Annotated in this window: 76 protein-coding genes and 2 tRNA genes; 28 read left to right on the forward strand and 50 right to left on the reverse strand. The window is 43.0% G+C overall.

Going from position 1 to position 84,601, the window contains the following annotated elements; all coding sequences use genetic code 11:
* Nucleotides 1–378: 378 nt before the first annotated feature.
* Genes HPC40_RS04560 through HPC40_RS04570 form a run of 3 tightly spaced genes read right to left on the reverse strand, consistent with a single transcriptional unit; the run spans nucleotide 379 to nucleotide 5,085 of the window.
* On the reverse strand, nucleotides 379–1,617 hold the full coding sequence (locus HPC40_RS04560; protein ID WP_208118316.1) for an HlyD family efflux transporter periplasmic adaptor subunit: 1,239 nt from the start codon (nucleotides 1,615–1,617) through the stop codon (nucleotides 379–381).
* A 41-nt stretch (nucleotides 1,618–1,658) separates the two neighbouring features.
* Nucleotides 1,659–3,827 carry a type I secretion system permease/ATPase gene (locus HPC40_RS04565; protein WP_208118317.1) on the reverse strand — a complete coding sequence of 723 codons (2,169 nt, stop codon included), beginning with the start codon at nucleotides 3,825–3,827 and terminating at the stop codon, nucleotides 1,659–1,661.
* A gap of 7 nt (nucleotides 3,828–3,834) precedes the next feature.
* Entirely contained in the window at nucleotides 3,835–5,085 is a 1,251-nt protein-coding gene (locus tag HPC40_RS04570) for a TolC family protein (protein ID WP_208118318.1), read from the reverse strand.
* A 203-nt stretch (nucleotides 5,086–5,288) separates the two neighbouring features.
* On the opposite strand from HPC40_RS04570, the gene trmB reads away from it, so the two are divergent.
* The 5 genes from trmB to nrdG all read left to right on the forward strand — a co-directional run bounded on the left by trmB (nucleotide 5,289) and on the right by nrdG (nucleotide 9,896).
* On the forward strand, nucleotides 5,289–6,053 hold the full coding sequence (gene trmB / locus HPC40_RS04575; RefSeq protein WP_208118319.1) for a tRNA (guanosine(46)-N7)-methyltransferase TrmB: 765 nt from the start codon (nucleotides 5,289–5,291) through the stop codon (nucleotides 6,051–6,053).
* A gap of 2 nt (nucleotides 6,054–6,055) precedes the next feature.
* Nucleotides 6,056–6,394 (forward strand): YggL family protein, encoded by a 339-nt coding sequence (locus HPC40_RS04580; protein ID WP_208118320.1) that lies wholly within the window; start codon nucleotides 6,056–6,058, stop codon nucleotides 6,392–6,394.
* Nucleotides 6,395–6,473: 79 nt separating this feature from the next.
* Nucleotides 6,474–7,025 (forward strand): YggT family protein, encoded by a 552-nt coding sequence (locus HPC40_RS04585; protein WP_208118321.1) that lies wholly within the window; start codon nucleotides 6,474–6,476, stop codon nucleotides 7,023–7,025.
* A gap of 267 nt (nucleotides 7,026–7,292) precedes the next feature.
* On the forward strand, nucleotides 7,293–9,413 hold the full coding sequence (gene nrdD / locus HPC40_RS04590) for an anaerobic ribonucleoside-triphosphate reductase (protein WP_208118322.1): 2,121 nt from the start codon (nucleotides 7,293–7,295) through the stop codon (nucleotides 9,411–9,413).
* Nucleotides 9,414–9,422: 9 nt separating this feature from the next.
* On the forward strand, nucleotides 9,423–9,896 hold the full coding sequence (gene nrdG, locus HPC40_RS04595) for an anaerobic ribonucleoside-triphosphate reductase-activating protein (RefSeq protein ID WP_208118323.1): 474 nt from the start codon (nucleotides 9,423–9,425) through the stop codon (nucleotides 9,894–9,896).
* Between the two features lie 51 nt (nucleotides 9,897–9,947).
* On the opposite strand, the gene HPC40_RS04600 is transcribed toward nrdG, so the two are convergent.
* Genes HPC40_RS04600 through ttrB form a run of 3 tightly spaced genes read right to left on the reverse strand, consistent with a single transcriptional unit; the run spans nucleotide 9,948 to nucleotide 14,816 of the window.
* The gene (locus HPC40_RS04600) at nucleotides 9,948–13,040 is read right to left on the reverse strand and encodes a tetrathionate reductase subunit A (protein WP_208118324.1); all 3,093 of its coding nucleotides are present in this window, start codon (nucleotides 13,038–13,040) and stop codon (nucleotides 9,948–9,950) included.
* Complete coding sequence (gene nrfD, locus HPC40_RS04605) at nucleotides 13,030–14,082, reverse strand: NrfD/PsrC family molybdoenzyme membrane anchor subunit (protein ID WP_235972316.1); 1,053 nt, start codon at nucleotides 14,080–14,082, stop codon at nucleotides 13,030–13,032. Before nrfD ends, HPC40_RS04600 begins: the two co-directional genes overlap by 11 nt.
* Nucleotides 14,079–14,816, reverse strand: coding sequence for a tetrathionate reductase subunit TtrB (gene ttrB / locus HPC40_RS04610; RefSeq protein WP_208118326.1), 738 nt, complete (start codon nucleotides 14,814–14,816; stop codon nucleotides 14,079–14,081). The genes nrfD and ttrB overlap by 4 nt, the downstream gene beginning before the upstream one ends.
* Nucleotides 14,817–14,946: 130 nt before the next feature.
* On the opposite strand from ttrB, the gene HPC40_RS04615 reads away from it, so the two are divergent.
* Nucleotides 14,947–16,659, forward strand: coding sequence for a sensor histidine kinase (locus tag HPC40_RS04615; RefSeq protein ID WP_208118327.1), 1,713 nt, complete (start codon nucleotides 14,947–14,949; stop codon nucleotides 16,657–16,659).
* A gap of 21 nt (nucleotides 16,660–16,680) precedes the next feature.
* Nucleotides 16,681–17,268, forward strand: coding sequence for a response regulator (locus HPC40_RS04620; RefSeq protein WP_208118328.1), 588 nt, complete (start codon nucleotides 16,681–16,683; stop codon nucleotides 17,266–17,268).
* A 143-nt stretch (nucleotides 17,269–17,411) separates the two neighbouring features.
* Here the strand turns inward: HPC40_RS04620 and hemG are convergent, their stop codons facing one another.
* From hemG to pepQ, 3 genes are read right to left on the reverse strand one after another with little or no spacing between them, the layout of a single operon-like run.
* On the reverse strand, nucleotides 17,412–17,942 hold the full coding sequence (gene hemG / locus HPC40_RS04625) for a menaquinone-dependent protoporphyrinogen IX dehydrogenase (protein ID WP_208118329.1): 531 nt from the start codon (nucleotides 17,940–17,942) through the stop codon (nucleotides 17,412–17,414).
* Between the two features lie 23 nt (nucleotides 17,943–17,965).
* Nucleotides 17,966–18,571, reverse strand: a complete 606-nt coding sequence (locus HPC40_RS04630) for a YigZ family protein (protein ID WP_208118330.1) — start codon at nucleotides 18,569–18,571, stop codon at nucleotides 17,966–17,968.
* A complete protein-coding gene (gene pepQ / locus HPC40_RS04635) occupies nucleotides 18,571–19,899 on the reverse strand; it encodes a Xaa-Pro dipeptidase (RefSeq protein ID WP_208118331.1) in 1,329 nt (442 codons plus the stop codon). The genes HPC40_RS04630 and pepQ overlap by 1 nt, the downstream gene beginning before the upstream one ends.
* Nucleotides 19,900–19,970: 71 nt before the next feature.
* Here pepQ and tusA point away from each other — a divergent pair, with 71 nt between their 5' ends.
* Nucleotides 19,971–20,213, forward strand: a complete 243-nt coding sequence (gene tusA, locus HPC40_RS04640) for a sulfurtransferase TusA (protein WP_208118332.1) — start codon at nucleotides 19,971–19,973, stop codon at nucleotides 20,211–20,213.
* Between the two features lie 5 nt (nucleotides 20,214–20,218).
* Here tusA and HPC40_RS04645 read toward each other — a convergent pair whose 3' ends face one another.
* The 6 genes from HPC40_RS04645 to HPC40_RS04670 all read right to left on the reverse strand — a co-directional run bounded on the left by HPC40_RS04645 (nucleotide 20,219) and on the right by HPC40_RS04670 (nucleotide 28,069).
* Entirely contained in the window at nucleotides 20,219–21,391 is a 1,173-nt protein-coding gene (locus HPC40_RS04645; RefSeq protein WP_208118333.1) for a XylR family transcriptional regulator, read from the reverse strand.
* A gap of 134 nt (nucleotides 21,392–21,525) precedes the next feature.
* Nucleotides 21,526–22,653 (reverse strand): sugar ABC transporter permease, encoded by a 1,128-nt coding sequence (locus HPC40_RS04650; RefSeq protein ID WP_208118334.1) that lies wholly within the window; start codon nucleotides 22,651–22,653, stop codon nucleotides 21,526–21,528.
* Nucleotides 22,654–22,656: 3 nt separating this feature from the next.
* Nucleotides 22,657–24,168, reverse strand: a complete 1,512-nt coding sequence (locus HPC40_RS04655; protein ID WP_208118335.1) for a xylose ABC transporter ATP-binding protein — start codon at nucleotides 24,166–24,168, stop codon at nucleotides 22,657–22,659.
* 61 nt (nucleotides 24,169–24,229) lie between these two features.
* On the reverse strand, nucleotides 24,230–25,228 hold the full coding sequence (gene xylF / locus HPC40_RS04660) for a D-xylose ABC transporter substrate-binding protein (protein WP_208118336.1): 999 nt from the start codon (nucleotides 25,226–25,228) through the stop codon (nucleotides 24,230–24,232).
* A 230-nt stretch (nucleotides 25,229–25,458) separates the two neighbouring features.
* Complete coding sequence (gene nhaC, locus HPC40_RS04665; RefSeq protein ID WP_208118337.1) at nucleotides 25,459–26,898, reverse strand: Na+/H+ antiporter NhaC; 1,440 nt, start codon at nucleotides 26,896–26,898, stop codon at nucleotides 25,459–25,461.
* Nucleotides 26,899–26,908: 10 nt separating this feature from the next.
* Nucleotides 26,909–28,069: a MalY/PatB family protein gene (locus HPC40_RS04670; protein ID WP_208118338.1), complete on the reverse strand. Its 1,161-nt coding sequence runs from the start codon at nucleotides 28,067–28,069 to the stop codon at nucleotides 26,909–26,911.
* 218 nt (nucleotides 28,070–28,287) lie between these two features.
* On the opposite strand from HPC40_RS04670, the gene xylA reads away from it, so the two are divergent.
* The gene (xylA, locus tag HPC40_RS04675) at nucleotides 28,288–29,607 is read left to right on the forward strand and encodes a xylose isomerase (protein WP_208118339.1); all 1,320 of its coding nucleotides are present in this window, start codon (nucleotides 28,288–28,290) and stop codon (nucleotides 29,605–29,607) included.
* Nucleotides 29,608–29,655: 48 nt separating this feature from the next.
* Nucleotides 29,656–31,104, forward strand: coding sequence for a xylulokinase (gene xylB / locus HPC40_RS04680; RefSeq protein ID WP_208118340.1), 1,449 nt, complete (start codon nucleotides 29,656–29,658; stop codon nucleotides 31,102–31,104).
* Nucleotides 31,105–31,142: 38 nt separating this feature from the next.
* Here xylB and HPC40_RS04685 read toward each other — a convergent pair whose 3' ends face one another.
* Together HPC40_RS04685 and trmL are read right to left on the reverse strand one after the other, a co-directional pair.
* Nucleotides 31,143–32,411: a DUF2254 domain-containing protein gene (locus HPC40_RS04685; RefSeq protein ID WP_208118341.1), complete on the reverse strand. Its 1,269-nt coding sequence runs from the start codon at nucleotides 32,409–32,411 to the stop codon at nucleotides 31,143–31,145.
* An 8-nt stretch (nucleotides 32,412–32,419) separates the two neighbouring features.
* On the reverse strand, nucleotides 32,420–32,905 hold the full coding sequence (trmL, locus tag HPC40_RS04690; RefSeq protein ID WP_208118388.1) for a tRNA (uridine(34)/cytosine(34)/5-carboxymethylaminomethyluridine(34)-2'-O)-methyltransferase TrmL: 486 nt from the start codon (nucleotides 32,903–32,905) through the stop codon (nucleotides 32,420–32,422).
* A 67-nt stretch (nucleotides 32,906–32,972) separates the two neighbouring features.
* Between trmL and mutM the strand changes: the two genes are divergently transcribed.
* A complete protein-coding gene (mutM, locus tag HPC40_RS04695; RefSeq protein ID WP_208118389.1) occupies nucleotides 32,973–33,782 on the forward strand; it encodes a bifunctional DNA-formamidopyrimidine glycosylase/DNA-(apurinic or apyrimidinic site) lyase in 810 nt (269 codons plus the stop codon).
* A 12-nt stretch (nucleotides 33,783–33,794) separates the two neighbouring features.
* Here the strand turns inward: mutM and coaD are convergent, their stop codons facing one another.
* The 7 genes from coaD to ispB all read right to left on the reverse strand — a co-directional run bounded on the left by coaD (nucleotide 33,795) and on the right by ispB (nucleotide 41,151).
* On the reverse strand, nucleotides 33,795–34,274 hold the full coding sequence (gene coaD, locus HPC40_RS04700) for a pantetheine-phosphate adenylyltransferase (RefSeq protein WP_208118342.1): 480 nt from the start codon (nucleotides 34,272–34,274) through the stop codon (nucleotides 33,795–33,797).
* Between the two features lie 2 nt (nucleotides 34,275–34,276).
* Entirely contained in the window at nucleotides 34,277–35,560 is a 1,284-nt protein-coding gene (gene waaA, locus HPC40_RS04705; RefSeq protein ID WP_208118390.1) for a lipid IV(A) 3-deoxy-D-manno-octulosonic acid transferase, read from the reverse strand.
* Nucleotides 35,560–37,131 (reverse strand): glycosyltransferase family 2 protein, encoded by a 1,572-nt coding sequence (locus HPC40_RS04710; RefSeq protein ID WP_208118343.1) that lies wholly within the window; start codon nucleotides 37,129–37,131, stop codon nucleotides 35,560–35,562. Before HPC40_RS04710 ends, waaA begins: the two co-directional genes overlap by 1 nt.
* A 9-nt stretch (nucleotides 37,132–37,140) precedes the next feature.
* Complete coding sequence (locus HPC40_RS04715; RefSeq protein ID WP_208118344.1) at nucleotides 37,141–38,715, reverse strand: phosphoethanolamine transferase; 1,575 nt, start codon at nucleotides 38,713–38,715, stop codon at nucleotides 37,141–37,143.
* Nucleotides 38,716–38,795: 80 nt separating this feature from the next.
* On the reverse strand, nucleotides 38,796–39,320 hold the full coding sequence (locus tag HPC40_RS04720) for a hypothetical protein (protein WP_208118345.1): 525 nt from the start codon (nucleotides 39,318–39,320) through the stop codon (nucleotides 38,796–38,798).
* 116 nt (nucleotides 39,321–39,436) lie between these two features.
* Entirely contained in the window at nucleotides 39,437–40,159 is a 723-nt protein-coding gene (locus HPC40_RS04725; protein WP_208118346.1) for an epoxyqueuosine reductase QueH, read from the reverse strand.
* Nucleotides 40,159–41,151 (reverse strand): octaprenyl diphosphate synthase, encoded by a 993-nt coding sequence (gene ispB / locus HPC40_RS04730; protein ID WP_208118347.1) that lies wholly within the window; start codon nucleotides 41,149–41,151, stop codon nucleotides 40,159–40,161. The genes HPC40_RS04725 and ispB overlap by 1 nt, the downstream gene beginning before the upstream one ends.
* Nucleotides 41,152–41,378: 227 nt before the next feature.
* Here ispB and rplU point away from each other — a divergent pair, with 227 nt between their 5' ends.
* From rplU to cgtA, 4 genes are all read left to right on the forward strand, one after another.
* Nucleotides 41,379–41,690 (forward strand): 50S ribosomal protein L21, encoded by a 312-nt coding sequence (gene rplU / locus HPC40_RS04735; RefSeq protein WP_208118348.1) that lies wholly within the window; start codon nucleotides 41,379–41,381, stop codon nucleotides 41,688–41,690.
* Between the two features lie 17 nt (nucleotides 41,691–41,707).
* Nucleotides 41,708–41,965, forward strand: a complete 258-nt coding sequence (rpmA, locus tag HPC40_RS04740) for a 50S ribosomal protein L27 (RefSeq protein WP_208118349.1) — start codon at nucleotides 41,708–41,710, stop codon at nucleotides 41,963–41,965.
* Nucleotides 41,966–42,085: 120 nt separating this feature from the next.
* Nucleotides 42,086–43,042 carry a DMT family transporter gene (locus tag HPC40_RS04745; RefSeq protein WP_208118350.1) on the forward strand — a complete coding sequence of 319 codons (957 nt, stop codon included), beginning with the start codon at nucleotides 42,086–42,088 and terminating at the stop codon, nucleotides 43,040–43,042.
* Nucleotides 43,039–44,199 carry an Obg family GTPase CgtA gene (gene cgtA / locus HPC40_RS04750; protein ID WP_208118351.1) on the forward strand — a complete coding sequence of 387 codons (1,161 nt, stop codon included), beginning with the start codon at nucleotides 43,039–43,041 and terminating at the stop codon, nucleotides 44,197–44,199. The genes HPC40_RS04745 and cgtA overlap by 4 nt, the downstream gene beginning before the upstream one ends.
* A 40-nt stretch (nucleotides 44,200–44,239) precedes the next feature.
* Here the strand turns inward: cgtA and HPC40_RS04755 are convergent, their stop codons facing one another.
* The 3 genes from HPC40_RS04755 to HPC40_RS04765 form a co-directional block, all read right to left on the reverse strand.
* Nucleotides 44,240–45,679, reverse strand: coding sequence for an SLC13 family permease (locus HPC40_RS04755; RefSeq protein WP_208118352.1), 1,440 nt, complete (start codon nucleotides 45,677–45,679; stop codon nucleotides 44,240–44,242).
* A 163-nt stretch (nucleotides 45,680–45,842) separates the two neighbouring features.
* Nucleotides 45,843–45,919: transfer RNA gene (locus HPC40_RS04760), tRNA-Arg, on the reverse strand.
* A gap of 30 nt (nucleotides 45,920–45,949) precedes the next feature.
* Nucleotides 45,950–46,026: transfer RNA gene (locus HPC40_RS04765), tRNA-Pro, on the reverse strand.
* Nucleotides 46,027–46,174: 148 nt separating this feature from the next.
* Between HPC40_RS04765 and folD the strand changes: the two genes are divergently transcribed.
* Both folD and HPC40_RS04775 read left to right on the forward strand, forming a co-directional pair.
* Nucleotides 46,175–47,029: a bifunctional methylenetetrahydrofolate dehydrogenase/methenyltetrahydrofolate cyclohydrolase FolD gene (gene folD / locus HPC40_RS04770; RefSeq protein WP_208118353.1), complete on the forward strand. Its 855-nt coding sequence runs from the start codon at nucleotides 46,175–46,177 to the stop codon at nucleotides 47,027–47,029.
* A 155-nt stretch (nucleotides 47,030–47,184) separates the two neighbouring features.
* On the forward strand, nucleotides 47,185–47,718 hold the full coding sequence (locus HPC40_RS04775; RefSeq protein ID WP_208118354.1) for a hypothetical protein: 534 nt from the start codon (nucleotides 47,185–47,187) through the stop codon (nucleotides 47,716–47,718).
* A 31-nt stretch (nucleotides 47,719–47,749) separates the two neighbouring features.
* On the opposite strand, the gene cysS is transcribed toward HPC40_RS04775, so the two are convergent.
* Nucleotides 47,750–49,129 (reverse strand): cysteine--tRNA ligase, encoded by a 1,380-nt coding sequence (cysS, locus tag HPC40_RS04780; RefSeq protein ID WP_208118355.1) that lies wholly within the window; start codon nucleotides 49,127–49,129, stop codon nucleotides 47,750–47,752.
* A gap of 108 nt (nucleotides 49,130–49,237) precedes the next feature.
* Here cysS and HPC40_RS04785 point away from each other — a divergent pair, with 108 nt between their 5' ends.
* The gene (locus HPC40_RS04785; RefSeq protein ID WP_208118356.1) at nucleotides 49,238–49,729 is read left to right on the forward strand and encodes a peptidylprolyl isomerase; all 492 of its coding nucleotides are present in this window, start codon (nucleotides 49,238–49,240) and stop codon (nucleotides 49,727–49,729) included.
* Between the two features lie 24 nt (nucleotides 49,730–49,753).
* Here HPC40_RS04785 and xerD read toward each other — a convergent pair whose 3' ends face one another.
* The 8 genes from xerD to HPC40_RS04825 form a co-directional block, all read right to left on the reverse strand.
* Nucleotides 49,754–50,647, reverse strand: a complete 894-nt coding sequence (gene xerD / locus HPC40_RS04790) for a site-specific tyrosine recombinase XerD (protein WP_208118357.1) — start codon at nucleotides 50,645–50,647, stop codon at nucleotides 49,754–49,756.
* 18 nt (nucleotides 50,648–50,665) lie between these two features.
* Nucleotides 50,666–51,589 carry a Dyp-type peroxidase gene (locus tag HPC40_RS04795; RefSeq protein ID WP_208118358.1) on the reverse strand — a complete coding sequence of 308 codons (924 nt, stop codon included), beginning with the start codon at nucleotides 51,587–51,589 and terminating at the stop codon, nucleotides 50,666–50,668.
* A 9-nt stretch (nucleotides 51,590–51,598) separates the two neighbouring features.
* A complete protein-coding gene (gene grxB / locus HPC40_RS04800) occupies nucleotides 51,599–52,246 on the reverse strand; it encodes a glutaredoxin 2 (RefSeq protein ID WP_208118359.1) in 648 nt (215 codons plus the stop codon).
* Between the two features lie 99 nt (nucleotides 52,247–52,345).
* A complete protein-coding gene (mtnN, locus tag HPC40_RS04805; RefSeq protein WP_208118360.1) occupies nucleotides 52,346–53,035 on the reverse strand; it encodes a 5'-methylthioadenosine/S-adenosylhomocysteine nucleosidase in 690 nt (229 codons plus the stop codon).
* Entirely contained in the window at nucleotides 53,032–53,799 is a 768-nt protein-coding gene (locus HPC40_RS04810) for a thioredoxin domain-containing protein (protein WP_208118361.1), read from the reverse strand. Before HPC40_RS04810 ends, mtnN begins: the two co-directional genes overlap by 4 nt.
* Before the next feature lie 42 nt (nucleotides 53,800–53,841).
* Entirely contained in the window at nucleotides 53,842–55,551 is a 1,710-nt protein-coding gene (recJ, locus tag HPC40_RS04815; RefSeq protein WP_208118362.1) for a single-stranded-DNA-specific exonuclease RecJ, read from the reverse strand.
* Between the two features lie 46 nt (nucleotides 55,552–55,597).
* Entirely contained in the window at nucleotides 55,598–56,284 is a 687-nt protein-coding gene (dsbC, locus tag HPC40_RS04820; RefSeq protein WP_208118363.1) for a bifunctional protein-disulfide isomerase/oxidoreductase DsbC, read from the reverse strand.
* A gap of 9 nt (nucleotides 56,285–56,293) precedes the next feature.
* A complete protein-coding gene (locus HPC40_RS04825) occupies nucleotides 56,294–57,124 on the reverse strand; it encodes a formate/nitrite transporter family protein (protein WP_208118364.1) in 831 nt (276 codons plus the stop codon).
* 175 nt (nucleotides 57,125–57,299) lie between these two features.
* Between HPC40_RS04825 and prfB the strand changes: the two genes are divergently transcribed.
* Nucleotides 57,300–58,398, forward strand: a protein-coding gene (gene prfB, locus HPC40_RS04830; protein WP_208118365.1) for a peptide chain release factor 2 whose coding sequence is annotated in 2 segments (ribosomal slippage) — nucleotides 57,300–57,374 and nucleotides 57,376–58,398 — 1,098 coding nt in all. Because the reading frame shifts where the segments join, the coding sequence is not laid out codon by codon here.
* Nucleotides 58,399–58,439: 41 nt separating this feature from the next.
* A complete protein-coding gene (gene lysS / locus HPC40_RS04835; protein WP_208118366.1) occupies nucleotides 58,440–59,948 on the forward strand; it encodes a lysine--tRNA ligase in 1,509 nt (502 codons plus the stop codon).
* A gap of 64 nt (nucleotides 59,949–60,012) precedes the next feature.
* On the opposite strand, the gene galU is transcribed toward lysS, so the two are convergent.
* From galU to uspA, 5 genes are all read right to left on the reverse strand, one after another.
* The gene (gene galU / locus HPC40_RS04840; protein ID WP_208118367.1) at nucleotides 60,013–60,903 is read right to left on the reverse strand and encodes a UTP--glucose-1-phosphate uridylyltransferase GalU; all 891 of its coding nucleotides are present in this window, start codon (nucleotides 60,901–60,903) and stop codon (nucleotides 60,013–60,015) included.
* 105 nt (nucleotides 60,904–61,008) lie between these two features.
* Entirely contained in the window at nucleotides 61,009–62,379 is a 1,371-nt protein-coding gene (locus tag HPC40_RS04845; RefSeq protein ID WP_208118368.1) for a phosphohexomutase domain-containing protein, read from the reverse strand.
* Nucleotides 62,380–62,401: 22 nt separating this feature from the next.
* The gene (gene csrA, locus HPC40_RS04850) at nucleotides 62,402–62,587 is read right to left on the reverse strand and encodes a carbon storage regulator CsrA (protein WP_208118369.1); all 186 of its coding nucleotides are present in this window, start codon (nucleotides 62,585–62,587) and stop codon (nucleotides 62,402–62,404) included.
* A 141-nt stretch (nucleotides 62,588–62,728) separates the two neighbouring features.
* Complete coding sequence (gene alaS / locus HPC40_RS04855) at nucleotides 62,729–65,365, reverse strand: alanine--tRNA ligase (RefSeq protein WP_208118391.1); 2,637 nt, start codon at nucleotides 65,363–65,365, stop codon at nucleotides 62,729–62,731.
* A gap of 140 nt (nucleotides 65,366–65,505) precedes the next feature.
* A complete protein-coding gene (uspA, locus tag HPC40_RS04860) occupies nucleotides 65,506–65,931 on the reverse strand; it encodes a universal stress protein UspA (RefSeq protein ID WP_208118370.1) in 426 nt (141 codons plus the stop codon).
* 283 nt (nucleotides 65,932–66,214) lie between these two features.
* Between uspA and yedE the strand changes: the two genes are divergently transcribed.
* The 3 genes from yedE (at nucleotide 66,215) to corA (ending at nucleotide 68,986) form a co-directional block, all read left to right on the forward strand.
* Nucleotides 66,215–67,414 carry a selenium metabolism membrane protein YedE/FdhT gene (yedE, locus tag HPC40_RS04865; RefSeq protein ID WP_208118371.1) on the forward strand — a complete coding sequence of 400 codons (1,200 nt, stop codon included), beginning with the start codon at nucleotides 66,215–66,217 and terminating at the stop codon, nucleotides 67,412–67,414.
* Nucleotides 67,415–67,422: 8 nt separating this feature from the next.
* On the forward strand, nucleotides 67,423–67,656 hold the full coding sequence (yedF, locus tag HPC40_RS04870; RefSeq protein WP_208118372.1) for a sulfurtransferase-like selenium metabolism protein YedF: 234 nt from the start codon (nucleotides 67,423–67,425) through the stop codon (nucleotides 67,654–67,656).
* Nucleotides 67,657–68,038: 382 nt separating this feature from the next.
* Nucleotides 68,039–68,986 carry a magnesium/cobalt transporter CorA gene (gene corA, locus HPC40_RS04875; protein WP_208118373.1) on the forward strand — a complete coding sequence of 316 codons (948 nt, stop codon included), beginning with the start codon at nucleotides 68,039–68,041 and terminating at the stop codon, nucleotides 68,984–68,986.
* Between the two features lie 36 nt (nucleotides 68,987–69,022).
* Here the strand turns inward: corA and HPC40_RS04880 are convergent, their stop codons facing one another.
* Nucleotides 69,023–69,736 (reverse strand): UDP-2,3-diacylglucosamine diphosphatase, encoded by a 714-nt coding sequence (locus HPC40_RS04880; RefSeq protein ID WP_208118374.1) that lies wholly within the window; start codon nucleotides 69,734–69,736, stop codon nucleotides 69,023–69,025.
* Nucleotides 69,737–69,826: 90 nt separating this feature from the next.
* On the opposite strand from HPC40_RS04880, the gene HPC40_RS04885 reads away from it, so the two are divergent.
* Together HPC40_RS04885 and HPC40_RS04890 are read left to right on the forward strand one after the other, a co-directional pair.
* Entirely contained in the window at nucleotides 69,827–70,555 is a 729-nt protein-coding gene (locus HPC40_RS04885; RefSeq protein WP_208118375.1) for a 1-acylglycerol-3-phosphate O-acyltransferase, read from the forward strand.
* Nucleotides 70,539–71,960, forward strand: a complete 1,422-nt coding sequence (locus tag HPC40_RS04890; protein WP_208118376.1) for a multicopper oxidase domain-containing protein — start codon at nucleotides 70,539–70,541, stop codon at nucleotides 71,958–71,960. The genes HPC40_RS04885 and HPC40_RS04890 overlap by 17 nt, the downstream gene beginning before the upstream one ends.
* A gap of 20 nt (nucleotides 71,961–71,980) precedes the next feature.
* Here the strand turns inward: HPC40_RS04890 and HPC40_RS04895 are convergent, their stop codons facing one another.
* Nucleotides 71,981–73,147 carry an FAD-dependent oxidoreductase gene (locus HPC40_RS04895; RefSeq protein WP_208118377.1) on the reverse strand — a complete coding sequence of 389 codons (1,167 nt, stop codon included), beginning with the start codon at nucleotides 73,145–73,147 and terminating at the stop codon, nucleotides 71,981–71,983.
* A gap of 169 nt (nucleotides 73,148–73,316) precedes the next feature.
* Here HPC40_RS04895 and miaB point away from each other — a divergent pair, with 169 nt between their 5' ends.
* Nucleotides 73,317–74,741, forward strand: coding sequence for a tRNA (N6-isopentenyl adenosine(37)-C2)-methylthiotransferase MiaB (miaB, locus tag HPC40_RS04900; RefSeq protein WP_208118378.1), 1,425 nt, complete (start codon nucleotides 73,317–73,319; stop codon nucleotides 74,739–74,741).
* A 182-nt stretch (nucleotides 74,742–74,923) separates the two neighbouring features.
* Nucleotides 74,924–76,675, forward strand: a complete 1,752-nt coding sequence (ggt, locus tag HPC40_RS04905) for a gamma-glutamyltransferase (RefSeq protein ID WP_208118379.1) — start codon at nucleotides 74,924–74,926, stop codon at nucleotides 76,673–76,675.
* Between the two features lie 27 nt (nucleotides 76,676–76,702).
* On the opposite strand, the gene ruvX is transcribed toward ggt, so the two are convergent.
* The 6 genes from ruvX to glnA form a co-directional block, all read right to left on the reverse strand.
* Nucleotides 76,703–77,128, reverse strand: a complete 426-nt coding sequence (ruvX, locus tag HPC40_RS04910) for a Holliday junction resolvase RuvX (RefSeq protein WP_208118380.1) — start codon at nucleotides 77,126–77,128, stop codon at nucleotides 76,703–76,705.
* Entirely contained in the window at nucleotides 77,128–77,691 is a 564-nt protein-coding gene (locus tag HPC40_RS04915; protein WP_208118381.1) for a YqgE/AlgH family protein, read from the reverse strand. The genes ruvX and HPC40_RS04915 overlap by 1 nt, the downstream gene beginning before the upstream one ends.
* Nucleotides 77,691–78,425 carry a 16S rRNA (uracil(1498)-N(3))-methyltransferase gene (gene rsmE, locus HPC40_RS04920; RefSeq protein WP_208118382.1) on the reverse strand — a complete coding sequence of 245 codons (735 nt, stop codon included), beginning with the start codon at nucleotides 78,423–78,425 and terminating at the stop codon, nucleotides 77,691–77,693. The genes HPC40_RS04915 and rsmE overlap by 1 nt, the downstream gene beginning before the upstream one ends.
* A gap of 136 nt (nucleotides 78,426–78,561) precedes the next feature.
* Nucleotides 78,562–78,759, reverse strand: a complete 198-nt coding sequence (locus tag HPC40_RS04925) for a hypothetical protein (protein WP_208118383.1) — start codon at nucleotides 78,757–78,759, stop codon at nucleotides 78,562–78,564.
* Nucleotides 78,760–78,854: 95 nt separating this feature from the next.
* Nucleotides 78,855–79,664, reverse strand: coding sequence for a TatD family hydrolase (locus HPC40_RS04930; RefSeq protein WP_208118384.1), 810 nt, complete (start codon nucleotides 79,662–79,664; stop codon nucleotides 78,855–78,857).
* A 3-nt stretch (nucleotides 79,665–79,667) separates the two neighbouring features.
* Nucleotides 79,668–81,086: a glutamate--ammonia ligase gene (gene glnA / locus HPC40_RS04935; protein ID WP_208118385.1), complete on the reverse strand. Its 1,419-nt coding sequence runs from the start codon at nucleotides 81,084–81,086 to the stop codon at nucleotides 79,668–79,670.
* 264 nt (nucleotides 81,087–81,350) lie between these two features.
* Between glnA and typA the strand changes: the two genes are divergently transcribed.
* On the forward strand, nucleotides 81,351–83,201 hold the full coding sequence (gene typA / locus HPC40_RS04940; protein ID WP_208118386.1) for a translational GTPase TypA: 1,851 nt from the start codon (nucleotides 81,351–81,353) through the stop codon (nucleotides 83,199–83,201).
* 62 nt (nucleotides 83,202–83,263) lie between these two features.
* Here the strand turns inward: typA and HPC40_RS04945 are convergent, their stop codons facing one another.
* Nucleotides 83,264–84,508, reverse strand: coding sequence for an esterase-like activity of phytase family protein (locus HPC40_RS04945; RefSeq protein ID WP_208118387.1), 1,245 nt, complete (start codon nucleotides 84,506–84,508; stop codon nucleotides 83,264–83,266).
* Nucleotides 84,509–84,601 lie beyond the last annotated feature (93 nt).

Here is an 84,601-nt window from a genome sequence, read left to right on the forward strand (position 1 = left end):
AGTGGGTCGTGGTAAACACAGCTTATAGATAAAAACGGAATAGCTGCAAGCATTCCTAAACGAAAAGGCAGTTTCATAAATTTTGGTTCCTATAAATCGTAGCAATAGTAAATATAAATACAGCAATATGAGTTATCGCAACTCAGAGAATGATTGATTTCGTGAGTATTACATGCGCAACAGTGAATATCGTTTTAATTTGCTATCTTTGATGAATTCATCACTCAACATCAACAATAAGTGTGAATTTTATTGAAATTAAGATAACAACACACCAGAAATAATCACAGCCATAAATTATAGGGTTATTTATAAATTTGTCAATTAATATCAGTGTGTTGTATTTATTTTGATCATATTTTTATTTAGTTTGATAAACTACCGCTCTTGTAAGGCTTGTTTCATTCTGGTGATCGGTTTTATCAAGTATTGAAAAACACTTTTCTCACCCGTTTTAATGTCAACTGTTGCAACCATGCCTGGTAGAACAGGTAAAATTTTCCCATTTTTATCCGTCAAAGTGCTGCCTTGCGTTTCGATCAAGACTCGATAATAGGAGTTATTCGGGTTTAATTTCAACTCATCAGCTTGACGTTTATCTTGCAATGTACCAGGGCTAAGTAGAATGACTTTACCATCAAGCCCGCCGTAGATTGCATAATCATACGCCGTGAGTTTCACAACCGCAGGCATACCAGGGTGAATATAAGCCACATCCTTCGGATTAATATAAGCTTCAACCAACAAACTTTCTTCAATCGGAACAATTTCCATTATATCCTGACCTGCCGAAATGACCCCACCGATGGTATTCACTTTGATATTTTTAATAATCCCTTTAAGTGGAGCTCGAATCATTGAACGCTCTACGGGATCGGCTCGCATCGCCAAATTTTCACGCGCCTGATCAAGCTCGCCTTGCATTTTTGCAAGCTCGGCATTCGCATCAGTGATATATTTATGCTCACGCTCCGAAATTTGTAGCTGCATATCATTTGATGAGCGTTTCATGCGTAGTAATTCAACCTGCGATACCGCACCTTTTTTCACCATAGGGGCCGTAATATTAATTTCAGAATCAAGTAACCGTTTACTTTCTTTTAAGCTTTTAATCGACTCACGCAAAGCCTCTTTTTTAGCTTGATATACGCCTAACTCTCGTTTCTGAATTTCAGCAGGAATATGTTCAGGAAAGACCAATTTGTCTCCCGAAATTTCAGCTTTTAAACGTAACGTAATCGCTTCAAGATTATCTACTTTTGCCTGAGTTTCTCGCAAAACGGCAGAGCTACGTGTATCGTCCATTTTTAATAACACTTGCCCTTTCTCAACCTGCTCACCTTCTTTCACCAGCATTTCACTTAAAATACCCGGATCAAGACTTTGAATAATTTGCTCACGACTACTTGGAATTATACTTCCTTGTCCTCGTGTAACTTCTTCCAATTTACTAAAATAAGACCAGGTGATAAATACAACCAAAAATGCAGCTAGAAGCCATAACATTGCAAAAATTTTAGTGTGCTTTTCTTGCTGTAAAGCCGCATGTAAATCAGTCAATAAATGCAAATCTTGACTATTAATTTTCTCATTACGCTTTTTTTCTTCATCTTTCATAATTCGTTTCAAACCGCACTTTACTCTTTCGTGCGATTTTCCTATGCTTCAGTTGGTACTTTTTCACTAACTGCTTTTTCAGCAGGCTTGTTATTTTGCTCGCTTAAGCGTTGCAATACCGCATCACGAGGGCCGTCCATTGTCACCTTACCGTTTTCCATCACAATAACGCGATCAACAATCCGTAGCACTTGTGGGCGATGTGTTACCACTACCATGGTTTTATTGCGCGCCCACTGTGCAATCGCTCCTAATGCCACATTTTCATTATATTGATCAAGCCCTGTTGTTGGCTCATCAAGTAATACCACTTTTGGATTTTTTAACATCATACGCGCAAGTGCAACCGCCTGACGTTGCCCACCAGAAAGTCCGAGACCATTCTCACCCAATGGCATATCAAGCCCACGCGGGTTACTTTGAATTAAGTCTAATAGCCCCAAACGTTGCAAAGCATAAATTAAGGTTTGGTCATTGGCAAAACTGTCCGTGCGAGCAATATCTAAATTTTCACGTAATGTTCCTAAAAATAAGCGTGGGTTTTGCTCCAGTAACAAAACTTGATTACGCAAGAAATAAGGATCAATTTGCTGTGTGTTAATGTTATCTAACGTAACAGTACCTTGGGTTGGTTGATAAAGGTTGACTGCTAACTTAAGTGCGGTTGATTTCCCACTACCAATTTTACCCAAAATAGCCACTTTTTCACCCGCACGAATGTTCAGGGTTACATTAGACAATGCAGGGAGATCATCTTTTTGATACTGGAAGCTCACATTTTTAAAACTAATGTTACCTTGCACCTGGCGCAGGCTGATATAATCACGCTCGGTGGATTTTTCAACTGGACGTTGAACGATACCATCCACGCCTTTCAGTGCATTCCAGGCTTGTTGAAAGCGAATCGCAAGGCTTGCAATTTGCCCAAGTGGCGCTAGTGCACGACCTGATAAAATCACAGCCGCAATCAATGCCCCCATCGTAATGCGTGAAGCTGAATCTTCACTATGAATGAGATACGTTCCCACTACCACTAATATAACTGTATTGAGCTGTTGTAATGCTGTAATAGCATTAATGACTAAGTTACTAATATCTTTAACTTTAATAGACGAATAAGAACTTTTTGCCGTGAAATGATCCCAACGTTTTTGAGCCCAAAGGGCGGCATTATTATTTTTTAATGTTTCAATTCCTTCAATTGCCTCAACAGCTAAACCTTGGCGTTGTGAAGATTCTCGCATCGATTCATTAATTGCTTTCGATAATGGAAATTGAGCAAATACACCAATACAAATCACAATGGGTATCAAAATACCTGGCACAAGAGCCAATTTACCGCCAATTAAGCCAATCACTGTTAAGAAAAGCAATAAAAATGGCAAATCCACTAGGGTCAATAAACTTGCACTGGTTAGAAACTCACGTACCGACTCAAAATCACGTAAATTATTAGCATAAGAGCCCGCAGAAACAGGTCTATCTTGTAAACGCAGAGACATTACACGACGGAATAACATGGCAGAGATGATCAAATCTGCTTTTTTTCCTGCAATATCAGTTAAATGCCCTCGCAACGTTTTAGCTAAAAACTCAAAGAAAATGGCTAAAAACACACCAATACTCAATACCCACAACGTTTCATAGGCTTGATTTGGGATTACACGGTCATAAACATTCATCACATACAATGAACTGACTAATGCCAAAATATTAATCAAGAAAGTCGCTAAAATAACTTGATAATAGTATTTTTTAAATCGCCAAATGATGCGGAAAAACCAAGATTTTGGCAGATCATATTCTGGCAATTCAGAGCGCAGATCTTGGGCTAATTTTGGCTTAATAAACCAACAATACCCAAGATATTTTTCCTGAAGTTGACTCTCACTAACCTCAATCTGAACATCACCAGGTTGCACGATGCGATAAATACGTTCGCCATCTTCATTTAACCGCACTTCAGTGATTACAGCCGCTTCTTCTTGTTTTAAAATTAAGATTACGGGCATTGCCAATGACGGAATTTCCGACAAAGCACGTTCAGAAAGACTGTTGTCAAAACCTTCGCTGCGTAAATATTCACACAATGACGAAAAATCAAGACTATTACCGACTTTTTTGACTGTGTGTGCTGAGAGAGTTGCCACAGACAACGGCGAGCCCAAGAGCTGTGTTGCCAATGCAAGATTTTCAATAATTAATTTCATAACTGCCTTATTTTTGACTAATGCCAACCCATTGCGTTAAGGTGCCTTGAGATGCAAGGTAATCTAGGATTGAATGTCTTAATTCATATTCAGAGTTCACTTTGCTTAACTGCGCGGACAGCAATTCGTTTTCCGCATTGAGTAATTCAAGCAATGTGCGCTTAGCAATAGAGAATTGCATTTTATAATATTCAATAACATCTTTTTGTGTTTTCACTTGATTATTCAACGTCTTAATATGCGCTTTATACTGCTCTAAATTAATCAACGAAAGCTCTTTGCGTTCATCAAGATCTTGTATCAACTGATCTAATTTTGTTTCAACCGCACTCAAGCGACTGGCATTTTCCTGCACAGCATAGCTTGTATGACGATTGTATAAATCAACCGATAAATTCAAATACACTAGTTGGTCATCTTTCGTTGCTTGTCCAACTAAATCCAATTTGGGTAAGCGTGAGGCTTTTTGTGCTTCCAATTCAGCTAACGTGCTATTAATCTCTTCTCTACTTGCTAGATAAGATGGATGTAGCGTTTTATCACGCGTAAAACGCGTCTTTAACACGTTTGCATTTAATTTATTGAAAGGATCGCTTAACTTGCGGGTATCCAAACTATAACCTGTATAGCGTTTTAATTTTCCGATAGCAGTATGAAGTTCGCGCTCTACACTATTAATTTGTTGTGCAATCGCATATTTACGAGCTTGTGCCTGCACATATTCTGAACGTCGTCCAACATCGTTATCGGCAATAACATCAATTTCATTTAACGTATCATCAATACGAGCTGAACTTTGCTTGAGCACAGCAAGTGTTTCTTTTGCTTTTAGCGCTTGTAAATAAATTTCCGTCATTGTAAAGACAAGTTGCTCTTGTGCAACATCAAATTTATGTGCCGTTGCTTGCTCATTTGCTTTCGCTTGTTTTACACGCTTATCAATTGCCCCGAAGGAATAAAGATTAACCGACGCTTCCACTCCAGGGTTAAAAGAAGACGAACTATTACTCTCATAACGATGATGTTGTTGAACCGTTTGCCGCCCAAATACCGATAATCTCGGATAGTGCTCAGACACTGCCTGTTCCGTCCGACTTTCTGCCGTTTTAATATCCGCTTTCGCCTCAAGAATACGAGGATCTTTCTGCAATGCTTTTTGCACAAGCGTTTGTAATTCATTTGCATTTGCCCAAGAGGAAATAAACAACGCACAGATTGCAGCACAAATAAGACGCTTAGTTTGAAAATAAATAGCCATTATTTTTACCAAATGTGGAGGGGTGATTGCTCAAAATATCATCATAAAAATTTTTCTAATTATAGCACAAGATTTTTTTACGCCTATATAAATCTATATCAATTTACAATTTAAATACAGTCTATTTTGCCCTACTTGGGTAGAAAAAAGTTGTAATCTCACGTCAGATTTGCATAATGCAGGCAGAATGAAAGGAAGTACATATGACAAACAACCCAATAGCAAATTTTGCACAAGGCAAACGCAAAGAAGTTGCTAACCCAGAATTCACCGCCGATGGGCGTTATAAACGTAAAGTTCGTAGCTTTGTATTACGTACAGGGCGGCTAAGTCAGCATCAACAAAATGCGATGAATACCCATTGGGCACAATTTGGGGTGGATTATCAAACCGCCCCTTATGATCTGACCGCACTTTTTGGAAATACCAATCCCGTTGTGCTAGAAATTGGCTTTGGCATGGGGCATTCGTTAGTGCAAATGGCGAAGCAAAACCCAGCCATCAATTATCTTGGTATTGAAGTTCATACACCTGGTGTGGGAGCTTGTATTGCCTATGCTATTGATGAAAAGGTGGACAATTTACGCGTAATCTGTCACGATGCAGTAGAAATATTAACTGATTGCATTGCTGACAACAGTTTGCAAGGCTTACAGCTTTTCTTCCCTGATCCATGGCATAAAGCTAAGCATCATAAACGGCGTATCGTGCAAAGTGAATTCGTCAATTTAGTGGTGAAAAAGCTAAAGTGCGGTGGCTTTATCCATATGGCAACCGACTGGGAACATTATGCCGAGCAGATGTTAGATGTTTTACAGCATACGCAACACATTGAAAACTCTGCTGAAAACGGTGCTTATATTGACCGTCCAGCGTTTCGCCCGTTGACAAAATTTGAACAGCGTGGTCAAAAACTTGGTCATGGTGTGTGGGATCTCTATTTTATTAAAACAGACAAAAGGACATAATTATGGCTATTGAACGCAACCGCAGACAACGTAAAAAAATGCACTTAGGTGAATTCCAAGAGCTAGGCTTTGTTGTGCGTTGGCAATTCGCTGATAATACCTCAGTGGAGGACATTGATGCGACATTAGATCGCTTTATCGCAGAGGTTATCCGCCCAAATGGGCTTGCCTACGAAGGTAGTGGCTATCTTAATTGGGAAGGATTAGTTTGCCTTGAAAAAATCGGAAAATGTGATGACAGCCAGCGTGAATTAGTGAAAAAATGGTTAGAAGAGAATAAACTGCAAAATATCGACGTAACAGAACTATTTGATATTTGGTGGGATTATCCAACAGCCTAAACTTGAATTTCCCAAATTCACCCTTATCTGATAAAGTGCGGTTAAACCGCACTTTTTAGTATAAAAAATAAGGAACGCTATGAACACTCTGCCATTTTTACTGCAAACGGTTATCGGGCTTTACACTATTGTGTTGCTATTGCGCGCGTGGTTTCAATTCTGCCGTGTTGATTTTTATAACCCGCTTTCACAAACGGTTGTGAAACTCACCCAACCTGTACTGGCTCCGCTACGAAAAGTCATTCCAACGAAACATAATCTTGATTTTGCTGCGATCGTGCTAGCATTTGGCTTGAATATCGTTCTTTATGCTGGTTTAAACTCACTCTCAGAAACCGCTTTACCGTGGAGTAGCATTGCGATTATTTCAGCCTTTTCCTTGTTAAAAACCTTCGGCAAAATTGTATTTTGGGCAATTTTTATCCGTGCGGTGCTGAGCTGGTTTTCCCGTGGGCAACACCCATTGGATTATTTACTCTATCAGATAAGTGAGCCATTGCTCACGCCAATTCGCCGCATTTTACCTAACACGGGTATGATTGATTTTGCCCCTATGGTGCTGGCGTTCGCCTTGATTTTAGCAAATAATTTATTGCTCGATATTTTCGGCATACTGTGGTTTTATGCTTAACACGATAACGTGCGGTTTATCCTGACCGCACTTTGCATTTCTATCACACATGCCAGCGTCATTATGCTATACGCTGGCATTTTTTATGTCTGACTATTATTTCACCTTTTACCACAACAATGAACGCAAAGTGCGGTTTTGTTATGCTGAACAAGTGAGAATTATTTTTATTTGACTTGTGTCAAATTTTCTATATATTGTGTTTTGATATTTTAATATCACAATATATAGTAACAACCACTATTTCATACCCGCAAGGTGGCAATGATGACTCAACTCGCAGTAATAAAGCGCGATGGTGCGATAGTGCCTTTTTCGCAAGAACGTATTCTCTCAGCAATTAATAAAGCGGCACAGGCAATCGGGCTTGATGACCATACTTTTGCCATAACACAAAGTGCGGCAGTCGTTACCCAAATTTATGCACACCATCAGGATCAGATCGACATTGCACAAATTCAGACGCTGGTTGAAACCCAGCTTATGCACGCCAATCCTGATGTTGCTCGTGCCTATATTGAATACCGCCACGAACGTGATCTCATTCGGGAAAAACGCAGCCAGCTCACACGCGAAATTGAGGGGCTTATTGAGCAGAATAATCTGGATATTCTCAATGAAAATGCGAATAAAGATGCTAAAGTCATCCCGACCCAGCGTGATTTATTAGCGGGTATTGTGGCAAAACATTATGCGAAACGCTATATTTTGCCCGCTGATGTTGTACAAGCCCATGAGCGTGGGGAAATTCATTATCATGATTTAGACTATGCACCCTTTTTCCCAATGTTCAACTGTATGCTAGTCGATCTCAACGGTATGCTAAAAAACGGCTTTAAAATGGGCAATGCTGAGATTGAAACGCCAAAATCCATCAGTACTGCCACTGCGGTTACCGCACAAATTATTGCACAAGTTGCCAGCCATATTTATGGTGGTACCACGATCAATCGCATTGATGAAGTGCTCGCCCCTTATGTACAAAAAAGTTATGACAAACATTTAGCCATCGCGAAAGAGTGGCAAATTGCACAAGTACAAGAATATGCACGCGCACGCACCGAAAAAGAGTGTTTTGATGCGTTTCAATCACTGGAATATGAAGTCAACACATTACACACCGCCAATGGACAAACGCCATTTGTGACCTTTGGCTTTGGCTTGGGGTTGAGTTGGCAGGCAAAATTAATTCAACGCGCCATCTTAGAGAATCGCCTGCTCGGCTTAGGTAAACATCATAAAACTGCCGTTTTTCCTAAGTTGGTTTTCACGTTAAAAGAGGGCGTGAACTTACGCCCAACCGATCCCAATTACGACATCAAGCAGTTGGCATTAACATGCAGTGCGCAACGCATGTACCCCGATATTTTAAATTATGACAAAGTGGTGGAGATCACCGGCTCATTCAAAGCCCCAATGGGCTGTCGTAGTTTTTTAGGTAAATTTGAAACCAAGCAAGGCGAACAACACGATGGACGCAATAATCTTGGGGTCGTGAGTATTAACTTACCACGCATTGCGATTGAGGCACAAAAAGACGAAGTGCGGTTTTATCAATTACTCGACCAACGTTTAGCTATCGCGAAAAAAGCCCTACTCACGCGTATTGCTCGCCTCGCGACTACCAAAGCACGCGTTGCGCCTATTTTATATATGGAAGGCGCATGCGGTGTGCGCCTGAATGCAAATGATAATGTTGCAGACATTTTCAAACAGGGGCGTGCCTCTATTTCGCTAGGTTACATTGGTATTTTTGAAACCATCACCGCACTTTATGATGGACATATCTACGACAACGAGCAACTGCGTGCTAAAGGGCTTGCTATTGTGGCTTATCTGCGTCGTGCCGTTGATGCGTGGAAACACGAAACAGGTTATGCTTTCAGCCTCTATTCAACACCAAGTGAAAATCTCTGTCATCGCTTTTGCCGCCTTGATTCTCAGCAGTTCGGCACAATAGCAGGGGTAACTGATAAGGGCTACTATACGAATAGTTTCCATCTTGATGTTGAGAAAAAGGTTAATCCATACGACAAAATTGACTTTGAAATGCCTTATCCATCGCTCGCCAACGGGGGGTTTATTTGCTATGGCGAATATCCCAATATGCAACATAACATAAAAGCGTTAGAAGACGTATGGGATTATAGCTATACTCGCGTGCCGTACTATGGCACCAATACGCCAATTGATGAATGTTATAAGTGCGGTTTTAAAGGCGAATTTGAATGCACCAGCAAAGGATTTGTCTGCCCTAATTGTGGCAATCACGACACTGAAAGCGTATCGGTTACACGACGGGTCTGTGGCTATCTTGGTAGCCCTGATGCACGCCCTTTCAACGCGGGCAAGCAAGAAGAAGTGAAACGTCGGGTTAAACACCTATAAAAGTGCGGTATGAATTACTTACAATATTACCCCGTTGATGTGGTCAATGGCGAAGGCACTCGCTGCACTTTGTTCGTAGCGGGCTGCACCCACGCCTGCCGTGGCTGTTATAACAAAGCCAGTTGGCGTTTTAATGCAGGGTTGCCGTTTGATGAGGCAATGGAGCAACGGATCATTGCGGATTTAAACGACACCCGCATTCGCCGCCAAGGGCTATCACTCAGCGGTGGCGACCCGTTGCACCCCGACAATGCAACCGCACTTTTACCTTTCGTACAAAAGGTTAAACACCTATGCCCTGATAAGGATATTTGGCTGTGGACAGGTTACACGCTCGCAGAACTATCCCCCCTTCAACGCACACTCGTTGATTATGTGGATGTCTTAATCGATGGAAAATTTGAACAAACACAAGCCGACCGCACTTTGCGTTGGCGTGGTTCTCGTAACCAAATGATTTATTATTTAAACATAGTAGACTAGGACGAAAACCGCCGTCCTAGTCGAACATACACTATGTAATCATAAGCTCAATTATAACTTCTCTATTTTTGCAGGTAATCCTTGCCGCACTGCAGAACCACAAACCCAGTCTAACCATGGTGCTTGGATAGCTTTACTGGTATCTAATAAACCAAGATCATTGATATTTATGCCTTGTTTAATCTGTGGATTACCTGCGATGTGTTTGCCATCAATGGTGTAACCGCTGGCACCTAGCTGTTTATGTCCATAACCATGCTCAATTGCGATTGTACCTGGCATGACTCCATCTAGAACAAATAGCTGAAGTATTGCTTCACCGCCTGGTGTACTCAGTTTAACCACATCGCCTTGTTGTAACTGTTGTTGTTTGGCATCACTACTATTCATTGCGACAATACCGTTAGGTTTAATGCTGTGCAAACGTAATAATGGCGCAGTAATGCTGCTCATGATATTCGATTTAAATGATGTCAATTTAAATGGCCACACCTGCGTCGGATAGCGTTCGGTAACAGGGGTGTTATCCGCAAATTGAGCAGGATAATAACGAGGACAGCCATGATAATGCTCACCATTATGATGATGACGATAACCTGCAACAGTTGCATTCCATAGTTGTAAGCAGTTTTTCCATTTCGTCGCCATATTATCCCCTTGCCATGCGCTATTATAAGGTGAAAACCGCCCACCTTTACAATAAACTGTAGCTACTTTTAGCACTTCTTCAGGCTTCAGTGTTTTCTCCAATTCAGGTAATAGCCGTTGTACTCCCGTAAGTAAGAGATCATCCTCACTTGCCTCATTCACGGGAGCTTTCCCATCAAATGCCACATTTGCTGCCGCTCTTAAGAAAAAGTCTTCGCTGCGATTTAACGGATATTTATGATTTTGCTTATCACTAATTGCGTTATCACCAAATCCAGGTAAATTCAACATATTCGCTACTGCAATGATAAAACTTTCCATACAAATCACATCGCCTTTCGCTGTTTTAGCATTGGGTGAGGTGATAATAGGCCAACGTGCTGTACTGGTTTTTGTGGGAACACCAGCCCAAGGTGTGCTAAATCCCCAACTTTCGAAATTATGCGTATCTGGCACAATATAATCCGCAAGTGCGGTTGTTTCATTCATAAACGCATCAATAGCAATAAAAAGAGGCAATATACTTGGATCTCGTAGTTTTTTATCGGCAATATGGTGAATTCCCGTCATGCCATATAGTGGATTACTCATATGGCTAATCCATGCTTTCAATGGATAAGGATAACCTTGTAATGCTGATGTAATCATTTCTGACATCTGCCCACCAACAAAAGGATACCAGGTCGATTGAGACGGATACGGATTTTCACCTGCCTCGACTTTACGTCGATATTCACTTGATTTTTCATATGCCTTTTTGCTGCGCGCTAAATTGGTTCCTTTTGGCTTCACCATACCATCAAATGTCGATAAGTTATAACGAGGACCAGCGGCAAAATCTTTAAATTTCCCTCCCGAGAAACTCATTCCGCCTTTTTTATTCATATTACCCACCATGGCATTGAGCAATAAAATTGCCCAAGCAGTGTAAAAACCATTGCTTTGCATGGTGCCACCATGTGTAATAGCAACTGCCTTATGTCCGTGTGATGTAAACTCTTTGGCTAATGCAATAATGGTTGTCAAAGGAACACCGCACTGTTGTGAATAAGCCTCTAAACTATGCTCAAAACAAGACTCTTTTAACAACGTCATAGCAGATTTCACATGCACCTTACTTCCATCTCGTAAAGTGATCGTTTCATCAACCCACAAAACCGCACTTAAACAAGTCTTAGCCGCCACAAATTGTTGGTTTTTCTGATCTTTGACCACATAATTATCTTCTGGGAGAGTGTTCTCCAAACTTGTATGCTCGCCTGTAAAATCTTCAAGTGTGATCGCTTGTCCATAACGAGGATGATTCTTATCGGTGATAAATAAATGTGTAGCATTACAATAACTTACGCCTTGAGCTTGCTGCATTGCTGCTTGGCTTGGTCGTGAGAGGTAGTCTGCATTATAACGTTCATGTTCAATTATCCAACGTAACATTGCCAAGGCTAATGAAAGATCACCGCCTGGAATAATTGGAATCCAACGATTATTTTGCGTTGCTTGACTGGAAGTTAATTCTAAGCGTGGAGCTACTACAACATAATTAATAGTGTCATCTGTACGTTGTTTTGCCAGTTGACGTGCCTGACGCTTAAATGGGTTGCCTGCTTGTGCTGGGGATGTTCCCATAAATAGAATAAATTCGCAATTATCCCAATCTGGTTTTGCATGTGCGTTTTTATCTAAATCATTCATAAAAGCACCCGATCCTGCACGATAGGACAATCCGCAAAACGAACCATGTGAGGCAAAATTAATCGTACCAAAACTTTGATTGGCAAAGCGTTTTAATAAGGGCTGACGCCCCTCTGGACCTGCAAATGTCACCATCAATTGGTTCACTTTTGGACCGAAATCAGGATTTTCACTATCCACTGGTGTTTGTAAATCTCGAATGGTCTGTAGTCCATCAATATGACCTTCGCCAAATAAATCCCCACCTTTTGTTACTTCTTCAATAAGTTGCTCAAAACTGATGGTTTTCCATTTTCCTTCTCCACGTTTTCCAACTCGCTTTAATGGCTGCGTAATACGGTAAGGACTGGCTATACCATCCATAAATGCCGATCCTCGTGCACAAGCCGTAGAACGCTTTGCAATGCCATCGCTTGCACCAACACTTAATTCTGCCTCTTGAATGGATGCGTTATAATCTAAATAGTGATCTGCTGAAAGTGGATGATAAGAATTACCTGCGATTCTTAATACTTTATTTTGTTTTAAATCAACGCGAGCTCGCACTCCACAAAGAGTCCAACATCCCATACATTGGGTATTGCATACAACCTGCTCTGGATTGGGCATAATACGGTTGTTGACAATATGATATTCAGGCACGAGTGCATTACCATAAACCGCACTTTGTGTTTTCTCTCCTGATGTGCCCCCTAAGATACCGCGAGCGATCTCTTTAATTTTTGGACTATACCCTGCTGCAAATGTCGCAGCACCACCTAACGCTAATCCACCTTTTAAGATATTACGACGTTTATTGTTCATAATGGTTTACCTCCATTCGTGTTGGCGAAAGCAAGCGAATAAGTTGCCATAATATAATCCCCACAAAAAGCCACAATCCTAACATCGACAACATGCCTAGCCCACCATCTGTATTCCATTCAAAATGATATGGGTTGAGCATTGCGCTGTATTTTGGTAACGTCTGAACTTCAATTAATAATACCCAGCGCATAAGCACAGTGAAAATCAATGCGAACAAGGCACTTAATGCATCAAGCCATAAAGTGCGGTTAGCAAAACTTAAAGAAAACACCAATAATAGTGCACTCACAAGACAATAAAACGTCGTTGGTGAATGTTGCCACAATATACTGAGATGATGCCCTGTCACCTCTATTTGGCTCAAAATAAATACACAAATCCCCCATAATGCAATACTCATTAACGCAATGTAACGTAACACAACCGGAATTTGTGATTGGTTATATAAGTGCAGAAAAAAGGCCGTTAATAAGATTGCACTTGGAATGGCACTCAATAAAATGAATAGCACTAATCCAGCTTGATGCCAAAGCGGACGACTAGTCACCACATAGACCTCCATAGTGGTGTATAACAAAATCAACACTGCAGAAAAGAGCGAAAAAAATGCAAATATGCTACTCAAACGTAAGTTATTTGTTTTCCCCCAAACTAAAAAGTGTAACATTTTCGGGACTGAACGTTCTGTAGCAATATGTCGCAGTAAAAAGAAAAAATATCCCACAACAGCAACAGAAAAAAGTGGTAAAAAAATAGAACCCCACGCCATCCAAGACCAATGTGCAAAATAAGCATAAAAATGCCATACTCGTCCGGGTTGGTGCAAATCGGCTGTGAGTGCTATTGGAGCAACAATCACACAACTTAACGCCAATGTTACAGCTACTAATTCCATGCTAGCACTATAGGGTTTTGTAACATAACGAGCAAAAAGTGCGGTTAAAATAGCTGCAATTGCAATACCGATAAAAAAGAAATAACTGACCGCCCACGGTAACCACGCAATTGCTTGTGGTTCAACTAAGACTTCTCGAATCATAACTGCTCCTCCATCCCTTGCCATAGCATTGGTTGCCCTTCGATTCGACTAACAAACCTCTCTTCTAGCCCCAAATAAAAAACGTGAGGCTGCGTTCCAGCATCTGGTTTCAAGACTTTTAGTTCATCATAATGTTGCGTAATCAGTTGATTGATTTCGCTCTCAGGCTGCTGTAAATCGCCAATGATGCGAGCCCCACCAACACAGCTCTCTACGCAGGCAGGTAATAAGCCTACTTCTAGTCGATGAGCACAAAATGTACATTTATCAGCTGTTTTGGTTTCTTCATTAATAAAACGAGCATCATAGGGACAGGCCTGAACACAATATGCACACCCCACACAGCGCTCATTATTGACTACAACAATACCATCTTGTTGCTGATAAGTTGCTTGTACAGGACATACAGGGACACACGGTGGATCATCACAATGATTGCATAAACGCGGCAAAAGTACATTATTAACAATGTTGCCGTTTTTATCACTCACCTCATACTGTCTCACTGTTGTCCGAAATTGATTAAGAGGCGTTTGGTTTTCTACACTGCAACTCACAGTACAAGATTGACATCCTATACAACGACGTAGATCAATTAGCATTGCATAACGATGCTCGCGACTGCCGCCATGGCGTGCTGGCTGGAAAGCATTTGCTTCTCGCAATGGAATCAATGCAGCCCCCATCGTCAAAGCAGACAATGTCTGTATGAATTGTCGGCGATTTTGTGTCATATCCCCTCCTCACTCACTTGAACAAAACAACTTTTAGTGTATTGTTATTGATAAGTCTTAGAGAACGCTATTGTGGTTTACCACATAAGTGTTGACCGATTGATTTTAATCAAAAAATTAAGGTGTTTTTATGAAAAACGGTAGGTGGATCTTTATTATCTTATTTTCACTTTTGTTACTTGCACCTACATTTCCCTATGCCAAAACATGGACTATTGGTATTCTTGCTGTTCGAGGTGAAAAGCAAATGCAAAAAGAGTGGCAACCTTGGGTAGATTGGCTCAATCTAAATTTCATCGCCGAGCAATTTCAATTAGTTCCTTTACAACTTGATGATTTAGCTCAGAAGCAGATTGATCACTTAGATTTTATTCTTACTAATCAAGCGCAATTTTTTTACCTAAATGATAAAACTCTACGCTGGCTTGCCACACTCAATACGAAAACATATTCTGAATCTGCTCAAAATAAGGAACGAATTGGTAGTGCTATTGTGGTACGCTCCGATAGTCCATATCATCACTTGTTAGACCTCAAAAATAAAACGGTCAGTGCAGTGGGTCAAAGTGCTTTTGGTGGTTTTTTATTAGGTTACAATGAGTTATATCAGAAAGGGCTTCGAGAAAATCAGGATATACATTTTGTATTTACTGGTTTTCCTACAGATACCACACTTCTACTGCTCAAAAATCACCAGGTTGATGTCGCTATTGCACCCGCGTGCTTATTAGAACAGATGATTGCAGAAGGCATACTATCAAAACACCATTTTCGTGTGCTTGCACAACGACCTAATCAACTTGGCTGTGTCGTAAGCACTATATTATTACCAAATTGGTCACTTGCGGCTATGCCGCAAGTCCCAGATGGATTAGCCGCAGAATTGATCAAATATCTACTCAGTCCTACACCAGCTCATTTACCTCAATGGACTCCACCATTTTCCAATACACAAGCTGATCAAATCCTACGTAATATTGACCGTCACCCACAACAAAATGTATGGCGAATGCTGATATTCTGGATCGAGCAACATAAAATACCTTTGCTTAGCATACTTGTCTTTATTGTTTTTAATTATGTATGGATTAGTTATCAAGTGCATCGTAAAAGCAAAGCCCTTGTACTTGCTTATCAAGAAATGAATAATTATCAACAACAATTAATTAAGATTGACCGATTATGTTTACTCGGGGAAATGACAACAGGTATTGCCCACGAAATTAACCAACCTTTAACAGCTATACGAATGTATGTAGAAGGCTTAAAACAACAAGTAGCTAAGAAACATAGTGTGGATTCACAACTGGCTGTATTAAACAAAATAGTACAACAAGTTGAACGTAGCAAACAAGTAATGAGTAACATTACAACCTGGGCAAAAGACAAAAATAATGAAAATATCAGTACATGTTTACTGTATGAGCTATTGTCACGAACAATACATTTTATACAACGCCACAATGCCAAAGATCAAAACTTCAGCTTACATTGTGATAAGCAAATGCAAGTCAAAGTCAAACGTACATCTTTGGAACAAATTATAGCAAACTGCTTGCTCAATGCATTACAAGCCAATGCCAACGAGATTCAAGTTGTAGTCTGCCAAAACGGGCAACATATTGAAATTGATATTGTCGATAACGGCACGGGATTTACGCAAACAGAACTAAACTTTCCGTTTGTTCCGTTTCGCTCTACTAAACAAGATGGGCTTGGTCTTGGTTTAGTTCTATGCCAGCGTCTTATATTCACCATGCAAGGCAATATCAAGCTATGCAATCGTGCTGATCAGCAAGGCGCCGTGGTACGATTAACGCTCCCATTACAACACCCAGAATAGCACCATCAGAAAGGAGAGATTATGAAACTTTATTTAGTTGATGATGACCATGATGTACTTGATGCTGCCACTTTTTTACTTAATCAAGCAGGTTATCAAGTCCAATGCTGGACAGATAGTCAACAATTTTTAGCCGAAGCTGAATTATATTCCCCAGGTATTGTAATATTAGATATGTACATGCCATATTATGATGGTAAACAAGTCCACCAATATCTCATTGAACATAATAGCCCCCTCGCTGTAATTATCTTAACTGCACATGCAGATATCCCTATGGCAGTCAGTGAGCTTAAAAAAGGTGCTATTGATTTTTTACAAAAACCTATTTCATTTGAAGCGTTAGAAAAAGCTATTCATCATGCACAAGCAAAAACACAACAAGACTATGTAAAATATCGCTTAAAACGAAAATACAATACGCTAAGTGAAAAAGAAAAAGCCATTCTAAAACTGGTTGTCCACGGTAAAATTAATAGGCAAATCGCCGAGTTATGCAATATCTCCATTCGTACAGTGGAAGTTCATCGTGCCAATATCTATAAAAAAATGGAGAGCAAAAATCTAGCAGAACTGATCGCTAACGTAAACGATATACAGAATATTTAAAAATATAACTTAATCGATCAGGATGATAATATTACGTTAATCTGAGCATAAGATAGACACTCATAGAACGCCAAACTCAGGTACATACCTCTGCGACAGAAATACAACATAAATCAAACACAAAAAAATAGGGGAAACAAAAACTACATCAACAGTTGCAAAAAACTGTCTGCAAAAGCATCAACTTTCGCCCAATCTGTGTATTCAACTTCCTGGCTCGTGTCTGTTTCACCGCCTGTTAAACGCATAATAAACTGGATCATTATGCGATCGAATGGGTGATAGCGAGGATAATATAATGCACCTGCAAACACAGCTTTTAAGTGCGGTTGCCAGTCGATACGGGCAAGAAATTTTCGGGTATAGGCATTTGTTTCAGGCGTATTTTTATCTGCTTTACGGGCGGTGAGATTCACACTGAAAAAAGCCGTCGGAATGCGGTTAAGCAGTTCATAATGGCGGTTGACAAATTGTGCTAAAGTGCGGTCAAAATGCCCATAGCGGATAGATGCACCGATGATCACGCCGTCAAACCGTCGCAGATCGCAGTTCAATGCCTCTGTCAACGGCATTAATTTGGTGGTGATGTCCGCACGCTGCAAATGCGCCGCAATGGCGGTTGCAATTTTTAAGGTTTGCCCATCTCGGGTTGAATAAATTAGTAAGATTGCCATAGTTCACTCCAAATCGTGCGGCATTACTCAAAGGTTAATCGCAAGCTGCCTCGGCTACGATCGAGCAGTTGCTGGGCAAATTGTGTGCTCATAGCAGGATCGATAAGCAATGTAAACCGCACATCCCCCCCAAACACTTGATCCTCAATCACGATCTCAAACTGTTTGATTAACTGTTGCACTAACGGCATTTGTTCGTAATGACACGTTAAAAATGCCTTTTGACGTAGAATTTTCTCACAGGTGGGTAATAAGCTCAACGCCTGCTGCACACCATTGCCATAAGCTCGCACCAAGCCCCCCGTGCCAAGCAAAATGCCGCCGTAATACCGCACAACTACCGCACTTATCTCTCCGACGCCAGAACCTTGTAACGCACTTAACATCGGCTTGCCTGCCGTGCCTGAAGGTTCGCCATCATCAGAAAATCCGAATTGCTGACTATCATGTGGGCTACCTGCACAAGCCGCCCAACACCAATGGCGTGCGTTAGGGTGTTGTGCTTTAATGTCCGCCCAAAACGTACGAGCTTGCTCAAGCCCATCGGTGTGAGCAAGATAAGTGATAAAGCGACTTTTTTTAATCTCCTCACTAAATTCAACGGGCTGTGCGGGAATCAAATAACGCATTAACTCGCCTCTTCCAGTTGTGCAAACGCACTGGCAGTGATATTTTCCGCACCGTGTTCAGTTATTATCACATTATCTTCCGTGCGAATGCCGCCATACTGTAAAAATGCCTCAATTTTATCCCAATTAAATTGCCCCCGAACCGCACTTTCACGCCATGGTTTGAGTAACATCGGGATAAAATAGAACCCAGGTTCAATGGTTAGCACCATATTTTCCTCTAAATTGCGCGTACAACGCAAACTTGGGTAAATATCTGGTGGGGCTTTGTGCGTACCGCGTGGTGTTTGTTGAAAACCTGCCACGTCATGCACTTGTAGCCCTAAAAAATGCCCTAAACCGTGAGGAAAAAAGGCACGCGTGATGCCTTGCTCAAAAATATCGGTGCTCGTCGCACGGACAAAGTTAAATTCGTGTAATAGTTCGGCGATCAATTGGTGCATTTGCGTATGGTAATACAAATAGTTGTAACCTACTTGTAGCTCACGGATAATACGCAGTTTGTACTGCTCCATTGTCGCAATTAAGGTAGCATATTCATCGTCTTGTGCGCTGTATGTGCGGCTAATGTCCGAAGCGTAGCCAAGATAGCTTGCCCCCGCATCAATCATGAAACTTGACCGCACTTTGGGTTTTTGCCTATCCACATTGGTGTAATGCAAGATCGCAGCATGTGCATTCAGTGCAATAATGTTGCCATAAGGGACGCTATCATCCCGTTGCTCACTCGCCTGCAAATAGGCAAGATTAATGTCAAATTCGCTTTTTCCCTGCTCAAACGCCGCTCTCGCCGCTAAGTGCCCTCGCACCGCTGGCAATTGTGCCTGACGCATACAATACAGCTCAAATTCACTTTTGATACTACGTTGATAATGCAAATAATTTAGTGCTTTTTGCACATTGATGTGAGTAAATCCTAACGTAGTAGCCAGTGCGGTATTATCGCCTAAATAGAGTGCATGTTGCCCCGCAATGAGGTGTGGAATTTCCGCCAATTTACGCACCACTGTCCACTCAAATTCAGTACACCAAAAATCATCAGGCAGTGGCTCAACCTGATGCCAATAATCATCAGGTTGATAAAAATATAAGTGCGGTTTGTGTTGCCCATCCAACGATATCCAGCATTCTGGCACACTGATTGGCACCACATAGCGAAACAGTGGATTTACCTTGAATGTAATAGGACTATCATCTAAAAAATAATGCTGTACACTGCCCGAATGTACCCAAACTTTCTCCACTCGGCAAAGATCACACACCTGCGAAAACACGTGTTGCAAGTGGCGCAAATGGTGTTGAAAAAGTGCGGTTAAATTATCGGACATGGTAAACCTCGCATAGCAAAACGGCATATTTCACGCTATTATAACGCAAAAGTAATGGAATATGATGACTTATGTGTACGTTTACTGAAGATCAAACCTTAGATACGCAGGGGTTGCGTTGCCCTGAACCTGTGATGCTTGTGCGCAAAACGATTCGTGGCATGCAGCTGGGTGAAATTTTGTTGGTGATCGCCGATGATCCTGCCACCACACGCGATATGCCCAGTTTTTGTCAATTTATGGATCATACGCTTCTACACGCAGAATATGCCAAGAAGCCGTATCGCTATTGGATTAAAAAAGGGAAAGAGTAAGCTGATTAGTCAATATAGTGCAGCCGATAATTATTTGGGGTCTCTTTGTAGACTTTTTTAAATACTGAATAAAAATATTGAATGGAAGGATAACCGCAAATTTCCGCGATCTCATTGATGCTGATATCCGTGGAGATTAACAATTTATGTGCACGACCTAATTTTTCATCATGAATCGCTTGGTGGATTGTTTTTCCTATTTCCGTTTTAAAACGCATTTCAAGATTAGAACGCGATGCTCTGATTTTATCTAGCACTTGCTCAACTTTTATGCCTGCACACGCATTCAGACGGATGTAGTGCATGGCTTGCATAACAAGTGGATCGTTAATTGAACGAAAATCAGTTGAACTACGCGCTTCAACCTTGAGTGGGGGAACAATAATCGGTGAAGTCGGCATGGGCTGATTTAAAAGACGCTTTTGCAACAATTTAGCCGCTTGATAGCCCATTTTTTTCGTGCCTTGTACAACAGAGCTCAGCGAAATACGTGAAAAATACTGAATAAGTTCTTCATTATCAATCCCAATAATACACAGCTCTTCAGGCACTGAAATTTTGAGATGCTCGCATGTTTGTAGTAAATGACGTGCTCGTGCATCAGTAACCGCAATAATGCCTGTATGTTTGGGCAGTGATAAAATCCATTGATTAAGCTCTTGCTGAGAATTTTCCCATTTATCGTGTTTGGTTTCGTGCCCTAAGTAAATATGCGGTGTAAATTGATGTTCTGTCATTAATTGCTCAAACGCGCGATGCCGTTCTGTAGACCAGTGTTTATGATGAACACTCGGCGAGCCGTAAAACGCAAAGTGGCACAGCCCCTTATCTCGCAAATGGGTAAATGCCATTTCCACTAAAGCAAAATTATCCGTTGCAACATAGGGAATATGCTGTGGGTAATCATCAGCATTATGATAAGAGCCACCGACAGCCACAAGTGGAATGTTGGTATGCGTCAATTTTTCGACCAAATCGGGGTCATCAAAATCGGCAATAATACCATCAATACTATTGAGGTCTAAGCTACAGTTATGATGGAGAAAATCATCTTTTAAAAAGACATCCCATGAACATTGCGAGGCTTGGATATATTCGCCAATACCTTCCATAACTTCTCGGTCATAGATTTTATTTGCATTAAATAACAATGCAATACGATAAAAACGCGCCGTCATTTTCACCTCAAAAGTAAGTGGGAGATAAATTACTATAAAATAATTTTTTGCTTTTTTCAAAAGGGAAAATACAGCGTGCAACACCGCATAAAAGTGCGGTCGACATCGTTCAACCGCACTTTATCTATTTGAGTTTAGGCTTTTTTCTTACTGATAGAATCAACCCACACAGCAAGGAGCAAAATGCCGCCTTTAACGATATATTGCCAGAAGGTTGGCACATCAAGCATACTCATGCCATTATCAAGCGAGGCAATGATCAATGCCCCGATGATCACACCCCATACGCTACCAACACCGCCAGCAAGGCTTGCACCACCGATAACGCAGGCTGCAATCGCATCAAGCTCCGCATTTTGCCCAGCAGATGGAGAACCTGCACCGAGACGTGCGCTCAAAATTAAGCCCGCAATAGCCACCATCACACCGTTAATTGCGAATATCGCCAACTTGATTTTTTCTACTTTAATCCCAGAAAGACGTGCGGCATCAATATTCCCACCAATCGCATAAATATAACGCCCAAATGCGGTTTTGCGAGAGATAAAATAACCAAGTACCGCTAATATTGCCAGCAACAATACCGGAATAGGAATGCCCCGATAGTCATTTAAAAGATAAATGGCACCGAGTAACACAATGGCAAAAACCGCACTTTTACCCATAAATGCCCCCGCACTTGCATTAGGTAACGCCAATTTTTGCCGTGCCATGCGTTGTTTTTGCCCCCAAACAACAAAAGCTGCAACCGCAATAGCCCCAAGAATAAAGCCAAGCTCTGAGCCTAAATAGCCTTGTCCAATTTGCGTCATGGTGCTGGACGTTGGCGATACGGTTGTCCCGTTGGTCATACCGATTAGGATGCCTCGAAACGCCAAAAGTCCCGCCAAGGTTACAATAAACGAAGGTACTCGCTGATATGCCACCCACCAGCCGTTCCACACACCAAACAAAAAACCCAGTGCGAGCGTAGCGATGATGGTTGCTGGCAACGGCCACCCCCACCACACATTTGTGATCGCAGCAAAGCCACCTAAAAGCCCCATTAACGAGCCAACGGAGAGATCAATTTCGGCACTGATTATCACAAATAGCATCCCGATCGCTAAGATGCCTGTAATTGATGTTTGACGCAGTAAATTAGAAATATTGCGCGCACTTAAATAAGCACCATCAGTTGCAGCGGAAAAGAATAACATAATCACCACAATGGCGATCAACATAATATAAACTTGCAAATTAATCGCTTTGAGCTTTTTCATGTTCTACTCCTTAAGTGCGGTTTCCATCACCTGCTCTTGGGTGAGGTTATTATTGATTAAATCCCCTTTAATTTTGCCTTGATGCATGACCAAAATCCGATCACTGATGCCAAGTACTTCGGGCAATTCACTTGAAATAACAATAATGGCAACACCTTGTTTGGCAAGGTGATTAATCAATTTATAAATTTCATATTTCGCCCCTACATCAATGCCACGAGTGGGTTCATCTAAAATGAGAATACGCGGATTAAGCAACAGGGCTTTCGCCAAGATAGCTTTTTGTTGATTACCACCAGACAATCGCCCAATGGCTAAATCAGGCGAAGAAGTCTTCACTTTTAATTCGGCAATTGAGCGATTAATCACCACCTCTTCTTCGCTGTCATTAATCACGCCATAGCGACAAAAGTGCGGTAGCGCAGAGAGGGTAATGTTTTTATTCACGCCCATTATTGGAATGATACCGTGCCGTTTACGATCCTCTGGCACCATAAAAATCGTGTTACGAATTGCTGCTGCGCAATCTTTGTGGTGGACTTTTTGCCCATGCAAATAAAAATCACCACTATATTTGCCCAAATAAGCCCCAAATAGGCACTGCACCACTTCTGTCCGCCCCGAACCGACCAACCCTGCAATACCTAAAATTTCGCCTTTATGCAGTGAGAACGAAGCACTATCAACGCGCTTAATATGCGTATTAATGGGATGCCACGCATTGAGATTTTCCACGCGCAGAATTTCTTCACCTATGGCGTGTGCCTCATGCGGGTAAAGTGAGGTGATTTCTCGCCCAACCATCATAGTAATAATGCCATCTTCACTCATCTCACTTGCTGCACGCGTGCCGATATGTTGCCCATCACGAATCACACAGATCTGATCGGAAATGGCTTTAACTTCATTGAGTTTGTGAGAAATATAAATACATGCGATATTGTGATCTCGCAGATTTTTGATTAAATCCAATAAAACAGCCGTTTCTTTCTCCGTGAGCGAGGCCGTCGGTTCATCCAAAATTAATAAACGTACATTTTTATTGAGTGCTTTAGCAATTTCAACTAATTGTTGCTGCCCCAAGCCGAGCTCCCCAACAATCGTGTAAGGGTCTAGCTCTAACTGCACTTTGGCTAGCATTTTTTTACAACGAAGATACATCTCGTTTTCATCGGTAACGCCGTATTGTGTAATTTCATTACCTAAAAAAATATTATCCATGATGGATAAGGTTTTAACCAAGGCTAACTCTTGGTGAATAATGGCAATGCCTTTGGTTTCAGTATCCTTGATGGTTTTAGATTTTAATTGCTCACCGGCAAAATAAATCTCACCTTCGTAGTCGCCATACGGGTAAATACCACACAATACTTTCATTAAGGTGGATTTGCCCGAACCATTTTCACCACAAAGGGATAAAACATCGCCTGCGGCTAAGGAAATGGAAACGTTATCTAACGCTTTTACATCACCAAAGCGTTTCGTAATATTTTTCATTTCAAGCAATGTATCCATAAACACTCCTAAATTGACCGCACTTTGTATCAGCTGAAAGGGGGATTACTCCCCCTCATTGTTACTTATAAATGCTGTCTTTAGTGTGGAAACCATCTTTGACGATAGTGTCATCAATGTTGTCTTTTGTTACCACAACAGGTTCAAGTAAGTATGCAGGGACTTCTTTAATACCATTGTTGAGTTCGGCATTGTGTTCAACAGGCTCATTTTTTGCTAATTTCACTGAGATTTCAGCTGCTTTATCAGCCAGTTTTGCAATAGGTTTATACACCGTCATTGTCTGCGTGCCATCAACAATACGTTTAATAGCAGCTAAATCAGCATCTTGCCCAGAAATGGCGACTTTGCCTGATAGCCCCTGTGCACTCAGTGCCTGAATGGCTCCGCCTGCGGTCGCATCATTAGATGCAACAACAGCATCGATTTTATTATTATTCGCCGTCAATGCGTTTTCCATAATCTGAAGAGCTTTTTCTGGCAACCATGAATCCACCCATTGATCACCCACCACCTTCACATCACCTTTATCGATGGCTGGTTGCAACACGGTCATTTGCCCTTTGCGGAAGAGCTTCGCGTTATTGTCCACAGGCGAGCCACCCATTAAGAAATAGTTGCCTTTTGGCTTCGCATTTAAAAGTGCGGTTGCTTGCATTTCACCGACTTTCTCATTGTCAAATGATACATAAAAATCCAAGTCTGCATTGTTGATCAAACGGTCGTACGCCAATACTTTTATCCCTTCACGTTTTGCCTCTGCAATCACATTACCGAGCACATCACCGTTATGTGGAATGATCACTAAAACATCAACGCCACGGTTGATCATATTTTCAATTTGTGAAATTTGTGCAGCATCATCACCATTTGCTGATTGCACAAAAACTTTTGCGCCAAGTTCTTCGGCTTTTTTACTAAAAATAGAACTGTCTTTTTGCCACCGCTCTAAGCGTAAATCGTCAATAGACATACCTATGGTTAATGTTTTTGCACCTGCAATACCACTGGCAAGTCCTAAAACTAGTGCTGCTGATAATAAAGATGTTTTAAATTTCATACAGAACCTCGCATTGTGATTAATTTACGTCAGTACAACATGACAAAGACACTATTTTCTATTTATCGATAAAAAACAATTCAGATATTTTATTTTAATATTACGTTTTATGTTTTTCGTGAAGAAACTCACATTATTTGAGGGTTATCATTTCTGTAAAAAATAAAAGTGCGGTGCAAAAAAGCCTTCTTATTTTTGAAATAAAAAGGCTTTTATATTAAAAAAGAAAATTACGATTGTGCCAACATCTCTTTTTGCTGTTGTGCATTAATGCGGATAATACCAATGCCTGTTGCAGCCCAAAACATGGCAAAAAATACCGCAATCCAGCTCACAATCGCCCATGGCACATATTCTAGTGTCGGCACACCCAGTGTTCCCGCCATATACGCACCTGCTGCCGTCCACGGTAAGAGCGGTTCAAATAGCGAACCTGAATCTTCTACCGTACGCCCTAGCACTTTTGGATGCACGCCACGCTCAATATAGGCTTGACGCAACATTTCAGCTGGCATCAAAATAGAAATCTGTCCATTACAGGTTACGGCAATCATTGTGATACCACATAAAATTGTGGTAAATACCAAGGAAAAGGTTGAACGCACAAGTTTGAGCATGCTTTGCAACAAGACATCAAGCGCATTACTAATTGAAATTGCTCCGACAAAAGACAAGGCACAGAAGCAGATGAGCAAGGTACTCATCATTGAATTCATTCCGCCACGGTTAAGCAAGCGACTAATATCAGATGTGATTTGTAGGCTCTCATTATGGATCATGGAGACATTAAAGCCATTTAACGCACTATCAATCACATCATGAACAGAAAATGGTTGAAATAAAAGCGCAAATGCAATCGCCACAACAGAAGAAAGCAACATAATTGGAATTGTTGGTTTTTTCGTGATTGAGCCCCATAAAATAATCGCTACAGGAATCAGCAAGAATACATTAAAATCATAAATTGTTTCTAAATTGCTGATCATTAATTGCACTTTTTCTGGTGTGGCAACATCAGCCACATCAATGCTTAAGCCATAGGCGATATATACAACAACCGCCACTAAATAAGACGGCACCGTCGTCCACCAAAGGTTATAAATATGTTCATATAAGTTTACCCCAGTGGCGGCGGAGGCTAAGTTAGTGGTATCGGATAACGGCGATAATTTATCACCAAAATACGCGCCTGAAATAATCGCACCAGCGGTGGCGGCTAAATTGGCGTCAAGCCCCACAGCAACGCCCATAAAGGCAACCCCAACAGTACCTGCACTGCCCCAAGAGGTTCCCGTACATACCGACACCACCGAGGTCAGTAAAAGTGCGGTAATATAGAGGTATTTCGGATCAATAACTTTTAATCCGTAGTAGATCATCATGGGAATGGTACCACTGGCAATCCATGTTCCAATTAACAATCCCACACTAATCAAAATCAATAATGCGGGCATTGTTTTTGCAATTTTTTGTGCAATGGATTTTAAGACTTCGTCATAAGTATAGCCAACCCGAATAGCCAGTGCACCTGCCAGCACAGTTGATACAATTAAGATGGGTTCTGGTGGTAAATCAAAAAACGCATAGCCCAATCCGATTAAAATCAGCATGGATAATATCGGTGTCAACGCTTCTAATAACGTTGGCATCCGTGGTGTGTTGCTTGTCATTTTAGCTCCTTTAGCGCAATAATGCCGCCTTCATTTGATCTAATACTCTGACCAATTCAGCCCGTGGTAGGGCTAAATTCATCCTAAAAAAGTTGTTGCAATCTCGTCCAAAATCGTCTCCCCACGAAAACTCAACGCATGCTTTTTCACGCATCAACGTTTTAAACTCATCCGCAGACAAGCCGGTAGCAGAAAAGTCCACCCAGCAAAGATAAGTGCCATCGCCTTGACTGATTCGCAAGGTTGGCAGATGCTGTTGGAAATAGGTGCGAACTAATGTGCGGTTTTGGTCAATGTAATCCACCAAATCATCAACCCATTCATCGCAATATTGATAGGCTTGATAGAGTGCTTGAACACTAAAATAGCTCGGATTATGAAAACCTAATTGTTGTAAAATCGCGGCTAACCGCACTTTAATGGTTTCGTTTTCGATCACCACATTGGCAATTTCCAGCCCTGCTAAATTAAACGTTTTAGCAGGACTTGTGCAAATCATCGAATGCTGCGCTGCAAACGCACTCAGCCGTGCATACACGATATGCTTGCGATGAAAACAAAAGTCTGCGTGAACCTCATCACTGATTACAAACACACCATATTTTTCGGCTAAGCGGGCGATACATTGCAACTGTTCAAGTGACCAGACCAATCCCGTTGGATTATGGGGAGAGATTAAAATAAACGTTTTAATTTGTGCAAAACACCGCTCTAGTGCCTGTTCATCAAGATGGTAGCGTTGATTAGCATAGGTTAATGGGCATTCAATAAGTGGGCGTTGATTTAATTTTACGGTATTGAGAATTGGCGAGTAAGACGGTGTGAAAATCCCAACAGCATCATTGGGTTCAGTCAAAAAACGCAAATATAATGACACCGCTTGAATAATGCGAGGACAGAATAGAATGCTCTCTGACCGCACTTTGTAATCATAACGCCGTGCTAACCAGTTTGCGACCACTGTGTAATATGCCGCCCCTAACTCAGTGTAACCATAAATGCCATTATTTGCCTGCTCAATTGCCGTAATTACCGCACGAGGTGCAGCAAAATCCATATCAGCAACCGATAGTGGCGTAATATTTTCACCCAAGCGTTCAATGGCACCATCCCATTTTGCACTGAAGGTATTTTTACGCGAAATAAGGGTATCAAAGTGCGGTTTTGACATAATTATGTCCTCAAAAATAATAATGAATATTCAAGAATTCTGTTTTATTCGTCAAGTTATAAAATTTTACAATCCCATTATGATATTTATTTTTTGTGATCGTCCTCATAAAAAACAATAATCGAAATACAAAAATAAAATAACATAATTGAGCATTGTTATTTTTAATTTTATCTTAATACAAGATTTTATTTTCTAACGAATAAGAGGAAAAATATATGTCTGAATTTTTTGATAAAATTGATCGTGTCAAATATGAAGGTGTTAATAGTACAAACCCTTTTGCTTATCGCTATTATGATGCGAATAAAGTTGTATTAGGTAAAACAATGGCTGAGCATTTGCGTATGGCGGTGTGTTATTGGCATACATTCTGCTGGAACGGGACAGATATGTTTGGCGCAGGTTCACTACAACGCCCGTGGCAACAAGAGCCAACCGCACTTGAGGCTGCAAAACAAAAAGCCGACATTGCGTTTGAATTTATTTCAAAATTAGGGCTGCCATTTTATTGTTTCCATGATGTGGATATTGCACCTGAAGGCAATTCATTTAAAGAATATGTGCATAATTTCAATACTATTGTGGATATTTTAGGCGAAAAACAAGCACAAACGGGAATTAAATTATTATGGGGTACAGCAAACTGTTTTAGCAACCCGCGTTATATGTCTGGTGCGGCAAGTAATCCAAATCCAGACGTGTTTGCTTGTGCTGCAACCCAAGTGGTGCACGCCATGGGCGCAACCAAAAAACTCGGCGGCGCAAACTATGTGCTATGGGGTGGCCGAGAAGGCTATGAAACATTGCTCAATACCGATTTAAAACGTGAACGCGAACAACTGGGGCGTTTTATGCAATTGGTCGTGGAACATAAATATAAAATTGGCTTTGATGGTACACTATTAATTGAGCCAAAACCGCAAGAACCAACAAAACACCAATACGATTATGATGTCGCAACAGTGTACGGTTTCTTAAAACAATTCGGGCTCGAAAACGAAATTAAAGTCAATATCGAAGCCAACCACGCCACGCTTGCAGGACATACTTTCCAACATGAAATCGCCACAGCAACCGCACTTGGCATTTTTGGATCAATTGATGCTAATCGCGGCGATGCCCAATCAGGCTGGGATACCGATCAATTCCCAAATAGTGTCGAAGAAAATGCACTGGCCATGTATGAAATCTTAAAAGCCGGTGGTTTTACCACGGGTGGCTTTAACTTTGATGCCAAAATCCGTCGTCAAAGCACATGCCGTTATGATCTTTTCCATGCACATATTGGCGGTATTGATGTCCTCGCCCATGCACTACTCGTTGCCGCTAAAATGATCGAAGATGATCAATTACAAGCACTAAAAGATGAACGTTATGCAGGTTGGAACGGGGAACTCGGGCAAGCCATTTTAAAAGGTGAGCGAAGCTTACAAGATTTAGCCACCATGGTGGAGCAACAAAATATCAATCCACAGCCTGTATCGGGTCGACAAGAACGCTTAGAAAATATTGTCAATCACTACATTTACAAATAACACCAAAAGGGCGATGACTCGCCCTTTTTCTTGCAATGCGGAGGAATTATGTATATCGGGATTGACTTAGGGACATCTGGCGTAAAAACTGTTTTACTTGACGAACAACAGCATATTCTTGCGACCACGACGGCCCCACTGCCCATATCGCGCCCGCAGCCGTTATGGTCTGAACAACATCCACAAGATTGGTGGCATGCCGTCAATCAATGTATGGCTGAACTGAGCCAAAATCATGATCTCAATGGCGTTAAGGCCATCGGACTAACAGGACAAATGCACGGCGCAGTGATGTTAGATCGCCACAATAACGTACTCTATCCTGCCATTTTATGGAATGATGGGCGTAGCTTTTCTCAATGCCAAGCATTAGAAAGTGCGGTTGCAAATTCACGCGAGATTACAGGTAATTTAATGATGCCTGGCTTCACTGCGCCTAAAATTCAGTGGATCGCCAAACATCAACCTGCCATTTTTGCACAACTTGCTAAAGTGTTGCTGCCTAAAGATTATCTGCGTTTTTTAATGACGGGCGAATTTGCCAGTGAAATGTCAGATGCAGCTGGCACAATGTGGTTAAATGTTGGCTTACGCCGTTGGGATAGTGCGATGCTTGATGCCTGTGGGCTGACAGAGCAACACATGCCAACGCTGTTTGAAGGCAACCAAATTACAGGCTACTTATTGCCCGAACTCGCCACAACATGGAAAATGAAGTCTGTTCCCGTGATTGCAGGTGGTGGTGATAATGCCGCAGGTGCAATTGGCGTTGGACTCCATGAACCGAGACAAGCGATGTTATCACTTGGCACGTCTGGCGTCTATTTTATCGTCAGTGACCGCTATCTAAGTAATCCTGAAAGTGCGGTACATAGCTTCTGCCATGCCCTTCCTGATCGTTGGCATTTAATGTCAGTTATGTTAAGTGCGGCATCTGCTATTGATTGGGCAAACCGCACTTTAGGCATTAATGATATTGAACGCTTTTTCACGCTAGCCTGTGAGAGTGAAAATAACGACGGCGTGTTATTTTTGCCTTACCTTTCAGGGGAACGCACCCCACATAACGATCCTTATGCGAAAGGTGTTTTTTGGGGAATGACACACAATACCACGACCGCCGATCTGGCACGATCTGTGGTTGAAGGTGTGAGTTTTGCGCTTGCTGATGGCATTGATGCCGTGCATGCCAGCGGCATTACCGCAGAGAAAATCACGTTAATTGGCGGAGGAAGTAAAAGCCATTTTTGGCGACAACTGCTAGCCGATGTCAGTGGCTATACGTTTGAGTATCGCACGGGGGGCGATGTCGGTCCTGCTCTGGGTGCAGCCAAACTAGCACAAATGGCATGCCACCCTGAAACGCCGATCGCAGACATCTGCCCTCCTTTGCCATTAGAGCATACCTATACGCCACAACATGCGGTATATCAACACTACCAACCCCAGCGTGAACGCTTTAGAATCCTCTATCAAAAACTCAAAGGTATAGCATAACAAAAACCGCACTTTAAAAAGTGCGGTTCGTCTTTCATTTAAGTACAACGACTATTTTGATTAAATAATTCATCATAAAGTTGCTGCACTTGTGCTTTTTCATACGCTAAATTCAGCCCCTGTTTAGCATAATCCAAATCAATCTGCGCCTGTATTCTCGCAGCATGGCGCATACGTGCCTCTGGCGCATGGGTTGCAATGATATGCAGAATTTTTTGCATGCGAATATGCACTTCCATTATGCTTGCCCCATCCCGTGAAATAGGGCTAAATGGCTGTGCAATCAGATCCAGCTCATCAAGTTTTACGATGTTTAAGTTCTCATAGTCTACCGTTTCCTGCTCCGCTTTAGCATTAAGTAATAAGCGCATTAATACTGTTAGGACTTTAATTGCCGTGCCTGGATCGTTGACCGCTGGCGACAAGGCACGCTGTGCCACTTCACTTAAGACGATCATACCAAATTTCGGATCTTGGGCATAACTTCGATCATCTTCCACCACAAACGCAGGGCAAACCATTGCCTGCGCATCATCGACGTTTTTACTGAGATACGCCAGTGCCATGCCATTATAAATTAATGTACCTGGACGCACGGCAATGTCAATTTCACATTCATGTTCACTGGCAAACGATTGCAATTTGCTCAAATTAATATGTGTTAAATAGCCACTTAAGCGGGCATAAATTGCATGTTTATACCGCACTTTATCAATACCTTTCGCTCCCATATTCGGCTTTTTGCGGTAATCAATTAATGTCTGTGCTGTTGCTTGCTCAATTTTGTCTAGGGTGTTATTTAATCGCCCTAATTGTGAGAGCGTTTTGACCCAACTGATTAAGGTGTAAATCAGATAGAGCATCACGCCAATTGTGCCAACGAATAAGACGAAACGCCCAACTTGCCCGTAATAACCAATACCAAGTGCGGTTTTGGCAATCACCGCATACACAAACGCGGAGATAAAACTCGCAATGGCCACACGCGTATTGTCATCGCCCATCACCAATTCGGTCGCACGCGGTGTTGCGCCATTAGAGGCAGATGCAAATGCGGATACCATAATTGAAAGCGAAAAGGTGCTCACCGCCAACATACTAGAGGCAATAATGCCAAGCAATGAATCAAGGGTATCCGTTTCAATATTGATTCGAATAACATTATTTGGCAAAAAATGAGGTGCCCATGCCGCTGCAAAAGCAAATAGCACTGCTACAATCGCCCCTAGCACAGGGGTTACCCATAACGCATTGCTTGGCTTTTTCAGCCATAAGAGCACATTAAACACACTATCTTTTAAGGTCATATACCATCCTACACCGATTCAATATTGGGGTTAACCGCCCCCTGAAAACCAAGCTGCCGCCAAGCCTCATACACCGTCACAGCAACAGAATTGGATAAATTCATACTGCGACTATTCGCCACCATCGGCAGGCGAATTTTCTCGCTCATGGGCATCGTATCCAAAATTGAGTGTGGAATACCGCGTGTTTCAGGACCAAACATTAAAAAATCCCCGAGTTGAAACCGCACTTCTGTGTGGTTTGGACCGCCTTTCGTAGTGAGGGCAAAAAGTCGCTTCGGTTTTGCCTGTGCCAAAAATGCCTGATAGGACGGATATTTATGAATTTCAGCAAATTCGTGATAATCCAAGCCTGAACGGCGCAATTTTTTATCATCCCACGCAAAGCCAAGTGGCTCAATAAGGTGTAATCGAAAGCCACAATTCGCACATAAGCGGATAATATTCCCCGTATTTTGTGGAATTTCGGGCTCATATAACACAATATCTAACATCATTTTTTCCATTCAATTAAAATTGGCTCTATAATACAACAGCTACTAAATGACGCAAAACGAGATTATGCCTGAATTACCTGAAGTTGAAACCACACGTTGTGGCATTGCCCCTTTTATTGAAGGGCAACTAATTGATTTTATTGATGTACGCCAACCACGCTTGCGTTGGGAAGTCAGTCACGAATTGACCGCACTTTGCCAGCAGAAAGTCCATCACATTTCACGGCGGGCAAAATATTTGATTTTTCACCTTGAGCATGGCTTTATTGTCGGGCATTTGGGCATGTCTGGCTCGCTGCGGGTGGTAGACGGCGATGTTCCGCTCCTGAAGCACGACCACCTTATTTTTCAACTCCAAAATGGGAAACAACTTCGCTACAATGACCCTCGTCGCTTTGGTGCATGGCTGTGGTGCGATGATATAACACACTTTCCGCTTTTCCAAAAACTCGGGCCAGAACCCCTGCATGATGAATTTAATGGCGATTATTTATACAACACTAGCCGAAAAAAGCAAAGTGCGGTCAAAAGTTTTTTAATGAATAATGCGGTGGTGGTGGGTGTCGGTAATATTTATGCCAATGAGTGCCTATTTTTATGTGGCATTCATCCCGCCAAAGTGGCAAGCACACTCACACGCAAGCAGTGCCAAGCGCTGGTGCAAACCATTAAAACGGTACTTGGCAAAGCCATCGCACAAGGTGGCACCACGTTACGTGATTTTGTGCAACCTGACGGCACGCCCGGCTATTTTGCGCAGCAATTATTTGTTTATGGTCGTGCAGGTGAGCCATGCAAACATTGTGGCAATACGATTGAAAGTGCGGTCATCGCACAGCGCAACAGCTTTTTCTGCCCGCACTGCCAAGCGTAATATACCCAATATTTAGCGACGCTTGTCTGCCAAAGCGTTGAATACGGGAGGCGGCACAAGGCTTGCGACATCGCCACCATGTAATGTAATCTCACGGATCATTGTAGAAGAAACGTAAGACCAACGATCTGACGGTGGAAAAAACAGGCTTTCCACCCCATGGGTCAGCAGACGGTTGAGGTGTGAGAGTTGTAATTCGTATTCAAAATCCGCCACTGCTCGCACTCCACGCACAATGCCTTTGATGTTGCGTTCTATAATGACATCCGCCAGCAGCCCCGAAAAACCGATCACGTCCACATTCGTAAGTGTGGCACAAGACTGCTGCACCAATGCGACACGTTCATCAAGGCTAAACAGCGGCTTTTTACTTGGGCTGGCCGCCACCGCCACAACGACATGCGGAAATAATGCGGCAGCACGTGTAACAATATCTAAATGCCCATTGGTCATCGGATCGAATGTGCCAGGGTAGATCACCGTCGTTTGCATAACTAGTCCTTCTCTAAAAATGGCGAAATTTCGGCAAGCACGCGTGCCAGTGCACCACGATTTTGTGCCAGCACCTGATAGCCATTCTCGCCTAATGTTTGTGCAAAGTGCGGTTCAGACAAGCATTTTTCAACGCCTTGCACAATAGCATCAACATCACTTTTCACCATGAGCACGCCATTAAGTGCGGTTAATTTGGCATACACGTCTGTGAAATTAAACACATATTCTCCGCTCAATACGGGCAATTTAAATGTCAGTGGCTCCAGCGGATTATGCCCGCCCACTGGCATTAAACTACCTGCAACAAACGCAATATCACTGACACCATAAAGTGGCATTAGCTCGCCCATCGTATCGCCAAGAATAACTTGGGTATCCGCCGTTGGATTCACATGTTGACTTAAACGCACAAATGCAAGCTGTGTGCGAGCAATCAGCTCTGCCACCTGTTCAAAACGTTCAGGATGGCGTGGCACGATAATCAACATCAAGTCAGGATATTTTGCCAATAAAGTACGGTGTGCTTGCAACAACAGTGCATCTTCTCCTTGATGCGTGCTGCCTGCAATCCAGATTTTACGCTCACCTAACGCCCACGCATGACGCCACGCATGAATTTTTTCCTCAACCGCACTTTCAAGCTGAAAATCATATTTTAAATTGCCAACCGTTTTCACTTTTTCATCTGGCACGCCCAATGCGCGGTAACGTACCGCACTTTGTTCATCTTGTGCCGCAATCAAGGTCATTTCTTGCCAAACAGAGTAAAGTGCGGTTTTAAAATAGCCATAACGTTTAGCGGAACGTGCTGAAAGCCGTGCATTCACAATCATACATGGAATGTGACGGCGGTGGGCTTGATGAATAAAATTTGCCCAAATCTCCGTTTCCATTACTAAACATAGCTGTGGCTGGATAAAATTAAACAGTCGCACCATCGCATCAGGCAAATCATAAGGCAAATAATAATGTGCCACTCGCTCGCCAAATAACGCCTTGACCCGTGCCGATCCCGTTGGGGTTACGGAGGTTACGGTAATCGGCAGATGTGGGTATTGTGTCAATAACGCCTTGATCAACGGCACTGCCGCCAAGGTTTCCCCCACTGACACCGCATGCAACAAAATGCCGTCCGCTCTTGGTGGGGTGCGTTTACCATAAAAGCCATAACGCTCGGAAATTCTCGCACGATACGCTGGATTTTTTCGACCTCGATAAAACAAATAGCCCAGCACAACAGGCTGTAAACAATATAAAAGTGCGGTATAAAACCAGCGAAAAATCATAGTTTATCCTTGCATTGCTCAACACCATTTTCACAACGTGTAATCCCTTCATTCATCGCACGTTTTAGGCGTTTATCATTCGCTGGCAACGCATCACGCTCAGCTTCATTATGCCACAGGTGATAAGCAATAGCCGCAAAACGCACATCGCGACGTTTAACACCATTGTTATAAAGACGTGCGACAAATTCGCTATCTTCACGCCCCCAGCCCACAAATTCATTATTAAACCCGTTGATAGCAAAGGCATCATCTCGGAAAAATGCCATATTACACGTTTTAATACCTTTAAATTTATTAGCTCGCTCTTTTCCTAAAAACCCCCCTAATATTGGCAAATGCACTGCAGCAATACGCTTTTCAAAACGAGTTTCAATGCCTCTTTGATACCATTTTAATTTAGGCGATTTTAATGGACTATGTAAAATTTCCTCAGTTTTAATTTGGGGCAGAAGTACACGATACCCCTGAACAAAGCAGCCTTTTTTCGCAAAATTGATATGATCTTCAACAAAATTTGAATGTAATAGCATATCACCATCTATCACGATAATATAATCGCCCGTTGCCTGTGCTAATGCCTGATTTCGTGATCGTGCTGCTCTAAACCCCTCATCTGGTTGCCAACTATGAATAAGCGGAACAGTAAAGTGCGGTCGAATTTGCTCAATCGCATCACGAGTGCGTGCATCGGAACCGTCGTCAGCGACAATCACCTCAAAAGGTAACACGGTTTGCTTTAATACCGAATTCAGTACCGCCAATAAGGCATCAGGACGGTTATAGGTGGTGATAATTAAAGAGACGCGTAAATTGTCATTCGCTTCCGCAAGTTTAATGTATTTATAGTACGCTCCCATCGCATTAGCCGCACTGATAACAAAACCATCTCGTCCACTCAATACGCCTTTTTTCAATACATAATGTTTAAAAAATGCCGCCAGCCCATGACTGATCGCACTGAATACGCCTGCATGTTTACGGTATCGCTGCTGTTGGGCAAAAAGCGAGCTGTATTGTTGCATTTTTTGAATTAAATCCGTCGCCCCAGCGAATGAGAAATGATCAAAGCTATGCTGCAACCGCACGATTTTTCCTGTTGATGGCACCACCAAGGATTCATGTACCTGATTGTCATTAAAATGAACCAAAGTGCGGTTATAAAGCCGCTTCACATAGTCGGGGTACCAGCCACAGGTTTTAATTACCCGTCCACGATAATGATTGAGACGCAAGATGGCATAAACCCTATTGGGGTCATCCAACGTAAGTGCGGCGAGCTCAGCAATTAATGGAGCGGGGAGAATTTCATCGCTGTCAATATTTAAAATCCAATCATGCTTGGCAAGCTCCGCGGCACGGTTTTTCAGTGGACCAAAACCCAGAAACGGCGAGTGTTCAATACGCACGTTCTCAAATGTTTTCGCAATAACTAACGTATCGTCTGTCGAGCCATTGTCAAGCAACAACACTTCATCAAAAGGAGAAAGTGCGGTGAGAACCTGTTGGAGATATTGGGCGGAATTTTTCACCAACATCGTTACACTGATTTGGATTTTTTCTGTCATACTCCCTCGTTATTTTATCTCAGCGGGCAACACGGCAGGCTCAGAGGTGAGCGTGTCGAAATCAACCCAGTTGAAGAAATCATACACCTTGATGGGCTTCGTAGTACCAAGCCAAAAACTCGGCATGCCTTGGAAAACTGCACTTTCAATCCCCATCCACTCACTCACGCCTTGTAAAAAGCGAGTAGCACTTTGAGACATTGGGATAGTTTGATGAGTGCTGTCATCACTTGAAATCACAAAAAATGGAATTTGATAATTTTGTTTGGTTCGATTTCCTGTGATTAATACCATAGAAGAACCGCTTTTATCATAGCGATCAAATGACAGCCCATGGTCAGAAAAATACATTAATGAATATGGCTGTTGCTGCCACTTTAATATCCTAATTAATGTGTATAATAATTCATCTGTTTCTTTAATGGATTGCAAATAGCATGACATTTCTTTGTTTAGATAATCAAAGCCAACTGTTTGACGCACCCGTTGACAAAATTTAGGATGTGATCCCATTAAATGCAGCACAATCAATTTCGGTTTACTATCACTATCATTAAGTGCATTCTCAAAAGGAGAGATCAGAGTGGTATCAGGATAATTGCGACTATCTGAATTACCATGTTTTGTAAAAAATACACTATCAGCCCGAACACCAACACTAGCTGCCGCAGTATCAAATCTGCCTAATGAACCTTGATTGGAAAGCCAGTAAGTTTTAAACCCTGCCGCTTTAGCAAGAGAGATGAGATTATTATCATAATTTACATTATCATCAATATTCTGATATAACGTGCGCATTAATGACGTTTGCGTATTCGGTGCAGCAGAAACATAACCTTGATAAAACTTTCCAGGCTCTTGATTTAGATATGGTGTAGTATTAAGGGGAAAACCGCTAAGCGAAAGGTAGTCATTGCGTACACTTTCGCCAATTACAATCACATAATTCTTATAATGTGGCTCAACAAAAGTGATATTCCAATCAGATTTGTCTTTATCTTTTAATGACTCATTAAGACTTTTATTTCCAACCTGATAATCATGAATTAAATCATATAAATTACCATAAAATCCCACTAAATATACTCTTGAATTTCCTAAAGAAAAATCTCTATTCTCCTTGATAACAGCAGAAATGGGTTTATAAAATACTGCAACAATGATTAATACTAACCATAATATATTATATTTATGATTTACTACATTAGTTGGCTGATGAAATCCCAAATATAATACTATCCCCCCTAAAAAGGCAAAGATACCAACATATCCCCATACATAAAATGGAAATGACGTTAAATATTCAATACTTTCGCTTAAATTCGTTTCAAAAAACGAAGCTATAATCCCTGATGATGGGCTGCCATATAACACTGCCTCAGGGATATAAAATAAGCACGAAATAAGATATATGCCAAAAAATATAAAAAATAATGTTCGAGCATAAATAAATAATAAATAAAAAATTAAATAGGATGCTATAACTCCATAAAGATTCGGAGAGAAACCTATTGCGCGAGCAGAAATTGCAACATAAATAAGCAGCAATAGATAAAAACGATAACGAAATAAATAATGTAACATATACTTCATATTTCCTAATATAACAATAAGCCCCTAATAATGCGGCTGACACTAGTAGGGGCTTGGTAATTTTAGGGGGCTTATTTTGTCTCGACGACTTTCGCTTTTAACTCACTGATGCTTTGTGCGGCTTGAGACAATTTTTCTGTTGCTTGTTGTTGTAATTCTCTTAATGCTTTCGCCTGCTCTTCGGTTGGCTTTTCAATCACATATTTGGCTGAATCTTGCATTAATTTGATGAAATCACTAAAGCCTGACACGAATTTGTCTTTCAATGCTTTACCATCATCGGTTTTCACGTCTAAACCTTCAATGCTCGCTTTGATTTCTTCATATTTCGCTGCAATTTTGTTAAAGATGTCAGCTTGTTCTTCAGGGGTTTTGGCGGATTGCAAATCAGATTGCAAGGTTTGAATTTGTGCGAGATTACCGTTTTGTTCGGTTGCTTGGTCAAAGGCTGCCAAATCAGTTTTCAAATCCGCTTGTACATCTGCACGTTGTGCACTTTCTGTCGCTGTTTCTGCTTTTTTGGTATCGGCTTTATCGCACGCAACCAAGGCAAGCCCAACAAACATCATGGTTAAAAATTGATAAAAACGTTTCATTTACATGTCCTCATTTTAGTATCGCCCCACTGGGCAAGTAGATTTTTTTAAGTTTACGACTTTTTCTTATTTAGGTCAAAGCGTTGCTTGCTTTGACCGCACTTTTAATAAAAAGTTTAGTCAGCGGAATAATAAAGTTTGCCAATCTCAATTTTTTGCCGCCCCTGCGCCTCACGCCAGCGGTTGGTGTCACGCAGCGAATAGACACAACCGCAATATTCTTGCTGATAAAACCGTTCACGTTTGCTAATTTCAATCATGCGCTGTGAACCGCCACCTTTTCGCCAATTATAATCCCAATATTCGACGTCTGCATATTTTTCTGCCGCACGATGCCCGCAGCCGTTGATTTGGTTCATATCCTTCCAGCGGGAAATGCCCAAGCAACTCGTGAACACAGGGAAACCGTGCTCGTGAGCGTATTGTGCTGCCTTTTCGAAGCGCATATCAAAACACATCGTGCAACGAATGCCCCGCTCTGGTTCATCTTCCATGCCTTTAGCACGCTCAAACCACTCTGCACGGTCATAATCAGCATCAATAAACGGAATGCCAAATTTTTCAGCAAAGCGGATATTTTCCTCTTTGCGAATCAAATATTCTTTTAATGGGTGAATATTTGGGTTGTAAAAATAGATGGTAAATTCAATGCCCGATGCGCGAATCGCCTCCATCACCTCGCCTGAGCACGGCGCGCAACAGGAATGCAATAATAACCGATTATGCCCATTCGGCAGGCTTAATTTTTCACGCACAAACGGGGCGTTTGGGTCTTTTTTCTGTTTACGACACGTCGAGCGCACCGATTCGACCGCACTTTGGGTATGTTCTTGTTTCATTAATATGTTCTATCCACTGAAAGATAAGCTAAAGAAAGTAGGGCCTGTTTATACGCACTTTCAGGCAAAATAGCAAGTGCATCCACGGCCTTTTGTGCCTCTTCGCGTGCACGCTGCATGGCATAATCAAGCGAACCGCACTTTTGCATAATGGTGAGCACACCTGCCAATTTATCACGCCCATTGCCTTGTTCAATTACGGTTTTGATAAGCTCACGCTCTTGCTGTGTGCTATGGTGCATCGCATGTAATAGCGGAAGCGTTGGCTTACCTTCGGCGAGATCATCTCCAATATTTTTGCCCAGTTTAGCTTGATCCGCACTATAATCTAACACATCATCCACGAGCTGAAATGCCGTCCCTAAAAAGCGACCATAATCGGCAAGTGCGGTTTCCACCGCACTTTCAGCGTGTGCGGCAATCGCTGCACATTGGGTTGCAACTTCAAATAGACGAGCTGTTTTGCTATAAATGACTTGCATATAGCGTTCTTCAGTCGTGTGAGGATCATTACAGTTCATCAATTGCAACACTTCCCCTTCAGCAATCACGTTAGTCGCATCTGACATCACTTTCAAAATACGCAAGTTATCCAAAGCAGTCATCAACTGGAACGCACGCGTATAAATAAAATCCCCAACCAACACACTTGCCGCATTACCAAACAGTGCATTGGCGGTTTCACGCCCCCGCCGCATTGCCGATTCATCCACAACATCATCATGCAGCAGTGTTGCGGTGTGAATAAACTCAATAAAAGTGGCTGTAGTAATATGGGAATGATCTGAAACGCCCAACGCTCGAGCCGCAAGAACCGCAATCATTGGACGAATACGTTTACCACCTGAACCAATAATATAATGCCCTAGCTGCTTGATGAGTGCGACATTAGACTCCATCTGCGCTAAAATCAGCGCATTAACACGTTGCATATCATCCTGACATAAGGCTTGGATCGCTTGCATATCAAGGCATTTTTGTTGTTCACACATGGGCTTTCTTGTCTATTTTTGTTGTTCAAAATTGGCGTTTATTGTACCTGAAAACCGTCAAATTCTAAAATGGATCTCATAAAAAAGGATCTTTTTTCACTTTAACGAAAATAGTTACTTGCTATCTGCACGATTTTTGCGTAAAATCCGCACCCTATATGAAATTTAATTTGTGCAGTGAAAACAAATCTTAGGTATTCCTGCCAACTTTCGCGGAGTTTTTTTATATGTACGCAGTTTTCCAAAGTGGCGGCAAACAACATCGAGTAAGCGAAGGTCAAGTCGTTCGTTTAGAAAAACTTGACGTTGCAACAGGTGAAAGCGTTGAGTTTGACTCAGTGTTGATGGTCGTTAACGGTGAAGATGTAAAAATTGGTGCCCCATTAGTAAGTGGCGGTAAAGTAGTGGCTGAAGTAGTGGCACACGGTCGTGGCGAAAAAATCAAAATCGTTAAGTTCCGTCGTCGTAAACACAGTCGTAAACAACAAGGTCATCGTCAGTGGTTCACAGAAGTGAAAATCACTGGTATTAGTGCCTAATTTAGAGGAGATCGAAAATGGCTCATAAGAAAGCGGGTGGTTCAACTCGTAACGGTCGTGACTCTGAAAGCAAACGTCTTGGTGTTAAACGCTTTGGCGGTGAATCAGTTTTAGCCGGTAGCATCATCGTTCGTCAACGTGGTACTAAATTCCACGCAGGCACTAACGTTGGTATCGGTCGTGACCATACACTATTTGCAACTGCAGATGGTAAAGTTAAATTTGAAGTGAAAGGCGACAAAAATCGTAAATTTGTTAGCATCGTAACTGAATAATTTAACGGTTCGAATTGAAAACCCCGCACTTTCTGCGGGGTTTTTTGTTTAACCGCACTTTGCATTTGCTAAAGTGTAAGAGTTCAGTACAATGGGTAAAACGACATTTTGAGTAGTGTTATGACATCAACATCAAGACCTATTAGCGGATTTTTTCTCGCCCTCACCACCGCAGCGTGCTGGGGCAGTTTGCCGCTTGCCTTACAACAAGTTGTGAGAATTATGGATAGCACAACCATTGTATGGTTTCGTTTTATGGTTGCCGCCATCGGTTTACTGATCATTTTAAGTCTACTAAAAAAACTGCCAAACTTTATCTTATTATTCAAAGGCAGCTACCGTTGGTTAATTTTACTTGGTGGCATCGCATTGGGTGCAAACTTTGTGCTGTTTAATACCGCACTTTTATATGTATCCCCCGACGTTACCCAAGTACTCGGACAAATTTCGCCTTTTTTAATGATGATCGCCAGCAGTGTCTTTCTCAAAGAAACGATGGGCACTCCGCAAAAAGTGGGGGCACTGCTCTTAGTCATAGGATTATTATTGTTTTTTAATCAAAAATTACTGGAATTATTTACCAGCCTCACAGACTATACCATTGGTGTGATCTTTACAGTCAGTGCTGCAGTTGTATGGGTTGGTTATGGGTTGGCGCAAAAAATCATGTTGCGTCGTCTAAATTCACAGCAGATTTTATTAATTTATTATGCCACCGCTGCCCTCTTAATCACACCAATGGCAACACCTCACGCAATTACCCGTCTGCCGTGGTTTGAGCTGTGTTGTTTGGCATACGCCTGCCTAAATACGCTGATTGCCTACGGCTCATATGCCGAAGCACTCAACCGTTGGGAGGTATCAAAAGTGAGTGCAATCATCACTCTCACGCCACTCTTTACAATCGTTTTTAGTGCACTCGCACACCACATTGCACCAACAATTTTTAGCGAGTCAACACTTAATTTAACATCATATATTGGTGCGTTGGTGGTAATTACAGGCGCACTCTATTCCGTTTTAGGTAACAAAATGCAATGGCACGCTCGCCATTTTCGAGCGAAGGAGAACAAATGAAATTTATTGATGAAGCCCTGATTCGTATTGAAGCAGGTGATGGTGGCAATGGCTGTGTGAGCTTTCGCCGTGAAAAATATATTCCTAAAGGTGGCCCAGATGGTGGCGATGGCGGCGATGGCGGCGATATTTATCTAGAAGCTGATGAAAACCTCAATACGCTCATTGATTACCGTTTTGAAAAACGCTTTAGTGCTGGGCGGGGAGAAAACGGACGCAGTGCCAATTGCACAGGTCATCGCGGTAATGACATCACCTTGAAAGTACCTGTTGGAACCCGTGCCATCGACAACGATACCAAAGAAATTGTCGGCGACCTCACACAGCACGGAATGCGATTATTAGTCGCCAAAGGTGGCTATCATGGACTTGGCAACACGCGCTTTAAGTCTTCAGTTAATCGCACCCCCCGCCAAAAAACTAACGGGACGGAAGGTGAAAAACGGGATTTACGCTTAGAGCTTATGTTGCTAGCTGATGTCGGCATGCTAGGGTTGCCAAATGCAGGAAAATCGACGTTTATCCGTGCCGTCTCTGCCGCCAAACCCAAAGTGGCTGACTATCCATTCACCACGCTCGTACCAAGTTTAGGTGTTGTGCGTGTGGACGACACGCGTAGTTTTGTCGTTGCCGATATTCCAGGATTGATTGAGGGTGCCGCAGAGGGTGCTGGGCTTGGTATTCGCTTTCTAAAGCACTTGGAACGTTGCCGTGTTTTGATTCACTTGGTGGACATTAATCCAATTGATGAAAGTGATCCTGCGGAAAATATTGCCATTATCGAGCAAGAATTGGCTCAATATAGTGAAAAATTGGCAGAAAAACCGCGCTGGTTAGTGTTCAATAAAATTGATACGTTAACAGCACCAGAAGTGCAAGAAAAAGTACAAAATATTGTCGAACGTCTGGCTTTAAATGAAAAAACATATCAAATTTCTGCAGCGAGCGGTGAGCATGTGAAACAATTATGCTGGGATATTATGCAGTTCTTAGACGAACACCCTCGTGAGCAAGAAACCATCGAACAAGAACCTGATGAAGTGAAATTCAAATGGGACGACTACCATCAAGAGCAACTTGCCGCCCATCAAGATGATGACTGGGACGATTGGTCTGATGAAGACGAAGACGGTGTTGAAATTATTTATAAACCATAATGTGAACCGCACTTTATATCACGATAAAGTGCGGTTTTCGTTAATTAAATATTGCGGTAATAACCAATACCCACAAAATACTCCCGATAGGCCCTAAAACGCCCATCGAAAAACCACCCAATCGAAACTCCGATTGTTTAATCAATCCCGTACTAAAAGCAATTGCATTTGGTGGCGTTGACACTGGCAACAGTAACGCACATGATGCACTTAATGCAATAACCAATGGCAATGCAACAGGGCTTGCATTGCTCGTTAATTGCATTAAAGACATTCCAATTGGCACCAAAATCGTTGTTGCGGCGGTATTACTCATAAAATTGGATAACAACACCGTCACAAAACCAAATAAAATCATCAAGCCATAGAAATTCAATTCAATATGGCTCAATTTATCCACAAAATGCGTTGCCAATTCTTGCTCTTGAATCGCCATTCCTAATGCAAGTCCTCCCGCAACCAACATTAATGTATCCCACGGTAAAGAGCGTACATCATCAGCATCAATGACACCCAGCATCGTTAATACGACAATAGGAATACCCGACACAGCGGCAATAGGAATACCAAACCATTTTGATGTTAGCCAGAAAAACAACGTTACCACTAACACACTGATCATAATTAATTTTTGCAATCGCATCTCTTTAGCAATAAAGTGATCAACATAGTGCTGCTCTGGCACCTGAAGCTCTATGGTAAAAGGCACTTGCTTGATACGGTAACGTCGCAATAAAATGAGCCAGAAAAAATAAATTAATAACAACGAGATTGGCACACCAATTAGCATCCATTCTAAAAATGAGATATGAATTCCCATCGACGCTAAAGCACCCACCGCAATAGCATTCGGTGCCGATCCAATAATCGTTCCCATTCCACCAATTGAAGCAGCTGTTGGAATACCAAGTAAAAGTGCTTTAGAAAAATGACTTTTATTTTCTAATGACGCGAAAAGTGGGCTAATGGTTGCTATCATCATCGCCGTTGTTGCCGTGTTACTCATTAACATTGAAATGACGGCGGTTGTCAACATCAACCCCAATAACACAAAGTGCGGTTGTCGTCCAAATTTAGGCAGTAAAACCCGTAATAATGCCTCATCTAAATGCGTTTTTTTCATACCTTGCGCTAGGAAAAAACCACCTAAAAATAACCAAATCACACCATCAGACCACGTCTGTACATAACGCATGGCATGCTGACCGCTATCCGTTCCCATAACCACAACGAGAAAACCTATCACAAAAATCCCCACAGAAAAGGGCGGAATAGCTTCTGTTATCCACAATGCAATAGCAAAAAAAAGTAAAAAGAGTACGGAATTTTGTGTATGGGAAAAGCTCGGATCAGTCAGCCACAACATACAGCCATACGCAAAAATGATAGATAATAAGAATTGAATGATTTTACTTTGTCTTGCCATCGCAAGCGGAAACAAAGTCATCTTTTTTAATGAATAATAACGCGAATCAGCCATACATCAATCCTCACTTTTTTCTAAGCGTTATAAAAAGTGCGGTTAAATGCAAGGAATAAAGTTTAGAAATCACACCGTGATCACAACTTATTATGATGATATAACAAGATCAAATCGTTCAAACAACAAACTGTTAAAAATAACGTAATGAAAAATAAACAAATGGCACGCCCTACTGGATTCGAACCAGTGACCTACGGCTTAGAAGACCGTTGCTCTATCCAGCTGAGCTAAGGGCGCTTTGCACGTTGGATATGTGAGAAAAAGAAATGGTCGGCGAGATAGGATTTGAACCTACGACCCACTGGTCCCAAACCAGTTGCGCTACCAAGCTGCGCTACTCGCCGATTGAGGTGCTATTATAAGAGCCATATATATTTCGTCAACTGCTTTTTGCTTTTTTTCACTCAAATGTTCAAATTTAGTGCTTTTTGACTTATCAAAACCGCACTTTTCTGACAAAATACGCAAAACCGTTGCATAAAGAGGAAGGCTATGACCGCTGAAATCATCTCTGGCAGTGCTGTTGCCAAACAAATCAAACACGAAATTGCTGAAAACATTCAACAACGCAAATCACAAGGCAAGCGTGCCCCAGGCTTGGCAGTAATTTTGGTTGGCGCAGACCCTGCCTCACAAGTGTATGTGGGGAGCAAACGTCGTACCTGTGATGAGCTTGGTATTTATTCAAAATCGTATGATTTACCCCAAGATACCACCGAAAATACGTTGCTGGCACTGATTGATGAGCTTAATGAAGATGAAAGCATCGACGGCATTTTGGTGCAATTACCGTTGCCTAAGCATATCGACAGCACCAAAGTGATCGAGCGCATTCGCCCAGACAAAGATGTGGACGGCTTTCACCCATATAACGTAGGTCGGCTTTGCCAACGCATTCCATTATTGCGCGCCTGTACACCGTTTGGGATTATGACTTTGCTTAACACCTTGAATATTGACTTACACGGAAAACACGCTGTGGTGGTGGGTGCCTCCAATATTGTTGGGCGGCCCATGGCGCTTGAGCTATTGCTCGCGGGTTGTACTGTTACCGTAGCACACCGCTTTACGACCAATCTCGAAGCGTTAGTCAAACAAGCGGATATTTTGGTGGTGGCTGTGGGCAAACCGCACTTTATCCCTGGTGAGTGGATAAAATCAGGCGCGGTAGTGGTTGACGTGGGCATTAACCGTACCGAAAATGGTCTTGTGGGCGATGTGGATTTTGAAACAGCAAAACAGCACGCCAGTCATATTACCCCCGTGCCAGGCGGCGTTGGCCCGATGACAGTGGCTATGCTCATGAGCAACACGCTCTACGCCTGCGAAACCTATCACGACAAATAGCCTAAAAGAAACCGCACGTTAAAAGTGCGGTTCTTATTAACTCACGTTGAAATTTATCACGCGCACTGTTTATCACCGCATGCGATAATGAAAAAACGGCCAACGATGCCAACTTCACCAAAGCCCTAAATGACGACTATGCCAGCCAGCCTGGCTTGTGTATCAACCTGCCTTATGGCTGGTATGAATCAATCGATCCACAATATAATAACGACGACACACTCTATTATCTCAAACTCAACACGATCTATACTGCCATCAGTAAAGACACGGCAACACCAAAACTGGACGCCTTGGTAGCAGCCAATTTGCTGACGGCCAAAGGGCAAGAGAAGATCAACCTTAAATTGCCGACGGGCAATTCCCGCGAGCCGTTGCCAGTGGCGATTTATACCTTAACGGATAAAGGCAAAGCCGCATTGTTGACCACCAAAGGTGGCTTGGGTGAGGATAAGCAGTTTTGTTCTGGCCACTGGCAAGTCGCTGAAATTGTGAATTTCACCGAGCCTGCGGGCAGCGAGGTGGTGAGATCGCGGGTAACGTTCAAGCGCAAGCTCGCCGATGGGCAAAGTTGGTTAGACGATGCCAATTTAGCAAAAGCGTTTCCTGAACTTGAAAAAGCCAAGCAGCAAAGCGAAGTAACCAAACGCGTGGAGCTGACCAACAAAGGTTGGCAGGTGGCAAGATAAGCGCGATCGCAATGCGACCGTACTTTGCCTTTTAACCACGCCGCCAGGTGGTGCCTTGTGGGCTGTCTTCGAGCACAATGCCCATAGCGGTGAGTTTGTCCCGCGCGGCGTCGGCCTGTGCCCAATTTTTCTCAGCGCGAGCTTGGTTTCGCTCAGCAATTAAGACTTCAATTTCAGCCACGTCATCGTCCCCCCCTGCTTGTAAAAACGCCTCGGGGTCTTGGTATAAAATCCCGAGCACATCACCAAGTTGGCGCATTTGCGCCGCGAGGCTGTTGGCGGCATCCAGCTCGTTTTCTTGCTTGAGTTTGTTCACTTCACGCGCCATGTCAAACAGCACCGCCAGCGCACCTGGGGTGTTGAAATCATCATTCATCGCCTCATTAAACGCTTGAACAAAGGCTTCGCCACCAGCGGCGACCGCACTTTTGTCCGTGCCGCGAAGGGCGGTGTAAAGCCGCTCAAGGGCGCTGTGAGCGAGATTGAGGTTTTCATCGCTGTAATTGAGCTGGCTGCGATAATGGGCGGTGAGCAGGAAGTAGCGCACGCTTTCGCCGTTGTAGTGCTTAAGCACGTCGCGAATGGTGAAAAAGTTATTCAGCGATTTCGACATTTTTTCTTTGTCGACCATGATCATGCCGGAGTGAATCCAGTAGTTCACATAGCTGCCGCCGTGGGCACAGCACGATTGCGCAATTTCGTTTTCGTGGTGCGGGAACATTAAATCTGAGCCGCCGCCATGAATATCAAAGTGCGCGCCCAGCTCTTTGAAATTCATCGCCGAGCACTCAATGTGCCACCCCGGGCGGCCTTTGCCCCAAGGGGAATCCCAGCTAGGTTCGTTTTCTTTCGACATTTTCCACAGCACAAAATCCATCGGGTTTTGCTTGATGGCGGAAATCTCCACCCGCGCGCCAGCTTGTAGCTGCTCAAGGTCTTGGCGGGAAAGCTTGCCGTAGTGGTCAAAGCTGGCCACCGAGAACATCACATCGCCGTTGTCGGCCACGTAGGCGTGTTTTTTGTCGATCAAGGTTTGCACAATGGCGATGATGTCGGCAATGTGGTGCGTGGCGCGCGGCTCGATGTCGGGCCGCTGAATATTGAGCGCATCAAAGTCTTGATACATCTCCGCCACCATGCGGTCCACCAGCTGATCACAGGTTTCGTGATTGGCCAAAGCGCGTTTGATAATTTTGTCGTCCACGTCGGTGATGTTGCGCACATAGGTGAGGTCATAGCCCAAATAGCGCAAAAAGCGCGCAATCACGTCAAAACACACAAAAGTTCGCCCATGCCCGATATGGCAAAGGTCATATACGGTTACACCACAAACATACATGCCCACTTTGCCGTCAAGGATAGGCTTGAATTCTTCTTTATTGCGTTCAAAAGTGTTATAAATTTTTAACATAACGTTCCTTTCTGCCTGATGCGTGCGCTGTCGGTGGCGACAGGGCGTTTTTTATGGAATAATAACCGCACATTATAACGTTTAATCGACAAAAAAGGATCTTTAATTATGGTAATTCTACACACAAACTTAGGTGATATTAAACTTGAACTCGATAGTGCCAAAGCACCGCAGACTTGCGAAAACTTCCTCAATTACTGTAACAGCGGCTTTTATAACAATACTATTTTCCACCGCGTGATTGACGGCTTTATGATTCAAGGCGGCGGTTTGGAAAGCGGCATGAAAGAAAAAGCCACCAACGCACCGATCAAAAATGAAGCCAACAATGGCTTGAGCAACAAACGTGGCACCATTGCAATGGCACGCACCAGCGACCCGCACTCTGCGACCGCACAATTTTTCATTAACGTCAACGACAACGATTTCCTTGATTTTAAAGCGGAAAATATGCAAGGTTGGGGCTATGCGGTATTCGGCAAAGTGGTGGACGGCATGGACGTCGTCGATAAAATCCGCAAAGTCAAAACTGGCAACTACGGCTATCATCAAGATGTGCCAAAAGAAGAGATTATCATTCAATCTGTTACTGTAGAATAAGCAAAGTGCGGTCTAACCGCACTTTTATCCACGCGGGTGGAATTTGGCGTGCAGTTTTTTTAGCCGTTCATTGGCAACATGGGTGTAAATTTGGGTTGTTGAAAGATCGCTATGCCCTAATAGCATTTGCACCACGCGTAAATCGGCACCATGATTGACTAAATGGGTGGCAAACGCATGGCGTAGCACATGGGGCGATAGGCTATTTTGGTCAATGTCAGCTCTGAGCGCATAATGTTTAATACGATGCCAAAATGTTTGCCGTGTCATCATTTGCCCGCGGCGACTCGGAAATAAGACATCTGAACTTACGCCGTTTAATAAAATATCCCGCCCGTATAACACAAACTCGTGTATCCAATAATTCGCTTCATCGCCCATCGGCACTAACCGCTCTTTGTTCCCTTTTCCGATTACGCGCACCACCCCTTGATTTAAGCTGATGCTATCAAGCGTTAATGATACTAATTCACTCACGCGTAGCCCTGTGGCATACAGCAATTCAAGCATCGCTTTATCCCGCAGCTCTAACGGTTCATCGGTAGCAGGTGCATTCAATAAATCACCGACTTGCTCTTCTGAAAGGGATTTGGGTAAACGTGAGGGCAATTTAGGGGATTGCAATAATGCACAAGGGTTATCAAGGCGATGTTTCTCGCGCTCTAAATAATTGAAAAATTTACGTAAACTGCTGAGCATTCGGGCAGAGCTGGTCGCTTTGTAGCCTTGTTTAAGTCGCTCCCCAAGAAAGGTTTGTAAATCGTGGTGATCTAATGTGAAAATAGTACAACGATTTTCATGACACCAATGAAAAAGTGCGGTCAAATCCAAACGATACGAAGCCACCGTATTTTGCGACAAACCTTGTTCGAGCCATAATTCATTTAAAAAAAGCTCAAGCAACATTTTCTCGTTCATGACAACCGCACTTTGCTGTTAACCTGCAAAATCACCGAGCATATCTTCCGTTGGCACGAAAAATAACGTGCCTGTTTTGGCGGTGCTGAAATCCAAAATGCGATCCGAGTTACCGATAGGATCGCCAATGAACATATTGGTCAGCATTTTTTTCACTGTGTCAAACGAGCTGGCATAGCAGATAAAATAGGTGCCCATTTCATTGTTGGCGGTGTTGCCAAACGGCATATTATCACGCACAACTTTTAAATCATCCCCCACATTCGCCAACGCAGAGTGTGCATTGCTCGGTTTTTCATCATCGTCCATTTCAATGTCATCTGCTTTCGAGCGACCAATCACTTTTTCTTGCTCACTCACTGGCAATGCACGCCACGCTTGCATATCGTGGATGTATTTTTGCACAAAAAGATAACTTCCACCTCGATAAACGGGATCATCTTCGCCAATTAAGCCAAAAAAAGCGCGTTCTTCGCCCTGCGGATTTTCGGTGCCATCCACAAAGCCCAAAATGCTGCGCCCGTCCCAATAGCGAAAGCCATGCACTTCCTCCACACACTCAGCAATGGGATTCAACACATCACTAATTTGCGTTGCTAAATCAATACACAAACTTGGCGCTTGTGCACGAATATGTAGGTGTAAATCTCCGCGGGTGGACACTGCTGTATGTTTTTGCCCTTTGATTTCGGAAAATTTTTCAAATTGTTTTGGCAATGGTGTAGGCAACCCCAATAATTCCCACGCTTCAAATCCGATACCTAACACAACACTGGCTTGTGTATGCGGAAAGCGTGTTTCAATGCTATGATTAAGGTTCAGCACCAAGCGACACAAACGCTGAAAGTGCGGTTGCACATCCGCCCCAGTGTGAAAATTCCATACCATAAAAATGGTATTATTATTTGGATTATCCAATACTTTTTGTGAATTGACGCTCATCATTGCCCCTTAAAGTGCCATATCGTAAAGCAACGATACACCTGATTTTTTCGCCATTGTTTGCACATAAGCATGCACATGTTGAGGAAATTCCAAGCCCTTAACCACTGTGAGTGAACGCAAACTGGCAAACAGATGAAAATCATCTTCCGATAATTCTCCGTTAACGGCATTAGGCGACACAATTAAGCTGTCTAAAAAAGTCAACGCACTGTTTAATTGCGTGATAAAGTGCGGTGTGAGATCCAATAATTTGTCTAAATCGCCAACTTTGGCGGTCATTCGCTGCACATAACGCTCATAAGCCGCATCCGTTTTTAGCTCAGGAAACGGTGCATTAGCAAAACGTGGATACAACAAGCTATTAACTGTTTCACGGTGCTCTGCCTGCCACTGGGCAATCGCAGGTACATTCTCACCAATCACGCACGGCTGACCATCAAGCTGATCGATAAAATGCACAATATCCATACTCTCTGGCATAAAATGCCCATCATCTTTTTGCAAAATGGGCACGACTTTACTGCCCACCATTTGGGTTGGCGTATCCACATCATCTTCCATGAGAATGACTTTTTCATAAGGGACTTTTTTAAGCCCAAAAATCATCATCGCCTTTACGCAATACGGACAGTGTTCATACACATAGAGTTTCATAGTTGCCTCATTTTTTGTTAATAACCTTTGTATCATAAAGGATTTAAACGTAATTGGAAACCATGAAAGTGCGGTTAGCTGACCGCACTTTTTAGGGAGCTAAAGCTGTTTGAGCAGGGCGAGTACCATTTTTGACGATTGCACAGCGGCAAGGGGTAAAAATTCATCGAAAGAAAGGTGGGAAACCTTGTCAGCCACATCAGAAATTGCGCGTATAACAATAAACGGGGTGTTGAACGCATGGCATACTTGCGCAATGGCGGCGGCTTCCATTTCCACGGCTATCGCATCAGGAAAATCTGCTTTGATGTGTGCAAGTTGTGCCTCACCGTTACAGAACATATCACCGCTACAAATGAGCCCTCGCACCGCACTTTGCTGTTGCTGCTGCAAAACGCGTTCGGCAAGCTGTAATAATCTTTCATCGCTCTCAAAGCGTGCAGGATTGGCAGGTAACTGCCCTTTGGCATAACCGAAGGCGGTAACATCCACATCGTGATGTGCTGTTTGGGTAGAAATCACGACATCCCCCACATTAAGTTGAGGGTCGATCCCGCCCGCTGAGCCAGTATTGATGACCACTGTTGGCGTTGTTTTTAATAAAAGTGCGGTTGTTGCCATGGCGGCTGCGACTTTGCCAATGCCCGATTGCATTAACGAGACCGCTTTGCCGTTAATCGTGCCTTGATAAAGTGTACAACTGCCGATGGTTTCGTGCTGTACGTTATCCATTTTGTTAAGAAGAATGTCGACTTCTTGCGCCATCGCGCCGATGATTGCAATGCTCATGGTTGCCCTTGTTCTGTATTGTGCGTAAGAATGTGAGAAATGAGATAATCCAAAACCGCAAATGTGTAGTCATCGTTATACAACGTGCTGCGCGTGAGTACATACTCACCATTTATCACCACAAATGGCACAGTAAACACGCCATAAAGTTCCGTGCGTTCCACCGCTTCTTGGGCTTGATGTGCTATCTGCTCTGAACGTAACACACTTAAAAACGCATCGGGGGAAATAGCATGCTCAATAAGCCAAGTATAAAGATTTTTGGCCTCCACTAATGAGGTTTTACCTTGATTGACCGCACTATCAAATATCAACAGCTTAGCCAGCTCTTCGTGTTGCATCGCCACCAAACCATTGTACACGTTAGCACTAAAAAGTGCGGTGCTGGTGGCAACAGGGTATAAATTCAGTTTGATTTCGTCATCGTGCAAGCGTTGATACAAAATTAAATTATCATACGCGGTGGAACAATACGGGCATTCATAGGTAAAAAAGAGGCTAATGTCAATGCGCTTATCGCCCGCTTGTTTCTTAAGCGCAATAGGATCGCGATAAGAAAAAAAATCTTTGCCGTCTTTAAATTCAACCCTTTTACGAACAGATGGCGGTGCACTTACTTGTGCCTCGTCCTTCGGCTGCGATGATACCGCACTTTGCACGTGGGTATCGACTGCACGTTGCTTTTCCTCAGCCATACTACCAGCTGCACTCAGCAAGACTGCCAGTGCAAATAGCATGTGTATCAATTTACTCAAAAAGCCCATCTACCGTTCCTATTTTGTGATCTGCGTCTATTTTAACGCATTTTACAGCGGTTGTAGAGCATCAACAATCAACTGTAAATTTTGCTTGCCCTGATATTCATTAATATCCAAACGATAAACTAAGCGTATCTGCTTTATGCCGTAGTCAGGATATAACTGCGGATCAACATTAAATGCAATGGCATCAAGTAATTGGGTGCTATTGCGGGGTTGCACCAGTAATTTCAAATGGCGTCCCGCTAATAAGCGTTGCTGTAAAACCGTAAATTCACCGTCAAATAACGGTTCTGGAAATGCCTGCCCCCATGGCCCTGCGTCGTGTAATTTTGCCACGGTTTCAAGACAAAAGTCATGCTCAGCAAGCTCGCCATCAGTCCAAATCACCGATGTGAGGCGCTCAGGTGTTAAAAGTGCGGTAACCGTTTGATTAAATGCGGCTTGAAAATCAGAAAAACGCGCTTGGCGAATACTCAAACCTGCCGCCATCGCATGCCCACCAAATTGTAAAATCATATCAGGATGGGCTTGGTCAATTCGTTCAAGCACATCACGCATATGAATGCCATCTATTGAGCGCGCTGACCCTTTTAAAATGCCCGCTTGATCTTGCGTAAACGCAATAACAGGGCGGTGGAAATGATCTTTAATACGTGACGCTAAAATCCCCAACACGCCTTGGTGCCAGTCTTCTTGATATAACGCTAACGCCATAGGCAGATCGTCTAACGCACTCAAACGTTCACATACCGCCATCGCTTCTTGCTTCATGCCTTGCTCAATCTGTTTGCGCGTTTGATTAAGATCATCTAAATCTTGTGCTAAGCTGCGCGCCCGTGCCATGTCATCACTGAGCAATAGCTCAACGCCAATACTCATATTATCCAATCGCCCTGCTGCGTTGAGGCGTGGTGCAATGGCAAAACCCAGATCGCTCGCCGTAAGGCTGGCAAGATTACGTTTTGCAACCTCTGCTAACGCTTTAATCCCAGCACAGCAATGCCCTGCCTGAATACGTTGTAAACCTTGAAATGCTAAAGTGCGGTTATTTTTATCCAACGGCACCACATCTGCTATCGTGCCAAGTGCAACCAAATCAAGCAAATGCGCAAAATTGGGCATCGTTTTTTGTTGGAAAGCCCCATCTAGGCGAAGCGCACTGCGTAGGGCGAGCATGACATAAAATGTAACGCCAACGCCTGCAAGGCATTTCGACGGAAAATCACAATCTGTCAGATTAGGATTTACGATCGCATCCGCCGTGGGTAATATTTCTGGTGGAAGATGGTGGTCAGTCACGAGCACCCGAATGCCCTGCGCTTGACACCACGCTACGCCATCAACCGAAGATACGCCGTTATCGACAGTCATCAATAGTTCTGCGCCTTTGTCATATGCCATTTTGGCGACCGCCACACTTAAGCCGTAGCCCTGTTCAAAACGGTTAGGCACTAAATAATCTACATGGGCAAACCCCAGCATTTTCAAGGCACGCACAGCCAACGCGGTGCTAGTTGCACCGTCCGCATCAAAATCCCCCACGATAACGATACGCCATTGATGTAAATACGCACGTTTCAGCAAATCAACCGCACTTTCAATGCCTGTTAGCGAATCGGGGGGCAAGAGGGAAGGCAAAGTGCGGTCAAGTTCCTCAGATGTGCTGATGCCACGGCTAGTAAAAATACGATTAAGCAATGGATCATCGCACACATGGATGTTGCGTGCTTGACGGCGTTGGATCTGTTTATTCACATTTGTCCTTAAAAATAAACCCTGCGATGCAGGGCTTAGTTAATCATTAATGCTCGCTTTCTAATGCTTTTAAGAGTTCTTTTGGCTTCAAATATCCACCAAGTACTGTCCCTGTGTCGGTTACAATGGTCGGTGTGCCTTGTACGCCATATTGGAGACCTAACGCATATTGTTTTGCCACCACATTGGCTTTAACCAATTTTTTCGGCAATTCGCCGTTTTCAGCTTTATTTAAGGCTTCGTTACGATCTTGTGCAGTCCAAATAGCTTCCATTTGTTGGGCTGTTTTTGCCCCCAATCCTGCACGAGGAAATGCCAAAAAGCGTAAGGTTATACCAAGCTCATTATATTCTTTAATTTGTTGAAACAGTAAATGGCAATAATGGCAAGTAATATCCATAAATACCGTTGCCACATATTTTTGTTGCTTGGCAGGATAGATGATCATCTCTTTTTCCATCGCATTTAGTTTGCCCAGTAACAATTTTTCTTTGAGATTTTCAAAATCCCCGTTGGGTTTAATTTTGATTAAGTCCCCTTGCAAGACATAATCGCCGTTGTCGCTGACATAAAAGACCCCTTGATCGGTAATCGCTGCTTTAATGCCCGCCAATGGCGTAGTTTGAATATCAATATTGGTCATCCCTAAATTGGTCAATTTGTTTTCCAACTCGCCAGCTAATGAAGCTGTCGTTGCCAATGCGAGGGTTAATGCAAGTGTTACTTTTTTCATTTAAATTCCTTATTTCCGTCCAATTTCGTCAGTAACCTGACCATAAATCATTAACGTGAACACCACTGTGCCACCTAAAATATTACCAAGTGCGGTCGGACCTAAGAACGTCACAAAATAGTCATATAAATTCGCTTGTCCTTGCATCACTAAATACGCCATCTCAGCCGACCCGACGACCACATGGGTAAAATCGCCCAGTGCAATCAAATAGATAAAGAAAAATATCATCGCAAATTTGCCATTGCCAACGGTTGGCATCATCCACACAATGGAGGCGATTAAAATTCCAGCGGGAATGCCTCGAAAAATATTATCGCTGGCCGACATATGCGCAACATGTTGGGCAATATCATGCATTGCCTGTACAAATTCAGGATTAAATACATGATGATTTTGCAAGAAAAACGCTGCAATGGACGTACCAATCAAGTTAGCGGCAAACACGGTTATCCATAATTTTGCCACTGCCATTAATTTTTTAAAACTCAATGGGTTAAATAATGGCACGACTGTTGTGATGGTATTTTCAGTGAAAAGTTGCATCCGTCCTAAAATCACCAACAAAAAGCCAACCGTATAGCCCATATTGCTGATCAAAGGAGCCCAAGGCTCATCAGGGGTATAAGCCATAAATACTGCTTTAAAAATAAATGAAAAGGTAATCACAAGACCTGCGGTAATACCTGAAAATACTAATGCTTTGGTTGGTCGTGAAAGCTCCTCAATCCCATCTTGACGGATAATTTCATACAACAAACGCGGGCTTAAACGCTCATGTTCTTCCACCGCCATACGGTCACGGTAGGATAATTTACTGTTATTTAACTCTGATTTCATATTGCTCCTACTGATCAGGGTTGTCATTGATTTCAAAAAAAGTGCGCAAACTATACCACAACTTCAATAAAAGTTGAAAAGTTTAGTCTTTTACTCGGTTAAATTTCATCTATCAAAACAGATGAAATTAGCATATAATTGCGCTTTTGACATGACACTATATGTAGGGTTCATTATGTTTGAAATAAATCCAATCAAAAATCAACTCAAAGACATTAGCGAACGTACCGCCATCCTTCGGGGGTATCTTTGACGTTGATGCAAAAATTGAACGTCTAGAAGAGGTCAACGCCGAATTAGAGTTGCCAGATGTCTGGAACGAGCCTGAAAAAGCACAAGCCTTGGGTAAAGAACGTGCTAGCTTAGAAACGGTGGTCAATACCATACAAACGCTGGAGCAAGGTGTTGATGATGTTGACGGGCTGTTAGAGCTTGCTATTGAAGCTGATGATGAAGATACCTTCAACGAAGCAGTGGCTGAACTCACACACCTTGAAACACAGATCGCACAACTTGAATTTCGCCGTATGTTTAGTGGGCAACATGATGCTGCTGACTGTTATGTGGATCTTCAAGCAGGCTCAGGCGGAACTGAAGCACAAGACTGGACAGAAATGCTCGTGCGTATGTATCTACGTTGGGCAGAAAGTAAAGGATTTAAAACGGAACTTATGGAAGCCTCAGATGGGGATGTCGCAGGGATCAAATCTGCCACCATAAAAGTCAGCGGCGAATATGCTTTTGGCTGGTTACGTACTGAAACAGGCATTCATCGTCTGGTACGCAAAAGCCCATTTGATTCGAACAATCGTCGTCATACGTCGTTTAGTGCCGTATTTGTTTACCCTGAAGTGGACGACAATATCGACATTGAGATTAATCCTACCGATCTGCGTATTGATGTTTATCGTGCCTCAGGTGCAGGTGGTCAGCACGTCAACCGAACTGAAAGTGCGGTGCGCATCACCCACATTCCAAGTGGCATTGTGGTGCAGTGTCAAAATGATCGCTCTCAGCACAAAAACAAAGATCAATGTATGAAACAGCTCAAAGCCAAACTCTATGAAATGGAGCTGCAAAAGCAAAACGCCGAAAAACAAGCATTGGAAGACAGTAAATCTGACATTGGCTGGGGTAGCCAAATCCGCTCTTATGTGCTTGATGATGCGCGCATTAAAGACCTACGCACAGGCGTAGAAAATCGCAACACTCAAGCCGTACTCGATGGCGATTTGGATAAATTTATCGAAGCCAGCTTAAAAGCAGGTTTGTAAACGTAAAAGTGCGGTTCGCCGCAAATATTCGGAATAATATTATGACAGAACAACACCAAGAACTCGATCTCAACGGCGAAATGCTTGCCCGTCGAGAAAAATTAAATCAGTTGCGCCAACAAGGCAACGCCTTCCCAAATACCTTCCGTCGTGAGAATCTCGCAGGCGACTTACATACGCAATACGAGTCAGAAGACGGCGAAAAATTAAAAGAAAGTGCGGTTGACGTATCTGTTGCTGGGCGTGTGATGACGCGCCGTAAAATGGGTAAAGCCAGCTTTGTCACTCTCTCTGACATGAGTGGTAAAATTCAGCTCTATATCGCTCGCGATCTGCTTCCAGAAGGGCAATATGCGGATTTTATGGCAATGCTTGACCTAGGCGATATTATTGGTGCAAAAGGCACATTATTTAAAACCAAAACAGGCGAGCTAACAGTGCGTTGTTCAAGCGTTGAATTGCTTACCAAAGCCCTTCGTCCATTACCCGATAAATTCCATGGGCTTGCTGATCAAGAAATGCGCTATCGTCAGCGTTACCTTGATCTTATCAGCAATGAGCAATCTCGCCGTACCTTTATGATCCGCTCCAAAGTGATTGCCGGCATTCGTAACTATTTCACCAGCAAAGGCTTTATGGAGGTGGAAACCCCAATGTTGCAAGTGATCCCAGGCGGTGCGTCGGCACGTCCATTCATCACCCACCACAACGCACTCGACATTGATATGTATCTGCGGATTGCACCTGAGTTGTTTTTAAAACGTCTCGTGGTTGGTGGCTTTGAGCGCGTGTTTGAACTTAACCGCAACTTCCGCAATGAAGGGGTTTCAGTGCGTCATAATCCTGAATTTACGATGTTGGAGTACTACCAAGCCTATGCCGATTATCACGATTTGATGGACAACACAGAAGAGTTATTGCGTCAATTAGCATTAGATATTCTTGGCACAACAATTGTGCCTTATGGCGAATATGAGTTTGACTTTGGCAAGCCGTTTGAGCGCATCACTATGCACGACGCCGTGCTGAAATACGGTGCAGAAAAAGGCATTGTGAAAGACGATTTATACGATCTCGAGCGTGCTCGTCAAGTCGCTGAGAAATTAGGCATTGAGGTACAAAAATCATGGGGATTGGGCAGCCTCGTGAATGCGATCTTTGAAGAAGTGGCTGAACACCATTTAATTCAGCCAACTTTCTTGATGGCTCATCCTGCGGAAATCTCGCCATTGGCACGTCGCAATGATGAGAACCCAGACGTTACCGATCGCTTTGAGCTCTTTATTGGCGGACGTGAAATAGGTAATGGTTTTTCAGAGCTTAATGACGCAGAAGACCAAAATGCTCGCTTTGATGCACAGGTTGCCGCCAAAGAAGCAGGCGATGATGAAGCGATGTTTAAAGATGAAGACTTCGTGGTCGCCCTTGAGCATGGCTTGCCGCCTACCGCTGGTGAAGGTTTAGGCATCGACCGCTTGGCGATGTTGTTTGCAAATGCACCATCGATTCGTGATGTAATTTTATTCCCTGCAATGAAACATAAGGGTTAAACATCAAACCAAAAGTGCGGTTGACCGCACTTTTATGCAAAAGCCCTAGAGAGGGCTTTTTTTATTATAAGGTTTTGACAAACTGTTTTAACAGTGCCTTGAAATCATGACCTAATTTAGGATGCTGTACGCCGTATTCCATAATTGCATGCAGATAACCGAGTTTATCACCACAATCAAAACTGCGTCCCGTCATCAAAAACGCTTCAACCGTTTCTTTTTCTATCAGCATATCCACCTCATCGGTAAGTTGAATTTCATCACCTACACCAATAGGCGTTTTAGCCAATAAATCCCAGATCGTTTTCGAAAAGACATAGCGCCCCACCACAGATAAATTAGACGGTGCGTTTTCAGGTGCTGGCTTTTCCACAATATTGCGAATGACCGCACTTTGCTGCTGCTCGTTTAACGTTTCCCCAGCACAATCCACAATCCCGTAACTACTCACTTCCTGCGCCGCCACTGGCGAAACCATAATTTGGCTGGCCTTGGTTTGTTCAAAGCGCGTGATCATCGCTGCCAAATTTTCGGTGGCTTGATCGGCGGTGAAATCCGCTAAAATCACATCAGGCAACACAACAGCAAAGGGTTCATTGCCGACCAGCGGTTTTGCGCACAGCACCGCATGCCCAAGCCCTTTGGCATACCCTTGACGCACATGCATAATAGTCACGTCATTAGGAATAATGGACCGCACTTCATCCAGCAACTGGCGTTTAACCCGCTTTTCGAGCATGGATTCCAATTCATAAGAGGTATCAAAATGATTTTCGATAGAGTTTTTAGACGAATGTGTGACCAAAATAATCTCTTTTATGCCTGCCTTCACACACTCAGTGACCACATATTGAATCAACGGTTTATCCACAATGGTCAACATTTCTTTTGGAATAGCCTTCGTCGCAGGCAACATGCGTGTGCCCAAGCCCGCAACAGGAATAATTGCTTTCATACTCAATCCTTTTGATTATATAGTCTCTGCATTCTAGCAAATTTTGCATAACGCTCAATAAAAAATACGCCACAATGGCTGTGGCGTATTGGACAAAAGTGCGGTTTATTGACGCAAGAGGTCTAAAATTTCTTTTGTTTTTTGCTCCATGAGTGCTTTATCGCCACGGGTTTCGAGGTTAAGGCGTACCACAGGCTCAGTATTTGAACTACGCAAATTAAAACGCCACTCTGGATACTCAATGCTGATACCATCAATTTCATCGACACTTATTGCACCTTGTTCATAGTGTGCACGGACACGAGCAATCGCGGCTTTGGCATCTTGTAATTTGCTGTTAATTTCGCCTGGCGATGGGTAAGTTTCTAGACGGTCACCTACTAATTGACCGAGTGATTTTCCTGTCGTGCACAGCAACTCAGCCGCAAGCAACCACGGAATCATACCGCTATCGCAATAGAAGAAATCACGGAAATAGTGGTGTGCGCTCATTTCCCCACCGTAAACTGCATCGACTGCACGCATTTTTTCTTTAATGAAAGAGTGCCCTGATTTAGACATGACTGGTTCTCCACCTAACTCTTCCACTAATTCGACTGTATTCCAAATTAAACGCGGATCATAGATGATTTTTGCACCCTGATTTTTTTGTAAGAAGGCTTGAGCGAGCAAACCAACAACATAATAACCTTCAATAAACGTGGCATTTTCGTCGAACAAGAAGCAACGGTCAAAATCGCCATCAAAGGCGATCCCCATATCCGCCTCATTTGATAAAACCGCATCAATTGTATCTTGGCGATTTTCGTGTAATAACGGGTTAGGAATACCGTGTGGAAATGTGCCATCAGGATCATTATAAACCTTGATAAATTCCACAGGTAACCCTTTGGCTTTAAAACGTTTTTCTAATTCATCAACTACATGACCTGCCGCACCATTACCTGAGTTCACAACTAATTTCAGTGGTTTTTTCTTGAAATTTTCTAAATCAATATAGGTTAAAAGATGATCCACATATTCTTGTAAAACAGAATGCTGTTTATATTCGCCGCGTTTTTCAACGGCTGGGAAATTATTTTCCTCCGCCAGACGTTGAATATCCGCCAAACCACTGTCAGCACTGATTGGACGAGAGCCTGCACGCACAAATTTTAAACCGTTATAGTCCATTGGATTATGGCTAGCCGTGACTTCAATACCCCCATCTGTACCTAAAAATGACGTGGCAAAATAGATTTCCTCTGTTCCTGTCAATCCAAGATCAATGACATCCACACCTGCATCAAGCAAGCCATTGGTCAACGCACTTTTAAGCTCTTTTGAGCTTAACCGTACATCGCCCCCAACCACCACATTTTTCGGTTGTAAGAATTGCCCAAACGCACGACCAATGCGATAAGCAATATCTTCATTTAGCTCATCACCAAGACGACCACGTACATCATATGCTTTAAAACAGGTTAATTTTGTCATTTTCGTACTCCAATACATTCAATTACACAGTTTCATTTTTTTCTTCTGCTTCTTTAAGCCGAAGATAAATTTCTTCTCGATGCACCGCAACCTCTTTCGGTGCATTCACACCAATTTTCACTTGATTGCCACGCACACTTAAAATGGATATTGAGATGTCTTCGCCAATCAGCAAGTTCTCGCCAACTTTTCTTGTTAGAATGAGCATATCTCCGTCTCTAGCTGTGGGGTTAGTCATTAATTTGTCATAAGTTGATAATACTTTATTTAATAAAAAAAAGAGATGAGCAAAAGTATAAAATGTGCGGTAGTACACAAAATAAAAGCAGGTTTCCCTGCTTTTATGAATTTAGACCTTACTTAGTTTGGTTTCTAGCCACGTTTTAGCACAACTTAATGCGATCGGAATATCGTCCACCTGGCTTCCACCCGCCATGGCTAAATCAGGACGCCCGCCACCTTTACCACCAACTGCTTGTGCCATGACGTTAACAAGTTCCCCAGCTTTAACATTAGCTGTTAAATCACTGGTAACCCCTACAATCAAGTTCACTTTACTGTCAACTACGCTGGCAAACGCCACCACACCTGAGCCAAGTTGATTTTTTAAATCATCCACCAGTGTACGCAACGCTTTCGCATCAACGCCGTCGAGCTTATGCAAAATCACTTTTATGCCCGCAATGTCTTGATACTGCTTCGCCAAATTATGGCCTGCTTGCAGTGCGGCTTGCTCTTGTAATTGTTGCAAAGTTTTTTCATTGCGCTTATTGCGCTCAAGCAAGTGTTGCACTTTCTCGATTAAGCTATTGCTATCTGCTTTAAGCAGATCCGCACTTTGTTGTAAAATCTGCTGTTGCTGATGTAGCCAATTCATCGCATTTTGCCCTGTCACAGCTTCAATTCGGCGAATACCTGCCGCAATAGCCCCTTCAGAAATAATCTTGAACAAGCCAATATCGCCTGTGCGTTTAGCGTGGATGCCACCACACAATTCAGTGGAGAAATCCCCCATACTCAGCACACGCACGCGATCGCCATATTTTTCACCAAATAGTGCCATTGCGCCTTTCGCTTTCGCTGCCTCAATATCCATGATGTCCGTCTCTATGAGATAATTTGACCGCACTTTAGCATTCACTAAGTTTTCAATTTCAACGAGTTGCGCTTTACTAATCGCTTCAGGTTGTGAGAAGTCAAACCGCAAAATGCTATCCGACACCAAAGAACCCTTTTGGGTCACATGGGTGCCGAGCACTTGACGCAACGCAGCGTGCAATAAATGGGTTGCAGAATGATTAAGTGCGGTTGCATGACGACGCTCACCATCAACTTCGGCATGTAGCTGCTGACCAAGCAAAATAGTACCTTGCGTAACCTCGCCGATATGCCCAAACACTTTGCCGTATTTTTGCGTATCTTTTACTGCAAACTGCACACCATCTGCCGACAATTGACCCCTGTCACCAATCTGCCCACCTGATTCACCATAAAATGGGGTGCGATCGAGCACTACAACGCCACCTTGACCAACCTCTAACTGATCCACTGCCTTGCCATCATGGAAAATCGCAATCACATTGGCATGCCCTTGTGCTTGCGTATACCCCTCAAACTGCGTTTCCCCATCCACTCGAATCACATTGCTGTAATCTACCGAGAAATTGCTCGCTGCTTGCGCTTGTTTGCGTTGATTGTCCATCGCTGCATCGAAGCCCGCTTGATCAACCTGAATGTCTTTTTCACGACAAATATCCGCAGTCAAATCGTATGGGAAGCCGTAGGTATCATATAATTTAAACACCACATCACCTGCCAGCACACCCTCTTTTACGTTATGTTTTAGTGCATCATCCAGCAAGACCAACCCACGTTCAAGGGTGCGAGCGAACTGCTCTTCTTCTTGTTTTAGTAGTTTTTCAATCAAAGTGCGGTTTTGTTGCAGCTCTTGTCCTGCCTCTGCCATGACCTCAATGAGTGTTGGCACCAGTTTATAGAAAAATGCCTCTTTCGCACCCAACAAATGCCCGTGGCGCACAGCACGACGAATAATCCGACGTAGCACATAACCACGCCCTTCATTTGACGGAATCACGCCATCAGCAATTAAATACGCACAAGAGCGGATATGATCCGCAATCACATTGAGCGATTTATTTTTTAGATCGGCGCAACCCACAATTTCTGCGGTGGCGGCAACAAGGCGTTTGAAAATATCAATATCATAGTTAGAATTGACGTGTTGCAATACCGCCGCAATGCGTTCAAGCCCCATGCCCGTATCAACCGATGGTTTCGGTAATGGCAACATTTCGCCATCAGCTTGGCGGTTAAACTGCATAAATACCACGTTCCAAATCTCAATATAGCGATCACCATCTTCCTCTGGTGACCCTGGTGGTCCACCCCAAATATGTTCTCCGTGATCGTAGAAAATTTCTGTACATGGTCCACAAGGTCCAGTGTCACCCATCTGCCAGAAATTATCAGAGGCATACGGTGCACCTTTATTATCGCCAATTCGAACGATGCGTTCAGCTGGCACACCAATTTCATCATGCCAAATGTTATATGCCTCATCATCACTGGCGTAAACCGTGACCCATAATTTTTCTTGCGGCAAGCCAAGCCATTGCTTTGACGTTAAAAATTCCCAAGCAAAATGAATAGCATCGTGTTTGAAATAATCACCAAAGCTAAAGTTACCCAACATCTCAAAGAACGTATGATGACGGGCAGTATAGCCAACATTTTCAAGGTCATTATGCTTTCCGCCAGCCCGCACGCAGCGTTGTGCGGTGGTCGCTCGTGTATAAGGGCGTTTATCTTGCCCTAAGAAAACATTTTTAAATTGATTCATCCCTGCATTGGTAAACAGCAAGGTTGGGTCATTATCAGGCACCAGAGAACTACTCGGCACAACTTCATGCCCATGGGAGGCAAAAAACGCTAAAAAATCTCGGCGAATATCAGCAGTTGTTTTCATCATTATTCCTATTAACTTGCATTCATTTAACGCTCTATTTTGGCATAAAAAACGGGCGTGGGGAATTTTTTAACCGCACTTTATAATAAAAAACCGCACTTTGATCAAAAACCAAAGTGCGGTTGCATAAAAAGTGCGGTTTAATCGTCTTTCAACGGTACGACTAACATATCAATTGTGATGTTATTCATCACCTGCCGTGTTGACGAAATCAATTTGCTCCAAAAGTCTTGATGATGCCCTGTGACCAATAAATCCGCATCATATTTGTTAATGGCTTCTTTTAATACTTGTTCTAAATCGCCTGTGCCACTGAGTTTTTCCGTCACTGGATACGGTGAAGAACTTGCCAGTTGATTCAACGCATCATGGGTTTCTTGAGAAATTCTGTCTTGCATTGACGACATATTCACATCAATTAACCCCGTATAGAGATCAGAGAAATTCACATCGACATGCACCAACGATAATTTTGCTTGGTGGCGTTGTGCAATATCAGCCGCTTTATTTAATAACACTACACTGTCTTCAGAAAGATCAACTGCAACGAGAATGTGTTTATACATACGCCCTCCTTGAACAAGGTTTAACCATCCATCTTCGTTGCGAGCATAATAACACGTTGAAAAGAAAAAGAGAGTGTGCTGGATCACAGTTCAAACAAATTTTTTGACTTTGCGACTACACAGCACTAGACACCGCACTTTTTGCTTTTTATAATCGCAACCGCTTTTAATTCGTTTATTTATAGCGCAAGTTTTGTGTATAAACAATGAATTCCCGCACGCAGTGCGCTGCTGGCGTCAATTTATTTTTACATCTGCTTGTGCCTTCGGTGAAGGACAACATATGAAAATCTGGCAACACTTCAAACAACACTATTTAATTTCGTTTTGGAATCCAACACTCGCCGTTATCGCAGCGGGGATACTGTCGACCTATTATTTTGGCTTAACAGGCACCTATTGGGCTGTAACAGGTGAATTCACTCGCTGGGGTGGGCATATTCTCCAAACCTTCGGGGTCGATCTTTCCAGTTGGGGCTATTTTCAATTAATTGGCATGCAAGGAAGCATTTTCACCCGCATAGATGGCGTGATGATCTTAGGGATGTTCACAGGCTGCCTAGCAGCCGCACTTTGGGCAAATAATATCAAATGGCGAATGCCTAAAAATCGCATTCGAATTATCCAAGCCCTATTAGGTGGGGCGATTGCAGGCTTTGGTGCACGCCTTGCAATGGGGTGTAATTTAGCCTCCTTTTTCACCGGCATCCCACAATTTTCATTGCATGCGTGGTTATTTACACTCACCACCGCTATTGGCACGTATTTTGGTGCAAAATTCACGCTATTGCCGCTATTTCGTAGTAAAGTGGTTTTGCAAGCCTATCAACAAGAAACTCGCATAATCGATGAAAAACGCAAAAATCGCCGCTTCTGGCTTGGTATGCTCCTCTTTTTTGCCTTTATCACAACCGCACTTTATGTTTTATCATTTAATAGTAAACTTGGCTTTGCGATGCTCGCTGGTGTCGGGTTTGGTCTATTAATTGAACGTGCGCAAATCTGCTTCACTTCCGCATTTCGCGATCTCTGGTTGACAGGGAGAGGACTGATGCTCAAAGCCATTATTTACGGTATGTTAATCAGCACCATTGGCATTTTTAGCTATCTACAACTGGGTATGACACCCAAGATTATGTGGGCGGCACCAAGCGCCTTAATCGGTGGGTTATTATTCGGTTTTGGCATTGTGCTGGCAGGCGGTTGTGAAACGGGCTGGATGTATCGTGCACTCGAAGGGCAAGTGCATTTTGTGTGGGTGGGGATCGGCAATATTATCGGCTCAACCGCACTGGCTGCAGTTTGGGACGATATTGCACCGCACTTAGTATTTAATTTTCCTAAAATCAACCTTCTGACATGGGCTGGCACACACGGCGGCTTGCTTATCAACTATGCCTTAATGGGGCTATTTCTCATCGGCGTGATTTGGTGGGAATACCGCTCACTTAACCGCCGTCGCACACAACTTAACCGCACTTAGGAGACTCTATGCAACAGATTACCCCGACTTACACTTTGGATATGCGTGGTGAACCTTGCCCTTATCCTGCCATTGCCACGCTGGAAGCAATGGCAACGTTACACCCTGGCGATATTCTAGAAGTGATCAGTGATTGTGCTCAGTCCATCAACAATATTCCAAAAGATGCCGATAATCATGGGTACAAAATGCTCAAAATAGAGCAAAATGATGTCACAATTCGCTACTTTATCCAAAAGTAGTGCCTAATATGTTGTAAATTTGCTCGTTTTAGCACAATTTGCTATACTTATTCGCAAATAACAAAAATAAGGACAAATAATAACCCTTGTCCACCATTACAATATTTTACGCCACCGTTAGGTGGCTTTTTTTATCTAACCCTCAGCCATTTGAGGCAAAAAACTTGCTTTTTAATGGATTAGAGCGTAACATTCGCAGCAATTTAGTCATTTGAGGAATATACGTTGGACAGTCATAGTCGAAACTGGTTTACTTTTCACTTTTGATACTCTCTCCACATGACTTGTCGGCGATAGTATCGCTAGATAAGTTCGGCTTCGCCCGCCATTTTCCCATTTTTCCTGTCTACACTATGTTCACAACCCATAGGATAGAAAGATTATGATTGGGGCTTTTGCTTTAGATAACGCACGCCTCGTGCGCCTTGACGATACATCGCAGAATTTAGATAGTGCTATTTGGATTGACCTACTTGATCCCACACGCGAAGAGCGTGAAATGCTACGTGATGCGCTCGGGCAAAGCCTTGCCTCCTACCTAGAATTAGAAGATATTGAAGCATCTGCGCGTTTTTTTGAAGATGAAGACGGCTTGCACTTACACTCCTTTTTCTATTGCGAAGATGAAGATGACTACGCCGATATTGCCACGGTAGCCTTTACCGTGCGTGATGGGCGTTTATTTACATTGCGCGATCGTGAACTGCCTGCTTTTCGTCTGTATCGTATGCGATCACGCAGCCAAAAATTATTAGAGTGTAACGCCTACGAATTGCTACTGGATTTATTTGAAACCAAAATCGAGCAACTTGCAGATGTGATTGAAACTATCTATGCTGATTTGGAAAAATTAAGCCGCATTATTCTTGACGGCAAACAAGGCGAGGCGTTTGATGATGCCCTTGCCACTCTCACAGAACAAGAGGATGTCAGCTCTAAAGTGCGGTTGTGCTTGATGGATACGCAACGTGCGCTGAGTTTTTTGGTTCGTAAAACACGCCTACCTGCAAGTCAGCTTGAACAAGCCCGAGAAGTGCTGCGAGATATTGAATCTCTGCAACCGCACAATGATACCCTTTTCCAAAAAATCGACTTCCTCATGCAAGCGGCAATGGGTTTTATCAATATCGAACAAAACCGTATTATGAAAATTTTCTCCGTCGCGGCGGTCATCTTCCTGCCGCCTACATTGGTGTCTTCCACCTACGGGATGAACTTCGATATTATGCCAGAACTGCATTGGGCATATGGCTACCCATTCGCACTGGGGTTGATGTTCTTAGTGGGCGTCATTCCCTACTTCTACTTCAAACGCCGTGGCTGGTTATAGTCCCAACCGCACTTTTATTGACAAGTAAACGTGCGGTTAATGTATTTCCCCGAACTGCCACTCGCCTTTATCACTGAGGCTAAGATAAGGGGCACTCGTACGCCAATCGCCCAACACAAAACGTTTCCCGCCCGCGACGTTATGTGCAGCTTGGCGGTGGGTATGACCGTGCACCAGCGTTGGCACATTGTAGTGCACCATAATGTGCTCGACAAAGTGCGGTGTAACATCCATTATTTCAGCATTTTTTTGCCCCTTTTGCCGCTGGCTATTGGCGCGCATTTTTGCCGCAATATTCAGTCGTAACGCTAACGGCAACATTAAGAAAAGTTTTTGCAACCAACGCTGATGCACCAGGCGACGAAAACGCTGATACTGCTGATCATCAACACATAGCGTATCACCGTGGCACAGCAAAATCGTTTGTCCTGCATATTCAATGCACTGATAACTTGGCAGCAAGATTAAACCGCACTTTTGTGCAAAACGCTCACCGAGTAAAAAATCACGATTGCCGTGTTGAAAATAAACTGGAATACCTTGTGCCGTTAAATCTCGAATCTCTGTTTGCACGCACTGGATGGTGTCAGATTGCTCATCGTCGCCCACCCAAAATTCAAACAGATCGCCTAATATATATAATGCCTCACTTGCTCTCGCTTGGCTGCGCATAAAGCGTGTAAAATACGTCACTAAGTGCGGTCTGTCGTCACTTAAATGTAAATCAGCAATAAACGTGATGTGCGCCATATCAACTCACATTTGGGGATAATGATCGTAAAGATACACATATTACGAGATTTTCGCTATACTTCGGGTAAAAATTTTAAAGGATTTGCTATGTTAGCCATTTTACGAACCATTATTGTGGTGTTCTGTGCCATTCTTATCTGTGTATTTGGCACGCTTTATTCGCTTATACGCTTTAAAAATCCAAGTAATGTTGGCGTGTTGGCACGTTGGTTTGGGCGGCTGCATACCCTTTTCGGGCTGGATGTGGAGCACCGTTTTCCAAAAGGTGTAGAGCAGTTTGGCCCCTGTATTTATATCGGTAATCATCAAAATAATTATGATATGGTCACCCTTGCCTATATGGTTCGCCCGAAAACGGTCAGTGTAGGCAAGCGTAGTCTGCTCTATATTCCATTTTTTGGACTGTTATATTGGGCAAGCGGCAATATTTTGCTCGATCGTGATAATAAAAGCAAAGCACATTCTACGATGGCGCAACTCGCTAAACGCATTCAGCAAGATAAGCTTTCTATTTGGATGTTCCCTGAAGGTACGCGTAGCCGTGGGCGTGGACTGTTGCCATTTAAAACAGGCGCATTTCACGCAGCCCTGGCAGCACAAGTCCCAATTGTGCCTGTATGTTGCTCAACCTTGCACAACAAAGTAAAACTCAACCGCTGGAACAATGGTAAGGTTATTTGCGAAATGCTAGAACCTATTGATGTCAGTGGCTTTAACCGTGATAATGTGCGTGAACTTGCCAACCATTGTCACGCCATTATGCAAGCCAAAATTGCTGAACTTGACGCAGAAATTGCCCATGAAACGCAAGGATAATTCATTTTGGCTCTCACGCAGAGCATTGCTAAAAAACAGTGCCATTATGAGTGCAAGTGCGGTCTTACCCGCTGTTGCACAGGCGAAAGCGCGAACCGCACTTCCCATCCCGCCCTTATTAGATGTTGGGCGTGGCAAGCCTGTCTTGCTATCAATGACCAGCGTCAAAAAACGCTTTTTAGACGGTGAAAAAGTGGAGGCATGGGGCTTTAATGGTGCGTATCTTGGTCCTACAATCAAATGTAAACAAGGAGATTTTGTACGCCTTAATTACCGCAATCAATTATCTCAAGCTGTCTCATTAACCATTCAAGGTTTACAAGCCAGTGGTGAATTGTTAGGAGGCGTAGGCAAACTTTTTCAACCCAATAGTGGATGGTCGCCCGTCATTCCCATTACACAAAATGCCGCCAGTTGTTGGTATCACGCTAATACGCTCGCTCGCAGTGCATATCAGGTTTATCGTGGCTTACTCGGGCTTTGGATTATTGAAGATAATGCCAGCCGCAAAGCAAAATTGCCTAATCAATATGGTGTAAATGATATTCCACTCATTTTACAAGACGTACAGCTCAATCGCCAAGGCGAGCAACTGTTTAACGCCAACACATATCCATTTTTAGGCAACCGTTTGCTGGTTAATGGGGTTGAAGCTCCTTATCTTACGGTGGCGCGTGGCTGGATTCGGTTACGTTTACTCAATGCCTCTCTCTCTCGTAGCTATCAACTTAGCCTAGATAATGGCAACCCGATGGTATTGCTCGCTGGCAATTTAGGCTTTGTTCCACAACAACGTCCTATCTCGCACTTGTTCTTAAGCCCTGGTGAACGTGCTGAAGTGCTAGTGGATTTAAATGAAGGTGGTGAAGTATCGCTGATTACGGGCGAAAAACGAGGATTTTTGCATAACATCACCGCACTTTGGGCAGATGACAATGAACTTTATGACAACACGGTGTTGACCCTACGTCCTGAAGGGCTAGTTTCGGCGTTTGCTCACAAACCGCACATTGATGCCGCCTTACAATTTGACTCTCCCATTGAGGTCGTACGCGAACGCCAATTTGTGCTTGATGTGGACAATGCCCTGATTAACCAGCAACGTTTTGATCCGCGTCGTATTGATGTGAGTGCCAAATTAGGTAGTTTTGAACGCTGGAATTTAAGTAGCAACACGCCGATCGGTTTTCGAATTGAAGGGGCGAAATTCTTAGTCGAGCGAGCCAATGGAAGAACACTTGATCTCACTCAGGCAAGTTGGCGCGACACGCTATGGCTCAATAGCCCAATGTCAGTACTAGTCAAATTCGAGAATATGTCGTCGAACAATTACCCATTTACCTTCGGGGCGAGTGATTTAATGCTCGCGGATAAAGGCTGCTTGGGTATGCTTGTCGTGCAATAAGGTTGACCGCACTTTATATTTTACAGTCCCAACGCATAGTTAAGAGCACGCTTTTTCAACGGCGTGCATTTTTGCACCCCAAGTAGTGCTAAATTACGAACTATTTTGAGGGGCAATAGCGGTTCTTTAAAGCCTTTATAAAACGCATCCATGCCCGTTTGCATCAATAAATTGTCTGGCTTTCTGCGACGCTGATAACGCTGTAACACCTCATCACTGGCAATATTTTGCCCTGCTTGCTGAGCTTGTTGCATTACCTCTAAAAATACCGCCACATCTTTAAAACCTAAATTAACACCTTGTCCAGCCAATGGGTTAATCGTGTGGGCAGCATCGCCAAGCAACACAATGCCGTCTTTATAATACTGCTGCGCATGGCGACGCACCAACTCAAAACTCGCTACCTGTGTAGCCTGCACTTGCCCCAAACGAGGGGGAAACACACGCATTATCTCCTCACTCAGTAGCTCAAGTGGCAAATGCTGCAAACGTTGAATTTCAGCAGGCGTATCATACCAAACTAAACAGCCTTGATGCCCAAGCAGTGGCAAAAAGGCCCGTGGTCCTGACGGGCAGAACTGTTGCCACGTAATGTCTTGCTGAGGTAACGCGGTATTCACCAGTATCAACATACAACGCTGGCGATATTGCCAGCCTGTCAAGCCGATATGGGCGATTTGTCTGAGCTGAGAATTCGCTCCATCCGCCGCAACAATAAGCGGCGCTTGGAATTGCTCCCCCTGCTTCATGCTTACGCACCACTGTTCACCGCACTTTTTAATCGAACTGATCTCACCGATACAGTGCTCCAAATTATCCAACCCGGCAAACGCTTGCCAAAGTCCACGTTGCACCACATTATTTTCTACCATAAATCCCAGCTCATGTAGGCCAAGCTCTTGGCTCGTGAATGTGGTTTCAAACCCCTCTATTTCCCACGTGGCAAGGCGAGTATAGGGGCAGGTACGCATTGCGTGAATATTGTCCCATGCGGCTAATTGGTTAAGTAATTTCACTGAGCCTGCACTGATGGCTGAAATACGAATGTCATACGCGCCATCGGGTTCAAAGTGCGGTAACGGCTGTCGCTCAAGTAATTGCACTTTAAGCTGTTGCTGTGCTAACCCCAGTGCAGCCGCTGCCCCGACCATACCACCGCCAACGACAATAACATCACAATGTTTCATATTTCACCCATTTGCCCTTAAATTTCTTAAGGCTATTGTACCGAGATCGATAAATTTTACCATTAGATCACGAAAATTTGCGTTTTTAACTGGTCAGATAAAAAGCAAATCAGTAAAATAGCCCCTTGCTTAAAATTCATAAATCCGCACTGTGCGGTTAATCGAGATTATGACACAAAAACTACATATAAAAACATGGGGCTGCCAAATGAACGAGTACGACTCCTCAAAAATGGCGGACCTGCTCAACAGCACCCATGGCTTTGAGCTCACAGAAAATGCTGAAGAAGCAGATGTATTACTGCTCAACACTTGCTCTATTCGAGAGAAAGCCCAAGAAAAAGTGTTCCACCAATTAGGACGCTGGAAGGATCTCAAAAAAGCCAACCCGAATCTCGTGATCGGCGTAGGTGGCTGTGTTGCATCGCAAGAAGGAGCACACATCCGTGATCGCGCACCTTATGTGGACATTATTTTTGGACCACAAACGCTGCACCGCCTACCTGAAATGCTCAATCAAATTCGTGGAGGTAAAAGTGCGGTCGTTGATGTCAGTTTCCCTGAAATTGAGAAGTTTGATCGCTTGCCAGAGCCCCGCGCAGAAGGACCGACAGCGTTCGTTTCCATTATGGAAGGGTGCAATAAATATTGCTCATTTTGTGTTGTGCCTTATACGCGCGGCGAAGAGGTCAGCCGCCCATTAGATGATGTGCTATTTGAAATTGCACAACTTGCCGAACAAGGTGTGCGCGAAGTTAATCTATTAGGTCAAAATGTGAACGCCTATCGAGGTGCAACATTTGATGGTGGAATCTGCACATTCGCAGAGTTATTGCGCCTCGTTGCTGCGATAGATGGCATTGATCGCTTGCGTTTTACCACCTCACACCCAATTGAATTTAGCGATGACATCATTGATGTCTATCGTGATACGCCCGAACTAGTCAGTTTCCTGCACCTGCCCGTGCAAAGTGGCTCAGACCGTGTATTGACTATGATGAAGCGCAACCATACCGCACTTGAATATAAAGCGATCATTCGTAAACTACGCAAAGCACGCCCTGATATTCAGATTAGCTCGGATTTCATTGTCGGTTTCCCTGGCGAAAGTGCGGATGATTTCCAGCAAACGATGGATTTAATTGCACAAGTGAATTTCGATATGAGCTTTAGCTTCATTTACTCTGCTCGCCCAGGCACACCAGCAGCAGATATGCCTGATGATGTCAGCGAAGACGAGAAAAAACAGCGGCTGTATCTTTTACAACAACGTATCACACAGCAAGCCATGCAATTTAGCCGCAAAATGCTAGGAACAGTGCAACGCGTGTTAGTAGAAGGACCATCGAAAAAAGATATTATGGAGTTGACTGGGCGCACAGAAAATAACCGCATTGTCAATTTCAAAGGTGATCCATCCATGATCGGCAAATTTGTGGACATCGAGATTACCGATGTCTGGACCAATTCCCTACGGGGCAATGTCATTCGCACCGAAGATGAAATGAATCTACGCGTGCAACACTCACCCAAAGAGGTCATTCAACGCACTCGCAAAGAAGATGAACTGGGCGTTGGACACTACCACGCCTAATCCCCAACCGCACTTTTAAAAGTGCGGTTTTTTTATTCCTGCGCTATGCTCCTGCTTCATCACTTTTATTTTTATTAAAAATTAAATAGTTAGGCTTGCTTACTCGCCGTAGAAATGATAGCGTTTAAATGTTAAATTTGTTATCAATATGTAAAATATTATCTCTCGTATAAGGAGTTGCTATGATATTGAAACGTTCTCTACTCATAACCGCACTGGCATTATCTGGTATCATGGCTGCCAGCTCTTATGCCAACACAGCACCTAGCCAAACCCAGCAAGCCTCTATTCGCTATGACCAAGATATGGATATTTTCCATCCTATATATGCTCAACATGGCATGGTTGCCACAGAGCAAGCACTGGCGACACAAGTAGGCTTAGACATTTTAAAACAAGGTGGTAATGCCGTTGATGCTGCCGTGGGTGTTGGGTTTGCTTTAGCGGTTGTACTCCCGAATGCTGGAAATCTCGGCGGTGGCGGCTTTATGGTGCTGCATGATAGTAAATCAGGCGAAAATATTGCGCTGGATTTTCGCGAAGTTGCGCCGGCTAAAGCCAATCGTGATATGTATTTAGATGAAAAAGGAAATGTCGTTGATGGTAAATCACTCTTCACGCACTTTGCCGTGGGTGTGCCGGGCACAGTCGCAGGTATGGAATATGCGTTGAAAAAATGGGGTACAATGCCATTGGATAAAGTTGTTGCACCTGCAATCAAATTAGCAGAAGAGGGCTTTGTCATTAGCGATACGTTAGGCGATACTATTTCCACAGAACAAGAAATTTTGGGCAAATGGAAAGACAGCCGAGCCATTTTCTTTAAAGATGACAAGCCTCTAGCATCAGGCGATACATTAGTGCAAAAAGATCTCGCCAACTCCATGAAATTAATCGCCAAAGAAGGGGCAAAAGCCTTTTATGAAGGCGATATTGCACAAAAAATTGTCGCCGAAATGGCACAACATGGTGGGCTTATCACATTAGACGACCTCAAAAATTACAAAGTCGTGGAACGCAAACCTATTGAGGGCGAATATCGTGGTTATAAAGTACTAACTATGCCACCACCAAGTTCTGGCGGCATCCACCTTGTGCAGTTGCTCAATATTTTAGAACGCTATCCACTAAAAGAATTTGGCTTAAATAGTGCTAAAACAATTCATCACTATGCTGAAGCAATGAAATTAGCCTATGCTGATCGCTCGGAATATTTAGGTGATCCTGATTTTGTCAATATTCCGGTGAAAGGATTAACATCAAAAAAATATGCGGATGAACTGGCTGGGACAATCAGTGGTATTCATGTACGCCCGTCTAGCGAGATCAAACCAGGTAAGCCACAACCTTATGAGAGTGATCAAACTACGCACTACTCTATTGTCGATAAAGACGGTAACGCCGTCGCAGTAACCTACACGCTTAATCTGAATTTTGGCAGTGGTATTGTGGCACAGGGTACTGGCATTTTATTGAACAATGAAATGGATGATTTTTCTGCAAAACCTGGTGTTCCGAACGCATTTGGCTTGATTGGCGGAGATGCCAATGCCGTTGAGGCGAACAAACGTCCATTATCGTCAATGACGCCAACCATTGTTATGAAAGACAATAAACCATGGTTAGTCACTGGCAGCCCTGGTGGTGCACGTATTATTACAACCGTGTTACAAAGTATTTTAAACACAATAGATCATGGCTTAAACCCAGCAGAAGCCATTTCAGTACCACGTGTCCATCACCAATGGTTACCTGATGAAATTCGCATTGAAGATGGCATTAGTCCTGATACAGTACATTTATTAGAAAATCAAGGTTATAACGTCAAACTCAAATCTACGATGGGACGCGTTCAAGTCATTCAAGTACGTGAAGATGGGCTTTATGGTGCTTCTGACCCACGAAATCCAGATGGCGCCACTTTAGGCTACTAAACACCAACCGCACTTTGAAAAGTGCGGTTATTCATTTAAAGGGCTATTTTCAAACCAGCTTTCAAGAATAATACAAGCAGAAATGGAATCCACTTTGCCTTTATCTAAGGCCCGAAAACCGCCACGTGCGAAAATTTCAGCTCGTGCTTCAACTGTGCTAAGGCGTTCATCGTGCAGTTGCACTGGCACACCAAAACGACCATGAATACGTTGAGCAAATTTCTTTGCGCGCAACGTTAAGGGTTGCTCACTTCCATCCATATTCAAGGGCAGCCCAACCACCACAACCTTTGGTTGCCATTCGTGCAGAACACGCTCAATCGCCTGCCAATTAGGAATGCCATTTTGTGCTTTAAACGCATTCAATGCTTGTGCCGTGCCAGTGATACTTTGCCCTACTGCACAACCAATGCTCTTTTCACCAAAATCAAACGCCAGCGCACAATAAGCCATTAGGCTATTCCCCCTTGATAAGCTAAATCTTCAGGCGCAATCCCTAACAATTCGACCGCACTTTGCCAACGTTCTTGATAGGGCGTATCAAATAAAATTCGCTGTTCAAAGGGTGCAACCAGCCACATATTTTGCCTAATTTCAGCTTCTAATTGCCCCGCTGCCCAACTGCAACAACCAATTGCCACTAAATAGTGTTCTGGTGCATTGGCTTTGCCTAATGTTTCAAGCACATCCATTGAGCTCGTCAACCAAATATCATGACCGATGGCATCACTACGCTGAAAAGGCGGAATGCATTTGGAATGTAGCACAAAACCTTTCTCCAAACTCACAGGACCACCAAGTAAGACCATAGCATTGTCGGCGATCTCACGCTTATCTGCCATCATAAAATTCATTTTGCTTACCAGCTCCGCTATGCTAGTGTCAGTGATACGGTTTAGCATCAAGCCCATAGCCCCATCACTATTGTGCTCGCATAAATAAATAACACTTTCTCGAAAAAAAGGATCGTCCATCGCAGGTGTCGCGATCAGCAAATGGTGTTGAAATTGCCCCATTACCCTAAATCTCCAAAACAAAGTTGTAATGCGGTGATCGCCGTCAGTGCTGCCGTTTCGGTGCGTAACACTCGTGGACCTAGCAACACGGATTGAAAGCCATATTGTTCTGTCATTGCGATCTCCTGTGCTGATAGCCCACCTTCCGCCCCAATCAAGAGCCGAACGCCTGCCTTGCTCACACCTTGCAGCCCCGCAATACCGCACTTTGCCCGCGGATGAAGGTTGAGTTTTAACTCATTGCCACCCTCCATGCACCACTGCTCAAGTTTCATTAAAGGACGAATTTCAGGCACATAATTACGTCCACACTGTTCACAGGCCGCAATAGCAATTTTTTGCCATTGTTGACGTTTTTTCGCCATGCGTTGTTCGTCTAACTTTACACCACAACGCGCCGACCATAATGGCGTAATGACGCTCACGCCCAATTCAACCGACTTTTGAATGGTAAACTCCATTCGCTCACCGCGAGAAATCACCTGCCCAAGATGCAAAAACAGCGGCGATTCACGGTTATCTTCTTGCCCCGAACCAACCCTAACCAGCACAGATTTTTTATTTATTTCTTTGATCGTGGCAGGAAATACGGTATTTGTGCCATCAAATAACAGCAATGCATCGCCCACATTCATTCGCAATACACGTGCAACGTGGTTAACGGCATCATCACTCAAGGCATAAGTTACGCCCGCTTGGAGAAGCTCAGGGCTAAAAATTCGTGGAATTCGCATACTCTTTTTGGCTAGATAAAAATGTGATCATACCATTGAATGGCATAAAATTCGACAGCTAGACACGCACTCATCCATAACGTACTGGTAAGATGAAGGTCACATCGCCATAGCACTGAGCCTTTAGTTTGTGGTGTTATGTGCAGGTATATTCAACTAAAAAATCACTTTCCCACATGCCATCATCCCGTTTTTTATCAATAAAATCATCAGGTAATAACGCTTGATAGCTCAAAATGAGTTCATACTCCTGTTTTGTCTGGGCATCTAAGCGCGCCCACGCTTCAGCACTGAGTGCCTTGATTTTTTCAATTGAAATCCCATGAATTTCCATGATTGCCTCCTTACATATATTGGTATCTTAACTAACTTTTTGTTGTTATAACGCAATTATTGGCTATCAAGCTCATATTTACCGCTAAATAGCAGTTATTTACGCTCAAAACACTCACTAGGAAATAGCTGGCAACTCTTCGTCCAGACCGCACTTTGAATTTTGTCCGCACTCTCAATACGCAACGCACACAATGCGTCAAACACATTGACGATGCGCGCAGGCTCATTTGGTATGCCTTGATAGCCATTCACAGGCATATCTGGACTATCCGTTTCCAACACTAGTGCATCTAACGGCAATTGGCTGATGGCACGGCGTGTTTTATTTGCGCGTGGATAAGTTATAGTACCGCCCACACCAATAGCAAATCCCAAATCAACAAAGCGTTTGGCTTGCACATAACTTCCAGAAAAGCCGTGAATTACCCCTTTTTGAGGTAGCTCGATCCGTTTTAAAAAGGTATAAAGCTGATCGTGGCTGTGCCGAGAATGCAAGCTGACCGCTAACTGGTGTTGCTGCGCAAGATAAAGTTGCGCTTCTAGAAATTCGCACTGTTTTGCCCAATTTTCAGGTGTTATCAGTTCAGGAATAGCCCGTTCTAACCCAATTTCTGCCACCGCAACACAAAAGTGCGGTCGTAGGCGTAAATGTTCCGCAAGGGTATCTAAATCACCCTGAGTGTGTTCAGTAATAAAAAGTGGGTGCAGCCCAACGCCATAACAGCATATGTGTGGCACTTGAGCGCAAAGTGCGGTCAAATTGGAAAATTGCGTCGCTTTTACCGCAGCGATCAAAATACGCTGCACATCCGCAACTTGTGCAGCTTTTAAAACAGGATGTGATCCGATGTGTTGCCCTTCAAGCAACACATCAATGTGCGTATGGGTATCAAAAAACGCCACAAATTATGCGTAATACATCTCAAATTCAACAGGGTGTGGCAACATATTAATGCGTTCAACGTCTTTGCTCAAAAGCCCAACATACGCCTCGATAAAGTCATCACTGAATACCCCACCTTTCGTCAAGAAGTCTTTGTCTTGCATAAGTGCGGTCAACGCTTCCTCTAATGAACGCGCCACATGCGGCACTTGTTGCAATTCTTCAGGTGGTAAATCATAGAGATTTTTATCCATTGGATCACCTGGATGAATTTTATTGTGAATTCCATCTAACCCCGCCATTAAAATGGCTGCAAAGGCAAGATATGGGTTGGCACATGGGTCTGGGAACCGCACTTCAATGCGACGTGCTTTCGGGCTTGATACCGTCGGAATCCTAATAGATGCAGAGCGGTTGCTTGCAGAATAAGCCAACAATACAGGGGCTTCATAACCTGGCACTAATCGTTTATAGGAATTGGTTGTTGGATTAGTAAACGCGTTTAACGCTTTGGCATGCTTAATAACCCCGCCAATAAAGTAAAGTGCGGTTTCTGACAAATTAGCATATTTATCACCTGAAAATAAATTTACCCCATCTTTGCTTAACGAAATATGGCAGTGCATACCTGAGCCATTGTCGCCAAATAGCGGTTTTGGCATAAAAGTCGCTGTTTTTCCATGTTGATGCGCAACATTATGCACAACATATTTATAAATTTGCGTTTCATCCGCCTTAAGAGTTAATGTATTGAAGCGGCAGGCAATTTCATTTTGCCCTGGACTGCCCACTTCATGATGATGTGCTTCGATCACAATGCCCATTTCTTCCATGAGTAAACACATTTCCGAGCGAATATCTTGTGCACTATCCACTGGTGCAACAGGCACATAACCGCCTTTTACTCGTGGACGGTAGGCTTTATTGCCCTCTTCATACTCTGCATTGCTATTCCATGGGGCTTCAATATCATCAATTTGGAAGGTAGTATGCTCAGGCGACACTTTAAAACGCACATCATCAAACATAAAAAATTCAGGCTCTGGACCAACCAATACAGTATCAGCTAAGCCGATTGATTTTAAATAGTTTTCTGCACGCACCGCAATCGAACGAGGGTCGCGATCATAACCTTGCATAGTATCTGGTTCATACACATCACAGCGAATGGATAAGGTAGGAATATCAAAGAAAGGGTCAATGAAGGCTGATTGTGCAATCGGCATTAATACCATATCGGATTTATTAATGGTTTTCCAACCGCCAATTGATGAGCCATCAAACATTTTACCGTCTTCAAAAAAGTCTTCATCCACCGCACTTGCAGGGATCGACATATGGTGTTCCCTACCTCGCAAATCGGTAAAGTGTAAATCAACAAAGCGCACATCATGCTCTTCAATCAATGCGAATACGTTTTCAATTGCTGATAAATCAGACATAAATAACCCTCAAAATAGATGATAAAAAGCAAAACTTAACTTAATGAAAATATCGCTTACTGCACGAAAAATCAATAGATTTATGCGCAAGATCACAATATTATTCGCTTAACTTTACAACAACAAAATAAAATACACTATTTCACAATAAAAAATAGCCGATCTCGTATAAACAGGCTATAATTTAACGCTTTATATGCGAATGATATAAATACCTCGTGCGCTAGACCGCACTTTAGCATTTTATTTTACGAAGAATACCAAATGGATAATAAATTAGACATTAATAAACTGCGCAATATCGCAATCATTGCGCACGTTGACCACGGTAAAACCACGCTGGTCGATAAACTTTTACAACAATCTGGCACATTTGATAATGTTCGTGGCGACAGCGACGAACGTGTTATGGATTCTAACGATCTTGAAAAAGAACGCGGTATTACTATTCTTGCAAAAAATACCGCCATTAACTGGAATGACTATCGCATCAATATCGTAGACACCCCAGGACACGCCGATTTTGGCGGTGAGGTTGAACGCGTATTGTCAATGGTTGATAGCGTACTATTATTAGTTGATGCGTTTGATGGCCCAATGCCGCAAACCCGTTTTGTCACCCAAAAAGCATTCGCTCATGGCTTAAAACCTATCGTGGTGATCAATAAAGTCGATCGCCCTGGTGCGCGTCCAGATTGGGTTGTGGATCAAGTATTTGATCTCTTTGTCAATCTTGGTGCAACCGACGAACAGCTTGATTTCCCGATTATTTATGCGTCCGCACTTAATGGTGTCGCAGGCAATGAACATGAAAATCTTGCCAGCGATATGACACCGCTATTTGAAGCTATTGTAAAATATGTTGAACCACCAAAAGTGGAAGCCGACAAACCATTTCAAATGCAAATCTCTCAACTTGATTATAATAATTATGTTGGCGTTATCGGCATTGGGCGAATTAAACGCGGTAGTGTTAAACCTAATCAACAAGTTACTATTATTGATAGCGAAGGCAAAACACGCAACGGTAAAGTTGGACAAGTGCTGGGGCATTTAGGATTGCAACGCTACGAAGCCAATAGCGCACAAGCAGGTGATATTATTGCGATCACAGGTTTAGGTGAGCTCAATATTTCAGATACGATCTGTGATGTGAACAATGTAGAAGCACTGCCAGCATTAACCGTAGATGAGCCAACTGTTACGATGTTCTTTTGTGTTAATACCTCACCATTTTGTGGACGAGAAGGTAAATATGTTACCTCGCGCCAAATTTTAGAACGCCTAAACAAAGAATTAGTCCACAATGTGGCATTGCGAGTAGAAGAAACGCAAGACCCTGATGCATTCCGCGTATCAGGTCGTGGTGAATTACATCTTTCCGTGTTAATTGAAAATATGCGTCGCGAAGGCTATGAATTAGCTGTATCTCGCCCGAAAGTTATTTTCCGCGAAATTGACGGACGCAAACAAGAGCCGTTCGAGCAAGTGACCATTGATATTGAAGAGCAACATCAAGGCTCTGTTATGGAGGCCTTGGGCATTCGTAAAGGTGAAGTTCGCGATATGGTTCCTGATGGCAAAGGCCGTACTCGCCTCGAATACATCATTCCAAGCCGCGGTTTAATTGGTTTCCGTAATGAGTTTATGACCATGACATCAGGCACTGGCTTGCTTTATTCAAGTTTCAGCCACTATGATGACATTAAACCTGGCGAAATTGGACAACGTATTAATGGCGTATTAATTTCTAACGCAACAGGTAAAGCACTTGCATATGCACTCTTTAGCCTACAAGAGCGTGGCAAACTAATGATTGAACATGGTACAGAAGTGTACGAAGGACAAATTATTGGTATTCACAGCCGTAGCAATGATCTTACCGTCAACTGTTTACAAGGCAAAAAGCTCACCAATATGCGTGCTGCGGGTAAAGATGACGCGCTTGTGCTTGTCACACCTGTAAAATACACTCTTGAGCAAGCCCTTGAATTTATTGATGATGATGAATTGGTTGAAGTCACACCATCATCTATCCGAATTCGTAAAAAGTTGCTCACCGAAGTCGAACGCAAACGTGCTAACCGCACAACAACCAGCACAAGCACGCATTAATTAATCTATTTCGACAAAATAAAAACCGCACTTTTAAAAGTGCGGTTTTATATTTAGATAGCTTAATCAAGTGAAATCGGATAAATATAAACTCGACTGTGATCTCGTATCGTAGTATTTGGTAACATTTTATGTACCATATTCCCCTTATCCGATGCAATCCCAAAATCATCATCATTAATCACCGCTAGGTGATGCTGATCAATTAACCACATTCCCTCAAATTTATCATGTGGATAACCATTTTCTTTGACTAAGTCCAATACTAATTTTTTCTCTACCGCATTAATACCTACTTTCTCGAGCTCATCCCAACTTAATTGTTCTAAAGCCTTACCATTCAGTAGCATACCGGTTTTCGATTTTACATCACCAGAAACATCTGTGGCGTTGGTGATATCAATCAAATAAACATGTTTTTGTACTTCAGTGCCTTCGCTTGCAAACTTTCCATCGCGCTCACCAACCAAAAATTGACTATTACTCAATGCAATAATGGATGAATTTGAAAAATTATCCGCATTCTGTTTATATAAAAACTGTTTTGTTTCACCTGATTTCAGATCAAACATGATAATACGCGTTAAAGTGCGGTTTATAGCCTCTTGCTTTGTCGGATTAAACAGCGTTGACTGCATTATACCCACTAACGACGACTGATCGGGTGTCATAGTTAAACCTTCCATACCCCGATTGGCGCGGCGTTGAGCAAATACAGCAGGCAGCTTTCTTTTTCCTGTATTGACTCCATACGGACTAATACGTTCTAATTCAATTCCCTCACCATTAAAATGAATGAGATGCGGACCATATTCATCAGCAATCCAAAATGTACCATCTTGAGCTACAACAAGCCCTTCACTATCAATTCCATATTTATCTGTACCTAATGAATTCCCCATCATATCAAGCGCAACTTCATCTATTGCACCTAGTCCTTCTGGGTTGGGTAACCCTGTCAAGTTTTTTCCAGCTGGTGTTTTCAACTCAATCAATTTTAACAAATTGATACTATTATCTTGGGTAATTTCAAAATAACCAATACTCGGAGTATAATCAGGAATAGGAAATATTTTACTGCCTTTTTCTTTCCCAGATAAATTAGGACCACGATCAGTGAGTGCATAAAAACGTTTATTATTGCTTGGATCGCCTGTAGCATCAGAACCAAATCCACCTTGATAGATTTGTAAATGCTCATTAATTAATTTTGTCGGCATATCATAAAATTTAATCGAATCTTTCGCTAAGATCTGTATTGACATCAATAAAGAAAAAATACCACACAAAGAATATATTAATCTCATAATCACTCCTACTAAATAAATAAGAGCACATTATAAAAAATGAATATGACACCAATATGACAAACAGAGAAATATAAAAGTGCGGTCTAACCG

This window comes from Spirabiliibacterium falconis (genome assembly GCF_014885015.1).
Classification (GTDB): domain Bacteria; phylum Pseudomonadota; class Gammaproteobacteria; order Enterobacterales; family Pasteurellaceae; genus Spirabiliibacterium; species Spirabiliibacterium falconis.

Coding starts and splice junctions, on each gene's coding strand:
- HPC40_RS04620 (WP_208118328.1), top strand. CDS start 16,681: ATGAAACTTTATTTAGTTGATGATGACCATGATGTACTTGATGCTGCC.
- HPC40_RS04560 (WP_208118316.1), bottom strand. CDS start 1,617: ATGAAAGATGAAGAAAAAAAGCGTAATGAGAAAATTAATAGTCAAGAT.
- xylB (WP_208118340.1), top strand. CDS start 29,656: ATGTATATCGGGATTGACTTAGGGACATCTGGCGTAAAAACTGTTTTA.
- mtnN (WP_208118360.1), bottom strand. CDS start 53,035: ATGAGCATTGCAATCATCGGCGCGATGGCGCAAGAAGTCGACATTCTT.
- glnA (WP_208118385.1), bottom strand. CDS start 81,086: ATGTCTGATTTATCAGCAATTGAAAACGTATTCGCATTGATTGAAGAG.
- HPC40_RS04725 (WP_208118346.1), bottom strand. CDS start 40,159: ATGAAACAAGAACATACCCAAAGTGCGGTCGAATCGGTGCGCTCGACG.
- folD (WP_208118353.1), top strand. CDS start 46,175: ATGACCGCTGAAATCATCTCTGGCAGTGCTGTTGCCAAACAAATCAAA.
- nhaC (WP_208118337.1), bottom strand. CDS start 26,898: ATGACAAGCAACACACCACGGATGCCAACGTTATTAGAAGCGTTGACA.
- trmB (WP_208118319.1), top strand. CDS start 5,289: ATGACAAACAACCCAATAGCAAATTTTGCACAAGGCAAACGCAAAGAA.
- HPC40_RS04745 (WP_208118350.1), top strand. CDS start 42,086: ATGACATCAACATCAAGACCTATTAGCGGATTTTTTCTCGCCCTCACC.
- HPC40_RS04895 (WP_208118377.1), bottom strand. CDS start 73,147: ATGAAACATTGTGATGTTATTGTCGTTGGCGGTGGTATGGTCGGGGCA.
- pepQ (WP_208118331.1), bottom strand. CDS start 19,899: ATGTCCGATAATTTAACCGCACTTTTTCAACACCATTTGCGCCACTTG.
- nrfD (WP_235972316.1), bottom strand. CDS start 14,082: ATGATTCGAGAAGTCTTAGTTGAACCACAAGCAATTGCGTGGTTACCG.
- HPC40_RS04655 (WP_208118335.1), bottom strand. CDS start 24,168: ATGGATACATTGCTTGAAATGAAAAATATTACGAAACGCTTTGGTGAT.
- alaS (WP_208118391.1), bottom strand. CDS start 65,365: ATGAAAACAACTGCTGATATTCGCCGAGATTTTTTAGCGTTTTTTGCC.
- HPC40_RS04915 (WP_208118381.1), bottom strand. CDS start 77,691: ATGGGGCAATTTCAACACCATTTGCTGATCGCGACACCTGCGATGGAC.
- HPC40_RS04630 (WP_208118330.1), bottom strand. CDS start 18,571: ATGCGTTATTTGATTCCCGCACAGCCCGTTGAATTTAGTGAGGAGATT.
- HPC40_RS04645 (WP_208118333.1), bottom strand. CDS start 21,391: ATGACGGCGCGTTTTTATCGTATTGCATTGTTATTTAATGCAAATAAA.
- HPC40_RS04585 (WP_208118321.1), top strand. CDS start 6,474: ATGAACACTCTGCCATTTTTACTGCAAACGGTTATCGGGCTTTACACT.
- trmL (WP_208118388.1), bottom strand. CDS start 32,905: ATGTTAGATATTGTGTTATATGAGCCCGAAATTCCACAAAATACGGGG.
- grxB (WP_208118359.1), bottom strand. CDS start 52,246: ATGAAACTCTATGTGTATGAACACTGTCCGTATTGCGTAAAGGCGATG.
- ttrB (WP_208118326.1), bottom strand. CDS start 14,816: ATGACACAAAATCGCCGACAATTCATACAGACATTGTCTGCTTTGACG.
- HPC40_RS04880 (WP_208118374.1), bottom strand. CDS start 69,736: ATGGCGCACATCACGTTTATTGCTGATTTACATTTAAGTGACGACAGA.
- rpmA (WP_208118349.1), top strand. CDS start 41,708: ATGGCTCATAAGAAAGCGGGTGGTTCAACTCGTAACGGTCGTGACTCT.
- HPC40_RS04795 (WP_208118358.1), bottom strand. CDS start 51,589: ATGAGCGTCAATTCACAAAAAGTATTGGATAATCCAAATAATAATACC.
- yedE (WP_208118371.1), top strand. CDS start 66,215: ATGAAAATCTGGCAACACTTCAAACAACACTATTTAATTTCGTTTTGG.
- csrA (WP_208118369.1), bottom strand. CDS start 62,587: ATGCTCATTCTAACAAGAAAAGTTGGCGAGAACTTGCTGATTGGCGAA.
- HPC40_RS04720 (WP_208118345.1), bottom strand. CDS start 39,320: ATGAAACGTTTTTATCAATTTTTAACCATGATGTTTGTTGGGCTTGCC.
- xerD (WP_208118357.1), bottom strand. CDS start 50,647: ATGAACGAGAAAATGTTGCTTGAGCTTTTTTTAAATGAATTATGGCTC.
- HPC40_RS04685 (WP_208118341.1), bottom strand. CDS start 32,411: ATGACCTTAAAAGATAGTGTGTTTAATGTGCTCTTATGGCTGAAAAAG.
- nrdG (WP_208118323.1), top strand. CDS start 9,423: ATGAATTACTTACAATATTACCCCGTTGATGTGGTCAATGGCGAAGGC.
- HPC40_RS04615 (WP_208118327.1), top strand. CDS start 14,947: ATGAAAAACGGTAGGTGGATCTTTATTATCTTATTTTCACTTTTGTTA.
- HPC40_RS04650 (WP_208118334.1), bottom strand. CDS start 22,653: ATGAAAAAGCTCAAAGCGATTAATTTGCAAGTTTATATTATGTTGATC.
- miaB (WP_208118378.1), top strand. CDS start 73,317: ATGACACAAAAACTACATATAAAAACATGGGGCTGCCAAATGAACGAG.
- HPC40_RS04885 (WP_208118375.1), top strand. CDS start 69,827: ATGTTAGCCATTTTACGAACCATTATTGTGGTGTTCTGTGCCATTCTT.
- typA (WP_208118386.1), top strand. CDS start 81,351: ATGGATAATAAATTAGACATTAATAAACTGCGCAATATCGCAATCATT.
- xylA (WP_208118339.1), top strand. CDS start 28,288: ATGTCTGAATTTTTTGATAAAATTGATCGTGTCAAATATGAAGGTGTT.
- tusA (WP_208118332.1), top strand. CDS start 19,971: ATGTGTACGTTTACTGAAGATCAAACCTTAGATACGCAGGGGTTGCGT.
- HPC40_RS04710 (WP_208118343.1), bottom strand. CDS start 37,131: ATGACAGAAAAAATCCAAATCAGTGTAACGATGTTGGTGAAAAATTCC.
- HPC40_RS04570 (WP_208118318.1), bottom strand. CDS start 5,085: ATGGCTATTTATTTTCAAACTAAGCGTCTTATTTGTGCTGCAATCTGT.
- HPC40_RS04715 (WP_208118344.1), bottom strand. CDS start 38,715: ATGTTACATTATTTATTTCGTTATCGTTTTTATCTATTGCTGCTTATT.
- rsmE (WP_208118382.1), bottom strand. CDS start 78,425: ATGCGAATTCCACGAATTTTTAGCCCTGAGCTTCTCCAAGCGGGCGTA.
- HPC40_RS04810 (WP_208118361.1), bottom strand. CDS start 53,799: ATGGGCTTTTTGAGTAAATTGATACACATGCTATTTGCACTGGCAGTC.
- dsbC (WP_208118363.1), bottom strand. CDS start 56,284: ATGAAAAAAGTAACACTTGCATTAACCCTCGCATTGGCAACGACAGCT.
- HPC40_RS04845 (WP_208118368.1), bottom strand. CDS start 62,379: ATGACAAAATTAACCTGTTTTAAAGCATATGATGTACGTGGTCGTCTT.
- uspA (WP_208118370.1), bottom strand. CDS start 65,931: ATGTATAAACACATTCTCGTTGCAGTTGATCTTTCTGAAGACAGTGTA.
- mutM (WP_208118389.1), top strand. CDS start 32,973: ATGCCTGAATTACCTGAAGTTGAAACCACACGTTGTGGCATTGCCCCT.
- HPC40_RS04670 (WP_208118338.1), bottom strand. CDS start 28,069: ATGTCAAAACCGCACTTTGATACCCTTATTTCGCGTAAAAATACCTTC.
- HPC40_RS04785 (WP_208118356.1), top strand. CDS start 49,238: ATGGTAATTCTACACACAAACTTAGGTGATATTAAACTTGAACTCGAT.
- ispB (WP_208118347.1), bottom strand. CDS start 41,151: ATGTGTGAACAACAAAAATGCCTTGATATGCAAGCGATCCAAGCCTTA.
- hemG (WP_208118329.1), bottom strand. CDS start 17,942: ATGGCAATCTTACTAATTTATTCAACCCGAGATGGGCAAACCTTAAAA.
- lysS (WP_208118366.1), top strand. CDS start 58,440: ATGACAGAACAACACCAAGAACTCGATCTCAACGGCGAAATGCTTGCC.
- HPC40_RS04890 (WP_208118376.1), top strand. CDS start 70,539: ATGAAACGCAAGGATAATTCATTTTGGCTCTCACGCAGAGCATTGCTA.
- HPC40_RS04925 (WP_208118383.1), bottom strand. CDS start 78,759: ATGGAAATTCATGGGATTTCAATTGAAAAAATCAAGGCACTCAGTGCT.
- cgtA (WP_208118351.1), top strand. CDS start 43,039: ATGAAATTTATTGATGAAGCCCTGATTCGTATTGAAGCAGGTGATGGT.
- coaD (WP_208118342.1), bottom strand. CDS start 34,274: ATGCAAACGACGGTGATCTACCCTGGCACATTCGATCCGATGACCAAT.
- HPC40_RS04565 (WP_208118317.1), bottom strand. CDS start 3,827: ATGAAATTAATTATTGAAAATCTTGCATTGGCAACACAGCTCTTGGGC.
- nrdD (WP_208118322.1), top strand. CDS start 7,293: ATGACTCAACTCGCAGTAATAAAGCGCGATGGTGCGATAGTGCCTTTT.
- ggt (WP_208118379.1), top strand. CDS start 74,924: ATGATATTGAAACGTTCTCTACTCATAACCGCACTGGCATTATCTGGT.
- cysS (WP_208118355.1), bottom strand. CDS start 49,129: ATGTTAAAAATTTATAACACTTTTGAACGCAATAAAGAAGAATTCAAG.
- rplU (WP_208118348.1), top strand. CDS start 41,379: ATGTACGCAGTTTTCCAAAGTGGCGGCAAACAACATCGAGTAAGCGAA.
- HPC40_RS04580 (WP_208118320.1), top strand. CDS start 6,056: ATGGCTATTGAACGCAACCGCAGACAACGTAAAAAAATGCACTTAGGT.
- HPC40_RS04600 (WP_208118324.1), bottom strand. CDS start 13,040: ATGAACAATAAACGTCGTAATATCTTAAAAGGTGGATTAGCGTTAGGT.
- HPC40_RS04825 (WP_208118364.1), bottom strand. CDS start 57,124: ATGAAATCAGAGTTAAATAACAGTAAATTATCCTACCGTGACCGTATG.
- xylF (WP_208118336.1), bottom strand. CDS start 25,228: ATGAAATTTAAAACATCTTTATTATCAGCAGCACTAGTTTTAGGACTT.
- ruvX (WP_208118380.1), bottom strand. CDS start 77,128: ATGGCTTATTGTGCGCTGGCGTTTGATTTTGGTGAAAAGAGCATTGGT.
- corA (WP_208118373.1), top strand. CDS start 68,039: ATGATTGGGGCTTTTGCTTTAGATAACGCACGCCTCGTGCGCCTTGAC.
- HPC40_RS04755 (WP_208118352.1), bottom strand. CDS start 45,679: ATGGCTGATTCGCGTTATTATTCATTAAAAAAGATGACTTTGTTTCCG.
- galU (WP_208118367.1), bottom strand. CDS start 60,903: ATGAAAGCAATTATTCCTGTTGCGGGCTTGGGCACACGCATGTTGCCT.
- HPC40_RS04945 (WP_208118387.1), bottom strand. CDS start 84,508: ATGAGATTAATATATTCTTTGTGTGGTATTTTTTCTTTATTGATGTCA.
- yedF (WP_208118372.1), top strand. CDS start 67,423: ATGCAACAGATTACCCCGACTTACACTTTGGATATGCGTGGTGAACCT.